Genomic DNA, 115343 nt, shown 5'->3' with positions numbered 1-115343 from the left:
TCAACTAGATCGGGAACGTGGAGTAAAATCTGCGAGTCCAAATTTCACGTTACATCATTAAATCCAAGTAATTACTAGGAAAAATTGTAAAATCGTTCGAATTAAGCTTAATAAATTACGTAATTATACTTAAATTAGTGTAGCTTGTATTTCTAAAAGCAGACAACTTATGAAGATAGAGTATACATTAAGTAATTAATGTATATTTTTTTATGCATCTCTGTTGCTAGTTGTATTTTAGAATCTATTTGCGAGGCAGCTATACTATGAAGAGTTTTTTGTCTGGCATTCTTTTATTGACTTGTTTTTTGCCCATATTTAAGACTCAGCCTTTAAAAGCACAAACGTCAGTAGTGACAAATTCTCAGACAAATAAAAAATTATTTTATACCTATTACAATAAAAAAATTCCTCTGATTTTGCAAGAGGATATAGTTGCTATCAGCTTTAAACCCAAAGCTCAAAGTAGAGCTTCATTACCTCTACATTTGAAATTACAACTAGATCTAAATCGTTCCGTTGGAAAAACAAATTTCAATCAAGCAAATTTAAGCTTGGAAAACTCAAGCCTGAGAATTAAACCATTTGGGAAGCGTTATGCTTTAATGAGAATCCCCTCCACAAATCCTAGGGATAGTAGCACCATCCAAAGACTCCTCAAAAAACAGGCTTATGTTGAGAATACTTTACCTGTGTTTTCCAGACAGAAATCTTCTCCTCAAATAAGTGGTGGATATAGGGAAAAAATTATTCTCCCCAACGAAATTATTCTTCATTTTGACGAACAAACATCTAACAGTCAGAAACAAAAAATTCTGCGAAGACATAATTTAAGTATTATTCGTCCGTTACGTTTCAGTTCCAATCGGTATCTGGTTAAATCTCTATCTGCGTCAGGGGTACAAGTATTAGATGTAGCTAATCGTTTATATCGCCTTGATGGAATTAAATCTGCAACGCCTAACTTTAACTTATCCCATAATTTAAAAACATCCACAAATGTAAAACCAATAGATCTATCAATACCATTTTTCAGTAAAACTTCCTTTGATAATTCCCTTTTGTCCCCATTTACGAGAAAATTTGGCGGGATATCAAATATCACACAAAGAATTAGACTTGGTACTATTAGAGATCAAAGAAAAATCAAAAATCCTTTCCAAACAAGTTTGCTACCGTTACAATGGCATCTCAATAGTGCTCCTTTCAGTTACTGTTTAAATCAGTTTCCTAGTTTTATTAATAGGTGTTTGAGCGATAACTTATTTAATCGTTCTAGATCTCTTAAACCCAGTACTGATATTGGTGTAATTCCGGCTTGGTCTAAATCAAAAGCCGGTAAAGGTGTTGTAGTTGCAGTACTTGATGACTTTATTCAATGGAACCATCCAGATTTAATCGGTAGTCTTTACCGAGTAGGTAACGTTCAGGATAAACTCAGAGGTGAAAAACACGGTTGGGATTTTGTTGGTAACGATCCGGATACTCGAATTAATCCTCGCGAGTTATCTACGTTTCGTCCCATCTTCCAAGATAGTTTTTTGTTATCTGATGATGAACTACTGGAAAAATACGCAGACGATCCTTTTTTAGCAGAAATATCCTCAGTTAGGAAAGAACTGATTAGACATCTTACTAAAGCACAAATCGCCCAAGCTTTACGGGATCATATACGCAAAGAAGTAAGTAGTTTATTCCATGGAACTTGGGTTTCTGGAGTTATTGCTGCACGTCCTCAAGGTAAAAATGGGGTAGTTGGAGTTGCACCTAAAGCCAAATTTTTACCTGTAAAAGTTAGTAAAACAGTTTATAGTCCCACTTCTGGCTTTGAAACAATGTACCAAGTATCCCAAATTATTGAGGGAATTGGTTATGCGATCGCTAGAGGTGCGGATATTATTAACATGAGTTATGGTTCTTATTTACCAACTGCTGATGAAACAGATACCATAGTTCGAGCACAGAAAGAAAATCCCGATCTGGTATTTGTAGCTGCTGTTGGAAATGAAGGTATTGGAAGAATCGGATTTCCCGCAGCGATCGAAGATGTAATTGGGGTAGGAGGTGTCAATTTTAAAGGAAATCGTGCTTCTTATAGTAATTTTGGTAATGAATTAACTGTAGTTGCTCCCGGTGGAGATGTTTCAACTCGTTCGGTAGGGGTTAACGGTGGAATTTTGACAACTGGTGGTCAATGGGTCAATGGATTATGGCAAGGAATCGACAAACCAAGGTATTCTTGGAATACTCTCCCACTATCTCGAGGTAAATATATTTGGGTTGAGGGTACTTCTTTTGCTTCTCCCATGGTTGCGGGGGTGGTTGCGCTAATGAAGGGAGAAGATCCACAAAGAGTCCTAAGTCGAAAAGAGATTCTGGAGATTCTCAAAAGAACTTCATCTTACAGGGGATTAAAACTTTCCAATGCAGAAAAAAAATTACACCAATTATTGATGAAGCGGGGAAGGGTACCCAGATCGGTTTCAGCAGAAAAATATTTTTTTGGAAGTGGTTTAATTAATGCAGATGCTGCAGTAAGGGAAGTTCAAAATCGTTTAGTTGGAAGGACGCAAAGAACCAGGAGATATTAGATTTAGTGCAGCATTTAAGTCAACCGATACAAAAAAATCGATATCAGAGACATAATAAATGTAGGGTTTATCTTAACAAAAATACATATGCACCTTACTTATTTAGATAGCAATAGCTGGTTAATTGAAATCGGTAGCAAAAAAATACTGCTTGATCCATGGTTGGTTGGTAACTTGACTTTTAATGGTGCTGATTGGTTTTTTAAAGGTTCTAAACTCAAGGAACGACCAATACCAGAAAATATCGATCTAATTTTATTATCCCAAGGTTTGGAAGACCATGCACATACACCAACTCTCAAGGAGCTTGACCACAATATTCAAGTTGTTGGTTCTCCTAATGCAGCTAAGGTTGTGAAAGAATTAGGTTACACTCAAATTAATTCTTTGGACCATAACGAAACCTTTACTTTAGATGGAAGTATTGAGATTAAAGCTGTTCCCGGTTCTCCCATTGGTCCAACTTTAGTAGAAAATGGCTATATTCTGACCGAGTTGGAAACTGGTTTTACTCTTTACTATGAACCCCACGGATATCATTCACCTTCCTTAAAAGAATCTGCACCAATAGATGTGGTTATTACACCCCTGATTAACTTAGCTTTACCTTTGGTCGGACCTTTTATTAAGGGTCAGCAAAAGGCTTTAGAAGTTGCACAGTGGCTACAACCACAAGTTATGCTACCGACAGCAGCTGGTGGTGATGTAGAATTTGAAGGGCTATTAGTAAAATTTCTCAAAGCTGAAGGTACCGTTACAGATTTTAGATCGCTATTAGAAAAGAACAATTTAACAACTCAAGTAATCGACCCATCAGCAGGAGAACGCTTTGAAGTTGAGTTAAAGCAAAGAGTTTTGTCGGCTTAATATTTTGCTTGATTTGATATTCTGCCTGTAGTGTATCATCTTTATTGCAAATTAGTGGTTTGTCCCATTGAATATGATGGGTTAGCTTGTTCCACAAAACCTTGCAGAGACGTTGCATACAACGTCTCTACAACCCCTCAAAATTAATGTTCGTAGTAGCGCTTTAGCGCTTTAATATCAAGGCTTTACCGGGGCTAAAGCCCAACTACAAACCCGTCAAAGTTGGTGTGACACAGTACTAGTTTTGAATCGTTGGACAAATTTTTTAGAGTTCTTAGTATCAATTATTTATTCACGACAGCTTCCAAGGTTTTTACCTGCATTTTCAACTCTTCTACTGTTCGTGAATGTGATTTCTCTAATTCATAACCCAACCAAAGAAATCCACTGCTAAAAATTGTAATTATCCCAATCAACACACCTGTCAACCACTTGATTCGAGAACGAAGATGTTTGATTTCCCGACTTTTTTCTCGGTTCGCTAATTCTAATTCTAGTGTTGAGTTTGCCGTTGTTGCAGCTTCTAACTGTGCATTTTGTTGAGGAATGGTTGTAACTGGTTTCTGTACTTTCTTTTTCGAAGCCGTATTAAAAGTAACTTGTTTATAAAGCCATTTGGTGATTAAAGGAGGAAAATTTTTCAGAAACCATCGCCAAGCAAAGAAGCGGAATGCAGGCTTGGACATTCTACTGATTGGTTTTAAGATTTTTCTTAAGGGACCATAGCTAAATTTTTTATTGATTAAATTAACTGAAGCTATATCATAAAGACTATCTATTATAAGTTTTATTGTTACTTCTTCTCTATTCGACAAATTTTGTAAGAGTAAAAAAACGTCATGCATACGTTCTTTCTCTTGATTTTTTTCCGCTAATACATCCGGCAATTTTTCTGTTTTTACTAGTGATTTATGCATTATGTTTGACCGGCGGCAATTTATATTTTTAAACGGCTTATTGTGATGAAGACTTTATTCTAAACATCATCAAGTCATTTAAAACATTATTTTTTATTAATTAATATATTATTTAGCACAACAATATTATCTTACCGCTATTATTTTAATTTTATTCATAATCCTTAGTATGAATCAAGTTATATCGTTGGGATGTTTTATCGCCCAACGATAGGAGTAAAATAAACAAAATACGTTGCAAAAGTTACAGAATAATTGGAATTATTTTGCTGTAAATTTTTTACTGTTAGAAGTTATATCCTAAACCAACAGTTAGATCGAATTCTGTATCGCCTAAAAATAGCACATTTGCAGCGGTTGTAGCGGTTAATTTGGGTGTGAGTTTAAGGTCCATACCACCGGTTAGCATTAGGTCTGCATCTCCACCAGAGTTTATCGCAATTCCTCCACCTGCATAAGGTTTGATTCTACCGTTTAATTCTCCCAAGTCTCGATCGACTTTTGTTATATCTATAGTTGCAGGGATACGCAAATCCAAGTCACCATTGCTGAAAACGGCTGAAGGTCTAATGGATAAGCTTTTGGAGCGACCTAGATTTAGTAGTTTGACTTTACTAATGATCGCTGCATCTATAAAATCACTGTCTCCACCAATAACAGTTCCTAAACCTATATAGTTTTCACCTTTTGTGGAAGTTTTTTGATTACCGTTAAAAGTCTGAGCTAATTTTTGCTCTCCTGCGAAAGCAGATAAGGAAGTCGCAAGTAATGCAGAAACAGCTAAACCAACGGAAAGTAATGGATTAATAGTGAATTTCATCGTTTTATGAACAGGATTAATGAGATTATTGAAGTGCTTATTTGCGGTCTCGGAAATCTTAAAAAAGTAGAACAATAAAATATCAAATACTATTAATATCTAGCTCTAGCTGATAGTTGAAATAGAAAATGATATTTTTTTCTCAGAAATACAAGCTCTACTAATTAAAATGACTGTGGATAATAATGCTAGAAAACTGATGAAAGAGAAGTAATCAAACTGGAGGGCTTTAAAACTACTTCTTAGTAAATAGCAGATTTTGAGAGGATAAATAAAGGATAATTTGTGCTACAAACTCAAATTTAATCTTTCGATATCCAAAATTTTCTATTTTGAATAATTTACCGATTGAATTAAGAGTCGATGTTAGGAAATTCTAGGTTTATTCAGGGAAAAAACAGGGAATAGAAAACAGCTAATAGATAGCAAAAAATGTCCTAATTCAAAAACCTAGTAATATGAAACCTAATGCTACTCAAAAATGTAGATAATCTGGGAAAAGGTAAATTATAAACTTGCGCTGTGTTTGAAGAAAACTGTGTAGTGGGAACTATGATTGTCGGAGGTCGTCATCCCAGCCCTTTAATGTCAGTATATATGAGATAAATATGTGATATTTATAGAAATGTGCCAATAATTTTGGTGTCATCATATGGCGCTATGCGCAAGTAAAAAGTAAGAAGTAAAAAGTTTCTTACTTGGTTTCATAATTTACTTACGCCCTAACCTAGTTACGTGGTGCGATAAATCAGCTTTACCGATTTTATAAAGTAAATAAATGCATGCATGCAAAAATACAAGAAATCAGCAGCACCAGTAAATAATCTGGGGCTACTGACAATCGAACCGCATATTATAGCGCTATGCGCAAGTCAAAAGTCAAAAACTTATACCAATTCGATAAATCATTGCAACAGATTCTCCGGTAGAGACGTTGCAATGATTTAACGTCTCTACAGAAATCTATCTGTCTTATTATTTTTCCAAATTGGTATTACTGTATATAATGTAAAAGAGAATTTTAAATTTAAGTATTTTGCAGGCTAGCGTAACCAAAGGTTGCGTTGAATTCTTCACACCAGATTCCGACAGATTTGAATTCGTCCAGATTTACGTTTTCAGGAATTTCATAGGTCTGAGCACCTTTGAATTTTTGGATTGGTGCAAGGGTAATGTAGTTTCCTTCTTGAATATTTCCTGGTACAGTGCTGCTTTTATGTAAGATAACTTTCACGTCGGGACCATTACCGGTACTAAATGCTTCATCAAATTTGAGATAGCGTTTACCATTCATATTGACGATTTTGGCTTTACCGGTGGTAGCTTTTTCTGATTTAACAAAGTTACCGGATGCAATCAGCGATTTAGATTTGTTCGCAACTATTGTATCTTGGTGTGCGGGACGCGCTTCGGCTACTTCGGGACTAACTACTACTGAAACAACACTACCGAATAATACAATTGATGCGATTCCTAAACCTGCTACTCTGTTGAAATTCATGGTGATTGCTCCTGTAAACTTTGTTTTATGTCGTTTTCTTTTCCTTGATTACTAATATCGGTGATGAGTCTGAGGGGTTGGTGATTGGTAAATGAGTCTTTGCTAAGAGTTATCTGAGAAAACTGAGAGTGTTTGCTAAAGGAGCGATCGCTTTGTTCTTGCTGAGTTTCAATCCCTGATAGGGATTTTAGTGAGTTTCAACATATACCAATGGATGTATTGAATTAGATCTAGTGTTTCAATCCCTGATAGGGATTTTAGTGAGTTTCAACGGAACTGTGGTTGATCCAAAAAATTTTAATCCAGACGTTTCAATCCCTGATAGGGATTTTAGTGAGTTTCAACACATGGATTACACGTTTGGAGTAACATTGCAATGTTATGTTTCAATCCCTGATAGGGATTTTAGTGAGTTTCAACAACGATCGCTCCGTCATAGATTAAAGCAAGTAAGTTTCAATCCCTGATAGGGATTTTAGTGAGTTTCAACTTCTTCCACAAAATCAGGTTGAAGAAAAGCGTACGTTTCAATCCCTGATAGGGATTTTAGTGAGTTTCAACGTTTAGGCGGTTCTTGAAACAAACCTTTTGGGTTTCAATCCCTGATAGGGATTTTAGTGAGTTTCAACGAACGAATCTTTGACAGAGAGTTAAGGAATCAAGTTTCAATCCCTGATAGGGATTTTAGTGAGTTTCAACTATACGCTAAGTCGGGAAAGATTAGCTATTATCAGTTTCAATCCCTGATAGGGATTTTAGTGAGTTTCAACGCGATCGCAAAAGCAGGGGATTTAAAGTTAGAAGTTTCAATCCCTGATAGGGATTTTAGTGAGTTTCAACGTGTCGTTCGATACTCAGGCATGTTTTTGAGAAGTTTCAATCCCTGATAGGGATTTTAGTGAGTTTCAACAATCGGGGCGGTTCCAAAGAAGTAGCAGGAATCGTTTCAATCCCTGATAGGGATTTTAGTGAGTTTCAACAATGCTTGAAAGCTCACTAAGAATTTTTAAGCTTGTTTCAATCCCTGATAGGGATTTTAGTGAGTTTCAACGAAACTGGTGTGAGCAAGCAGTTCCACCAACGTTTCAATCCCTGATAGGGATTTTAGTGAGTTTCAACTTAGAAGGTTGGGCAGGGGAGCCAAATTCTAGCCTGTTTCAATCCCTGATAGGGATTTTAGTGAGTTTCAACGCAAAAATTAATGAAATGGCAACCTGCCCCAATGGGTTTCAATCCCTGATAGGGATTTTAGTGAGTTTCAACCAAATAGCTCTACTAATGTTGGCGCATCTGGTGGTGTTTCAATCCCTGATAGGGATTTTAGTGAGTTTCAACTTGTGAATTAGCAGCCATGTTATTTAAATACAAAAGTTTCAATCCCTGATAGGGATTTTAGTGAGTTTCAACTAAAAGAGCAGGCGCAGGTTCGAGAAGATTAGCGGGTTTCAATCCCTGATAGGGATTTTAGTGAGTTTCAACAAGTGTCACTCGTTCCGTCTTTGAAATAAACGCGTTTCAATCCCTGATAGGGATTTTAGTGAGTTTCAACATAGGAGGTAATTATCTCCTGGGGGATGATTTGGTTTCAATCCCTGATAGGGATTTTAGTGAGTTTCAACTGCTCGTAATGGAACCCTTGCTATATTTAGTTTTCAAGGTACATTTGCGCCAACCTCATCTAAAATACTGTTTCAGCCGCAGGAGTGTCAAGAGTGCAACTCGAAAAAATTGCTCAAACCCTTACATAGAGAAGATTTCAAGAGTTGCGCCAACCTCTTATCTAGTGAAAATCGCTCAAAGCTATGTGCAGTAAGGATTTCAGCCGCTAAATTTAACAACTCATTTCTAAGACCCACAGGTTGGCGCAAAAGACTAGCAAACATCAAGCAAAAAATACTGTATTATCTCGTGGGACTTCACCACCAATACGCTCAATTTTTGGTTGACAACAACCACACAGCGAATAAAAACGAATGCTATCAACAGAAGGTTCAATTACCTTCGAAAGACGCGATCGCAGTCTAGCATATTGGGTATCGGTTAAATCGCACTCAAAAACAGAATACTGCATCCACTGCCCATAGGACTTAAGAATTTTATGAATTTTAGTGCGACGTTTATCTTCAGGAATATCGTAGGAAACAACAACAAACATTATGGATCGAGGAACTGAGGGTAAAGGATAATTTCGATAACTTGAGCATTCTCAATTAACCAAATTCCCAGGCGGATTATTGAGCTGGTAAGTCGTATTACTTCACGATTAAAGGTGGATATTTATCGGTTTCCCCCATGAGATATTTACCCAACAACCGGGCTTGAATTTCAAAAGCTTCTTGATAGGTCTTTTTGATTTTCAAAACTGGATGGGTAAATTTTGTCAGTTTTTTCTCCTGATATAACCTCAGAAACTCGTGTAACTTCTCCTTAGTTAGAGAAACCGCATTACTAATCGGTTCTTTCTGAAAATCAGATGGTTTGAAAATTTTGCGGTTGATTGCACCAAGAACCAACGAATCGACAATCAAAGGACGGAATTCTTCCATCAAATCTAACGCTAAAGATGGTCTACCGTAACGTTCAGTGTGTAAATATCCCAAATATGGATCGAAACCAACAATATTTAAAGCACCTTGAATATCGTGACGCAATAATGAGTATCCCAAACTCAAAAGGGAATTAACTGGATCTGTTGGTGGACGACGATTCCGGGAATTAAAACTAAAATCATCCACACGAATAAAGTTATCAAAACAACTAAAATATGCGGCGCTTGCAGCACCTTCACAACCACGAATTGAATCGATTGTAGTTGCTTTATGCAAAGAAACTAAAGAATTCTCAAGTTGACTTATTCCCTTACTGACATTGATATCTGGATAGTTGCGCTGAGTTTTTAATAAAGATTTACGGTAATTTTTCAGCTTTCCTCTGACAAAAGCCTTGGTAACATGAATCGCTTGAGTTGAATCACCAGCAGCTTTCCACTGAGCGGAACGCAGGAAAATATTTTTATTCATTTCTGGTTCCAAGCGAGCGATATATTTACCATTCAGAGTGAGGAAAGTCAGGGGGATTTTGTTGTGAACTAATTCTGCGATCGCAGCGGGGGAAATACTCGCCCGACCCATAACAACCACACCATCAACTTTCAGTAAAGGTACATCTAAAATAGTTTTCTTTTCAAACCTTACATTCAATCTTTCATCAACTTTTCCAATAAAAGTATCTTCCTGAGTGACATAAACAGTACCCATTTTTTATTTCTCCTTATTTATTATTTTGATGATTAATCTTCAGATTCAATATATTTACCAACTTTATCTACCAATTTTGGTAAACATTGCTCTGATAAACTGCATCCCCTACATCTTTTACTATAAACAGCCCGTGGCATTATTCCTGTTTCGATTATCCTGGTAACATCAGCAATAGTATTAATAGTTTGTTGTCGCAGATCATCAGAAATTTCTACTAATTGTCTTTGATGGGTTTGAGCATAATAAACATACCCAGTCTGCACAACTTTCCCTATCATTTCCTCCAAACACAAAGCTTGGGCGCAAACCTGTAATTCATCATTATCCCATTCACCTTTTTTTCCACGTTTATATTCAACTGGATAAAACTCTCCATTTTCTGATTCAATTAGATCGGATTTACCAATTAATTGATATTTTTCAGATTTCAACCAAATTGCTCTAACTTGCCAAGTTTCTTCTTGATTACCTTCACCGGTTGTATGTACTCTTTCATGTAAACTAGTACCTTCAATAGTGTATTTATTATCAATAAACTCACCGATACAAAACATTCTCCAACAACGATGAGAACAATAGGCATATTGATTTAATGCCGCGATGGGAATATATTCAGTCATGATTTAAAACTCGCTATTTTTTATATAATATTTACGGAATCATTATCCTATTAGATAAATTTAGGATCCCCCTAAATCCCACTTGGAAAGGGGGACTTTGAGAAAATTTATAGCAATCAGATTTGATTTATGAATGGGTGATTCCTGTAGAGATGTTGCATGCAACATCTCTACAATTTACCTTATGAATAGATTACAAGGAGCCATTCCTAATCCATTGTCTGATGAGGATTTATTATTTTCCTCTGCCGCTTAGTGATGGAAGAGCAATAAAGTAATACCTAAATTCTTCTGACCATCCCCATCCCCATGGGGGTTTTCCGTCCAACTCCTGCATATAAAGCAAAATCAGCAAGAGTATTTATTTTCTTAATTGCTTCTGCATCTACATTACCCATGATGCGATAGCTAATCTCACCGACACAACCAATAAATTTACTTCGAGAATCACTAGCAATTTCTGTTTTAATGTTAAAGAAACTGGGATAAATCGACTCGATAAATTCGGAATCAAACTCTATTCCACTATACTTATTCCAGCGTTTTAACAAACTTCTAAAAACCAAATCCCTCGTAGGTAAACCACTATCATAACTTCCTTGACGGAAAGCTGTTGGAGTTGCAAAGACAAAAGTAATTGTTTTCTCGGTGTTACTTGCGCGATCGTATAATTGAGAGTAACTGCAAGCATTTGCCCAAGGTTGAATAGATTGGGGAGTACCTTGAATGCTAGTAATAAATAAATCTGCAGAACCTAAATGCCAAGGTTGTTCGGGGTTAATATTTAGCCATAGTTGCGTTAGTTTCCCAAATAGGGTGTCATCAAGTAATGATATCCTCCACCAACATGGAGTACCGGAGTTAATAGGTTTTTGTTGCTGATACTGCAAGACATGAATTTTTCTTTTGTCTATATATTTTTTGTCTGTGTATTTCCTGTCTGTGTATCTTGGAGGGTCTAATTTTACTTGTAAAGGAGAAAGAGTAAAGGCTTTATCTGCGGTAGAATCATGTAGAATATCACCCAATGTGCGATCTACTGAACTCACAAGGTTGAGGAATAATGCATGGTAGTGTCTTCCCGTTAGGAATTGTGGATAGATCGTTGACTGTGGTAGGAGGTTGAGGATTAAGCTGTGGGGCATTTTTTTGTTCTTTAGAAATTATGAATCATGAATCACAAAGTTATGATTGCATTATTGAAAATTTTATTGTTCTAAAGATATTAAATAATTGTTGATTTGTTTCACATACAGAGGATATTGTTGTAGCGCAAAAGAAATCGCTTTAAACACTTGGCTAGAATCGATATCATCATATTCATGAACCAAACGATTTCTTAAACCTGCTGACGGTGCTAATTTTATAGCTAAATCTTCAGTGATTACATCACATTTAGCAAGCTCTATAAATACTTCAAAATTACTAACCACATTATCTGGCTGTAGTCTAGATAAAATATGGTTATTTATATCTATTGCTGATTGAATCATTAATTGCAATAGTCTTTCTACAATGAGTTGCTTATTAAAATCACCAAGAAAATCATCAAGGCTAACATCAGAAAACTGTTCCAGGGTATTATAATATTTCGCAATCAACCTTAACCTAGCTAAAATAATTTCAGAATCTATACTACTCATGTTGATTTTGACCAATTATTTAGATCTATTGCAATCAATTTATGTTGCTCTTCACGGAATTTTTTCAGTTCTGATTCTGGCTTTAAGGATGTTAAGCGAAAATATTCAAAACCATAAGGATCTTTTTCAAAAATTAAAATACCATCGCGAGCAACAAAATGAGAAATTAACCAAGAACAATGATTTAGTTCGACTACATCGATTTTCTCGGGATTAATATCTAATACTTCTCCAATCAACATTGGTAAATCAAATCTACCCCAAGCCTTTGTATCATCGTTATCTTGTTTATTGTCATATAAAACTGCAAAATCCCAGTCGCTATTATTACCAGCATTACCTGTTGCTCTCGAACCAAACAACACTAGCATTTTCAAGTAGGGAATTTTTTCTGGTAGTTTTTGAGCTAGTTTCTTGATATTTTCAATGTCAGGTGATGTTTCTAGCATGGGTATTTCCTATTACTATTCACCGTATTTTAACGCTTTGATATATTTGATATAGCAATCATATTTGATTCGTAAACAGATGAATCCTGTAGGGACGTTGCATGCAACGTCTCTACAATATTGATTTTCATAAGTGATTTAGGATTGCTATAATGGCAGATTTATTACTGTGCTCTTTGCGCTAACCAGCAATAAAACATTCATCATCTGGAAGACGTAACTGTTTAAATTTCATTGCGATCGCTAGTATTCCTGACAATCCAGGTAATATTGTATAGTCTTTAGTTAGATCGTCACATTCAACGGTGATTGGATATGATGCGATTCCTTCTTTGCGGAGTTGATAAATCGCAGCAGCATTTGTTCGAGGACAAATAATTATTCCTGGAAATAAGTCTTTTTCTAGTTCTGCGAGTAAGGGTGTGGGACGAATCGCATCTTCTAGTTTGCGGATAATTTGAATGTTTTTGAAAGCTGTTAGTTTATTGAGTTCTAGGTTGATAAAATCTTGGTAATCATCGGGGTAAGACAAACGAAAGCTCAAGTCATAGGTGTTTTCTGCTCGTGCTGTTAATTCAATTAATTCATCTTTTTTCTGGAACTCGTAATACCTCAGTAGATGAATTGGGTCTAAAATTGTTTGTTCTGACTCATCAAGTAGAAATCCATGGGGGTCAGTAATTGGGAGGTTTTCAAATAAGCTATCTCGGAATTTAAATAAGGGAGAATAGCTAGCTTTCCAAATTTCAGCGAATTCTTTTAATTCGTTTACTGCTTCATCTCTTTCTGAAAAAATTTCTTCATAATCTGCTAAAGTTATATTTCCTGCTTGAAATTCTTCCCAGTCATCAGGAAAGTTAGCTTTGATAAATGTTCTGACAAAAGCTTGACCACCTGGTAAAAATTTCCAACCTTTCTTCAAATCTTTCACTGGAGTTTTAGCAATATTTCCCGCACCCAATAAAATTTTCATTCTCCAGCGATAATCATCCCAGGTGCGATTTCCTCCCAAACAATCTTTTAAAGTGTTGAATAATTGAGGGATATACTCGCTACCAGCTAAATTTTTGAGTTTATTTTCCAACTCTAGCAACGGACGTGCGATTTCTAAAAATGCTTCCGAACGCCAATATGCATGTAAAAATGGTTTATCGAGACAGGATATTTTTTCTAAGGTCTTTTTGAGTGCTTCCCGTCCTCCAATAGTATTTAAAGAAGATACACCTGAACAAGATAAACCTTGCTCCCAAGCTGTATCGGGTAAATAGGCGATCGCATCGGAAGGAATATCGGTTTTGGTCTTACCCAGCACCCGTCCAACGCGTCCTAATCTTTGCCAAAATGCGGCGCGATCGCGTGCGGAAAATATTAACCAGTCTAAGTTTTGGCGCTTTGTTTGAATATTTCGTTCGAAGTTAAATCCGACATCGACTGTGCTGGTAGCAAGGATAATTTGTTTTTGAGCGGCTAATTTGCGATCGAGTTGTGGTGTTGAACCTGTAATCCGTCCAAATTTATCTTCAAAACCTTTGTGCTTGAGTAGGTTAGCTAATCTATTAATATTATCTTTGGAGTCGAGAATTACCGCGCCATTTTGTTCTGGTTTTTCTTGGATCCGCTCTACTATCTCGTTTGCTATTGCTTGTAGTAAATCATCTCGTCGATCTGGTTTTGGTCGTAGTTCTAAGTTGACTGCTGTTTGGGAAGGTAAAAGCTGAGAGTTTTGATTTTCACTATTTTTATTCTCACCGTCAATTCTGGTAATTTTCACACCTTGCTTTGCTAAACTTTGTAATGCAGCTTCACAAGCAGGTTCTGGTGTAGCGGTTAGTAAAACAACTTTTCTCTGATTTTTAAAAAAACCAAAAACATGATAGTAGGCAAGATAAAATAACAATCCTACTAGTTGTTTTGCATCGTAAAGATGGAATTCATCAAAAATAACTGTAGCGAACCTGGTGTAGAAACCATTAGCAATGTTATCGCGATCGAGTTTGTTGTAAGCAAAGAACGTCGCATAATAAAAGATATCAGGATTTGTCACCAATAAAATAGGTCTATTTGCTCCTACTTCTGGGAAAATTATCGCTGGATTGCGTAGTACGTTATATAGTTTTTCCCCGGAACGTTTACCAACTTGATCATCAGACCAGTTTTTGATTTCTTTTGCAGAAGCAGATTTGACAACGTGGGGTAAACCAGCATCTTTAACGAATTTTTCTGCTGCTTCTCTCTGTTGTTCGATTAAAGCGTTAGTGGGAGCTATGTAAATTGCATTTTGTTTGGGATTATGAAGTAAAACAGTTAATCCCGCTTTAGTTTTTCCCGTACCCGTTGGGGCTAAATCTAGGATAATGTCTGCATTCCGTGACTCTTCAAAGACATCGACTTGATGTTGAAGTGCGTTACCCATGAAGGATAATCGATCGGATAAAGACTCACAAGCAGCAATGCTTCGAGGTTCTAACTGAATAAATATGTTGCGATCGGACATTAATTATTATTTGCTCCACAGAAACACAAACCAGCAGGAATAACTGTTTCTCCAACCTTCCAAGCTGCACCCCGAAAACGAAGATTTTTCACTATTGGTGCGGGAGGTATGGAAATTAAGTCAAATGTGAAAGCTTCTAAGTTTGAGGGTAGATCGGCGGAGTTGAGATAATATTGAGTCTGATATTCTCCGTCTGGTAGCGCGGTTACGGGTAACTCATCAATAATATTCACCCTGACTTTACTCATGAACTTTCCGACCCGGATATAATCTGCTAATTGACAATCTCCGAATACCAAAGTTTGAAATTTATTACCACGTTCAATCATACGCAGTCTTCCAGTTTGAGGAAAGTTACTGGGTCTAAAACTATTGGGTTTCTTACCCTGACGTTGTAACGGTAAATCTTTTCTTGAAGTTGCAACGCGGTTATTAGTCATTGAATACCAATAACTATCAGAAAGTGCATTAAATCTTTCAAATCTGTATGTGATTCTGCCATTTTTTGGTGAAGCAGGTAAAATGTAACAGATATTTTTAATTGATGCAAAATCTTCTTTGTAGGTAGGTCGTCCAGTTTGCTTACCTTGAAGTCTGTAAGGGGAATTTGCAAACCCAAAAGCATAGGTTAAAGCATAATTCCCGATTGCTCCTTCAGTGTAGTAAGTATCAGACAACTCCCTAGAAGCAAAAAAGACTGGTTCGAGAAAATGTAATTCTACAATCTTTGCTGTCTGAAAAGGAATTGCTGACATAAGTTAATTTCCTGCTTCTACTGTTTGTTTTTTCGTTTTAGTTTCTTTTTTTGTTTTAGTTTTTTTGTTATCGGTAGAAACTTGACGGAAAGATTCGTAGGATTGATTTAAACGTTTTAGGAAATTATCGCGTTCTTCTTCTGACCAACTATTTTCTACATCAGTAATTAATGCTGCTAATTCTGAATCTGATAATTGCACCGAAACACCTCTACGATTTTTCCAAGTTGAAATAACTTCCTTAGTACCTTCAATTAATCTTTTGATATTTAAAGGATGTTCTACAGGTTTCGGTAAGACATCATAGGTAGATTGGACTAATTCCAAAGAACTAGGAAGCTCGCAAATACTACCAAATACACCCAATATTTCATTTTCCATTCTCCCAACGCGACTAGAAACAGCACCATAACGGGATGTAAATAGAATATTTCCAATCACATAACGCAATTCATCAGCGGTTACATCTTTGAGAGTGACAACATCAAGAAAATGTACTCCAGGTTTAATATATTCGCTGGTATTTAAAGCAGTTGAAGCATTACCTTTTTCATCCCGCATTGTTCCATTTTCATAAATTGCGTTAATTGTGCGATCGCCTAATAGGTCAGTAGCAGATAAAATACTAAAAGCGTCTTCTGTCCAAATTCTACTTTTTTGGGCTCCACCTCCACCAGCAGCAAAACCGTAAAGAAAGCAATCTATACACATTTCACAGGGTGAATTAGTATTTAAAGAACATAGAGAACCATCTTTACCTTTACTCACGTACAATAATTCATGAGCTCTTAAATGTTCTCTTCCGTAGCGTCTTTCTGGTGCTACTTGTTTGCGTTTTGTCATTACTAAACGCTGAATAATACTTTCATCATTCACACTAGTTTGTACTGCTTCACTACAAATTCTTTCTCCAGAACCTTCAGTTCTAAATATAGTTTCAGATTTAGTTGTACGTGAAACTATTAGAGTTATAAATCTTCCTTTAGGAAAATTTTCGTAGTTTTTAGCAAGTATAGAAGATAGCTTTTCAATCGACATGATGTAAACTCCTTATTTTTTCAATTAATATTTATTTTTTAACTAAACTAAATGGATACATGAATTTCAGAATCTTCACTTTCTTTATTGTCTTTATTTTTTTTAGAAAGCTGCTGATGTGCTTCTTCGTAAAAAAATAAATATGCTGCTTCTAATTTCTCTTTATCTGAAAGTAATTTTTCTGGACGTCCTTGATATATCTCTTCATAAAGTTTTCGTAAGACACTATAAAAAGACTTAACTTGTTCTCGTTTATTTAAACCCACACGATAGTCGCGAATCCGATCCAAACGTGTATGGTATTGCTGCGCTAACACAGCAAACATAAAATCTAAATCCATATAAGATTTGTGCGATCGCACAGCGGATGTAAAAGCAGTAAATGGTTCTGTAATCGATGTTCTCTTGAAAGAACTACCTTTTAAGTTTGCTTCTGCTGCTATCTTTGCAGCTTCCTTGAGATACTGTGTTAATAGTGAATTATCATGTGACATTAGACCCTCCAAACTCTTTAATAAATTATTTAATGGTTCTTTAATCCGACTCCAAATAACACTTAAATTTGGTTCGTCCTGTTCTCGCAAAATCCAACGTAACAAGACATAATAAAGTTCTATTGGTCTTCTACAAGCACGAGCTAGATCGTATAAACAGTCATCAGCTTTTTGAATACTTGCAACAGATATAGCCAGCTTCCCAATACATCTCAGTCTGTCACGGATTTTTTCTGCTTCCTGTCGGTTATATTGTCCATTTTCCAGTAAAGTTTGTAATACTCCCGGTATTCCTTCAACCCTTCCGTAAATGTCATCAGATGGTTCAACTTCTAAAGTTCCACCTAAAATAAAAGGAAAACCAAACTCTAAAGATAAAGAAAGCTCTAAAGCTAACCACAAAGATTTTAGTAATGCGACCGAACTATTTGTTTCTCCCCAAACTAGTGGAATAACTACACTTTTATGAATGAATTGCGAACGTTTAGGAAATGCAAAACCTACGACTTTATTAGCTTTGAAATTAATACTATTATTTCGATAAAGTTGTAACTCATCAACTGTAACCGTTCCACCATCAGGATTAGTTTCCGCAGTTCTTTTGAGGAAATCACGCCAAATTTTTAATAACTCAGGTGCAGAACCTTTTGGTAAGGAAAAATGTAAATAAAGTGGATTTGTTTTATTCGCAGCAGGGAAATTTGCCCCAACAGCCATTAATTGATAAGCTAAAGCAGCAATCGAGCCCACTTGTCTTTTCGGCTCATCAGTAGTACCACCAGGTAAACGGTTAGAAAAAGATTGTACTTTTGTTCCCGGAGGTACATTATTTTTCATAAGATTATTGATGTCACTAGAACTAGAACCTAGAGAGCATCTGTGTTTCGGATTCGCTTCGATGTAACTTTCTAAGTATTTATCTCCATTTAATTTAGTTGCGATTGGTAAATTTAGCATTTTACTAACTGCTGCAATGATCTCTTCTGAGACTTCATAATCCTCCAATTCTTCCGTAATTTCTTTTCTTAATTCAAAAGATTCTCGTAATGCTGATTTTATTCCCTCAATCCCTTTAATTACACCTTTTACAGCAAATAAAGCTCGCCCATACTGAACCTCGAATTCCTCTAAGACAACCCTTTGCTGTTGGGAAATACCTGTATGTTCAGCAATTTTATTCCAAACATCTTTTGGATTTAACTTAGTTTGACGGTAACTAATATACGCAGCTTTTAATCCTTCACAAATCGCAAATTCTTCAGGATTACTCACAGGTAATAAGCCTAAATCACTGGCTTTAGCTATTGCATCATTACCAGCATATTTACCATATTTATTGATAGAATCAGAAACTTTATCTGCTTTAAATCCTGCTTTTTTCTTTTCTAATAAAGCTTGTACATTTATCAGTACCTCATCAATATTTTGTTCAATTGCTTGTGGTGCAACCTTAATCCCCGCTGTAGTCGCTCGGACTAATTTTTCAACGCTATTTCCAAAAACTCCATCGATTTTATTTTTCCAAACAATAGCTATTTCTTGTACTAAATCTTCTATTGGAAAACTTTCTTTTTCCAAACTCCCACCTAGAAACAACTCCCCATCAGGAAAAATTGCTAAAGGGTTCAAACCATACCTTTGCAAAACCTCTTCACAAGCATTCAACAAAAGCGCAGTGATATAACCCCTATCTTCGGATAAACGAACTCGAAATAATTTACAAGCTCCACCTAAAGCATCCGTTAACTCTGCTTCTAACTTACGAAACCGCAACACATCAGGAATACCCAAATCAAATAAATCTGCAGATCTCACCATCGCTGCATATTTGTCAATATTTGGATCTTCAGGTAAAAATCTTGCACCATCAGTAATATTATGACCGGAATGACGCTCAATTAACTTTCTAACCAATTCCAAATCATCATCAGACTTAATAAAACTCGACACTCGAGCTTTTTCTAACTGCTCCTGCAGAAATTCTTTATCTCTCGCCAGAGTTTTGACAGTTCTCCCTTCGGAGTCTAGCTTATTAAGGTCGTGAACTGCAGTTGCTGCAAGTATCAAACCTCTTTTATTATCATCTACTCCAGCAATATGACTAACTGTAAGCACAAATTGACAAGCTGAATCTAAATGCTCCGCAAGTGTCGTTCCTTCCCTCACACCATATTGATTGTGATGTGCGTGATGCTCGTAAAGCTGGGGACGAATTTCGGTGAAATAAATCTCCTCCAAGGTTTTCGGAGGACGATTTAAAAGTGTAGTATATCTGGGCATAAGTAAAAACTCTGATGCTCGACTTATTTTATTTACAATGAATAAGCTTTGAGATTGTTATTTACACGGATATTTATTGATTTCAAACTAAAGCTATTTCTTTATCAAGATTGATGTATGGTCAGCAGACATTTTTGAAATAGTCATTCTTAAAATTTTGATTGCTTGTAGAGACGCAGCATTGCTACATCTCTACATTCGTCAAAACTAATGAAATAGATTGCTAGCTGCTAAATGTAATTGCAATAGCGCTTCTATTCATTTTTGCATGTACACTAAAGATAATGGCACACATAAAACAAAAGTGCAAGTACATTTTAGCGGATGCCCAGAAAAAAAGACACAATTACACTTTCAATTCCCCCTGGAACCAAGGAAAAACTCGAAGAAATCGCCCGTAAGTTCAATATTACGTGGGGCAAAGAACCCAGTATTTCCGGGTTGATTGTAGCGATTGCAGAAAAATCTTTAGAGGTTGGAAAGCCCTTCACACTTGAATCTAACCAAATTAACGCATTACGACAAGCTATTAAAGCCCTCAATGACGCAGGACATGTCGGGGAAGCTCAAACTATAATTACACTTTTACTGGAAAGGGGAAATTTAGATGCAGCAATGCGCCAATCTTTGCTCCAAGAAGCAAGTAGAGTCGTACAAGCATGGCGAAGTCAAATTGAAGAGCATAGACAAAACCAAAAACCCTTTTACCTGTTTTACGAAAATTCCCAACGCGAACAATTACAATACACCGTACGTTACGCCGAACCAAAATTTTTTGATAGACGTTTTTATCTGATGATTTGGTGTGAAGAAACCGAAGATGTAGAAAATTTAAGTCCAGACCTACCCGAACTTTGGCATAATCGTTGTTTAAACTTCGATAGAATCCGCTCAATTGTTCCAGCAAGCGGGGAATGGCGAGAAGGACTCGACTCCATAAAAGTGTACTTACACTTCCAAGGTCGGATGATAAAGTCTTATCAACGCAGAGAAGACGATTTAGAAGATGAAATTATTGATTCGGAGAATATTGGAAAGGTGCGTCAAGTGCTGCGACGAGTTACCAATGAGTTTTGGTTAATTCGAGAAGTTGCTCGTTATTGGGAGGATTGCGTAATTGTTTCCCCCGAACCAATACGCGATCGCATGAAACAAAAAATCCTCACTCTTCGCCAGTTTTATGATATTTAATTCTTAAACTTTGTATTCTGCGATCGACGAAAACTATACTTGATTGAGCTATAGTTAGCTGTGTCGTTCAACTTTACTCAGAAAATCATGCGTTGTTGGCGGTGGTTTTGTTTTTTCTTTGTTGTGGGGTTTGTTTTTAGTGTTTCCGTTGCATGTACCCACTCAGCCGATAAATCTACTACAGCAACTGAAGCTAAAACAGCTGTAGTTTCAGCAGAAACGAAAATATCCCCACAGGTAAAACCTTTACCTCCGGAAACAACCGCAATCCTTAAAACTGCTCAAGCTAAAAATTTATATAATCCTCCCCGTGGTGATGTCCGCTTCGTAGTAATTAGTGATTTGAACAGTGCTTATGGTTCCACAGACTACGATCCAGAAGTCGATAAGGGAGTAAACCTAGTACCTTTCTGGCAACCAGATGTGGTAGTCTCTGGAGGTGATATGGTTGCAGGTCAAAAACCTTCTTTAACTCCCACTCAAATTCGAGCCATGTGGGCGGCTTTTGAAAAACATGTCGGAACTCCACTACGTCGTGCTAAAATACCATTCGGTTTTACCATCGGTAACCATGACGCTTCTGGTGCTGTAGGCGTGAACGGAAATTTTCTATTTCAGCGAGAGCGAGATTTGGCTAGTGAATATTGGAACGATCCCAAACACGATCCGGGAGTAAAGTTTGTTGATCGCTACGAATTTCCTTTTTACTATACCTTTGAAAGTAAAGATATATTTTTCTTGGTTTGGGATGGTTCGTCTCACCGCATTCCAGCTGAAAAAATGGCTTGGGTGGAGAAAACTTTAGCAAGTCCCAGAGCGCAAAAAGCCAAAATGCGAATCATGGTCGGACATTTACCTTTGTATGGAGTTGCTGTGGGTCGCGATCAACCTGTAGAGGTAATGGCTGATGCGGAAAAACTCCGGGCTATGTTTGAGAAATATAAGGTTCATACATATATTAGCGGTCATCACCACGCTTATTATCCCGGTCATCGAGGTAATTTGCAGTTACTCCACACGGGTATTTTGGGTTCTGGTCCCCGACCGTTAATTAATGGTAAATTTCCACCGACTAAAACTATTTCTGTGGTAGATGTTAATTTCAATTCACCCGAATTAACAACTTATACAACCTATGACATAAAAACACTTAAAGTCATTGAAAACGATCAACTTCCTCGGTTTCTTACAGGTCACAATGGTATGGTTTTACGTCGTGACATTGAATTGAAGGATCTAAGTACTCAAGAGAAAAATTCTTGCATCCAAACCTTAGACAAAAAACGCTGTCAAGCTTGAATCAATTTATGGCTAACGCCACGCCCTTACGGGCTATAGTTAACAGTTTTTTCCCTCCCAATCCCAATCCCCAATCCCTAATCCCCAACCCCCAATCCCCAACCATGAACGAAGAATCATCATGTCCAGATAAGGTCAATCTTGGAGACCAAGCAAGAACTCATCAAACTATTCAAGAAGCAGTTCTCGGTCTTTGGGATGTTGTTAATAACTTAAGCAGCATCCAACCACCAAAAAGCGATCGTTACCGAGTCACCATTTTTGGTTCTGCAAGACTCAAACCAGATACTCCCCTCTACAACGGAATAAAAAATCTGTCTAGCGAACTGACAACAATGGGATGCGACATCATCACCGGTGGAGGTCCCGGTTTAATGCAAGCTGCTAATGAAGGTAGTGTAAGTGCTGACCCAGAAGATAAAACCCAATCCGTTGGAATTCGAGTTCATCTTGATTACGAACAAGCAACTAATCCGTTCGTGGAAAAAGTTTACCATCATCGTACTTTCTTTTCCCGGTTGCATCATTTCGTTTTGGTTTCCGATGCTTTTGTCATAGTACCAGGTGGAATTGGTACTACTTTAGAAACTCTGATGATTTGGCAATTATTACAAGTCCGCCAATTACAGGATAAACCACTGATTGCGATCGGTCAGATGTGGTCGGAGTTAGTTACTTGGGCTGAGAAAAATATGGTAGATATTGAGTCTCCTATGGCTTCAGCAAAAGATATGAAAATACTCCAGTGCGTGGATAGTTGCGATGAAGCGATCGCACTTTTAAAGGAAGCACATAAATCTTGGAATTCAGACTAAGTAAGCTAAAAAGATTAAGACCAGAAAATTAAGACCAGAAAATTAAGACTAGAAATTGTATCTGTTTAGGTTGCGGTATAACCACCATCTACAAATAACACGGTACCGGTAACATAAGAGGATGCATCGGAAGCCAAAAAAACAACTGGTCCAACTAATTCTTCTAATTTTCCACGTCTACCCATAGGTGTAAAGGTCATAATTTGCTGTTGTTTTTCCGACCGTTCATGTTCTATATCTGCTCCATCCATGATATTCTCTAGGTATCCAGGGGCTATAGCATTAACTCGAATATTTTTTGAAGCCCATTCAACCGCCATCACGCGGGTAAGCTGATTGATTCCACCTTTAGCAGCACTATAAGCCACAAGTCCCTTAATACCAACAACCGATGCAATTGAAGAAATATTAATTATAGAGCCTCCCGAACCCTGTTTCATCATTTCGATCGCTGCTAGTTGAGAACAATTAAAGCATCCCTGGAGATTAACATCTATAATTCGCTTCCATTCATCTTCTGCAATAGTTTCGGCTGGTTTGATAATGTCAATCCCAGCATTATTGACTAACACATCAATACTTCCTAACTCTGCGATCGCAAATTTAAATAAGTCTTCGCAGCTAGAACGTAAAGCAACGTCAACGTAAGTTGATATCGCAATTTCACCTCTAGCGGTTATTTCTCGAGCAGTTTGATTTGCTTCCTCTCTTAAGCTATCGCATACAACTATCTTTGCTCCTAATTCAGCCAATCTCTTCGCAAGGATTTTGCCTAATCCTCTACCACTACCAGTAATGATTGCAACCTTATCTTTAAGGTCAAATAAATTTTGACTCATAATCATCATAAATTAGATTGAGAATAAATCTGCGTTAGTAATAAGTTAGTCAAATGTTAATCTTTTATTAATTTTTCACTCGACTTGGAACTCATCACAAATCCGATCTACTCCCATCTCTAAAAAGTATAATCAATTCAGATGTAGTATTATTACTCAAAAAAAAGAGAGTCAAAGAAGGTGTTTATAAGCCAAAAATGATAACTAAATTTAATGGGTTGTTCCACCCCATTTGATATTGATCGATTACAGAAAATTTTCAATTATTCCAACAATCGAACCCTTATTTTGCCCTAACCCACCGTTCTTTAGAATTTATTTATAAACACCCTCTCAGAGATGCTCATAGATGGTTCCAGTACGAGTTAAAAAATAAAATTAATGTGTGAGGGACTTCTTGAGGATAATTAATTCCATTACTTGTTGACAGTAGAGGCGCACTGATGTAAGCCCCGATAATTGGTATATTTTTTATCGGAAGTCACCAAACCTCATATCTTAGTTTAACTATCAACTGATAACTGTAGCTGATAATAACTTGGTGTTAGCCATAAACTGTTCACTGTTACCTGATAACTGTTAATTTCGTCTGTCAAATTCAATTTTGCCGTAATCTAACTTAATGATTCTGTCAGCAAGATTGAAATAACGATCATCATGACTAATAACTAAAACAGTTTTATTTCTTTGTTTAAGATTTTGTAAGATTTGTCTATAAAAAATATCTCTGAATGTTGGATCCTGATCGGAAGCCCACTCATCAAATAAGTATATTGGACGATCTTCTAAATAAGCAGTTAATAAAGCTAGGCGTTTGCGTTGTCCTTGGGATAGCTGCGTAGTCGATAATTTACCATTTTCAATTCGTACTTTACGTTCCAAATTTAATTGCTGTAAATATTCCCGCGCTTGCACATCCAAATTGGGATTTCCCATACCCAGGAAACTATCGAATAAAAAGTAGTCAGAAAAAACTACCGAAAAATACTGACGGTAAATTTCCCGATTATCATCATTAACAAAATTTCCATTTATCTTTACTGAACCCGATTCGGGAATATATAAACCAGTAATTAGTTTGGCTAATGTCGATTTACCACTACCATTACCACCAACAATAAATATTATCTCTCCTGCTTGAAGATTTATATCCACAGGACCCAGGGTAAATCGAGTATCGCCTTGTTCGCTGGGATAAGCGTGGGTAACTTGTTCTAGCTGTAATGTTGAGAATCTATTTCTTGTAATGTTTGCGAAATGTTTTGTACTCTCTTTATTTCCAGCTAAAGTTAAACCCATTCTTTCTATTTTTTGTAAAGCAACACTAGCTCTAGATAAAGCCTGAAGTTTGTCTAGAATACTTTGCATTGGAAGCATCATATAGGTCAGGGTGAGGATATAGCTAGATATGATGTTGCTAGGAATTACTAAAATTCTCGGTAAACCAAACATTAGCAATCCAACGAGAAGAAAGAATAAGAGATTTCCCCATCCTGTAGAAATAGAAAAAGTAAATAATGCAGCTGTGTTCTGATCTCGCGAAGAAGCTGCACTCTTCTGCAATTCCTGAGAGAAAAACTCTTGACGTCGAGAAGCATGCAACTTTAACTCTTTAATTCCGTGAGTAATTGCATTGAAATGCTTAAATAGACGATCTTGTTCTTCTCGCGCCAAATTTAGAAAATATCCAGCCCTGTTAATTAGTAATTGAATGCTACCGATCGCCACCATCATAAATCCGATGGTACAAGCAAAAACAGCACCAGAAAGAAATCCCAAGTAAATCAAGCAACCACCAATAACTGCAATATCAACGCATATAAAGGGAATTGCATAAACTGTATTAGATAAAGTTGCTACATCATCAGTAAGAGTTGCTAATAAACGTGGAGTCCCAAGCTGTTCTAAATGTCGTAGTTCTGACGATAAAATACCTTTACTTAACTGCAATCGCAGGCGGTACACAGCATTCTGAGATATTTTTATAAGTAAAACCTGAGAAATTATGCTGCTGATTAAAATGATGCTTGCTAATGCAACAAAGAACCAAACTGAGTTAGCTGTAGCTTGATTTGATGATACTCCTTGAGTCAAAGTTGTATTAATTAATGCAATTAAGCGGGCAGTAGTTGCACCACTAATTAAGCCTGTTAAAACAGCTATAACAACTTGTACTCCAGAAGCGCGTAATAATAGCCAGATTAAATTCATTCGCTCTCACCACAAATTTTGGGTGCATTTTGAACAGTAGATTATTTGGTAGATTTCTCAGACAAGTCACGTGAGGGAAGATATATATGTATAAAAATAATCTCAATATTTTGCAATCTACTTGCTGCTACTGAAATTACCTTAACGAAAGTGCTGATTTTACTTCTATTTAGCATCCGCTATTTTACGCATTAATAATTATTGCTTGCATTTTCAATGCGCTAATTTTTACGTAAATTTTTACTTGTCAGCAGTTACCGTTTTCTATTCTGTCAGTCGTAACCCAACTCATAGGGAAATTTACCATTATTTTCAGTAATTATAAGTATCAGTAATTTCCATGTTGCGTTAACCGTTTAAACATATTATTCCCTCCTTAGGGCAACTTGAACTGGTTAATCTTTTTCAAATATTGCAATTCAAACGTAAAAATGTTTGCGATTGCGGACACAATAATTTATGAGTGCAAGCGAGCAGAACCAATATATTACAGTCAAGATATTACAAAGATATCTATCTCATTTACGTGTAACAACTACTATAGTCATATCCTCCACAGAATCATATTTAACTAGTTTGCCTCTGTTGACTCAGAAGTCAATAGTAATACTACTAGTTCAAAACAATTAATTTTTAGTAGCTCTCCCAAACAAACATCTGTTAGCTCCCAAAGCAAGAATTTCTGTTTTCTGTGATTATATTCGGGATGTACTCTAACATTATTTTTCTCTATGCGCCAGTAAATTCTTTAATAGACTCCTAACAAATACTTAATCCTATAGTATTCAAAACATCAAAAATTACTCACATAAATTGCAAGTATATTTTTGTTCGATCGCAGTTTCAAAATGCATAAAAAAGATATAGAGGATTTGATATATCTAAGTGAATTTATCATCATTTGTCTAATTTCGTACAGTTAAGCACTTAAAAACTACAAAAGTTTTAAAAATTACATTGAAAACAATGATTCACTTATTTATTACTTGTATAAAAATAAGCATTGTATTCATAGTAACCATTGATTTCGATTCGTTTTTGCTAATCTAGCTTATGTTTTTCTTGATGGATAACTGAGCCGCGTCAAATGCTACAAGCAGTAGGGATACTTGAGATCTCAGCCTATGATATTTTTTACATTACATCAATCAAATAGTTATTATTTTTACTGGATATGGGAATACTTCATCAATCTTTTACATTAACTGTATTAATTTACTGTTTTTTAAATCTTTTATTGTTTGTTTCTTTAACTTATTTATTCCCTCCACTGCTTCGTAAGTATGATAATTCTTTGGGTTTAGTAGTTTTAGGGGTGTCGAGAAAGCCTTTGATAATAGTTGCAGCTTTATTTAGTCTCAACTTTATTTCTACCCGATTAAATTTATCTCCAGCGATTTATTGGACCCAAAGGGTTTTAACAGCAGTGATCGTCATAACTTTAACTTACTGGCTCGCTCAATTATTTACTCAGGTAATTTCTTATTACTTGAGAGACTATGCTAAGCAAACAGAGGCTTTGTGGGATAACGTCTTAGTTCCAATTTTGGAAAGATTACTTCCAGCTTTAACTTATATATTGGGAGTATTTTTATTTTTAGAGTCCCTAGGAATTGATTTAACGGGAATTTGGGTTGCTTTTGGTGGTTTAACTTTTGTTTTAGGATTCGCACTTCGAGATATATTAGCTAATTTTTTTAGTGGTTTGGTTTTGTTAATCGATACTCCTTTTCAATTTGGAGATGTAATTGCAATGCCGGATAATTCTGTAGCTGTAATTAAGAATATCGGTTTGCGCGTAACCAAACTATATTTAGTAGAAACCGACTGTGAAATTTACATTCCCAACGCAGCTTTAGGAAGTAAAGATATCGTTAATTTAAGTCGTCCAACTCCCCATGTGGCTAAGACGATTGAAATTAACGTCAAAGCTGGTACAGATCAAGATGCAGCGAAGCAAATTTTAAGTAGTACTGTCCTGGGTCATCCCGATACCTTGGGTAAAATTACGGATAAACTAGAAAATTTAGATCGATTTGCTGGTTTGAAGTCAGCTACTGAAGAGCAAATTTCTAAACAAGATGCAGGTAGAAAACGTTTATTGGCTGAAGAAAAAGTTAATCTCCAATTACAGCGTATTGAAACTAAGTTTAAATACTTAATTCGTGCGATTAAGATTTTGGAAAAGGGAGGATTAAATCAAGCGCAATTAAAAATAGTTCAAGAATATTATCAAGAAATTATTGAATTAACTGGTTTGCGATTGGAAACTGATGATAAAGGTGAGATTAAAGCTTCATCGCTTACAGAAGATACCCGAGAAGAAGATAGTTTAATTAATTTAATTAGGAGTTGGTATAAAGCTTGGATCGAAGATCCAGATTTACGGATTGAAGACGAACAGACCCTAGAGGAAGAATGGGAAACTAAAATCAGCATCCTCAAAGGTAAAATAAATCGACTTTTGCAGCGTATCGTTAAGCCAGGAAGTTATGAAACTCGATTGGACGACAATGCATTGAGTTTACTTGAATGGCTGCAAAACGAATTTAAAGCTGCAACCACTCTTTGGAAAGAACCAGCGATTCGTCTTTCCGATGTCACCCCTGAAGTTATGAAATTTACGATTAAGTTTTACGTAGATCACATCAAGTTAGAACATTGGGAAAGAAGCGATCGCGTCGCAAACGAAGTAAGACAAGAAATGCTACGACGTTTAACGGAAGGGGGTTTTAATTGAGTGGGGATTGGTAATGGGTAATGGGTAATGGGTAATGGGTAATGAGATAAGAATTCTGACTTGTGACTTGTGACTTCTGTCTTCTGACTTGTGTCTCCTGACTCCTGACTCCTGACTCCTGTCTCCTGACTTCTGTCTCCTGTCTCCTGTCTCCTGACTCCTTACTCCTTACTTCTGTCTCCTGTCTCCTGTCTCCTGACTTCTGTCTCCTGACTTGTGACTCCTGTCTCCTGTCTCCTGACTTGTGACTCCTGTCTCCTGTCTCCTGACTCCTTACTCCTTACTTCTTACTCCTAATTTTCTATGAGAAACTAATTCTGCAGCTAGTTGTATTGCAGCTTTCATACTTTTCGCATCAGCAATTCCTTTTCCCGCAATATCAAAAGCCGTACCGTGATCCGGTGAAGTTCTTACGAAAGGTAAACCAATAGATGTATTCACCGCGCGATCAAAAGCCATTAATTTTACCGGAATTAAACCTTGATCGTGATAAAGTGCCAAATAACCATCAGCGGGTGTAACATTTCCTTGACCATACCAAGCTTGACCTGGCTTTACCCACATGGTGTCGGGGGGAATTGGACCATCGATTTGTAAGGATGGGTATTTTTGACGCTGTTGTTCCAACCAGGGAATTAACCATTCCTGTTCTTCACTTCCTAGTTGTCCCCCTTCACCACTATGGGGATTCAAACCAGCGATCGCGATTTTTGGTTTTTCAACCCCAAAATCCTGTTTAAGACACTTTAATAATAGATCTAACTTTTGGGTCATTAATTCTGGTGTCAAAACCTGAGGAACTTTTTCTAAGGGAATATGTGTGGTCGCAAGTAAAGTTATAAGGGTCCAACTGGTATGGGGCGATCGCGCGACGAATAACATTCCAAATTTTTCGACACCGGATTTTTGCGCAAGTAATTCTGTTTGACCGGGATAATGATGACCTGCTGCTTTCCAAGCCGATTTAGCGATCGGACCCGTAACAATCCCATCAAACTCACCTTGAAGGGCGCGGTTAATTGCTGTTTCCATATAAGCAAAACTCGCCGCACCACTCGCTGCGTTTCCCTCACCAATGGTAATTTTGTTTGAATTATTCGATTCAGAACTATTTAAATTGTGTAGATATTCATTACCCAAATCAACATCGAGAATTGATAGTTTTTCTGGATCTGCCAAAGGGGAACAATTATGAACTAAATTAAGCTTGGTGTAGGTTTCCAAAAGTAAACTTCTACTACCCACTACCGTTAACTCGCAATTCTCATAAACTTTTGGCTCGGCTAAAGCTTTTAAAATAACTTCCCCACCAATACCAGCAGGGTCACCTAAGGTTATCGCTAAACGTGAGTTTGTCATTTGTCTTTATGTTATTAATTATTTTTCACCAGTCGAAAAAGGCATTAATATATTGTCTACCTTTGAGAAATATGAGAGGAAGACAAAATTTCCTTGCATCCTGAATTAAGAATTAACTTCCCAATCCCCAATCCCTAATCCCCAATCCCCAATCCCCAATCCCCAATCCCCAATCCCCAGTCACCAATCCCCTCTGGTAGACTGAAGTAGACTCAACAATTTGTAATGGAGAATCTTAATCTATGAGTAGCGAAATTCTTACTGCTGCTATCTTACCTTTTAGCTTGATTTTTGTAGGCTGGGGCGTTGGACGCTTGTTACTCAAGGTTCAAGGTGCAGAAGAGGAGTAAAACAATTAACTGAACTACTTCTAAAAATGAGAGACTTTTTTTTCAGTCTCTCAATATCGTATACTTTTTAAAATAAATGTAAATTTTTGTTGATTTAGGTTAATCTAATAACATCCTGGTTAAAAAAGTGTCCGACTTTAATTAAAAAATACTCATGAAAATATTAATAACTGGTGCCACTGGTACCTTGGGAAGACAAGTTGCTCGTCACGCTCTCGACCAGGGACACGAGGTACGCTGTCTTGTTCGAAGCTCAAAGAAATCTGGTTTCTTGAAGGAATGGGGTGCCGAATTAGTGCGGGGAGATTTTTGTTACCCCGAAACCCTTACGAGCGCTTTCGAAGGTGTTGATGCAGTTATAGACGCAGCAACTGCTCGTCCTACGGATTCTTTGAGCATTAAGCAGGTAGACTGGGATGGAAAAGTAGCTTTGATTCAGGCTGCAAAAGCTGCAAATGTACAGCGTTTTATCTTTTTCTCTATTCTAGATGCTGATAAGTATCCAGAAGTGCCGTTAATGGAAATAAAACGTTGCACGGAACTATTTTTAGCTGAATCAGGTGTAAATTATACTATCTTGCGTTTAGCTGGTTTCATGCAAGGATTGATTGGTCAATATGGTATCCCAATTTTGGAAGGTCAGCCAGTGTGGGTAACAGGGGATTCTTCACCGATCGCTTACATGGATACCCAAGATATAGCTAAGTTTGCCATTCTTGCTTTAGAAATACCAGAAACGGAAAATCAAGCATTTCCAGTGGTTGGAACCCGTGCTTGGAGTGCTGAGGAAATTATCGGCTTATGCGAACGCTTATCTGGTAAGGACGCAAAAATTACCCGGATGCCAATTAATCTACTACGTACCGTGCGTAATATAATGCGATTTTTCCAGTGGGGATGGAATGTTGCAGATAGACTCGCATTCACCGAAGTAATTGCAAGTGGTAAACCCCTTAATGCTTCTATGGATGAAGTTTATAAAGTTTTTGGTCTCGAGCAAAGTCAAACAACAACCGTAGAAACTTATTTACAAGAATATTTCAGCCGAATTATGAAAAAGCTGAAAGAATTAGATTATGAGAAAAATAAAGGCAAAAAACAAAAGAATAAAAGAAGCCCGTTTAAAAATGTGAATAGTCAATAGTCAAGAGTTGACCGCCATATTACAACAGAAAGTTAATAGATGTTTTTTCTATTGACAGGTAATTAACGATCTGAATGGCAAAAATGTGTAAAGATTAACAATAATAAAAAATATTGCTTACTATAGATTTGGATATTTGAGCGTGCCCAAAGCAGGCGTTATTTACAATGACGTTAAGCCGATAGCTCAGAAAGTTGCTATCGACATCAAAGAAATCTTAACCAACAAAGGTTGGGATGTTTATGTCGCCACCGGAGTTGGTGGAATCTTGGGTTATTCTACCCCCCAAAGCCCTGTTTGTCATACACCAATTGATGGTTTGACACCTCCTGGTTTTGACAAGGAAATGAAATTTGTTGTCGTATTGGGTGGAGACGGCACAGTATTAGCTGCATCCCGTCAAGTGGCTCCCTGCGGTATACCTATACTGGCTGTGAATACTGGACATATGGGATTTTTAACCGAAAGTTACCTCAACCAGTTACCACAAGCTTTAGAAAAGGCGATTGCGGGTGACTATGAGATTGAAGAGCGAGCAATGCTCGCGGTTCAAGTCTTTCGGAAAGATAGGGTACTTTGGGAAGCTCTCTGCTTAAACGAAATGGTATTGCATCGAGAACCGTTAACCTCGATGTGTCATTTTGAAATTGCGATCGGCGGTCATGCTGCTGTGGATATTGCCGCAGACGGAGTAATGATTTCTACTCCAACCGGCTCTACGGGTTATTGCTTGAGTGCTGGTGGTCCGGTCGTGACGCCAAATGTACCCGTATTACAGTTAATACCTCTTTGTCCCCATTCGTTGGCTTCGAGAGCATTAATCTTTGCAGATACTGAACCAGTCAATATTTATCCAGTAAATACATCAAGACTGGTAATGGTGGTTGACGGTAATGGTGGATGTTATGTGTTTCCCGAGGACAGAGTTTATATGGAGCGATCGCAATACACCACAAAATTTATTCGTTTACAATCACCCGAGTTTTTCCGTATTCTGCGGGAAAAATTGGGCTGGGGTTTACCACATATTGCTAAACCAAATTCGGTAGAGTTACCTTAAGTGTTCTGTCGGATTGCTTTTTGGTAATTGGTATACGTCCGGACTGCTAACGCAGTGTTAGCATAAAGCCTAAACGGCAAAGCCTCCAGCTCCGCTTACGCCGTTAGGCGCGGTCTAGCGTGACGTTAGCCATATAGTAATTGGTGAGGGTGGTTAATTAATAGAAAAAATTAATTGGCTGTCCTGATGCACGTATCATCAAATGGGTTAGCTTACAGCACGTAATTTCTAGTGAAATAATTTTCTAGAAAATCTACTAACCCTGAGAGCTTGTCGAATTGTTGAAACATATGTATGCAAAATATATTTTCGTAAAACATATATTTATTAAGTATTAAATATTAAATATTAGATATTCAATCTCAGATGTATCACAATTTTAAATAATTTGTAAAATCAATATTATGGAGACGTAGCAATGTTACGTCTCTGAAGGGTTCATCCGTTCATAAATCAAATAGGAACGCTATACATGAGCAATTTAGCTTGACTATCAAAATTATTCTTGGAGATAGCACAAAGGAGAACAAAAACTTCGTAAATTCTGAATATTGATAAAAAACTTATTACTTATTACTCATTACTTATTGCTTGTTACTTGTTACTTATTACTTGTTACTTATTACTCCTGACTCCTGACTCCTAACTCCTGACTCCTAACTCCTAACTCCTGACTCCTAACTCCTAACTCCTGACTCCTGACTCCTGACTCCTAACTCCTGACTCCTAACTCCTGACTCCTAACTCCTGACTCCTGACTCCTGACTCCTAACTCCTGACTCCTAACTCCTGACTCCTAACTCCTAACTCCTGACTCCTGACTCCTAACTCCTGACTCCTAACTCCGCTACATGTTTTCACAAATCAAATACGATGGCGATATTCAGTTAACACCAGAATTACAAGGGCGATTTATTCCGGGTAGTTCGTCACTTCATTGAAATTACACAAGCAGGTAATGTAAGCTTCTAAATGCCTAAAGTTACACAGGTATATATACAAATGTAAAGAACGTACTGATGTGTAACTTTCCCGTAGGTAAACAAACAAGATGAGTTAAAAACTCCTAATAATCAAATCGATATGACTCTTGCTCAAAACCCCTGTGTATTAGTAATAGAAAGCGATGAGGGATTAGCAAATCAACTTTCTTACGATTTAAAGGAAGCTGGTTATGAACCTGATATAGTTCGCGATGCTAGTAATGGTTTGCAAATAAGTCGTAATCTTCAACCTGCTTTGATAGTTGTCGATCGCATGCTTTCAGGAGAGTCGGGACTTTCTGTATGTAAAAATCTTCGTACAGAAGGGGTCTGTTCTCCGGTTTTGATTTTAATGGCTCGGGACAGTGTTGAAGATCGGGTAGCTTGTTTGGAAGCAGGAGCTGATGATTATTTCCTCAAACCGTACCGTTCTGAAGATTTTTTAAGCTTGGTTCGTCTTTATTTACAACCTGAAGTTGATAGCACAGAACAACTGCGTTTTGGCGATTTAGTTCTGGATATCGCCACTCGTCGCGTGCTAATAAATTCTAGAACCATTGATTTAACAATGAAGGAGTTTGAATTACTCAAATACTTGATGGAACATCCCCGTGAAGTCTTAACTCGGGAACAAATTTTAGAAAATGTCTGGGGTTACGATTTTATGGGTGAATCAAATGTAATAGAGGTTTACATTCGCTACCTACGCTTAAAAATCGAAGAAGAAGGTCAAAAGCGTTTAATTCAAACTGTACGAGGTGTTGGTTATGTTTTAAGAGAATCTTAGAAAATTCGGAACCGAGAGAGGTTGGATTGTAATTTTATAGGTTAACCTTGGTATAATCTCTGGCTAAACAGTTTTGGCTAAACAGTTTTAGTTAAAAAAGCCAAAGATGTTTATTTCGTTTTTTGGTTACCCATTTAAATTGTTATGTTTCCTTACCTCAGTATACTTTTATTAGTGCTGAATATATTGTTAATTGGTTGTTCGAACTTAACGGTAGCCGAAAATTCTCAACCTTTATCAACACCAGCACTGAAATCTAATGTTCCGATTGCCAAAAAATTAGGTCAGCAATTACCAATCTCTGCTATTGCTATTACTCCTGATGGTGCAGAAATTCAGCTGGAAGTAGCGCGAACGCCCCAAGAACAAGCAATGGGTTTGATGTATCGCCCCGCACTTCCGGATAAAAGGGGTATGCTTTTTGTGTTTCCTTCTCCCCAACCAGCAAGATTTTGGATGAAGAATGTACCCGTACCTTTAGATATGGTCTTCATGCTTAACGGAGTAGTACAGTATATTGCTGCTGATGTACCTCCTTGTGAGAGTATTCCTTGTCCAACTTACGGACCAAGAAAATTAATAGACCAGGTTATTGAATTAAGAGCGGGACATACCGCAGAATTAAATTTAAAACCAGGCGATCGCATCACCATTCGCCATCTCAACAAAAAATAATGTAGTAATTATTTTGTTTACACTACGTAAGTATTTTTACTAGTATATTTTTTTGTACAGCTTACTGCACAATATTTTGAGTTATTGGTAAAATAAAGCCAAAAAAATAAAGTGTAAAAAAAAACCTAGTATCATGGCAGAATACTAGGCAAGCGAGCTAAGATGTGATTTAGTGCCAACATTGCAGAAAACCTACTGCATCTGTAGTTGGATAAAAGTTTTAGTACTTGGTTACAAAAATCTTCCTTTTGGTTGGGCCATGCTAGGCTAACGACATTAGTGTAGCTAAACGTTGATGAAGGAAGATAATTTCAATTAACCTTGTTAGCTATAAGTGTAATAAAATAAAACTTAAGGCCAAGGAAGATGAAATTTATTTGACCAAATACACTTGTTCCTCCAGATTAAGTAGGCGAATCGCTCTGAACACTAACAATTCCCTAAAGGCCTTCTACAGAGCGCTTTCATACCGGTTCATCAGTTTAATTTGTCGTATTTTTTCTCTTTTTGCGGCAGACAAACAGATGAAATACTAATTACCTACTACTTAATCATGGTTGATTTTTATAAGACAACACACACTAAGCACAGGGGTGAGATACATATGTCACCGTCCACTTATTCCAGATTAATTAACTTTTTACAAGAGGAGTTAGCGATTTCTCCTGCTTGTATTGGCGTCGCTCTACGCCATAGCGAGCAAGATCCAGGTCCTCTACCAATGATTCTTTGGCAGTATGGTTTAATTACTCTCGAGCAATTAGATCTAGTTTTTGATTGGTTGGAAACTGCATAAGTATAAATCCTTATTCAAGACAGCCAATAGTAGCCGATGAAATCTTTTTGCCGAAAAAGTTGATACTGCACGTAGCATTAACAGCAATTTCACCCGATTGAGAGTTAAAAAATCTAGTAGCACTAGCCACTCGATTGTTTTACTTTCTGTGTTAACTCGAATTTTATTCGAGAAAAGTCAATTTCCCATTTAAAAGCTACTGTTTACCGTGTTTCACAAGCTTTCCGACGGTGTAAGTTGACAAATTTCAAAAAAATATTTAATATGGTTTGCCACGTTATTTATAAGATAGTGACAGCAGAGTGAATTTGCTCACTTCACTTGAGTTACTGTTTGATTAAGTGCAGGCGAACTAGCAGCTCTTGCAGTACTTGTTATGGATTTTTCCATATTATGACTGCAAAAAAATCGTGTTGATTCAAATTCAGGATTCTAAGCTGAAATGCTAAGCAATTTCGGATAATTTTTTTTGATTTTTGAACTTTGAATTTGTCTTTGACACTAATATAATTTTTGACGCTGTACAAAGCAGGGTCCATTTTGTTGTTCCCGTAAATATTTGACCCTGTAAATCCATTAGTAGTGTAGGTAAGAAATTGTTTCGCGTGTTTAGTACCATGGGTACTAGGCTTTGCGTATTCACCTCGAATGTACGCCTCATTCTACAAATATGGTTTGTCTTGTGTGAAAACAGTTTTTTGATCTCAGTTTGAATAATTCATTCTGATGTATACGTAAATCAAAAGTATTGGAAATTTAACCTGTTGCGAGCGCAGGGAGACGGAGTCTCTACATCCTGGTTTCCATACAAATCGGTAACTAGAACATAGAGTCTCTGACTCTTTATTTAAATTTATCCAAGTTTTTCAAGGAATCTATTTGCAAGCAGTAAGTTTACAACTCGAGTTGTAAAGCAAGAATAAAGCTCTTAATCACCTCCTGTAATAAAAAATTCCACAGTAAATTTATTTATAGTTTGTCTGTTAAATGATTTACAGACCAGCGGTGCTCAACTTCTAAAGAAGAAACTTGACAAACTTCTTCCAGTTGCTTTTGCTGAACTGCAGCTTTTCTCAGAGTTACGATCAGCTGGTTTACCTGATTTCGCAGATTCGGGTTTTGATAAACTGCTGACATTGTTTGTCTTTCGAGTAGTTGTAGTATTAGTTCATAATGAACGGGTGAAGGTAGAGGAATTTGCTCCATGAAATCAATTAAAGATAAGAATTTTAAATTGCTTGATCGATTTGTCTGATTAGTCGCAGGTTAATTCGTTAAAAATTCTTGCTTAAGATTAAATAAATTTGGCATAGGCAAACGCGTAATTAACATAAGCAGAAATAATTACAATAAAGTAATTGCACTAAAATTCTTATTTCATAATTCTTACTCCTAAGGAGTTAATCCGTAGAAGATTAGGATTTAGGCAAATAATTCTGTAATCGCTTTTTGTGGATCTGATTGTTTTACCAAAGATTCACCAATCAGAACTGCAGATGCACCTGAGGAAGCAACCGTTGCGAGGTCTTCGGGGGTATGTAATCCCGACTCACTCACAATTAAAATATCTCGTTGTTGTAGTTGCTCCTTTCTTAACTCTAACAACTGACAGGTAGTTTGCAAATCCACAGAGAAGTCTTCTAGGTTACGATTATTGATCCCAATCAAGGAAACGCCATCTAAACTTAACACCCGATCTAGCTCTTCCAGGGTGTGTACCTCAATTAAGGCTGCCATTTGTAAACTTTTGGCAATTTTAACGAAGTATTGTAAATCGCGATCACTCAGTATAGCAGCAATCAATAATACAGCATCCGCACCGTGGATTCGAGCTAAGTGCATTTGGTAAGGGTAGATGATAAATTCTTTGCACAGTAACGGTAAATCTACGGCAGCCCGAACGGCAGCTAAATTTTCAAAACTGCCCTGAAAGAATTTACTATCAGTCAGTACAGAAAGACAACTAGCGCCACCTTGCTGGTATTTACGAGCAATATCTACCGGGTCAAAATCTTCTTGGATTACCCCTTTGGAAGGAGAAGCTTTTTTTACCTCTGCGATTAATGCTGGTTGTGTTTTACCTTCCCGTAGCGCTCGAACAAAATCGCGGGTAGGTGGTGCATTAATTACCTGTTTGCGTAATTCAAGCAAAGGTTTTTTTAAACGCATTTGCTCTACTTCTACTTCCTTATGCCAAACAATTTCCTCCAAAATATTGTTGGGTTCAGCATCTGGTACAGCAACCTGATAGCGCAAAATAGAAACGGAAACTGCTGGACTGGGTTGACGGCGACGAATTTGCATTATCAGTTATCAGTTAATAGGAGTTAGGAGTTAGGAGTTAGGAGTTAGGAGTCAGGAGTCAGGAATTAGGAGTCAGGACAGACCGCGCTCTAACGAGCGAGCAGGAGTCAGGAGTCAGGAGTCAGCAGTCAGGAATTAGGAGTCAGGAATTAGGAGTCAGGAGTCAGGAGTCAGGAATTAGGAGTCAGGAGTCAGGATTTAGAAACTAGGATCCAGAATAAAAATAATTGATTTCCCAGTCCCCAATCCCTAGTCGCCAGTCGCCAGTCGCTAGTCTCCAATCCCCACAACTAAGACACAACAGCCCGTTTATATGCTTCATCCAGAACTTCAGAAAGTGTCGGATGAGCGTGAACTAAATGAGCTAGGTTTTGTACTTGTTGACGGTTTGCGATCGCACTGGAGGCTTCATGAATCAAATCTGAAGCATGGATCCCGAAAATATGAACTCCTAAAACTTCGCCTGTATCTTTGCGGTAAATCACTTTAGCAATACCGTCAGCTTCAGCTTCAGCTAAAGCTTTAGAATTGCCTTTGAAATAACTTTTACTCACACCAATTTCAAAGCCTTCAGCGCTAGCTTTTTCCTTAGCCTGAACTTCGGTCATACCCACATAACTAACTTCAGGATGGGTAAATGCCGCAGCTGGAATTGCCTGATAATCTACTTCCTTGGTTCTGCCACAAATATTTTCTACAGCAATTATACCTTGTGCTGAAGCAGCATGGGCTAACATCATTTTGCCGGTCGCGTCGCCAATTGCCCATAAGTGAGGTACAACTTCACCCCCACTCAATACCGCCATGGTGTCATTAACAGGGATAAAGTTACGTTTGTTAAGTTCTACCCCTACGGATTCTAAACCAAGATCCTTAGTTGCCGGAATACGCCCAGTTGCGACGAGACAAGCATCAACTTCTAAAACATCTACATCTTCTTTAGTTTCAAAGTTTGCTAATTCAATAATTACCGGCGAACCGGGAATAACTTTTTTCGCGTAGATTCCGGTGTAGGTTTCGATATCGCGGGGAGTAATTAAAACCCTTTGTGCCAGTTTAGCAATATCGCGGTCAAATCCCGGCATTAATTGCGGTAAAGCTTCTATCATAGTGATTTCGCAACCCAAAGCCGAGTAAATATCAGAAAATTCTAAACCAATGTAACCACTACCAATAATTGCCACCCAATCCGGCAAAGATTCTAGTTTAACCCCTTGGTCACTGGTAAATACAGTTTTGCCATCTACTTCAATCCCTGGGGGTACAAAGGGAACAGAACCGGGGGAAAGAATAATATCTTTAGCTGTAAAAGTTTTCTCACCACTATCAGTAACCACACTAACTTTTTGATTCCCAACCACCTTTCCCCAGCCACGAATAATATCTACCTTCAAACGTTTGAGGCTATTGGTTAAATCACCTTGAATTTTCGCTACTAAATTTCCCGCATGGTCAGCAATGGCTTGTCTATCAAAATCAACATTACCGACTTGAATTCCTAGGGTTTTAAGATGGTGAGCATTACGTAAGTCCCGCACGCGTCCGGAAGCAGCGAGTAACGCCTTTGATGGGATACAACCTCGATTTACACAGGTTCCACCCATGTCACCGGCTTCCACGATCGCAGTTTTCAAACCACAACTAACTGCGTGTAGTGCAGCGCCATGTCCGCCAACACCAGCCCCAATAATCAATAAATCGTAATCAAATCCCTGGCTCACTTTATTGTCCCCGTAAGTACGCTTTGCCTATTTATTTTGCAGTTTAGAAAGCAATCAGTGCAAACCTAATCAATTTTAGTTGCTTTTGCCTTTATGGTAATGATGATTTTGGGGATTGGGGATTAGGTAATTGGTAATTGGTAATGGGTAATGGGTAATTGGTAATTGGTAATGAGTGTTAGCAGAGCATTGCGTTAGCAATTGAGTAATAAGGAATGAATTGATAAGGTTATTCTGACTCCTGACTTCTGACTTCTGACTCCTGACTTCTGACTCCTGACTCCTGACTTCTGACTCCTGACTCCTAACTCCTGACTTCTGACTCCTAACTCCTGACTTCTGACTCCTAACTCCTGACTTCTGACTTCTGACTCCTAACTCCTGACTTCTGACTCCTGACTCCTGATTCCTGACTTTAAGCTTTTTGAAGTAGAGAAAATCTATCTACTAATTTGGGTTTAGAATTTATCCTGTGATACCCTGTGAAACTTTGCTCCATATGCTGCTGAAAATTAAAATTTTTCGGTGAAATTTTTCGGTGAAATTTTTCGGGACGATGGTTTGTAAGAATCATGCGTAAGTAACTCTAATGTCTATTCCCAAACTCAGCGAAGCAGTTATTCGCGATCGCGCTAATGCTAAATCTTTTCAACGAGGTGAAGATTATTATCAAGTTGGTGCGGTTATTTCTTTAACTCTACGTGGTGACCTTCTGCAGTCGGAAGTAGAAGCAAGGGAAATTGGAACCTATGCTGTTAGAGTAAAATTTGACCGCAATGGCATTCATTTCGCGGACTGTAATTGCGCTTATAATTTTGATGGATGGTGCAAGCACATTGTAGCCACAATGCTCATGTGCGTACGTCACCCTGAAAGTATTCAAAAGCGTCCAACTTTAGAGAAATTACTAGATTCCTTAGACCATCTGCAAACCCAAAAGCTAGTACAAGATTTGGTTCAGGAACATCCCCATCTGATCGAAGATATTGACCAGCATGTAAGTTTAATAACCCAAACGGTAACACCTCAAAAATCTGTTGCAGCTAAACCCATCCGTCAAGCTTTAGATACTGCACCTTTGCGTCGACAGGTACGTAACATTCTTCATGATGCAGTGCGCTACTGGGAAGATGGTTATGAAGACGACCCAATCCGCGAAGAATTATTAAGTTTAGTACAAACAGCTGTGGAGTTCTGCAATCACGGTGATGCACATAATGCTTTGGCGTTTTTGAGAGCAATTACTTCTACTTGTGTTGATAATTGGGAAGATGTAGAGCAATATGGCGCTGACAATGAAGAAATTGTCGAAGAACTCAATGATGCTTGGTGTGAAGCAATTCTTAGCGTTGAACTCACCCCGAAAGAGAAAACTGATTTACAGTTAAATTTGGAAGGATGGCAGGATGAATGGAATGCTGATTTTAATTTGGCTTTAGAAGCATTGCGACAGGGTTGGGATTATCCCCCACTATTGGAAGTTTTAGAAGGAAATATCACTAATTTAGGTGCTTGGGAAGCAGAACCTCCAGATTATGCTGATGATTTAGCTTTAGTTCGCTTAAAAATTCTCGAACGACAGCAATGTTATCAAGAATATCTCTATTTGGCAGAAGCAGAAGGACAAACCCAGGAATATCTGACAATGTTGGCGCGTTTGGGTCGGGTGGAAGAAGCCACAAAAGCCGCCCAAGCTCAAATGACCTTAATGGAGGAAGCTTATGCTCTTGCTCGCACATTAAAGATGCAGGGAGCATCCCAAGAAGCTTTAGAGATTGCCCAAATGGGTTTAAAATTACCAGGTCATTCCCGTTATGAGTTAGGAACTTGGACAAGCGATCTAGCTGAAGAGTTAGGTAATCTTGAAGTAGCTTTAACATCAAGAAAAACAGCCTTTGCAGCTAGTCCATCTTTTATTGATTACCAAACAATCCAAGATTTAGCCGGGGACAATTGGAAAATTGTCAAGCAAGATTTACTGGAAATTCTCCGTACTTATTTGGGTTGGAATAAGGAATCTGCAAAAGTAGATATTTTCCTGCATGAAGGACTAGTTGATGATGCAATCAATACCGTCACCGATCTCAGTTCTTACCATGCAGAGTTAATCCATCGAGTGATGCGTACAGCAATTAAGGAAAATCCTGATTGGGTGATTGCTAATGCCCGTAAACGTGCGGAAAAAATTATGAATGCGGGTAAATCAGAATACTATAAGTTTGCTGTTGATTGGTTAGAACAAGCACGCAATGCTTATTTAGAATCGCGGAGAAAAGCAGATTGGTCTAACTACAAAGAAAGTTTAATTCAACAGCATGTTCGCAAACGCAAATTAATGGGTTTATTTAAGCAAGCAGGTATGGGGTGAGAAGAAGTAATGAGTAATAAGTAATAAGTAATAAGTAATAAGTAATAAGTAATGAGTAATAAGTAAAGAGTAAGAACTAACTGATAACTGTAGCCCGTAAGGGCGTGGTGTTAGCCATAAACTGATAACTGATAACTGATAACTCTAGACTTTTAACAAACAAAATTACTGTAGGGTGTGTTAGACCCATTACTATATTTGATTTCTAAAGATAACTCAAATAGGTCTAACGCACCGTCTGCCGATTTGTTGTATTTGAGTAATTTATATATATGTTTCATATCATGTCCGCCTAATTACTTATGAAAAAATATGTTTGTAGTAGCGCTTTAGCGCCATAGTAAAGATATTGGCGCTCAAGCGCTACTACGAACCTTATCGCAAGTGTTTTACCAGACATGATATCAATCCCGCAAGCGGGATTATTTAAATTGAAAGCTTAGAAAAAGTGCGCGTCAAAGTGGATTCGCTAGGTTTCAATCCCGCAAGCGGGATTATTTAAATTGAAAGATTAGACAATGAGTGGTTGTGGGTATCAAATCAAGAGTTTCAATCCCGCAAGCGGGATTATTTAAATTGAAAGAAACTATTACAGTGGTTAAACGGGTACAACGTAGCGGTTTCAATCCCGCAAGCGGGATTATTTAAATTGAAAGAGGTTGTTGTTCAATTTGGTGCGATCGCAGATAAAAGTTTCAATCCCGCAAGCGGGATTATTTAAATTGAAAGGTATGCAAAATTTATTTAAGCAATCCGAACTAGAGAGTTTCAATCCCGCAAGCGGGATTATTTAAATTGAAAGAAGACGACTTTTTATTATTAGATGAAATTGAAGATGAGTTTCAATCCCGCAAGCGGGATTATTTAAATTGAAAGAATTATGGATTCAATAGACAGAAAACGATTTATTGATTGTTTCAATCCCGCAAGCGGGATTATTTAAATTGAAAGAATCAAGCCATCTTCTCTATTCTGATTCAACCAATCGTTTCAATCCCGCAAGCGGGATTATTTAAATTGAAAGTCCCACCACTTTGATGAGGGCTGGGACAAGGCTTAGTTGTTTCAATCCCGCAAGCGGGATTAAGTAATTTGAAAGAAGTTCTGAATACCAGTTCAAATCGAGTTGTTAATTGTTTCAATCCCGCAAGCGGGATTAAGTAATTTGAAAGTGTCCAGCAGCTGTGCATAAATCAACTAAATTTGTAGTTTCAATCCCGCAAGCGGGATTAAGTAATTTGAAAGTCTGTACTTTGTTTTTCTATGCGATCAACTCCTTCTTGTTTCAATCCCGCAAGCGGGATTAAGTAATTTGAAAGAGCTTTGTGCTCGGTAGCGATCGCTGCTTTAAAGTTTCAATCCCGCAAGCGGGATTAAGTAATTTGAAAGCTTGGCGACTAGCCGCAGTCATAGCCGCTTCTTCTGTTTCAATCCCGCAAGCGGGATTAAGTAATTTGAAAGCAGGAAGCTTTAAATAGCAATAAACCAGATAAAATCCTACTATGTTTCAATCCCGCAAGCGGGATTAAGTAATTTGAAAGCTTTGTACGCCCTTGGGTCCAGACTTTCATCTGAAGTTTCAATCCCGCAAGCGGGATTAAGTAATTTGAAAGTCAATCTTTGGTTAAAGCCATTCCTCAACTGGGACGTTTCAATCCCGCAAGCGGGATTAAGTAATTTGAAAGAGGTTTAGTTGTCGCTGGGTTAACAGGGGTAGGTTGTTTCAATCCCGCAAGCGGGATTAAGTAATTTGAAAGAATATTCAACCAGATTTAACCAGAGTAGGGGAACTGTTTCAATCCCGCAAGCGGGATTAAGTAATTTGAAATGTAGCGCTAGCGAATCCTAGTAAAGTATGACAATTGTTTCAATCCCGCAAGCGGGATTAAGTAATTTGAAAGCTGCCATCTGAAACCCAATAATAAAGGCATTTCCACGACCGATTTTGACGGGGAAATTTAAAAACCTAATTTCAGCGACTGCAGAAATATGAAACATCAAGTAACTAAACCCTGAAAGTATTGAATTGTCAAGGTTCTGACGATTTGACGGGACATCGCGGTTTTCGACCTCGCTTTCCCCCGTCAAAAATATTGTAGCAGCGCTCCAAATAAAGTCAATCAAAAAACTTTTTGTAAGTAAAACTCTTAACCCAAACAGCATAACTAATTCAGATTTAAACTGAAACCATAAACCATTAATTAAATTTTCAATTTTTATGGAGTTTCAAAATATTAGTTTAATTACAGGTTACCACGCCCACGTTTACTTTGATGAATCCACCTGCGATCGTGCAACAGCATTATGTGAAGAAGCAGGAAAACTATTTTCAGTAAGAGTAGGTCGCGTGCATCGCAAACCAGTTGGACCCCATCCCTGCTGGAGTTGTCAACTTGCTTTCGATCGCGAACAACACGCAGACTTACTATCTTGGTTAGCCTTAAATCGCCAAGGTTTAATAGTTCTAATTCATCCCCTCACAGGAAACGACCTAAAAGACCATACCGATTATGCTTATTGGATGGGAGAGCCACAAGCCTTAAATCTTGGTGTTTTATCAGTTAACAGTTAACAGTTATCAGGCTAGAGTTGAGTCTGCTAACGTTCGGCAGCGAAAGGCCACAAGCCTTAAATCTTGGTGTTTTATCAGTTAACAGTTAACAGTTATCAGTTTATGGCTAACGCCACGCCCTTACGGGCTACAGTGACCAGTTAACAGTTACCCATTACCAATTACCCATTACCAATTACCCATTACCAATTACCCAATTACCAAAAACAAAACACTCAAACCCAATAAAACAGGAGTCAACCAATCACCCCAACGCACATATAAAGTTTGCGATCGCCGACGATAAATATTTTCTGCATGGATCTCGTAGGTATTATGTCCAGATATCCAAATTGTTTTACCGTGGGGATTAACAAATGCTGAGTAACCTGTATTTGTTGCTCTTACCGCCCATCTGTCGGTTTCTATCGCTCGCATGATATCTTGAGCGTGGTGTTGAGCTGGCATTGCTTCACTAAAGTGAGCATCGTTAGAAGGACTCAAAATAAATTCTCCCCCTTGGGATGCTTGATAGCGAAACAGTTCAGGGAATGCTGAACCATAACAAATAACTGCGATCGCTCTCCCAAATGGAGTCTCAAATATTTGATCTGGTTTACCGGGAACTTGATGTTCGTCTAAAGGTGATAAGCGTCTGACTAAACCACCAATAATATTCCGAAAAGGAACATATTCCCCCAATGGAACTAATTTGATTTTGTCGTGACGACTAAAAATTGTGCCGTCTCCGGTAAATGTAAATAAACTATTGGTGTAAGCTCCCTGTTTTTGTTCTGCAAAACCACCAATCCAAGCTAATACACCTTTTTCTCTCACAGCTGCAACTAAAGAACTTTGGAAGATTCTTCTTTTGAAAAAAGGTAAGGCTCCTTCGGGTGTCAGCACAGCATCAACATTTTGCTCGACTAAATTTAGATAGCCATTCGTATAATTATTTAACGCCCTTTGTTTGCCATATTCAGTTAATTTGATTGTATTTGGAACATTACCTTGAATAATTCCAACTTTTAACTGTGTTTCTGCTGTTTCTTGTAGAGGAATATTATATAAACCAAATCCGATTAGATGGGAAACTACCAGTATTAATACAGCAGACCCTAAATAGATCGATGCTGGAGAAGTTCTGACAACAGAAGAATTTCTTGCTGTTTTATTAGCTGGCTTATTGGTTATTTTATTCCCCCTTCGTGCATACTTGATCCAAGCTTCTGCTAACAAGCAATTAACTGCAACTATCGTAGCGGTGATAGTAGTAGTACCAGAAATTTGTCCCAAATGAAGAATTACCAAATTTTGTGGGCTTTGGGTATAAGCAAGAGTACTCCACCATAGGGGACCAGAAGTCCAAATTGCTTCAAGGAGACACCATACAGATGTACCGACTAAAACTCTAAACCATGGGGAATTCTGAGCTTTAAACCCAAACTTAAATTTAAAATTTGAATGAAAACGTGAATTTAGACTTGAATTTAGACTTGAATTCAAATTGGAATTGAAGCTTGAAATCAATTTTGAATGAAAAATCCAATTACAGATTAATACCCACGTTATTGCAAGTGCAGTTCCCCACAAAGTAATAAACGACCAACAAAAAAGCGCGATCGCTAAACTTGCTAACCAAGGAACCCCCATCCATGTCATGGGATGAATCCCAGTAATCCAGGAAAGGGACATACCATAATATCCAATTCCCCATCCTAAAGCAGTTAAAAATAAAGATTTTATCCCCTTTTTTACTTTTGATTGTTCGCCAGACTTTTCATTATCTCTTGACTTTTCGTTACTAACTACAAAAACCCATAAAGGAGATAGGGCTAACCATGCTAAAAACCAAGCCCCAAAGGGAGCAACAGTTAACCCCATTAAAATTCCACTAACTAAAGCTGTTAGAAACTTGAAGTTATGAGTTTTGAGTTTGCTGTGTGTATTTAAACCCATCTTTAAACTCATTACTCACAACTCCATTGCTTATAACTATTCTTCTGTTTCTTCTGTATCTTCATCATTATCGGCAGCATCACCGGTATCCGGAGGAACTATTGCTACACCCATGATTGCATCTTCTACATCCAAACGTTGTACTCGAACTCCAGTAGCAGAACGCGACTGAATGGAAATTGCATTCACAGCTTGGCGAATAATAATTCCTCGACTAGTAACCATCATGATTTCATCATCGTCACCAACAATATGTAAAGCTGCTAACCGATCTTGAACTTTACGGTTTTTAAACTTAGTTGCCATTAAACCTTGTCCAGCACGGTTTTGTAAGCGGAATTGGGAAACAGGTACCCGTTTACCGTAACCTCCCATAGTAATTACCATTACCCAAAGACCAGTAGAACCATTCCCATTTAGTTCTTCTAAAGAATCTGCATTTTCGACCTCTTCTACTTCACTTTCTTCTACTGCAGCTTCATTATCGGTATTAATATTGGCAAGAATTGCTGCAGGAAGAATATCCATTCCTACTAATTCATCCCCTTTACGCAATTTCATTGCTTTAACACCACGGGTCGCTCGACCTAAAGGACGTAGCTGTTCGTTGCTGCATCGGAAATGAATAGCCATTCCCTGGCTAGAACCAACAATTACGCTATCTTCAGCTTTTGCTCGTCGCACCCACCGCAGTTGATCGCCTTCTTCTAAGGAAATTGCAATTAAACCATTGGCGCGAATGTTACTAAATGCAGCCAATTCTGTTTTCTTAATATTCCCACCCTTGGTTAGCATCACAAGATATTCATCACTAGTAAATTCGCTAACCGGGACGATTGAAGTAATCTTTTCTTCCTTAGGTATGGGTAACATTTGCACGATCGGAGTTCCCCGACTGGTACGAGAACATACGGGAATTTGATATGCCCTCAGACAGTAGACAACACCGCGTTCGCTGAAGAATAGTACGCTATCGTGGTCGCAACAGGTTAAGAAATGCTCGACATTATCGTTTTCTTTTACTTTTGCTGCAGCTTTACCTCTTGTAGCACGACTTTGCGCCTCAAAAGTGTTAACTGGCATTCTCTTAATGTAACCTTGCTGAGTAAGCAAAATCACAGCTTTTTCATTAGCAATTAAATCATGATCTGCCAAATCTCCTTCTGCATGGGTAATTACCGTACGTCGGGGATTAGCATGAGTATCTTTAAGCTGTTTAACTTCAGTTTCAATAATTTCTAGTATTCTTTCCCGTCTTGCCAAAATATCTTGCAAGTCGGTAATTAAAGCTTGTAATTCTTCATGTTCGTGACGGATTTTATCAGCTTCTAAGGCGGTTAAACGGCGTAATTGCATTTGCAAAATTGCATCGGCTTGCACTGTAGACAAACCATAGTTACCGATTAGTTCGCCTTTTGCTGTTGGTGCATCAGGTGCATGACGAATTAAGTTAATAATTGCATCTAATTGGGATAAAGCAATCAAATAACCCTGCAAGATATGGTCTCTTTCTTGAGCTTTCCGCAATTCATAATTTGTCCTTCTAGTAATTGCTTCAATGCGGAAATCTAAGAATACTTGCAAGAACTTTTTGATCGTGAGTAACTGAGGCTCACCATCCACCAAAGCCAGCATATTTGCGCCAAAATTAGCTTGCAGTGGTGTTTGTTTGTAGAGATTATTTAAAATAACGCGGGGATAGGCATCACGCTTCAGTTCGATGACTATTCGCATTCCATCACGATCGCTTTCATCTCGGATATCAGCAATACCTTCAATCCTTTTATCGTTGACCAATTCAGCAATTTTTTCGATTAATCCTGCTTTATTGGTCTGATATGGAAGCTCTGTAACAATTATTGCTTCTCGGTCTGGACGTCCCCGTTGTTCAATTGTTTCAATTGTTGCCACCCCACGCATGGTAATCGAACCACGACCGGTGGTGTAAGCTTCTTTAATTGCCGAAGTACCCAGAATCTGACTCCCTGTCGGGAAGTCTGGTCCGGGAATATACTTCATCAATTCCGTATCTGTAATTTCTGGATTATGAATCAGCGCAATCGTTCCATCAATTAATTCACCCAGGTTATGGGGGGGAATATTGGTCGCCATCCCAACAGCAATTCCAGAAGAACCATTGAGTAATAATTGGGGAACCCTTGCTGGTAAAACGGTTGGCTCTTGCTGAGAACCGTCAAAGTTGTCTGCGAAGTCTACTGTTTCTGACTCAATGTCCCGAAGCAAAGCATCACTAGTCAAAGCATGCAAACGACATTCGGTATATCGCATTGCAGCTGGGGGATCGTTATCTACAGAGCCAAAGTTACCGTGCCCTTGAATTAAAGGCACTCTCATGGAAAAATCTTGCGCCATCCGCACTAGGGAGTCGTATACCGCAGTATCGCCATGGGGATGATACTTACCTAATACTTCCCCGACCACACGAGCACACTTTCTGAAAGGACGGTCTGAGGTCAATCCCAGTTCATGCATGGCGTAGAGAATGCGACGATGCACGGGCTTAAGACCATCCCTGGCATCTGGCAGCGCCCGACCCACGATGACACTCATCGCATATTCTAAGTAAGACCGGGACATTTCATTCCGCAGATCGGTCGGGATAATCGTCATAACCTAAAAAACTCCAAAAATCGCAATTTTTAGCGTTTACCCTGGAAAAACCAAAATTATTCCCAGCAAATATCGAGTAATTGCTATAATTTGCTACAATTCTAGCACATATTAGTCTTTTTCGCCGGAAAAACTGGCTCTAGACAAAACAAGAAATACGAAAGAAAAAATAAAAAGAATCAATCAATTTTTTCCATTTTCCAAGGGTAACAGGTCTACAAGTCTAGCAGTGAAATGTCATTGAATAAACCAGGCAAAATAAGTAATAGTTGGCAAAAAAAATACCAGTAGTTACACGTTGATACTTAAAAAATAATACAGGTTTGCCTAAAGCCTTTGCTGACAAGGGTTTTCAGAGTACAACAAAGGGTCTAATTTGGTGCTTGAAAATTTGAAGTTATACCTATATTTAGCAATAATAAAAAATTAAATTAGAAAAAAAATAATCTTATGGAAGGATAAATAAATAAGCAAAAGAAGATATTACTATTATGAAGCGGTAATTGCAATAATAAAACCACTTTTTTCAATTGCTAAAATAAGGCGATAATTATCGATTATCCAAACTTCAGATAAATAAAGCGATATTACTTGGTAAAAATAATAAAATAACTCAATATAATAGCTGATTTAAACGATAATAAAACGTATTATTGGGGATTAGGGATTAGGGATTAGGAATTGGCGATAAGGAATTAGGATATTATCTTTCCAGTTATGGTTTAACAGTTACATGTTACTGATTACTAATCTCTAATCTTGATTCCCAAGTATACCCAGTCCTAAATACCGAACCAGTCTCCAGTCGTCGATTGCTAATCCCCTAATGTTACTCATATACTCCGACGAATTCTTAGAACATAAAACCGGGCGATTTCACCCAGAAAAACCAGAACGTTTGACAGCTATTAAAGATGCGATCGCAGCCAGTGACTTTGCCGATCGCATTGAATGGAAATTACCAACTTCAGTAGCGGAGCGTTCCGTACTACCTTGGGTAGAATCAATTCACAGTTCAAATTACATTCAAAAAGTTGCAGCGATCGCCCAAAGTGGAGGTGGTTACCTAGATACGGATACTGCAATTTCTCCTCGTAGTTATGATGTTGCACTTTTAGCGGTGAGTGCTTGGTTAGATGGGGTAGATGCTGTACTGAAAAAAAGTAAACCGGCTTTTGTGCTTGCGCGTCCCCCAGGACACCATGCTGAAAGTAACCTGGGAATGGGATTTTGTTTATTTTCTAATGCTGCGATCGCAGCTTTTTATGCATTAAAACAACCAAATGTAAACCGCGTCGCAATCCTTGACTGGGACGTACATCACGGTAATGGAACCCAAGCATTAGTTGAGTCTCACTCGGAAATAGCTTATTGTTCTTTACATGAATATCCCTGTTATCCAGGAACAGGAAAAATTACCGAACGAGGTTTCCACAACAATGTCCTCAACTTACCCATTCCTCCTAACAGCGATGTTCAACTTTATCAGCAAGCTTTTGAGAGAGAAGTCATACCGTTTTTATCTAAATTTGCGCCAGATTTACTGATTGTCAGTGCTGGTTATGATGCAAATGCAGATGACCCCCTAGCAACAATTAATCTTCAACCAAGGGACTACGGTTTATTTACAGAGTATTGTTTGGGAATTACTTCCAAAATTCTCTTTGGTTTGGAAGGTGGGTACGATTTATCTGCACTTGCAAATTCAGTTGTAGCGACCATTGAGAAATGTTTGGCTTGAGACTCTAATATTTGGCTTGAGACCCTACTGGGTCTAAATCATTTTCGCCCTTCTAATTTGCTACAACTCCAATTTCCACATCTCTAAATATACTGCTGCTGAATAAACACACTGATACACAGGGGCTTGAAGTTAATCCATTGTTGTCAATGATCTTGAGGTTCTTTCCTGCTTATTTTTTATCTAAGTCCTGCTAATTTTCATAAAAATAAAACAAAATCTAAAAAAAATATTTGTTTTACTCGATCAAGAGTTACACTTACGTGAAATCACTGATGTATTATCTAATTATTCACGGTGAAGATATTACCTAGCTATGTTTCGTCAGATACTAATCTGCAAAGACTCAAATGAACGATTCTTAAAGGCTAAAAAACATTTACTAAGTATTTCATAGGTAAATATTATTTCACTTTTGTAGTAATACTACTCATTCATGACTTAAGTGTAATAGTTTACCAGCGAATGCTGAACACGTCGCATATGTAAATTCAAACAAGTTAGAAGCTCAGGGATTACTCTATAGAAATTCTCTGACAGTGTAGATAAATAAAAGGTAAAAATCAATCCTATTTTATCTGCACAGAAAATTATAACTTGACACGCAAGATATTTTACTAGTCAGTCGGTAAAACGATTATGTACAAACCTCTTATCCCTAAGTTCAAACGGCAGCTTGTAGAAGATCGCCGCCTGGACGGCTACTGGATTGAAGCACTCAATATTGATGGTGGTTCTAAAGCAGACATCATTGGGTATGGAATGGGTCAAGGTGAGGTTAATTGGTATCGAAACAATGATTGGAAAAAGACACTAATTGCCAAGTATCTTGGTCCAGTTGGGATGCATCATGCAGATGTTAACGGTAATGGACGAGATGATGTGATCATTTGTTATCAATATGGTTTAACTATGGTCAACTGTGACCCCGATGGAGGCAAAATAGATTGGCTGGAAAACCCAGGCAATGATGAGCCCTATTGGAAGCGCCACTATATTGGTAGAGCTACCTCCATGCATCGTTTGAAGGTTGGTCATTTTACACAGGAAAGTAAACTTCAAGTTTTAGCACTTCCAATTGTGGGAAGACCAAATAATGTTCACTCCATTACACCAACTTTACTTTTCACTCAACCAGATGACTTGTATGGAGCCACAGAGTGGAAGGAAGAAAGACTTAAAATATATGACAAGAGTTACTATGACGAGCATCAAACTAAGCCAGATCCAAATGATGACGATGCTCGTGTAATTAGTTTTCACGTTGTTCATGGCGTATCGATTAAGAAATATGGTAGTAAATTTGGCTCCAATCTTGATTCTGCTCTAATTGCTTCTGAAGAAGGAATTACTTGGGTTTATTTCAGTCCTGAAGATGGCGTATGGTATGGCAAGACCCTCGGCATAGGGGAACTAACCCAAGTAAATCGAACGGGTTATAAAGGTAGTGGTAATGTTGACGCAGGTAAAATAGGAGATGATGCTTTCGCTTACATCCCTACTGTCGAGCCATTTCATGGCAATACTGTTGCTGTTTACTATAAAACAGAAGATAACAATGAGAGCAAAAATTCTCTCATCGGTTCACAGTGGGAAAGAGTTGTACTCGATGTCTACGCAGACCCCAATCCGATAGGAGAAGGACCGGGACATTTCGTGATTTGTGCAGATTTTGATAACGATGGAGATGATGAATTCCTCGTTGCTTTACGAGGTCCGATGCCTTGGCAAGGAGTCTTTTATTACAAGGCTATAGATATTAAAAATGGCGTCTTTGCAAAATGGCGGGTCTCTGAGGATTCAGCAGCTCGTATAGCTGTTGCTGATTTCAATGGTGATGGGCGTTTAGATTTTGCCACTATCGGTTACTCTGTAGATGGGTATTACACTGCAGATAATCCATCTATCGTCGTTCATTACAATGACTTTGCTCCGCGTAAGGACATTTCAGTTAGTCAAACACAATCCCTTCAGTTACAGTTCCGTTAATGAGTTATTTAAGCTCAAAAACCCTTAAACTCAAAAACTGATGAAAACTAACCAAGTCAAACAGCTTAACTTTTCCGGTGCTTACATAGAAGCTAAGTACGTTGAAAATGTAGAAAATTATTACATCAACAACCGTACTATCGCCGTAAATCCCCAAGAATCAGATGCTTACTTAAAGGAAGCAAATATCAGCATAATTCCTGCTTTTTCATCTACCATCCTCAACGATACAGTAGTTAAGGAAGCAAAATCTTTACTTTTGCTGGAAGTGGTAGAGACTAAAAACATCGGCAAGATTATCTTTGAATCTCAGTGGGATATATTAGGTAATCTCGATCCTGGCTTTCCCAAAGATGTACCCTTGTATAAGTCTCCCCAAGATGAAGCAGGAATCATAGAAATCGATCCTTACTTCATGACAAGACAATCGAGTAAGCCCGATTGGAAAGAACAGTTCTCTCTTAAAGTTAACCTCTGGTATGCTCCTTCCCTTAGCGATTGTGCAATCCACAACCAACATGACTTCATTGAGATTCACACCCAAATATTTGGAAAGGGAAGAATGCAGAAGTTTAAAGAAGACGATTTTGGAACTCTCTATGAAGATCTGTTCATGAGTGAGGGATACACCACCGTTCTTCCTTTTTGTCAAGTTCACAAACACCAAAAGTATACTTATCCGTGGCATCAATATTACGCAGATACAGATTGCATCTGGATGGCGATCGAGTATCACCCAATTAAAACCTCTAAATAAGTGCTGAGAAATCTATATCTTTCATTCTTAGTCTTACTTTATTTGTTTTAGTTGTTTTTTTTTGAATGTTGTTGAATTCTGATAATCAAGTTATGTCCAACGAAATTTTTCCAAGCGATCGCGTCTATAAATTTCTCAAAGTAGAAGAATATTTTGGCAGATACCAAGAATGGGAAAAGTTAGAGAAAGTTGTTTCTCATTCCTTTGATGAAAAGACAAAAACTTTGAGTCTTGAGTTTAATAAAAGTGAGGGTGGAAAGTGCTTGATGCTACTCCACTTTTCTCAACACGATACATTCAGAGTGCGTTTTAACCCAGCAAAATCCACAAAAGCTGAATATCAGTCAAGTAATACTCGCTTGGTAGTTGCAAAACACTTCGATTGTGACGAAGACCACAAAAGGGCGAGAGAAGAGACAGGATGGGCATTACCAGAACTTGAGAAATTTGATGTATACTGCACGCAACAAAGCGGTCAAATCAAGTTAAAAACAAAAGAAAAGCAACAGTCCAATGGGATTGAGATGACGGTGTTTGTCACTCTAGACCCATTTGCAATAAAAGTATTCAACAGTTCCAACGGTGAAGAATATAAAGTCTGGGAAACAGCGGAAACTGGTATTTATTATACGAGAAATGGCAGTGTCCCTGAAGGAAAAGAAGGAACACAAGAGAAAGATAATTACGCCATAATTCAAGCAGTTCATAAGCCAGCAACTGCCAAATATATTGGATTTGGCGAACAAGGGGGTCAATCACTCAGCAAAAATACCGAACAATTGAATTATTTCAATTTCGATAATATGCGGTATCGACAGGTCTATAACATTGGACCTTTAGATAATCGCGAACCCCTCTACCACTCAGATCCTTTCTTTTATGAATTTAATGGCGTTCCGGATAAAAATAGCGTTAATGCGATTCTGATTGATAACCCCAGTCAACTGTTTGTCGATGTGGGATATAGCAACTCCAGTCGCTATATGTTCGGCACCCGTTTTGGTGACCTTGACTATTATTTCTTCCTTGGAGAGAGTCCAACTGAAATTTTGGATAGTTTTACCGAAATTGTAGGTCACCCAGCATTGAAACCACGTTATGCTTTGGGATATCATCAAGGTTGTTATGGTTATGAACACCGAAGCGATCTCGAATGGGCTGTTAATAAGTACCGTGATTATGGAATTCCCCTTGATGGGCTTGCAGTAGACGTTGATGTTCAACATAACTACCAGACTTTCACCATAGATACCACTAAATTCCCCAATCCAGAGGAAATGTTTGGTAATTTAAGGAATCAGGGTGTTAAGTGTTGTACGAACATTACCCCAGTGATTAGTAATAAAGATGAAAACTATACCACATACACTGAGGGACGGGATAAAAACTATTTCGTATTAGATAAGCGTTACCAGCCTGACAATCCTCAAAGCAAATACTACCAACTTTATGGTGGTGGGAATGAATACTGTCCTAACAATGGTTATGTAGAAGGTTTCAACAGTGGTCAACCTTACATTGGCGAAGTCTACTACGGAAATGATGCTTATGGGAATCAACTAGGAACTACAGGTCATTATGCTGATCTAAATCGACCAGAAGTCCGTGAATGGTGGGGTAAGCAATATCAATATCTGTTTAACACAGGTTTAGAATTTGTTTGGCAAGATATGACCACACCTGCAATTCGTGATTTCCGTGGAGACATGAAGGGCTTTCCCTTCCGTTTACTAATAACAGATGATTTCCAACCGGGAATTGAGCCCAAAAAGACAGCAGCAATCAAGGTATGGAATCTTTATTCCTATAATCTCCACAAAGCTACTTATGAAGGATTGAATAAACTTCCAGGACGAGAAAATAAACGCAACTTTATTATTGGGCGAGGAAGTTTTACCGGTTCTCACAAATTTGCTGGCTTGTGGACAGGGGATAACTCTTCCGACTGGGATTTCCTCCAGATGAACGTATCTCAAGTGTTATCCTTGGGGATGAATGCTTTGGCTGTATCAGGGCAAGATATTGGTGGTTTTGAAGCCTCAGCAGTTGATGAAGGTAAATGGGCTAGTCCAGAACTAATGATTCGCTGGACTGCTGTTGGTGCATTTTTACCTTGGTTCCGAAACCATTACGTTCGTAAAGGGCGCAAAGAGTTCCAAGAACCATTCCAATATGTAGAATGGTTTGAGCAATATAAGGGTGGTAATATACCAGAGCCTCAAGACTTATACCGCATGGTTCTGCCGATTTGTAAGCATTACATTCAATTGCGCTATCGGCTAATGCAGTTATTCTACGATAGCCTGTTTGAAAACACTGTTAATGGACTCCCTATTTGCCGACCCCTGTTTTTGAATGCTCCTAACGATAAATCCCTCTACAACGATAAAGAAGCATTTCTAAACAACGAGTTCTTTATCCGTAAAGATCTGCTAATTGCTCCGGTTCTGCGACCCCAGACAGAAAATAATAACAATGGTAAGCGGGATGTCTATCTACCTCAAGATAGTAACTGGTATGGTTTCATGAACAATACCATGCCCTTAGCTTCAGCAGTAGAAGGTGGTACAACCATTCGGGATTTTGATGCTAATCTGAATACCCATGATAATCACATTAACTTTATCGTTCCCATGTATGTGCGGGAGGGTGCAATTATCCCCACCATTGAACTGGAACAATATGTGGGACAATTGAATGCAGAAGGTAAGCCCAATCCCATTACCCTAAACATCTACCCAGGATCGCAAGGGGAGTACACCATGTACTTAGATGATGGTGTAAGTCGTTCTTCTGCACCGAGCATTGCTCTCGAAGAAGGTGGTGATTCTGAAGCAAGAGGTCAATATCGCGAAGTCAAAATTACCCACAACAAGACCGGTGAAAAGACGCGGGAGATTAAAGTAGAGCGCGTCCACGACAAATATACACCCGAGTACGAGAAATATTTCTTCGTGGCAATATTACACGATCCCACAGAGCAAAAAGGAAATTCAGGTCCTTTGTATAGCGTTCATGTTGCTGGAGAAAAGCTTGATATAATTACGGGAGGTACAGCTGAAGAACGGGCTAATCGTCTCAGTAATTCTGCTGAAAATGCATGGTATTACAACGAGAGCATCAACATCAGTTTCATCAAGGTATTTGATAACAGCCCTTCGATTGCTATAACGGCAAAATATTGGTAAGCATTGGGCAATACAATTTTGAATTTGCTCTGCCTGTATTGAAATATTACTAATGATTTTATCCACCCTGTCTGAGATGGGGTGGATTTATTCTTACTTAAGCGATTTCTCATTAGCTTCCCTTATTAAAAGGGTATAAATCTTGTAAAACAAATAAACGAAAGCTATCACTATTTTAGGTTGAATGGAAGTGAAATCCAAGCTAATAAACTAAATATATTACAGGTATCTTTACAGATAAAAAATATAAATTAGTAGCTTTTGCTGAGGTGTAGATTGCTTTTGAGAGATGAAGCTATAGCAGTGAGTTTCAGTAATCATTGTGATAAGAAAACTCACTTTTAAAAATGTAGATTTAATAAATCATTGAGGAAAAAATGAAAAATAAAAAATTAATGTTTGCTGCTGCTTTGGTGGTAACTTCTTTTGCTGGCACATTTATACCCAATTCTGCGATTGCATCAGCACCAATATGCACTCGAGGACAAAAAGCCGAGGCTAAATGGAAGGGAAAATGGTATCCAGTAAAGGTATTGGATGTCAGCGGTCAGAAATGTTTTATCACCTACGAAGGATATGATAGTTCTTGGAATGAATGGATTGGTTCTAGACGCTTCCGCGCATATTTTAGGACTGGTAGCTCAGTCAATGTTCGCTGGAAAGGTAAATGGTACCCAGCAAGAATTTTACAAGTGAGTGGTAATGGCTACAAAATTACCTATGATGGTTATGATAGCTCTTGGGATGAGTGGGTTGAACCTGCACGGGTAAGTAGAAGATAAACATCTGCTATGACTTTTAGGAATTAGGGATTGGCGATAGGCGTTAGCGGAAGCGTGGCGTTAGCCATAAGCACTGCGTGCCGCCGCAAGCGGCATATGGGTAAATGGAGATTGGGTAAATATAGTTACCAATTACCCATTACCAATCACCAATTACCCATTACCAATTACCAATTACCAATCACCAATCACCAATCACCAATCACCAGTTACGAAGTAGCAGAACTATTTGTCAGCATCTCACTGAGGTCAGATACTACAATATCTGCTCCATTGTCTTTAAGAGCTTGCGCATCTCCTTCGCGATCAACCCCAATTACTAATCCAAAACCACCAGCGCTACCTGCTTGAACGCCGGAAATTGCATCCTCTACAACCACCGCTCTTTTCGGTTCTATACCCAGCATCTCAGCCGCTTTAAGAAAAGTATCTGGTGCTGGTTTACCTGGAATTTTCAACTGAGCTGCAACTTTACCATCAACTCGAATCTTAAATAATTCTATAATTCCAGCAGCTTTGAGAACAATTTCACAATTTTTACTGGATGAGACTACCGCAGTTTTAATCCCCTCAGACATGAGATGCTTTACCCAGTCCACAGAACCAGAATATACTTCAACACCTTCTGTTTCTAAAACTAAATGAACGAATTCGTTTTTACGATTACCCACACCACATATTGTTTTAGCTGTGGGATCGTCTTCAAGGGAACCTTGGGGTAAGTGAATATTTCTCGATTCTAAAAAACTTTTTACCCCTTCATAACGGGGCTTACCGTCCACATAAAGTTTGTAATCTGTTTCAATTTCAAAAGCCTGAAATGGAATATCGTTTTCTTTGGCGTGTTGCTGAAGAAATTCGTCAAAGGTCTTTTTCCAACAACTTGCATGAACTTTTGCAGTTGCTGTCAGTACGCCATCTAAATCAAACAGAACAGCATCAAATTTATCTGGAGTTACAGAATAATTCACTTGGTTTGGAATCCTATCTGGAGTCATCTTACTTATAGAAGTTAGCTAAAGAATATTATTTCTTGTGTATACTAGCCGTCATCTTAATTGATTGTTTATCAGTGAACAGTTAATTGGTAAATGGTAACCGATCCCCCAATCGCCAGTTCCCAGTCCCCAGTCCCCAATTCTAGTGACAAATTTACACTTTAATAGTATGCTGAAAATTTATTTACCAAAATTTTAGATAAATGTAGGTAAATTTAGTCGATAATATACAATCGATCCTAAGTTTTACTAATACATAAGCACTGATTATTCAAGCTCAATGCCTAAAAGGTGGACGAACCTTAATATTAGCCAGTAGTCAGGAAAGTTAGTCAGAAAAACTAACAAAAATAAACTAAAAAATCTATGATGCTGTTGGTCAATTCTCACAGGGTTAAACCCCTCGCCCTCAAAACCTGAATATTGCGTTGTTTTTATGTCCTGTAATAAATTGTGGGCTAAAATCCTAAGTCAGTTCCAAGGAACTGAAATCCAGAAAATTAATACAATTTAGAACTGATGGGTCAGACCCCTTTTTAATTCGCCAACAGCATCATCTATATGAGGGTTCATAGTTAATCCAGCAAGAATAATATCTTGTAAAACTAATATTCGTAGCCAGCTAGGTCTACCTTAATTAGTAACTATATTTAATGTAAAACTGCCTTCATCCTGCGTTTAATCAGTTGAGCTGCATTATGACCACTTTACAAACCCGTCGCTATCACATCACCACCTTTGGTTGTCAGATGAACAAAGCCGACTCAGAGCGCATGGCTGGCATTCTAGAAGACATGGGCTTTGAGTGGTCGGAAGACCCGAATAGTGCCGATTTAATTCTTTACAATACCTGTACGATTCGGGATAATGCCGAGCAGAAAGTTTACTCTTATCTCGGTCGCCAAGCAAAACGCAAGCACTCTCAACCGGACTTAACATTGGTTGTTGCTGGTTGTGTAGCTCAACAGGAAGGAGAAGTTTTATTACGGCGGGTACCCGAATTAGATTTGGTTATGGGTCCGCAACATGCTAACCGTCTGAAAGATTTACTAGAAGAAGTTTTCGATGGCGGTCAAGTTGTGGCGACTGAGCCAGTTCACATTATGGAAGATATCACCAAGCCCCGTCGTGATAGTGCGGTAACGGCTTGGGTAAATGTGATTTATGGCTGTAACGAACGCTGTACCTATTGCGTAGTTCCCAATGTGCGGGGTGTGGAACAGTCCCGGACGCCAGAAGCCATTCGTACAGAAATGGAAGAAATTGGACGACAGGGTTATCCAGAAGTAACCTTGCTCGGACAAAATATCGACGCTTATGGACGAGATTTACCGGGAGTGACCCCAGAAGGTCGTCACAAACATACCTTCACGGATTTGCTTTATCACGTCCATGACGTTGAGAGAATTGAGCGCATTCGGTTTGCGACTTCCCATCCCCGTTATTTTACTGAAAGATTAATTAAGGCTTGTGCCGAATTACCTAAGGTTTGCGAACATTTTCATATTCCGTTTCAATCTGGAGATAATGAAGTACTCAAACAGATGAGACGGGGTTACACCCACGAAAAATATCGCCGCATCATTGACAAAATCAGGGAGTATATGCCAGATGCATCAATTAGTGCAGATGCGATCGTTGGATTCCCGGGCGAAACGGAAGAACAGTTTGAGAATACTTTGAAGTTAGTAGCAGACGTTGGCTTTGACCAGTTAAACACTGCAGCATATTCACCCCGTCCGGGTACGCCAGCAGCATTTTGGGAAAACCAATTAAGTGATGAAGTAAAAAGCGATCGCCTCCAACGTTTAAATCACCTAGTAGCTCAAAAAGCTGCAGAACGTTCCGGGCGTTACATGGGACGCATTGAAGAAGTGTTGGTGGAAGACCAAAATCCCAAAGATAAAACTCAGGTAATGGGGCGTACAAGGGGTAATCGTCTAACTTTCTTTGCAGGTGACATCAAGGAACTTAAAGGAAAGTTAATAAAAGTTAAAATTACCGAAGTCCGTGCTTTTAGCTTGACTGGCGAACAAATTTAGTACCGCTACGCGGAAGTAAAAAGTCAAAAGTCAAAAGTCATTAGCGGAGCGTGTCCGTAGGACATAAGTTGAAACAAAACAGACCCCACTAGATTGTACTTTAGCTCGGTGGGGGTAAGTTTTGCTATTAGGACAAGGGAAATTCACAAAATTCAGGAGAGTCAGGGAAATAAAGAAATCAAGTAGTGTGATGAAGAAATGCTTTTCATCTTCTCACTACCAATTACCAATTACCCATTGCCAATTACCAATTACCAACAATACTTTAATTTATTTAATCTTGGGGCTAGCTTTGGAAAAGATGTGTTTTTTTGCTTGCTATGCGAATTTGCCAAAATCCCAATTGCTCCAACCCCTTTAACGCAGCTGAAAATAAATTTTGTGTTAGTTGCGGACAAAATACCTTTGGTGAATTATTAAGAAATCGTTATGTTGTCTTAAGGTTATTGGGTGAAGGAGGTTTCAGTCGAACTTACGCCGCAGAGGATGTAGATCGATTAAATGCTCCTTGCGTAATTAAACAGTTTTTGCCTCAGATTCAAGGAACGGGAGCCAGAATCAAAGCCGCTCAACTATTTAAGGAGGAAGCTTTTCGATTATATGAACTGGGAGAAAATCATATTCAAATTCCCAGATTGTTAGCTTTCTTTGAGCAAGGTGCTAGTTTGTATTTGGTTCAGGAGTTTATTGAAGGAGAAACCCTGTATCAAGAGGTACAAAAACAAGCATTTACGGAAGCAAAAATCCAATATTTTTTACAAGACCTATTACCTGTTTTAGACTTTATCCATTCACGGAATATTATTCACCGCGATATCAAGCCAGAAAATATTATCCGCCGTGCAAGTGATGACAAACTGGTTTTAATTGACTTCGGTGGTGCAAAGCAAGTGACGCAAACCAGTTTAGCGAGACAGGCTACAGCAATATACACCATAGGTTATGCTCCAAACGAACAAATGGCGGGATACCCCTGTAATGCGAGCGATCTCTATGCTTTAGGCGTTACTTGCATCCGACTTTTAACCCAATGTTTGCCCGTGCAAGATACCTGTGGTAATTTACAAGACCCACTTTACGATCCCATGGGTGGTCAGTGGTTATGGAGAGAATTATTAAAGAAACGAGGTGTGAGAATTAGCGATCGCTTAGGGAAAATTCTCGACAAATTATTAAAAAATCTTGCAAAGGAAAGATATCAATCAGCGGCGGAAGTATTACAGGATTTAAATGCTCGGGATTTGAGTCAGGCTGATTCTAACCCCGTTACCAATTTTTCTAGTTCGGTTAAAATATCAGAAGATAAATTATATTCCTCAAAAAATATTTCAAACTCCGTACCGCCCCCATTAGAAATATTTAAATTTAATGTGGTGACGGTAGATGCTGGTGGAAGAGAAATTAAACGCCTGCAAAGTCAAGCCAAACAATATCGGGAAGAAATCAATAACAGTGTCAGTTTGGAAATGGTTGCGATTCCAGACGGTACCTTTATGATGGGTTCTAAAGAATATGAAGGCGATCCAGGAGAGCGTCCCCAACACTCGGTAACCATCCAGTCTTTTTTTATGAGTAAATATCCTATTACTCAAGCCCAATGGAAAGCTGTTGCGGCTTTACCAATAGTTAAAAAACCTTTAAATCCTAACCCTTCTAAATTTAGAGGTATGAGTCGCCCCGTAGAAAATGTATCTTGGGCTGAAGTTCAAGAATTTTGTACCCGGTTGGCGCACAAAACCGGGAAAAAGTATCGTTTACCCAGTGAAAGTGAATGGGAATACGCTTGTCGCGCCGGTACAACTACGCCATTTCATTTTGGTGAAACAATTACTACCGATTTAGCAAACTGTAGCGGTGCAGATACTTATGCTTTTGAACCCAAAGGAAAACAACGTAAAGAAACCACACCGGTAGGAAGCTTCGAGGTGGCGAATGCCTTTGGTTTGTTTGATATGCATGGTTTAGTCTGGGAATGGTGCGCTGACCCTTGGCACAAAAATTATGATGGTGCACCTGCTGATAATTCTGTTTGGGAATTAGGGGGAGACGAGCATCGTCGGGTGCTTCGGGGTGGTTCTTGGAGTTTTAGCCCAGTATTATGTCGCAGTGCAAGTCGCAGTTGGAATGAAGCTGACGGTGGTGTAAGGGTATGTGGTTTTCGAGTGGCTCTATCTGATTTTTAGGATTGCAGAATAAATTATCTGAAGTATTAATTATCTGAAATGTTAGGTTGGCAGATATAATTTTAACAATATAAACTTTAAGTTAACTTTGTATAGAAGATTAATTAGAGAATTTATTTATTCTGCTTTATTTTATTTCATGACTTATATGTTGTAATTTTTATTTTTTAATTCTTATTTTTGAATTTTGAACTCATACCAATTCAATAAATCATTGCAACAGATTCTCCGGTAGAGACGTTGCATGCAACGTCTCTACAAAATCTATCTGTCTCATTATTTTTCCAAATTGGTATCACTATCAATAATTCTTAATTGGTGTACTCTTATTTACCCTAAAAGCGTTGAATACAACATCGTTATAACTCCTGACTCCTGAATTCTGACTCCTGAATTCTGACTCCTGACTTCTGACTCCTGACTCCTGACTTCTGACTCCTGACTCCTGAATTCTGACTCCTGACCTCTGACTCCTGACTTCTGACTCCTGTTAGTGTAACTTGACCATAGGTCATTTTGATTATTTCTGAAATTTATGTGTCGATTACTTGCTTATATCGGTTCGCCAGTTTCTTTAGAACATCTACTTTACAACCATGAAAATTCCTTGATCGTTCAGAGCTACCAACCGAAAGAAATGATTTATGGAAATGTAAGTGTTGATGGTTTTGGAATCGGCTGGTACGATGCAACCAAGAGTAATGAACCATTTATTTACAAAAGTGTTTTACCAATTTGGAATGATATAAATCTTCCCGATCTCAGTCGCTATGTTGAATCAGAATGTATATTGTCCTATATTCGCAGTGCAACTCCCGGTCAAGGACTAGATCTTAGTAATAGTCAGCCTTTTAGGTATAAGGATTTACTTTTTACTCATAATGGTAAAATAAACAACTTCCGACAGACGCTCTACATCCCCATTCGTGAAGAATTAAACGATGAACTGTACAAATGGATTGATGGAACTACAGATTCAGAGCATATTTTTGCTTTTATACTAAATTATTGGCAAGCTAACCCCAGTAAAACTTTAGAGCAGGTTTTAAGTGTAACTTTACTTACCCTGAAGGATTGGGCAAAAAAGTATCAAACTTACATCAACGCTAACTTAGTACTTAGTGATGGGAATAAAATTGTTGCTTCGCGTTTTAGTAGCAAGTCTAACCCTCCTTCGCTTTATTGGCTAAAAGAAGATTCTACTTTTTCCGGTGCTGTAGTCATTGCTTCTGAACCTTTATTCGAGGGAAAATGGACGTCTTTCCCAAAAAATAGCATTATGAGTGTGGGGAAAAATCTTGAAATCCAAATACAGCAAATTTAATAACCGTCTGACTAAAGCGGCGATTAAAGAAGCAATATTTCATACCTTTGTTCAATGTCGTCACAAAACTTTGGCTTTATTTGAAGGTATCGATGAAGCTACTTTTCGCTATCAAGCCCATCCTGATTTTAGCCCTTTGGGCTGGCATTTGGGGCATATTGCTTATACTGAATCCTTATGGTTGTTAGAACACAGTGCGGGTTTAACTCCTCTGTTCCCCCAACACCGTAAACTATTTGCAGCCAATGGATTACCAAAATCAAAACGTGTCAATCTACCCGATATTGAGGAAGTTCGTTATTATTTGGACACCATTCGCAGCAGAGTATTAGAGTATTTAGAAATTGCTGACTTGGAACGGGAAGAACGCTTGTGGCGTTTTCTAATTCAACATGAAAGTCAGCATAGCGAAACAATTGCTTTTATTCAACATTTGATCGCCAATCAAAATTTTAATGCCTTCACTGCAAATTTATCTGTAAAATTATCTACCTACCAACAAAATCTAGAAATTGGTAATGACTTTGGTACTTTGATTTCCCCTGAAACAGTGAAAATTCCAGCCGGAGAGTTTGAAAGGGGTTGCGATCGCATTGATTCCTTGGATAACGAAGGTCCGAAGAAAACTGTATATACGGATACTTACTATATAGATAAATATCCCGTTACCTGCGGCCACTATCGACAATTTATGGAAGCTGGAGGCTATCAAAATTCTCAGTGGTGGTCTGAAGAAGGTTGGGAATGGCTACAAAATGAAGGAGTAACACAACCCCTGTACTGGCAAGATGACTCAATGTGGGATAATCATCCTGTTTGCGGTGTAAGCTATCATGAGGCTGCTGCTTATGCCAAATTTATAGGTAAAAGACTTCCCACAGAAGCAGAATGGGAAAAAGCTGCAAGGTGGGATGCAGAAGCAAAATATAGCAGAAGGTACCCTTGGGGAGACAAAACTCCCACAAAACAAGATTGTAACTACGACACTACTAATGGTAAAACAACTCCCGTCCAAGCTTATCCATCGGGACAGAGCGCCTACGGTTTATATGACACCTTAGGTAATGTATGGGAATGGACCACAACTTGGTTTCATGCTTATGAAGGTTTTAATAATTATCCTTATGTAGGTTACTCAAAAGCTTATTTCGACCAAAAACATCGAGTTTTGAAAGGTGGAAGTTGGGCGACTCGTCCTTGGGTACTGCGTTGCAGTTTTCGCAATTGGTATCATCCTGGGGTGCGACAGATTTTTGCTGGCTTTCGCTGTGCTAAGAGTCAGTAATTGACGATCGCTAAATGTAGAATTTTTCCTAGTAATTGGTTTGTAACTTCTACCAACTTTTTACTATCAATTTGCCGAAACTTTTTTGCTTTGTATTACCTAAATTGTGGTATAGCAAATATATATTCGAAATCAAACAATAATTACATTAAAAAAAATAATTACACACTCTAAGTATTGCTGAATGAGCCTTGGTGATTGAGATTGAGTGTACAGTTATTGGTTGTATTGCTAAACTAATAATTCAAAGCAGCTCAATTTAATGAGACAATCTCCAAAAGATAGTCCCAAAATAAATTCTCGCTAGACGTGACGCTATCTAGAATCGGTAATTTATAACTGAATTCTTGTTAAGGTTTACTATCCCTAGTAATCCTTCACGTTAAGCTATTGGAGGTTTAATGGCATCTTTTTCAACTACCAGCAGTAATAATATTTCCGAGAAAAATCTTGAAGAGCGCTTACGCTTGGAGCACTTGCTAGAAGTCAAACCAAAACATTCTTCCACTGCTGGAATTGATGTAATTGAGGGATTAACTAAAAATCCCAAAACCCTTACACCTCGCTACTTATATGACGATAAGGGTTCAGAATTCTTCGAACAAATTTGTGAATTACCGGAATACTATCCTACGCGAACTGAAAAGACAATATTAGAGCAATATTCTAGTGAAATAGCTCAAATTACAGGAGCTTGTGAACTTGTTGAATTGGGTAGTGGTAGCTCAACAAAAACTCGTGTTTTGTTAGATGCTTATAAAAACTTAGGTTATCCCTTGCGTTATCTTCCAATTGATGTTAGCGCAGGGATCTTAGAAAGTAGTGCCAGACAATTATTGGCTGATTATCCTTCGATGCAAATTCATGCTCTTGCTGGAACCTATGAATTAGCATTAGAAAAACTAGAATCGAGCAAATTATCAAGTCGCTTAATTTGTATTATTGGCGGAACATTAGGAAATTTAAAACCTGCTGATTTCGATCTTTTTATCTCTCAAATAACTGGATCTCTCCAACCAGGAGAATATTTTTTGGCTGGTGTAGATCTACGGAAACCAAAGCATATTATTGAAGCTGCTTATAATGATTCAGCAGGCGTTACAGCAGCTTTCAATTTGAATGTTCTCGACCATTTAAATTGGCGCTTCAATGGTAATTTTAATCGATCGCAGTTCGAACACTGGGCATTTTTTAACGATGTAGAAAGTCGCATTGAAATGCATCTACGTTCTTTGCGATCGCAAACTGTTGAATTACAAGCTTTAAATCTCAAAGTTGAGTTTGAAGCTGGTGAAACTATCCGCACGGAGATTTCTCGTAAATTCGACTTAAATCTAATTCAAGAACAACTAAAGACAAATGGTTTAAACCCAGTGAAAGTCTTTACCGATCCGAATAAATGGTTCGCTGTGATTCTTTCTCAGCGTTCTTAATTTTTTGGTGCATTAGACATTTACTGAAAAGAGACGTAAAATTTTACGTCTCTACTTTTGCCGGAATAACATAAAATCTCTGTTTGAAGACCGTCATCCCGATCCATTCCAAAAAAAGAATTACTGCTTTGTATTTCTAAGTAAGCGTAAGCCACTAAGGGTAACTAGTACTGTGGAACCTTCATGACCTATAACTCCTAGTGGTAGATTTATCCCAGCAGTAAAGTTAGCAACTAGTAGGATGGCGATACTAAATAGTGCAAATATGATATTTTGTTTAATTACTTTGGTTGCACGCCTTCCAAGACGAATTGCACTGATGATTTTTTCTAAACGATCTGCCATCAAAACTATGTCTGCAGTTTCTAAAGCTATATCGCTACCCGCATTACCTAAAGCAATTCCCACAGAAGCTGTAGCTAGAGCAGGTGCATCATTGATCCCATCCCCTACCATGGCGACTGTTTGATATTCCCTTTGCAGACGACGAATAACCGTTACTTTATCTTCTGGAAGAAGTTCTGCATAAACTTCATCGATCCCTAATTGCTGACCAATATGACGAGCGGTGCGATCGCTATCCCCACTAAGCATAATTATTTGCTTGACACCAAGTTTTTTTAAGCGTTTGACGATCGTTTCAGCAGCAGGACGAATTGTATCTGCAACAGCAATCATTCCCAAAACTTCTGAATCTGAAGTAACCCAAACGATAGTATTACCTTGTGTTTTTAGACATTCACTTGCTGTAACAAGATTTTTGGGAAAATATGCAGGTAATTGAGAGATTTCTGGTTCGATAAATTTAGCAGTACCAACTTTGACCTGTTTTCCAGCAATTTCACCACTAATACCAAAACCGGTGCGAGCAACTGCGTTTGTTGTCGGTGGTAAAGTTAACTGTTTGTCGCTAGCTGCTTGGACAATTGCTTGACCTATGGGATGTTCGGAATAAGCTTCTACAGCCGCAGCATTAAGTAAAACTGTATTTTCATCTGTATCCGCAACAGGAATTATTTTTTTAACTTTAGGTTTTCCGGTAGTGAGAGTTCCAGTTTTATCAAAGGCGATCGCTTTAATTTTGCCGATTAATTCTAACTGAGCCCCATTCTTAAACAAAATACCCTGTCGTGCTCCATTGGCAATACCCGATAATAATGCTGGCATAATTGCAGCCATTAGCGCACAGGGAGAAGCCACGACCAGAAAAATCAAAGCTTTATAAATAGTTGTTTCCCAATCCCAATTGAATAAAAATGGGGGGAGGATAATCAGCAATACACCACATATCACAATTACTTTTGCATAACCACGCTCCAAACGTTCGATAAAAATCTGTGATGGAGGTGCTTCGGTTTGGGCTTGTTCCACCAAACGAATTACCCTTTGAATTAAACTACTTTCCGGCGGTTGATTTACTTCTAATATTAATGCTCCTGCACCATTAATAGTTCCGGCAAAGGCTTCATCACCAATACTTTTTTCTACTGGTAATGACTCTCCTGTTATGGAAGCTTCGTTGAGACTACTAGCACCTTCAACAATTAGGGCGTCGGTGGGGATCAATTCTCCTGGTTTAACTAAAAGTCTGTCACCTATTTGTAATTTTTCAATTGGAACTTGTTTTTCCCGATCGCGCAACATTAATCTTGCAGTATCCGGAGTTAAACCCATTAAACTTGCGATCGCGCGGTTTGTTTTTTGCATGGCGTAACCTTCCAAGGCTCCACTAATAGCAAAAATCAGAATTAACACCGCACCATCAATGATTAAATGATATTCTCGCCGCCAAAGACCTAAAAAAGCAGCACCTAACGCCGCAACTATCATTAATAGATCGACATCGAGTTCCTTTTCTTCAATCAGAGTGGTTAGACCTTCTTTCGCACTTTCATAACCACCGATCGCATAGGCTGCAGGAAGCACAAATAAAGCCAATCCGATCCAATTAAATGCTAAGAAAAGCCATCCTATTAAAACTAATACAGCACAAGTAGCAGCGGCTACAGCTTCTGGATGGTCGGCAAAGATTTTTTTGAAGTTTGGTTTAGTAAGAGAGTATGTAGTCATGAGAGATTGGGAATTGGGAATTGGGCATTGGGAATTGGGCATTGAGAATTGGGCATTGGAGAATTAAGTAATGTAATGGGTATAAGCAATTGGTTAATTTCCCCATAGCCGATCCCCCACGCCCCATGCCCTATGCCCTTTGCCCCATACCCCATGCCCCATCTTCAACCCTAAACCTTGACATTAATGTTAAAGTCAAGGGCTAAAATAAGAACATGGCAACTCAACTTTTAACAATCAAGCAATTAACAGAAGAAGTTGGTGGTGGTTTGACTCCGAGGATGGTTAGGCACTATCACAAGTTAGGATTATTACCACAAGCACAACGTTCTTCAGGGAACTATCGCCTTTATACAGATGATGATGTGCGCCATTTACGGCGAATTGTGGCGTTAAAATCCCAAGGTTTTCAACTCGACCATATCCGCAAATTACTAGCGACTAATCCCGGAGCAACAAACTTTGACAGCTTAACCACTCAACTGCAACAGCAATATCAATCTGTGATGGAACAGTTAGTGCGTTTGCGACAAACAGCATCAGCGTTAGAAGGTTTACTCGGACGCGATCGCTGTTGTCAAAATATTCAAGCCCAAGCATTGGGACAATTACGACAACTTGAAATCGAGTCTAGTTTTGGTTTAGAAGAATTAGAACAACTTTGGGATGGCTTAGATGCAGCTTGTGACGCTCACCCCGAAGATTTTAGTGAGTCTTTGCAACGACTATTACCAGATTTGTCTGACAAGAATGAAATTGAAAGGGATCTACTTTCCAAATTAGTACTAGCTTGCGGTGATGTCAGCTTGATAGACTTTGTACGTTTGAGTTCGGGTGCGATCGCTTCCGCTCGTCACAATCTCAAAGCTAAGTGTGAAATTGTTGCTGATGTTTCTCCAGTTGTCGCTGCTGTGGATCGTACTCGTATTGCACATTTAGGTTGTAATGTCAAAACAATAATTGAAGATCCGCACATTCATAGCGTAGACGAAGCCGAAAGAAAATTTTGGCAAAGTGGGGAATGCGATCGACAATTAAAAAAGCTTGCTCCTGGGTGTATTTTAGTTATTGGTTATGCACCATCAGTATTAATATCAGCCTTAAAGTCAATTGAAAAAGGACAACTACAACCATCATTAATTATTGGCATGCCTATTGGCTTTAGTCACGCTCCAGCAGCAAAACGGCGGTTAATGCGGTCGGGCGTTGAATATATTACTACCAGTGGGACGCTTGGGGGTGGATTATTGGCTGCTGTTGCTCTCAATGCTTTGGTGGAGTCATTAATTGAGAAGCCCAATTGTCATTGTTACTTGGGGAAAAGTAATTAATTGGAATTTTTTAATTGGAATTTTCTCAGTACTTTAACTGCAAGGACGTGGTCTATTTTATTCGCGTAGCGCTATGTTGACCGAAAAAATCTCCCAAGTCGTTGTAGAGATGAAAAGAATCTCTAAAAAACTTTATTAAAAAAATTTGCTCAAGAACCTTTAAATCATTTAGTTGAGACATTTAAACGGGTGTGGCTCTTTTAGAAATGCAAATTAGATCTTGTAAAAGTTGAATTGAAGGCAATGTTTAAGAAACTCATGACGTAGCAATTTCAGAAACACTCACCAATACCTAATGCGATCATGCTCAAAGATTTTAAATTCGAAGTAGTTACAGTTAATACAAAGGGAGAAATTACTAACCGTCGATCCAATAGCGCCAAATACTTTACAGAAGATTTAGGCAACGGTGTCACTTTGGAAATCGTGGAAATTCCTGGTGGTGAGTTCTTTATGGGTTCACCTGCAGACAATGAAAGTCCTCAACATAGAGTCAATGTCAAATCCTTTTTTATGGGTAAGTTTGTAGTGACTCAAGCACAGTACCAAGAAATTATGGGTAAAAATCCTTCTCGATTAAAAGGAGAAAAACACCCAGTAGAATTTGTAAGTTGGAATGATGCAACAGAGTTCTGCAAAAAATTAACAGAGAAAACAGAAAAGACATACCGTTTACCCAGTGAAGCTGAGTGGGAATATGCTTGTCGGGCTGGAACTACAACTCCATTTCACTTTGGTAAGACAATTACCACTGATTTAGCAAATTATGATGGTACTACCTGTACCAATGATGATGCACTCAAGGTTCAATATCGCGGGCAAACAATAGAGGTGGGGAGTTTTTCTCCCAATGCTTTTGGTTTGTACGATATGCACGGTAATGTTTGGGAATGGTGTCAAGATACTTGGCATGAAAATTATAATGGCGCACCTAGTGATGGTAGCGCTTGGATTGACAATAATCCTTATCGAGTTCTGCGGGGCGGTTCCTGGAGCAATTATCTTTATCTCTGCTATTCCGCGTACCGCAAAAACTATGGTTGGGCGGGGCGCAACATTGTCAGCAATAATGTTGGTTTTCGTATAGCCTGCGGCGGCGAGTCATGGGGGATTACTTAGTATCCCTTGATTTTCTATCTTTTCACCCTCTGCCTCTGGCCTTTCTTTTTTCCCTTCTCCCTCCCTTTGACAGTCAATTTTTTTGATAATAAGAATCATCTCTGTGTGATGTGTAATAGTGACAAAAAGTCATGAATTTAATCCAATAAGATTCACATAAAACTAAATTGTTCACAGAAGCTAACGTCGACGTCGCAGACTCTAGAACGTCTCTACAAGGTGTCATGTCAAAAAAATCTTCATAAAAAATCAAATATATGATGTGCCATTTTCAACTTAGAACAAGGTGGAATTTCTATCTTTTGTCCCGACCGATCTAAAAATACGGCTTTATTTGTATCGCAACCAAAACCACTATCGGGTTGGTCAATGGGATTAGCAATAATTGCATCTAAACTTTTTCGTTGCAGCTTCTCTAATGCAGGAGTGACAATATCTCCCGTTTGTGCAGCAAAACCAACTAATTTTTGCCGGGGTTGCTTGCGTCTGGCAATTTCAGCAATAATATCCGTGACAGGTTCCAAAGCTAAACTGTCTGGTAAGCGGTACTTTGGTAACTTGTGCTTACTATACTGACGTGGTTTGACATCCGCTACAGCAGCCGACATAATAATGACATCAGCAATCTGTAAATATAACATAATTGCTTGTTGCATTTCTTCAGATGTAACCACAGGAATTGCCTCTATCCCCAAAGGTAGTTCCCAAGTGACTGGAGCGTGAACCAAAGTTACTTTTGCTCCCCGATGTAAAGCAGCTTGAGCCAAAGCTAACCCCATTTTTCCCGTCGAAGGATTACCAATATATCGAACGGGATCGAGATATTCTCTAGTTCCACCCCCACTAACTAAAACCTGTTTCCCAAATAAGTCCCGTTCCCCTGCTGTGTGCAGTAAAGAATAAACATGACTAACTATTTCAGCTGGTTCCGCCATTCGTCCCGCCCCAATGCGATCGCATGCCAGCAAACCAGATGCCGTTCCCATACTATGATATCGGCTGTCTGTTAATAATTTTTCCCAATTATCCCTGACCGTATGCTGCTCCCACATCTCAGTATTCATAGCTGGAGCTAAAAGTATGGGACACTTGGAAGCTAAAACAGTATTTGTTAATAAATTATCAGCAATTCCACAGGCTAACTTTGCTAAAGTATTAGCCGTCAAAGGAGCAATTACAAATACATCTGCCCATTCCCCCAACTCTATATGTAATGGACGGGGATTACTCGACCTCCAAAACAATTCATCAGTATAAGCTCGATGGCGAGAAAGAGTTGCAAAAGTTAAAGGTGCAACAAACTTTTGTGCAGAATTAGTCAGAATAACTCGCACTTCCATTCCCGCTTTAAAAAGTGTGGAAACAACTTCACAAACTTTGTAAGCGGCGATACCACCACCAACCCCCACAAGAACCTTTTTTAATTTTGAATCAGACATAAAAACTGGTAATAGTTAGTTGTTAGTTGTTTTGGTTGTGTTTATCAAAAAATTACTAACTACTAACTATTAGCCAATTATAAAGCCATAAATACAAGTATTTATGCCCCATTTATGCTTCGTCGTAAGCTTCCAAATCCAAAAGATGAATATAAGATTCAACTAACTCTGGACGTTGAAAAGCTATAGCTCGTAGCAAATGCCAATCATTCAAACCCTCAAAAGCATTGCTGTAATTATCTTGCTCCAAGCGTTCGGCTAATTTATCAACCTCAGTCGGAGTCATTGCTGCAATGTCTTTTTTAGAAATACTCAAAACCTTCATGATAATTGCCCCTCCCTTTAGCAGACTAAACCATCCAGCACCGGTTGAGTGCAACCAACGTTGCCACCCAATATATATTACTCATTGAGCGGGAATTTTTTCGTGAAAATATTCCGGATTTTTACTCGAATGTGTAAAAAGTATGTAACTTTCAATCAGGAATCATTTGGGTGACAAAATTCCGAAATAATTCTATCGTTGGGGGTTGAATTTCATGACCCATATTAAACTCATGGTACTGGACAGCAACTCCCATTGATTCTAAAGTTTCTTTTGCATTGATTGCAGCAGCTAATGGTACAACTTCATCGTTTCTGCCGTGAATAATTAAAGTGGGTGGAAAAGAATTTTTACCTACAAAATTTAGATTGGGATGCAAATATCCGCTCATGGAAACTAAACCGGCAAAAGGTAAAGTTAAGCCAATATCTAATGTCATTGCTCCCCCTTGAGAAAAACCGCTTAAAATTGTCCGCGATAAAGGTACATTTGTGGTTTTTTCTAAAGATTGCAACCAGTCCAACAGCATTTTTCGACTTTCTGGTAAACCCTCCCCACTTCTTTCATTCATAAGTTCGTACCAAGCCCTACCGGTAGATGAATGAGAATGGGGAAAAGGAGCATTTGGAAACAGAAATTGATAGTTGGGTAAATTTAACAAGGATGAAAGTGGAGCTAAATCTTGGGAATTCGCTCCCCATCCATGCAACATTACAATTAAAGCTTTGGGTGCATCCCCTGTATTTGGGGGTATGCTAATTACTTCTAAAGACAGAGAGCCACCTCCCATAACAGTTAAGGATTTTCAAGAAATTAATACCATAATTTGTTACCTATGGGAGCGTACCGGACTGCGCCATGATGAATCAAATACACCCCGAAAAGCGAACAGCTATACTAAATTTCAAAAAACACTGCTACACATCAATTTTTTGAACCTCTTCCCCGTTCCCTGTTCCCTTCTGCAAAAGAATTGTAGCAATATAAAAAAAGACTGATATTAACTGATATTGTTAACTGATTTCATAGATATTAATAAAAATATTCACTTTTATAGCTTTCTTTGTTTCATAGTTGTCTTGACAGTTTGTAAAATAATCTTCAGCTCTTAAGAACGTCTACCAAAGGAAACGGGGAAAATATGGCACGTCTAGCACTGCTGAGCGTATCGAACAAAACAGGTTTAGTTGACTTAGCAAAAAGCTTAGTTGAAGAATTTAACTTTGAAATAATCAGCAGTGGAGGTACAGCTTTAACTTTAAAAGAAGCTGGTATAACCGTTCAGAAAGTTTCAGACTACACGAAATCCCCCGAAATTTTAGGTGGTCGAGTTAAAACTCTGCATCCTCGGATTCATGGCGGAATTCTAGCCCGTCGAGATGTGCCCCAAGATTTGACAGATTTAGCAGATAATCAAATTCATCCCATCGATTTAGTTGTAGTTAATCTTTACCCATTTGAAGAAACAATCGCTAAACCGGGGGTAACTTTATCGGAAGCAATAGAAAAGATAGATATTGGCGGTCCAGCAATGTTAAGGGCTGCATCCAAGAATTTTGCTCACCTTACAGTTCTTTGCGATCCAGGACAATACGAAGATTATTTACAAGAATTACGACAAAATGACGGTCAAGCATCCCTGAATTTTCGACAAAAGTGTGCTTTGAAAGGTTTTTCTCACACTGCTAATTACGATCAGGCAATATCAACATATTTGTCCAAACTATCAAACCCAGAAACTTCAAACCCAGAAACTTCAAACTCAGGAACTTCAGACCTCAAAACTTCAGATACTGAATCCACATTACCCCTAAACTTTCAAGTTTCTGGCACTCAAATACAAGCTCTTCGTTACGGTGAAAATCCCCATCAAAGTGCAGCCTGGTACCAAACAGGTACAAATAATGGTGGGTGGGTAGCTGCCGAAAAACTTCAAGGAAAAGAACTTAGTTATAACAACTTAGTGGATCTAGAAGCTGCGCGGCGAATAATTTCTGAATTTACAGTTCGACCAGCAGCTGCAGTTTTGAAACATACTAATCCTTGTGGTGTCGCACTGGGAGACAGCCTCAAAGAAGCTTACGAAAAAGCACTTGCTGCTGACTCAGTTTCAGCATTTGGTGGAATTGTTGCCCTCAATCGCCCCATTGATGCAGCAACTGCAACCGAACTAACTAAGACATTTTTGGAATGTGTGGTTGCACCAAGTTGCGAACCAGAAGCTAAAGAAATCCTTGCAGGGAAATCAAAATTACGGGTTTTAACCTTAGCAGATTTAAATCATGGTCCCAAACAAACGGTAAAAGCAATTGCCGGTGGTTTACTGATCCAAGCATCAGATGATGCAACTGTAGATCCTGACAGATGGGATATTGTCACAGAAAGAAAACCCACAGATGACGAACTCGCAGAACTATTATTTGCTTGGAAAGTTTGCAAACACGTTAAATCTAACGCCATTGTCATTACAGCCAATCGTACAACTTTAGGTATTGGTGCAGGACAAATGAACCGTGTTGGTGCTGCGAAAATAGCTTTGGAACAAGCTGGAGAAAAAACCAAAGGGTCATTCCTTGCTAGTGACGGTTTCTTTCCCTTTGACGACTCTGTGAGAACTGCAGCCGAGAAAGGAATTACAGCCATTGTTCAACCGGGAGGAAGTATTCGCGATCAAGACTCAATAAATGCAGCTAACGAACTGGGTTTAACTATGATATTTACGGGCATGCGTCACTTTTTGCATTGAACGAAAAATCAGTGAGTAATGAATAATGAGTAATAAGTAATGTTAGCGCCTAGCGGTAGCGTACCGGATCCGCAAGGTAGCGCAGCTATAGGTATTGCGGGGCGCGACAGCGCACAGTAATGAGTAGGGATTAAACATTAATCAACCCAATCCCTAATCCCTAATTCCCAATCCCCAATCGCTTAATATGGCAATTACCAAAGTGTCACCTGATTGCTTTTGACATTTGGATCAGCAATGCTATCTTATATTTGTGTGTGAGGAGCAAGTTAAAAATAAGAAGCGTTTGGAGTGGAAACACGGTAACACGTCCAAGCGCTTTTTATTTTGTCAAAAAAACAACAACAAAAAAATTTGTGTACAATTCCAAAACTGTCACCTAGCATACTTGTCGATTCGTAAAACCAGTGATATCTTAGATTTGTGTGTGAGGAGCAAGTGTAAACCAAAGGGTGCTTGGAGTGGAAACACGGCAACACGTCCAAGCACTTTTTGTTTTTGAAATCAGTAAGGTCAAAAAGAGAAAAACAAAAGTCTGATAATCGATAATTATAAAATAATACTCAGTATATTTTCGAGGTATATTAAGAAGAATATCCCAGACAAACGTATTATTTGATATATAGAAATGAATACAACTACGGTTATATAAGTTGAATTCTGAAAATACCTAAATTTGAAGAAGTTAATAAAAATACAATAATAGTTACTACAAGTATTATGTAACTGAATATCTACAAAGATACTTAGTATTGATGATTCTAGAACTAACCCAAATTGAGTAAATGGAGATGAGCGCCCATTATTTAAGTTGAGGTATAAGTTGACTTCGTCATTATGGGTTCTCTTTTTATAAGTATTAGCATTTTTGATGTAAATATATTATTAGCTTGATAATATTAGCATTAGATACAGGTTTTAAATAGTTGGCTGTGATACTTTTGTTATTTGAATGATGAAAAAGTTATTGTAGATAACTACTTATAAGAATTTGAAAATCCCTTAACATATAGTCAATTTGAAGCAAGGAATAATATGCTAACTCTAATTTCTTGCTGAACTTGTATTTCACCCTATATTATTTCGCCTGATTTTATCCATCATTCATACGAATGTAGGTGATTATTACTTCTAATAGAAAACAGCAGAGTCTGCTATGGATTCAGTCAATATTGTTTTCGGCAGATTGCACAACTTAACGTCACATATCAGTATTTAACAACTTGCAAGATATTTATCACCAATCGATTGCTTTAAAGTCTTTAGTGCGAGTAGGATATCTTCGTACTCGTGCAGGTAAGCCTTATTAGTAAACTGCATATTACATATTCTATAAATCTTGACACATATGATTTTGGTCAAGGTATTTGTGGTTATTGGGTGTTGAGAACCGATCGCATTCGTTTAAGGATGTTATTTTTGGCGAAACAAAGCTCAAATGGTTGATGGTTATGCTACCGCTAATACCAATTTGGAAAAATCATGAGACAAATAAATTTCTGTGGAGTTAGTCAGGAGGGGTTGGATGTTCTCCTCCACAAAATATAAAAGAAACTCACGTTCATAAAATCAAAAAGTACGATTTTATAAGCTTTCGAGTGTAAGTTTCTCAGGAGATGCTCCCCATCGCGTCTCTACCGGAGAATCTGTTGCAATGATTTATTGAATTGGTATAACTTTTCAATTCTAATTTTTAGGAACTTTGTGATTAATATTTTTGTCAGAATGGATTTAATTCTTTTACCAAAGTGATAGGGCACTTTGTTTATAAAATTTTATTACTATTTTCCTTTTTCGAATAAAGCAGCTTACCTTAATAAGAGAGAAATCTATTCAAATTTCCCCCTAAAAAAGAAAATTTAGGGTATCTAAAAGAATCTAAAATAAAAATTTTTGCCTATAACTAGCAATTTGGGTTAGCATCCATATTGCATTATGGCATACAGCAAATAAAAATTTAAAAGCTATCTGGAGCGAGGAGTTGCTGGTTGACTTTTGATTTTATCTAAGCTAAAAGCTGCAACACCAAAAGTAATTAGTAAAACTCCAATAATTTGAATTATTCCTAATTCTTCCTGAATAATTATACCCGCACAAATTACAGTTAAAACTGGCACAATAGCACCAAATACTCCTGCTCTTGTTGCACCAAGTTTGCGGACTCCAAAATTATTCAGTAAATAGCCAAGAATTGTCATTACACCCAAAGCGAAACTAATTAGTATCAAGTCAAAAAGGTTTGTTTGATTGACTTCTAAACCCCAATCCACAGGTAAGGGAATTATCAAGCCAATGAAAGATAGTACCAACATCGTACAGAAATTGATTGCGGTAAAAGAGATTGGATGTAGTTTCGCCGCACAAATTCGAGTGAAAATTATATAAAATGCAAAAGCGATCCCCGCACCAAAAGCTGCACTACTTCCATTAGTGACATTCTCTATTCCGATCCCCAAACCTGCAACCAAAAGCAATAATTCTCCCAAACCAATGGTGCACATTGCACCCACTCGAAAACGAGAAGGGCGATCGCGAAATAGAAACCACGATAAAAGACCACTAACTACTGGATAGATAAATATTAAAGATGTCGCCATTCCGGTAGGTATTTGTCCAAGAGCAATATAAGTCAATACCTGGGACAAAAATAAAAAGCTACCACTGACAATTGATAAAATTAGGAGACGCTTGGAATTTTTTCGCCCTGCAGATGCTTTTCCTCTAAATGATTTAATGAGATTTTGTAAATCTTGCCATACTCGTGGATGAAGAATTGGTGCTAAAACAAACATTAGCGGTACTACCACTAACATCCTGAGCATTAACAGCAACATAGAATTACCCAAAGTTGGAGCAATCAAGCTCTCCATATCAAGTACGCCAAAAATTTCCGAGTTTGGTTGGACAATAATCTTGATCGTCAGATTATAAAGTGCCGACACCAAAGACGAGAGAAAAATTAAAATTAATCCAGTACGAGACGTTATTAGTTGCTTCGTAGTTTGTGTTGTCTGTCTTGTAGATCGCCCTTGGGGTGTATTGTCGCGCCGAATTTGGGGTGGTGCTGATGGGGTTATAGCTGGTAAGGAGTCTGTAGATGTGGATATAAGAGACTCAGACCGTTCGGATTGAGGTGGAGGGGTAATAATTTCCTGTGGTGATACTTCTCTTGCAGGAATTGATTTTGCAGGAATTGGAGTTACATTCGCTTCAGGAGAAAGATCGTTTTGTAGTTTTGTATCCCCAGAACGGTTATATATTCCCGAGTTGGGATGAATTTCAAAAGGACTTTCTTCTTCTTCAGTTGGTTTCAATTCTGATGGTGTTGGTTCTATCGGAGGACTGGAAGCTTCTAAAGTCAAATTGTCTTCTGTGACTCCTTCCAATTCCGCACGTAAACGTTCGACCAGTTCTGTTAAAATCACCTCTCCTTGCTGTTGTCGGTTGTACATTCGCGACAACTGTTGAGAAATACTGCTTTGATAATTATTAATTTCTTGCTGTAGGGAACTCAAACTGACAGTTAGAGCACCTTCTAAAGCATCAAGTAACTGCGCGTTACTCTGTTCAAATTCTGCAGCATTTAATTGTAAATTACTTTGTAAATTACTTTCGCTTCCAGAAGGAATTCCACTTGCTCGATTGGCTAAGCTCTCCAATGAAGATTGAAGTTGGGTGGATAAATGATTTGCTAAAACCTGTGCGACTTGGCGTACCAAAGCTTGAATTTCACCCAAGTCTCGTCCTTGCTGTAACTGTTCTTTTTCTTCCTGTAAACGTCTGATATCGTCCGCTAAACGGATTTTCTCTCGTTCTAAGCGCTTAATATCTTCTCGCAATGACTTGAGCAAATTACGCTGGATAACTTGCAAATCCTCAGTAACAGCTTTTAAGGCGGTCTGTGCTGCTGTGGATGGATCGCCATTGGATCTTGGATTTTTTGGTCGCCTCTCAAATCGCCCCATTACTCTTTTACCTTTGACCCTCTGAGGATGAAGCTGTTTCTGATTTATTTTTTAGTGCTGACAGTTTAGCTGTGTTCTGCATTGTGCCAGATTAAAGCATAAAGTTTAAATCAAATAAGATTGACTAAATATTATTTATATAAAAATATTTACACAAAATTATTTACACAAAATTATTTCTTAGTAACAAATATTTACTGAAATGATGCGTAGCCCAATAACAGTCATATTTTTATCATAAAAACTTACCTAAAATCTAGAACGCTCAGACTAATTCAGTTTAGTACAGCTAAAAAAAATTGGAGATTTAATATTTGGAGTGACTCAGATAAAAATTATTTTCTGCATCTCTCCGAGATATTTACTCAAGTTGACAATAATTTAATGCCCCCAGTAATTATTAAACATATAGTATTTCTCTAGTGATAGTTTGTGACAAAAAATACTATTACCTACAAATATAAATTTCCATATGTTCGCAAATAGCAATCGAAGTATGAGAAATGTAGATAATGAGTAAATCTGCTTGTAAACAAACATTAGCCATAAAACATTAATCGTCAACTATTTACCATTCAAATATTCTTTGCTTAGTCAGTGCAAAATTACCTATTTGATTACTTTGTCTTTCTAACCCACCAGAAGCAAAACACTAAAAATAGTTGCACTTAAAAGTGCGCTGACAGGAATAGTAATAAACCAAGCTGCAGCAATTCCTCGAATAGTACCTAACTGGAGTGAATCAGAATTTTGCATTAACCCAATTCCCACAACAGCACCAACTAGAGCATGGGAAGTAGAAACAGGTAAACCCAGGGTGGATGCAAGTAAAACAGTTGTAGCAGTAGCCAGTTCAGCACAGAATCCACTACTAGGTTCCAAAGTAATAATATTTTCCCCAATAGTCGCAATGACTTTTTTCCCCCATACTCCCAAACCGGTAATGATACCGACTCCACCAACAATTAAAACCCAAATCGGAATATTGAGATCATCACCAGGAACGTTACCAGTGTTTTTGATATATACAATCGCAGCCAAAGGTGCGATCGCATTTCCGACATCATTAGAACCATGAGCAAAAGCAACAAAGCAAGCACTGACCAACTGGAAGCGAGAAAAAATATTTTCAATCGGAGATTGGGAATAGGAAGTGTTTTGTTTTTTCGTAATTACATCTAATTGTCGCCAACTGTAAATGGTGAGTCCGAGTGCACCTGTCACACCTGCAAACAAGGAAAGATCACGCTTGAGAATATTTATCCCTATTTGCTCGAGTAAAAAATTACTTATTTTTGGAGTAAGTGTGGGTAAAACAATCGCACCGAATATTCCAAACAATATCAGGCTTAACCAAGGTATCCACTCCCTCAAGTAAGATAGTGGTTCTGGTTTATCTAAAATCCAAAAACGAATTTGTTTGTATAAAAAAGTAGAAAAAAAACCACTAATCACAGGGGTTAACACCCATCCAAAAGTAATCTCTTCAATTGACAACCAATCAATTGCAGTTGCACCTACAGCAACCCAGCTAAATCCAGCGATCGCACCAACAACAGCATGAGAGGAAGATACCGGTAAACCTTTAAAAGTTGCAATTTGCAACCATAGACCGCAAGCAAGCAAAACTGCGATCATTCCGGTAACTAAAATCTGAGGTTGATATGCAAATAATTCTGGATTAATAATTTCACCAGCTAACCGCTTGGAAACTTGATGTCCGAATAACACTGCGCCACTAAACTCTAAGATCCCAGCGATGATTAATGCTTGTTTTAGAGTAACAGCTTTAGAACCGACGGAAGTCCCCATGGAATTTGCGACATCATTTGCACCCAGATTCCAGGCGATATAAAATCCCAATAAAATAACTACCGGTAAACTATCAAGCATTTAATATTATTTATTGTTTTAACAATATTATTTACCTAGAAAGAAAATAATAGCTAAATAAAGAACATCATTTTTTTGAAAAAAGTCTTACAATCTGATGAATTACTACTTTAGAGTGATGTTTTAAAAATAACTTTTTAGTAATAAAACATTTTTGCTTACTAATTTTTACTTTCTGAAAATGTCAGCATAACTTGAAGTAATCAATAGGTTATGGCTGATAGAGGCTGATAGAACGCTGCAGAGATTTATTGAACTTGAAAGCGGAGATTTTGGGAAATGAAGATTCGAGTAGGGATTAACGGCTTCGGACGTATCGGTCGTCTTGCTTTAAGAGCGGGATTGAACTCAGAAAATATAGAGTTCGTGCACGTCAACGATCCATTTATCGGCTTACAGGGAGCAGCACATCTACTTGAATTTGATTCCGTCCATGGTCGATGGGAACGTAGTACCTCTATTGAAAATGGAAAAATTCGGGTTGACGGTAAACTCGGAGAAGATCTGCAAAGCAATCACCTGTTGACATTCAGCGAAGGTACGACACCAAAAGATGTACCATGGCAAGATTTAGGTGTTGATATAGTTTTGGAATGTAGTGGCAAATTTCGGACTCTAAATACACTAGAGACTTATCTTCACCACGGGGTACGTAAAGTTATTGTATCTGCTCCAGTCAAAGAAGAAGTATTGAACATTGTGATGGGGTGTAATGACCACCTATATAACCCAGACAAACATGACATCATTACAGCAGCCTCTTGTACAACGAATTGCTTAGCTCCGATTGTTAAAGTGATTCATTATGGTATCGGTATTGAACGTGGGGTTGTAACAACTGTTCATGACGTAACGAATACTCAAGTAATCGTCGATGCGCCACATAAAGACCTGCGTCGCTCGCGTTCTGCAATTCAAAATCTGATTCCAACAACTACCGGCTCAGCAACTGCGATCGCAATGATCTACCCTGAATTAAAAGGTAAGCTTAACGGAATTGCTGTACGTGTCCCCCTACTCAATGCATCTCTAACTGATGCTGTATTTGAAGTGCAACGGGAAACAACTATTGAAGAAGTCAATCAGCTTTTTCAGGCTGCTGCAGAGGGCGAATTAAAGGGCATTTTAGGATATGAAGAACGCCCACTGGTTTCCTCTGATTATCTTAACGATCCACGTTCTTCAATTATCGATGCCAAATCAACCATGGTAGTTGATGGAAAACTGGTGAAGGTCTTTGCATGGTACGACAATGAATGGGGCTATGCTAATCGCATGATCGGTTTGGCTGAAAAAGTTGCTGGATTCTTAAAATAAGTGAGGAACAATCCATGTCCAGTACTGCAAATAATCAATCGTCGCAAGTAGAAAACTTCACTACTGATGTGTTAGAACAAGTCGACATTACGAGCTATGGACTTGTAACCGCAGCCTACTGGGGTTTCACTTTGACAGATGGCGCGCTGCGCATGTTAGTTTTACTCTATTTTTATCGCCTTGGTTATAGCCCCCTTGAAGTTGCTGTTCTTTTTGTACTGTATGAGTTCTTTGGTATTGTTACCAATTTCATTGGCGGTTGGATTGGTTCTCGCTTTGGTCTCAAACTGACTCTCTTTAGCGGATTGGGTATTCAGATTGTAGCTCTCAGTATGCTGGCAGTATTACCTACGACATGGCCGCAGTGGGTGGCGATCGCATACGTGATGGCATCTCAATCCCTATCAGGCATTGCTAAAGATTTAACTAAGATGAGTTCAAAAAGTGCCATTAAGCTGGTTTTACCACCAAATGCAGAAGGCACACTATTTAAATGGGTTGCAATTCTCACTGGTAGCAAAAACGCCCTCAAAGGTGTCGGTTTTTTCTTAGGCTGCACGCTGCTAACAACAGTCGGTTTTTCCTATTCTCTTTGGATTATGGTCGTTGGACTAGGGATTGTTTTGGCATTGAGCGGTTTGTTCCTCAAAAGAGATATGGGTAAAACAAAGGATAAAGTCCCATTCAGAGAGCTTTTCAGTAAAACCCCAGCCATCAATGTCCTCTCTGCTGCACGCCTTTTCCTATTCGGCGCACGAGATGTCTGGTTTGTGGTAGGTTTACCGATCTATATGGAAACCGTCTTGGGATGGAGCTTTATGGCGATTGGTGTATTTTTTGCTGTATGGGTGATTGGCTATGGAATCGTACAAGGTATTGCACCCAACTTATTTAATCGTCAAGATGGGATTGTGCCTGATGGGGCTGCATCTCAGATTTGGGTTTTCATTCTGACCATCGTGACAGCAACCATCGCTACGCTTATAGAATTAAACTGGCAAGTTTCTTGGGTGATTGTTCTAGGTCTAGGAATATTTGGTTTAGTTTTTGCGATCAATTCGTCAATCCACAGCTATCTTGTTCTTGCTTACACAGATAGTGATAAAGTCGCACTCAATGTTGGTTTTTACTACATGGCGAATGCTGGTGGAAGGTTGCTTGGAACAATTACATCGGGCTTACTTTATCAGGCGTTTGGTTTGGCTGGATGTCTTTGGGGTGCAGTTATATGTTTGACACTCACTTGGTTAATTTCATTCAAATTACCCCGTCGTGATGAAGCTTTGAAAACGACACAAGGTTAATTAAGAGTTAATAGCAGAGAAATTAAGTCATCTGTTAATTAATGCTTTATTAGAAATAATCTTTACAAAACACCCATTTCTTTAACTTTTATTTAACTTTTGAGATGATTTTAATCGTTATTCCCTTTAAACAAATTGGTAATATACCCACATAGCCAATTTGTTCAGGAGGCTGGAATTATGGCAGATGTCACTTCAATGAAATGTGCTTGTGCAGATTGTCTGTGTATTGTCTCACTCAAAGATGCAATCGCCAAAAATGGCCAATATTATTGTTCCGAAGTTTGTGCAAATGGTCATGTAGATGGTTCTGGTTGCGGTCATACTGGTTGTAAATGTGCTGCGGCATAGGTCTATGCGTACCAAACTAAACAATACTAGGAAAACTAGAAAAATTGTAAACCCCGTCCACAGTTAGACGGGGTTTTCATCTGTAAGATACCCCAAACAAATTAATGCTATGGGGAATTTAAAGAGATTAAGTTAAACCGAAAGTAGCACGGAACCTTATACAGATTCTTTATAAAGATACTTGGTTGGGTACAAATGATTGCAAAGAGAGCGTTACAGTCTGAAATTACAAACTTGACATTACATCTCGCGCAGCCGCTAAAGTGTTCTCAATATCTTCTTCGGTGTGAGCAATGGAAGTAAATCCAGCTTCAAATTGGGATGGAGCTAAGTAAATACCCCGCTCTAGCATTCCGCGATGGTAACGCCCAAATTTTGCTGTATCAGAGTTTTTTGCATCATCATAGCTATGAACTGGTCCAGCATTGAAAAACATGCCGAACATACCGCTAATTTGACCGCCACAGACCTCGTGACCTGTGTCTCTTGCTACTTGCAATAAACCATCTGTAAGTTTTTTGGTTATTTGGTCGAGATACTCATAAGTTCCAGGTTTCTGCAACAGTTCCAGTGTCTTGATTCCTGCTGTCATAGCTAACGGATTACCCGATAGAGTACCAGCTTGATACATTGGTCCCGCAGGAGCGACCATAGACATAATATCTCGACGACCACCATAAGCACCAACAGGTAAGCCACCGCCAATAATTTTACCCAAGGTTGTTAAGTCAGGGGTAATCCCAAACTTTTCTTGAGCGCCACCATAAGCGATGCGGAAACCTGTCATGACTTCATCAAAGACAAGTAAAGCACCATTCTCTTGAGTAATTTCTCTTAAACCCTCTAAGAACCCAGCATCGGGGGTGATAAAACCAGCGTTACCAACTACTGGCTCTAAAATTACTCCAGCAATCTCATCCCGGTTTTCTGCAAATAAGGCTTTAACAGCTTCGAGATCGTTATAAGGCGCAGTTAAAGTGTTACTGGTAACAGACTTTGGTACCCCTGGAGAATCCGGCAGACCCAAGGTAGCGACACCGGAACCCGCCTTGACCAAAAACATGTCAGCATGACCGTGATAGCAGCCCTCAAACTTGATAACTTTATCTCGCTTGGTAAAGGCTCGCATAAGGCGTAAAACAGCCATACAAGCTTCAGTACCAGAGTTAACAAATCTTACCATCTCGATGCTAGGAACAGCATCAATGACCATTTGTGCCAGAACATTTTCTAAGGCACAGGGGGCACCAAAGCTAGTACCTTTGTCTAAAGTTTCATGCAACGCTGCAATTACTTCAGGATGGGCGTGACCGCAAATTGCTGGTCCCCAAGTTCCGACGTAATCAACATACTGATTACCGTCCACATCCCAAATATGGGCACCTTTAACTCGATCAAAAACAATCGGCTGACCGCCTACTGACTTAAAAGCCCGAACTGGCGAACTTACTCCACCCGGCATTAAGTTTTGAGCCGCAGCAAAGATTTCTTGTGATTTTGTAGTTTTAGTTATGGTATTTACCAAGGTTATCTCCTACAATAGGGAATTAAAAGCTCTATCTTAGGATAGTGTCAAAGACTGCTTATGAACTCATATCGTAGTAAATAAGCAGCACACAGCGGAACCAGGAAATAACAATATGTTATATAAGTCCAATCAAGACTTGCCTTTGGAAATTCGTACTCGCTTATCTGAGGCATACCAAGATATTTACCGAGCTGCTTTCAACTCGGCTATACACTGGTATGGAGAAGCCCCTAAGGCTCACCAGGTCGCTTTAAGCGCTGTCAAAATGCAGTCGGCTATGCATGGCAATGCAATTGTCTAAAGCTGAATTCTAAGATAAAAAAACATGAATATTTGGGAAAGCATGCCAACTGCTCTCTGGGAGATGGTATTTTAAACCATGAGTAATTTCAATTGAAATTGGGGTAGTTGGTATGCTTTCGTCTGAAATCAAAGCTTTTGAAACCAAGACTTTAAATAAAACCATACCTCTCGACCAGATTCACTACGATGAGAAGGGTCTTGTGCCATCTATAGTGCAGGATTATTTAGATGGTACGGTTTTGATGATGGCGTGGATGAATCGAGAATCTTTAGAGAAAACATTAGAAACTGGCGAGACATGGTTCTGGAGTCGTTCTCGTAAGGAACTATGGCATAAAGGAGAAACTTCAGGACATCTACAAAAGGTGAAAAGTATGCGCTATGACTGTGATAGCGATGCTTTATTGGTCAGTGTAGAGCAAGTAGGTGATATTGCCTGTCATACCGGCGAACGCAGTTGCTTTCATCAAGTAGACGGTAAAATCAACCCACCACCAGCAGATACCCTATCACAAGTATTTCAGGTAATTTGCGATCGCAGAGACAACCCTTCAGAAGACTCATACACCTGCAAGTTATTCAAAGGTGGGGACAATAAGATATTGAAGAAAATTGGTGAGGAAAGCGCTGAGGTCGTAATGGCTTTCAAAGACGACGAGCCTGATGAAATTGCAGGGGAAGTTGCCGATTTACTTTATCACACCCTTGTGGCTTTAGCGCATCACCAAGTAGATATCAAAGCTGTTTATCGAAAGTTGCAAGAAAGAAGGAAGTAAGAGAGAGACTGGTAACGGAATGGGTAATGGGTAATGGGTAATGGGTAATGGGTAATGTTAGCGTTAACCGCAGGTGCATCTTGGACGCGCTTACAGCGAACAGCGGGGCGCGTTAGCATTCGCCGCTCGCGGCGCGGTCTAGCGGGACACGTAAGTGTACACAGTGCAGTAATGTTAGCGCCTAGCGCAAGCGTACCGTAAGGTATTGCGGGACGCGTAGAAGCGCGTAAGCGTACCGGATCCGTAGGTAGTGCAGCTATAGGTATTGCGCACAGTAATGAGTAAATTTTTGCTCCTGATTTCTGACTTCTGACTTCTGACTCCTAACTTCTGACTCCTGACTCCCAAAAAATTATTCCCGATTGCGACCCACATCAGCCATAACTTTACTTAAATAGCGCAAAATTGTGATCGTGATGCTCGTGCTTAAAGCTAAGCCTAACCAAAACTTATCCACAAAAATTCTTGGCTTATCCAATACCCAACCTCCCAAAGGGGGTCCAATAAAGTAACCTACAGCCCAGCAAAGGGAATTTAAAGAGAAGTAAACACCCCTTTGGGATGATGGGGCAATATCGCTAATTAAAGCAGATGCAGAAGGCGTATAGGAGACGATAGCAAGGGCAAATGCAGCTAAACCCATCGCCGCCCAATATAGATTTCCTGAGCTAGAGATACCCGCACCCCAAATCAGAATAAACCCTACAGCCCACAAAATACTAGAAACCATTAGCGCTCGGGCATGGGAGAGTCTGTTGAGAATTTTCGCCACAGGTAGCTGAGAAATTACAGCTAAAATCAAGTGCCAAGTAAAAAGACCACTGATGGTTATTTCAGTAAACCCAAATTTCCCATCTTGTCCTGGAATGTAATTTTTGAAGTAGATAGGAAGAGTACTCTGTAACTGAGAGATATAAGTCGTAAGAATAATATTAATACTGATAAAAACTTGTAAACGACGATCCCCTAATGCTGTTATCCAAGAACTGAAAGGTAGCGTTTTTTCCACAGCGCCTTTTTGGGGACGATAAGTTTCTTGAATTGCTACAAAAATAACACCGAAAAATAATACGAAGGAAATAGCATCGATCGCAAATAAAGCACGATAACTTTTCGTAGCTACAACTAAAATTCCTCCTAAAACTATTCCCATCCCTAGACCAAGATTATCGGCTAATCTATTCAGGGCAAAGGCTTCTCGTTGATGCTCCGGGCGAGTTATGTCAGCAACCACAGCTTCCGTTGCTGGCCAATACAGTCCCGCTCCCATGCCGCCAATTAAATTTCCGATAATAAGGGTGACAAAATCAAAACTCGCGGCTAAAACAAAAGAGCCCACAGCCGAAATAGCCGCAGAAAGCAATAAAGTTCTACGACGCCCCCAAAACCTAGAATCAACAGCATAGCCTCCTAAAATTCGACCGAATATCCCAGATATTGATGCACTACCCAATGCCAAACCAACGGCAGTTGTAGATAAATTTAGCTGATTGACAAAGAAAATGGGTGCATAGAACAAGGTGAAACCCGTACCCAATTCTGATAGAAATCGACCGGATGCCAAAATCCAAACTTGGCGGTCGAATTTAGGCAACCACGAAGCAAAGCGGGACAGAAAAGGTAACGTCATTATTTTGTGTATTAAAAAAAACTATAGTGCAAACTATATTTTTGTAATTCTTATCATTAACGAAAGTTTTCCTCACTCATTCCACAACATTTCCACAGGCAATATGGAAGTTTTCCACAACCATTTTACGGTTTTACAAGCTCTTTATTGTTTCGCTGGGGATTTTTTCTATTCGAGGTTTTTAATTTAATAGACTGAGTTAATATTAATATATATTACAAAATATAACTCCAAACCCTTATTGTCTCGTGAGTCTTTATTTTTTATAAATACCTTCTTTACATTTCGCAGCATTGACAAACCCACCCCCTCTTGCCGCACAATGATGCGGCTTGCTTTTGTAGTTTCCTCAATCGCTCTGTGAAAAACTCTGTTATGTATGACTTATTTTTGAACTAAAGCAAAGGTGTTTTCAACAGATTATTATTTATTAAAAGCAAAGTTTCCCATTGATAGACTGTACTAAGAGAAAAATCTTATGAACGCAACAGTTAGCATTTTTACTGAAATTCCTGAAACTCTACACGAATCCCTCAACAAGTACTTGGAGAAGCATCCTGACTGGGATCGAGATAGAGTTTTGACCGCAGCATTGTCTCTGTTTTTACTTCAAAATGGAGACAGCGATCGTCAAGCTGCTCGGGTTTATCTAGAAACCTTATTTCAACATTCCTAGACATAAAATCTCACTACTACCAAAATATAGATAGAGTACGGAAAAGGAATTATAAGTTTTTCTTATTTTTGGCTCAAATCTATGTTTTTCTTGAATTGAACCTGCAATCTTAACTAGAACTTTAATTTTCTTCCTGGCATCTAATACGAATGTTCGCAGTTACATATAAACATTAACTTTAAGTTACTTTGGAAAATATCATTGTTAGAAATTAGAATTAGATAAAATTTCTAACAGTAAAACCTAGAATTTACGTCAATATTTTTCACAAAATCCCGCAAGAGAAGTCGCTTTATTTTGATTATTCTCAAGAAGTGTTTTGATAATATGTAATCATAAAAATACTTATAGAGAATTCTCATTAACTAAGAGATTAATTGCGGGATAATACTTTTATGGAGTAGTAAGGGGATAATAATAACGCTATGGTCGGGTTTTATTAAGCAAAGCTTATTTAAATAATTTTGTCAGGTATTTATTACCATATAGTGAATTACGATATAGTCAGAGGGCTGGTATAAATAATATTAAAAGTGCTGATGTAGATGGACCGAAATAATATTTTTGTATGGATAACTGATATCGCGCAGTAATTCAAGTCAGACCACTCCCATAGGGCTTTAGTCCAATAGGTCCCATATCATAGCTTTTATAGGTTGTAAGTACAGTAAAAATCAAAACATGACTTTCAGTCACGCTAGAGCCTGCAGTGTCGAAGCAAATCTCTAGCTGCAATATCTCCTATCTGGAGACAGATAGATATAAACTACGAACTTAATATCACCAATCGCAGGGCTTAGCATTCATCAATGCCCTAACCTAATTATGTAGTTCGATATTTCATATCAGATTAATTGCATCAAAGTGAATCTTTCAGGATTTCTAAGTAATGTGGAAAAACCCCATGAATTTACTACGGGGTTTTTTCCATATTACTTATAAGAATAATTTGATATTACTAATAAATAAACTTTCTACTTTTGCGTAGTCTTAATAAGGTGATAAGTCAAAAACTATAGTCATTAAAAAAAATGACCATACAATTTTGTTATTAAATTTGCACTTAATAGCTTACAAGGATTAATTTAAGTACTTAAAAACAAAAAGTTAGTATTATGACTTGTTATTTTGGTCGTTATTTAACTCAAAATAACCTGCTGTCTAAAAATTGGTTTGCAAGGAGTGTTTTTCTTGTCACTGAAACGGAAAATTCTTTTCACGAGGGCTTTTCGTCCAGGCTAGCAGTTGGAAACATGTGCTTACCGTCTCCGAACGCAAATGGGAAGGATATATATCCGCCTAATAATAGCCAAAAGACCTTGCCGACGATGCCGTATATCTTGCTTAGGCTTAAGCTATAGACGGGAAACTTCCCTTCTGCGTCCTGTCTCAACATGTCGGTGCAAAATCTCGTCGTTGGGGATGAGCGAGTTGTGACAGCCACTTGTTAATACCATCGCCAAGGAATAAACTTTTTCAGCTTGAGTTTGAGCCCAAGTTCCATGTGTGAGGAATTAAACTAAACTACCGAGGGCTCGGGTTGCTGTACTTGAGGGGGACATTCAAATTTGTATCCCACACCACGTACCGTTTGAATTAAGGCAGGTTGCGAGGCATCTGCTTCAATTTTTTTTCGGATTTGACCTATGTGTACATCTACTACACGCTGATCTCCAACATATTCGTAGTCCCATACTTCCTGAATCAGTTCTGCACGTCGCCAGACTCTACCAGGATGACTTGCGAGAAAGTGCAACAAGTCAAACTCTAAAGCGGTTAAAGGAACAGGTTGGTTATTTAGCGTGACTTCTCGCCGTACTGGGTCTATCATTAGCTTCTCAAAGACTAAGCGTTTTTGTTCTGCTGTTGTTACAACCCTTTGGCGTTTCAGAATAGCAGCTACTCTAACTTCCAACTCACCCAAACCAAAAGGTTTAGTGAGATAGTCGTCAGCACCTTTAGAGAAGCCACGAATTTTGTCAGCTTCATCTGCACGGCTAGTTAACATCAAAACAAAAACACCATTACGGCTTTGCATCTCTTGACAGAGATTAAATCCGATCACATCTGGTAAATTCACATCTAGAATCACCAAATCTGGATTAAATTGCTCAAACAAGGTAAGAGCAGTCTTACCATCTTCAGCAGCTTCTACTTGATAACTTTGCTTGCTCAAAAAGCGTTGAATTAGGTTCCGAACAGCAGGGTCGTCATCAACTACAAGAATCTTGGCAGGAGCCATGACCATCACTTTTCACGAACTTTTATAGGATTAATTTAAGAGGAAATGCGAAAATCGCTTTTCCGTTTGAGGACGAAATAATCTACAAGGTCAAAATATCAATTTCCGTTCGACTCGGGATTATGAATGAGGCCGGGAATTGAAATAATGAAAAAACATCTTAGTAATGCTATCAAGGAAACTAAAATTTTGTCCCTAAATTTTAGAAGCGAATTACCAGACAAATTTTTTTGACCTTAGGTCGATTACTTTATGTAAACTAGAATACTTAATTATTCCAGTTACGTCGTATTTGAAAACGATATTAATTCTAAATCGATATGTGACTTAATGCCACAAGCAATTATAGAAATAATTAATTAAAACGTTTTCAAAGTATTCTCAAAAAGTTAACTTTGAAATACACAGATATCATTTTTTCATTTATAAAAACTCCCTTTAACGTATTTTCACCTTAAATCCTAGAGTAAACTCCTAAATAATAAACGACATGAGGGTATACACTGAGTTATAACTATATGTTAAGGTAACTATAGTTAAAACTACTCCAGCAATTTAATTAAACAACAGTTGTGTTTCAGTAAATTATAATTATCAAGCGAAACAATCTGGTTTCGGGCGATGTAAAATGTAAAGTTGTTTCTATTCTATATAAATGATTGCTGCCGATTGAGGCTACAAAAATAAATTCTCATGAGCGAACAAAATCCCTACGAAAAACTTGGGGTATCAGAAGAAGCTAGCTTTGACGAAATTCAAGATGTTCGCAATCGTCTCTTGGAACAGCATAGTGATGACTCTAAGCGTGTAGAGATGATTGAAACGGCATATGATGCAATCTTGATGGAACGCTTGCGAATGCGGCAAGAAGGCAAAATCAAGGTACCCGAACGCATTCGTTTTCCAGAGCGCCTGATACCAGTATTACCTAAAGAAAAAAATCCTATTCTTCGTGAAAAATCACCTGCATGGTTACAAAATTTCTTAGATCGACCCTCTAGGAATGATATTTTGTGGCCTGCAGCTTTATACTTGGGCTTGAGTATACTTAGCTTATTTAATGGTGATGCTGTTTTACAGCTAATTTTAGTTGCAGGAGTTGCTATCAGCGTTTATTTTCTCAATCGCAAAGGAAGCAAGGTTGGTAGGGCAATACTATTGACATTAGCTGGTTTAGTCTTTGGCTTGCTTTTAGGTGCATTTATCGCCTTACCAATCTTGTCACAATTTGTAGATATTTCAAGTTCAGCTGTAAGTCCTCAGTTATCCACATTGAGAAATCAATTCTCTACGATCTTAACGTTTGTATTTTTATGGTTAATCAGCAGTTTTCTCAAATAACTCAATAAATATCTCTCTTTCAAAAAAAACGCCCCAGAGGGGCGAGTCATTATTTTTTAGTGCTTATTAGTGTCTGAGAACTAGTTGATGATACTTCTTGATTGGAGAGTTGAGGATATTGTTTGAGTAGCCAATTATTTTTGAGGGATGATGCTGAAGTCTGAAGAATAAAATCTATTGCATCAGCTAAAGAAGGTAAATAATAGTTTGGCTGATATAGTTCTAATTGGGTGCGATCCCGAATTCCTGAATCTACAGCTATTACTTTAATACCGTACTTTTTAGCTGCAGCTATATCTGCTTCTGTATCCCCGATCATCCATGTATCCGTAGCGGGTGGAAGTTCAGCTAATGCTCGCTTCATTAATAAGGGTTTATCACGAACATCTTGGGTCTTCATATAGTCATCACTCAAACAGTAGCGACGATGTTCCGGGAAAAATCTACCCAAGTCATCTTTTACTAAAGCATAATTTAATTCTGAGATTCGGCGCATAGTCATCACCACGAGATCGCAGCCAGCTTGTTGAACTTTTAACAAGGCATCTATTGCACCAGGTTGAATAGTATCGCGTTGAAAGTAAGGGTGAGTATGTACCATTTGTTTGCGTAGTTGAGCAAACTCTTCTGCTTGTGTATCACTTAAACCAGAAAGAATACCTATTTTTTTTTCCGGTATGTGGCTTCGCTTTAAAGTCCAAAATTCAGAAAAGGAGAGTTCTTTGATTTGCTGCTCTGGATTACAAGTTTTTTCTAAACAAAGTTGATATACCCGATAATATCTTTGAGAAACGTCAACAATTGGACCGTCAAAATCAGTTACAATCCTTAACATTGTCTTGAATTTAAATCTTATTAAGTGAATTTTTATTAAAATGATATCTTGTATGTGAGTGTGTTTAGATTTTGAAAAACTGATAGGTGACTTTCAAATTACTAATATGAAACAATAAGTTTCTTATATCCAGGGGGAAATAGTTTACAATCCCCCAAAATAATCTTTGAGATAAATAGGAGAGGAATTCCTCAAAAACTCCTATCACTTGTTACTATTCTGTAACAAACCTAGCAATATTTCTAGCTCGCTTGATTTGCTCTTCTTCCATAACTTTAAATAAGGCTCGAAAATTACCTTCGCCAAAACCTTGAGCTTTGCAACGGCGTTCAATGAATTCAAAAAAGAAAGTTGGTTCTCCAAAAATAGGTTTGGTAAAGATTTGTAATAAAAGCTTATGGGAATCTTCTTGGTCCCAATCCACTAAAATTTGTTGCTGAATAATCGCTGTCAATTCTTCTGAAGAAAGGGGAAAACCAATTCGCTTTCGAATATCTGCGTAATAGTTTTGTGATATTGGTAAAAAGGAAAGACCATTAGTGTTTAATTGGGCAATGCTCTTAACTAAATTATTCGTTCGCAAAGCAATATGCTGAATTCCTGGACCTCGATTAACATCAATAAATTCTTGAATTTGTGAATTTTTTGATGCTGGTTCGTTGATAGGAAACTGTATTTCTCCATCAGAGGAAACCATTACTCTACTGTGTAGTGCAGAATGTTGAGTCTGAATATTAAAAGTCTGCTGTGGTTGAAAACCAAAGACTTCTTCGTACCAAGTTACAGCATGTTTTAAGTAGCCTGTAGGAATATTAAGTACAATATGATCTATTGCGGTGTAAGAGTAATTACTAAAATGCTTTGATGGAAATTTTGCTTTACAGTCTGAGATCAAACTTCTTCTTTCTATTAAAGTATGATTTAAATCACCCCAAGCAGAAATTTTGCTCCACTTAATATATTCATTGTCTTGATGCTTCCATCTTATAGGTGCTAAAATTTCTGCACCACCTTTTTTTGCTTTAGTAATGGCTTCTTCTACATTCTCTACATTAAAGGCTACATCTGCGACACCAGATGGATGTTTTCGAAGAAATTTTGCAACTGGACTTTTGTCAGATAAAGGTGAAGACAACACAAAACAAACAGAACCACTTCTAACCACTTCTGTGTGAGTATGAGAAATATCATTTGATTGGATTTGGGGAATTAGAGAACTGTTTACCGAATGAAAATTCAAACTGTTAACAAACCAATTGCGCCATACTCGAGCGTCATCTAAATAAAAGTGAATATAATCTACCTTCATAGTCTGCGAATTAACCAAAGTGTAGAAACTTTGCAAAAAATGTTTCTAGCCAAATGTAAATTTTGTTCAACTAATTGACTTTTGGTGGTCAATTCTAAGAAATAGATTAAATGATTTTGAGGTTTATTCATTACAAAGAAATCAAATATTAACCCCTAAAGATATTAGCAGTATATATTGATTTTTTATCAATAAAAAATATAGTGATTTTATTTGTAGTATTAAGAACATAAGTTGGGAAATGATAATTTTCTTCAAAGTGAATGGATAATGGAAAATTTTCTAACAGGAAAAGATAGTGTTATAACTTTACTAATCATAAATCTCCAACAATCATAAGTTCATTAAAAATTTCTGATTAACTAGTTTTTGGAAAGTTTCTAAGTTGTTTTGCCAGTTCTGGATTAATTGGGTAACATCTTTCAGGTGCTCTTGCTGTTGTTTCTCAATAATCTGGTATTTAAAGTTTCCTGCAAAAAATACTATTGGTAACAATTGATTTTCTGGTGAGTTCAGTCTCCCTTGATTAATTCCTAGGTTTAGAACACCACGCTCTAATTTGTATGCTAGTTGAAGTGCAGCTTTCATACGTGCAGTACCAAATTTATGCCAAGAGCCTGATTTAAGTAAATTGTGAGTAATGTATCGATGGGCTTCCTCATCTGAGACAAATTCAATATAACTGCTAGGATTAATACTGATCGTTTGAAATTCTTTTTTTGGAAATTTTTCTATATATTTTAGAGCAACTTGTGGTGCTATTACTTGTCTTGGATCTATACTATTAAGTACTTGGGCAAATAATATTTGGTTGGTTTGAGCAACAATTGCAACTCCGAATTGAAAAACTAACTGAACCATATTATTTGTATAAATTGGTTTATGTGTTAATTCCCAATTTTCTGGGATAATATCGCTATCCTTCAGAACGTCAATATTTAGAGTACTAAAGTTAATATTTTCTGCAGTTAAAACAATTGCTAGCTCCCGAATTTTCATCTTTTGATTCATTATTTCTCTTGTAATTTTTATTAAGACTGTTTTTCTGGAAATCTTTTGCAGAGATTACAGCAGTCAGATGTGCAAATTATTCTATGCTTTTTATCTCAGTATATAAATAGTAAAAAATACATTACTTAAGCTTAAAAAAAAATATGGTATTTTTTATTACATAAGCTCAGTTGTTTTCAGGGTACATAAGTATTGAAAATCATACTTGAAGTCAGTAATTTAATTAACTTACATTAACTAAGTTTAAGTTACATAAATTTTGCAATTATTTGAGTCGTTTTTCCGAAATATACAAGAATAATAATGAAGATAAAAAGATAAATCGAATAATCATTTTCTACCGGTAGTAGGTAGTAGGTTTGTAAAATCTAAGCAAGTATAAAATGGCTATGAATAAGAAACAACTACTAAGGTCTTATGCCACCGGAGAACGTAAATTCGTCGGTATAAAACTCAGCGAATTTGATTTATACGGCATAAATCTCTGTGGTGCTGATTTGAGTGACATTAAGTTAGAAGAATTCGATCTAGCTCGTGCCATTTTAAGAGGTGTTATTTTACGTAATGCAAAATTAACAGATTCTTGTCTGGATAGTGCTGATTTGACTGGGGCAGATTTCAGAGGTGCTAATTTACGCTGGTCTAGTTTTAATTGTGCAAATTTAACGGAAGCCGATCTAAGAGAAGCAACGTTTGAAAGTAACAGTTTTTATAAAGCTAGTCTAATAGGAGCAAACTTACAAGGAGTTAATTTGAGAGATGCAAACCTGCAAGAAGCCAATTTAAGTGGAGCTAATTTGGAGGGTGCAATTCTTACAAAAGTTACTTTTGATAATACGATAATGCCTGATGGTAGCATTCGTACGGAAAATGATTGAGTAGTTATCTTACTTCTCAATCCAAAATGTACTTATTGAATACAAATACTCTAAATATTCTGTCAGCAATTACCAGTTAAAAAATTTGCATTGTTTATGGAATGAAAATAATTTGTAAATCTCTGAAATTTATAAGTTTAATTATTGATGATTCGTTAATGAATGACTGACTCCGTAGCGATGCTAAATTTCCTCCCCGTTCTCAGGGGAGGTTTAATAATTTTATGAATGTAGAGAGTCTGAAATTGGAAGTTCTTCAAAAGTAACTTCAAAAAATTAGTAAGCTGGCAAAAATTACAATTATCTGACGAATTTCAAAGATTCTATTTGTTCAAAGAATTTATCTGTAAAGATGCTCAATATGCTTCTATCTCTTACTCTGATATTTGCTTGGACTTCCATACCAGATTGTAGAGGTAATGTTTTGCCATTACTCATCAACATCTGATCGTTTAAGCGAACTCTTGCTGGGAAGGTGTAATAGGGACGGGTTTCGTCTGGAGGAAGAGCGTCTTTACCAACGGATATTAGCTTACCTTTTATATCACCAAATTCACTGAAATTATAAGATGTAAATCTGACATCTACATCCATTCCTTCTTTAACAAAACCAATATCTTTATTGGTTAAGAATACTCGGGCTACAAGTGTTTGATCTGGTACAACTTTAACAACAGGTTCGCTGGGATTGGTAACAAATCCCTTGGAGGCTTTTAAGTCAAAAATTGTTCCATCATCTGGGGCGCGAACTTCTTGATACTTCAAGGTTACTTGAGCTTGACTAATTTGAGATTCAATCTCAGCAATTCGATTTTGATTGTCAACTATCACTTTATTTAACTGACTATCAATTTCGGCAATACGTTTTTCATTTTCTGCGATTTTACCTAAAATATCTTGGTAAGAACCGGAAATAGTATTTTTTAGACGTTGTTCTGATTGCGATATAGCCAACTTTAGACGTTGTCCTTCTTCCGTCAGTTCTACTACTTGAGTCTGAGTATTGTTAACTTCTTGTTGTTGTTGGCGATATTGTAATTTTGCGATTGCACCTTCTTTGAATAGGGGTTCTAAATCGCTGAGAATACCTTGGTTAATTGCCAGAATACTTTTTGCATTGCTTAAACGCGCGCGGTTTTGTGCTAGTTGACGCTTAAGTTGATCTGCTTCTAATCTAATTGCTGCGGCTCTACTTCGAAGTTCTTCTTGAGAAGAACGCAAACGCATTTCTTGTTCGGCGTTTAGGTTAGCTTGTTTTGCATTACCTGTTAATTGTGCTCTGTAGAGACGATTTTCAGCTTCTAAGGTAGTGCGACTCTTTGCTAGTTTGGTTAATTCTTGGGGGATTTTCAAATTGGAGACAGAAAAGTTAGCTCCACCCCTGAGAACGTTGTAATAAAATTGGTTCTCCCGAATTAAAGCATTACGGATTTTTCTTTGAGAAATGAGTTGTGCGGTTACAGAAGTGGGATCGAGCACCATCATCAAATCTCCCTTCTTCACCTGCTGACCGTCTTTGACAAATACTTGTTTGACGACCCCAGTTACTGGTACCTGTATTTCCTTAACAGCATCCTTCGGTTCTAATTTTCCCTGAGCAGGTATGGCTTCCTCTATTCTGGCAATAGCAGCCCAAATAACTGTAAAACTTGTGAACCCAACCAAAGACCAGAGTACTGCTCTCGATAGCATCGGAGAACGCTTAAGCATTACTGGTTGATCGAACTCGGGAGGTCTTTCCCTACCATTTTTTCCTTGAGATGCATCTTGTGCTGGTTTTTCAACCCGCTTAGAAGTCAAAGAATTTTGGAAGTTTTTACCGTTAAGTTGAGTCATGATTTTTTAGAGTCAGGAGAGAGGAGCTAAAATTCAAAATCGACAATTGATTGAATATATGGAAACACAATTAACAGAAAATAAAAATCAAAATCCAAAAGTTAGTTTTACGAACACAGCAACTCTATTAAAGTTGGGCGTCTTGTTGTTGATAAAGGCAATAATATCTTCCTCGGAGTGCCATCAATTCGCTGTGAGTACCTTGCTCTACTACCGAGCCTTTATCCATCATCAAGATGGTATCGGCACTTCGGATAGTGCTGAGACGGTGGGTAATAAAGAATACAGTACGATCAGAGAATGCTTCTGCTAGATTTAAGCAGACTTGCCGTTCTGATTCGTAGTCCAGAGCACTAGTTGCTTCATCAAGGATCAATAAACGGGGATTCTGCAAAACAGTCCGAGCTAGAGCTATTCGCTGTCGCTGTCCGCCAGATAGAGCACTACCTCGTTCTCCCACTCTTGTATTGTAACCGTTAGGTAAGCTCATGACAAAATCATGGGCAGCAGCTATTTTTGCAGCTTCAATAATTTCTTCTGGTGTAGCATCGGGATGATTAAGGGCAATATTTTCTTGTACGGAGCCTTCAAAAAGTAATGTGTCTTGGGGCACAATCCCGATTTGTTGTCTTAGAGAATAAAGTTCAACCTTATTGATGTCGTAACCGTCAATCAATATCCGTCCTGATTCTAGTGGATATAGGCGCGGTAACAGTTTCATCATCGTACTTTTACCAGAACCACTTTGACCCACAATTCCAACAAATACCCCAGGAGGAAATTCAAGGCTTACATTATCCAGTTGTAAAGGACCACTAGTTTTAAAACGGAAGGAAACGTTTTCGTATTTAACTGCTCCCTGAAGCCCTGGCATTGGGATATTACCTTTATCCTCTTCTGTCGCTTCTTGGGGACTGTCTACAATATCACTTAATCTTTCTAAAGATAGAGCTGTTTCTTGGAAGTTTTGCCATAGTTGGGTGAGGCGCAATAGTGGTGTGGTTACGTAACCAGCAATAATCCGGAAAGCAATTAATTGTCCTAAGGTTAGTTGTTGTTGGAGCACCAAGTGTGCTCCCGCCCACAAGACCAATAAACCAGAAAGTTTGTTGAGAAAACCACTAGATGAACTTGCAGCAGTGGAAGTCAAAACAGTTTTAAATCCGGCACTTACATAGCGGGCATAACGTTCTTGCCACTTCCAGCGCGATCGCAACTCAATATTTTGGGCTTTAACCGTTTGAATACCTGACAATACCTCGACTAAATGGGATTGGGCTTCGGCATTTCTTTCGGCTTTAGTTCGCAGTTGTCTTCTAACAATCGGTGAAAAAATGAACGTCAACAAAGCGAAGAAGGGCAATGTTGATAATGCCACTAATGCTAGGATCCAGCTGTAGATAAACATTACCACAATGTAGATGACAGAGAAAACGGCATCTAACACCACTGTTAATGCAGTACCGGTGAGAAATTGGCGAATTTTCTCTAACTCGTTTACCCTTGTGGAAAGTTCCCCTACAGGACGCCGTTCGAAGTAGCGTAGTGGTAGACGTAATAAATGGTCAATAATTTCTGACCCCAGCGCCATATCAATGCGGTTAGTAGTATCAACAAACAAGTAAGTACGAATACTTGTAAGCACCGCTTCAAATAAAGCAACTACTAAGAGGAAAAAGCCCAGAACTTGTAAAGTATTGGGACTATTTTGATTTAATACTTTGTCAATGATGATTTGGGTCATTAATGGATTTGCCAAACCAAACAGTTGAACAAAGAAAGAAGCTATGAAAACTTCTAATAGTACTCGCCGATATTTGATCAGAGAAGGTAAAAACCAACTCAGCCCAAAGTTTTTCTGTGGGGTATCCCTGCTAGGTTTTAGGAGTAAAACTGGAATAGCATTTACCTGTTCTTGACCTTGTTCGGTTGGAACAGATTGAGCCATTATCTGTGCCACATTCTCACTTCTTTCCTTGAGAATGCCGACTTCTGGAACTGCTAATATGATTTTCTTTGGACTAACCTCATACAACAAAGCAAAACTGCCTTGCCATTGTACAATAGCTGGTCCTTCAAGCCTACCAACAGCTTTGGGAGGAACACCGAGCAGTTGAGCTTTTAAACCTACGAGTTCGCCAACCGCTCCACAATGTTGCAATGAAAGTGCCCCAGAGCGTTGCTCTTGGCTAACCAAGACCTTGCGTACTACTTCTCTTCGGAAAGGTATGTCCAAATACTTGCTCAACATTCCGAAACAAGCAAGAACAGCATCTACTCCACCCCGACCGCGAATGTAAGGATATTGCTTATTGCCAAAATTTCCAGAGTCAAAAGCATCTTCTGATTCTGGAATATCTTCAGGAGCGTAAGGGATTTCAATACTTGTGGGAGGTAGTTCATCATTGGATGGAGCTTTTAACCCAACTTGTCCCTCCACCGGAATTTTTTCTGTGTCCCGAACGAAAATGTTAGTCGGAAATCCCAGCAAACGTGGTTGACTTCCTGTTGGTAATTGTGACCGATTGTCTTCACGACCATAAAAACGAGTTCCGACCAATTCTTTGGGAACTGCACCACCGCCGACTAACCACACTCGTTCGGGACTCATGATCCGACTATCAATGGCAGTGAAATCATGAACTACTTCAATATTTTCAGATGCTTGAAGTGCTAAATCCTTTAAATTATTCGCTCCTGAAGAACGCATAATTAAATGATCATCAGCTTGTTGTTGTAGTTGAGCACCCAAAACCTCAAAAATTTCTATTAATGATGCTTGTTCGTGAAAATGTGATGCAAAAGCTTGCTCATTTCGTAGAATTGTTAAAAAATTGACTGCCGGGATTGTTACACAAATCACTTCGCTCGAAGCAATTGCAGTTTCACAAGCAATATTACGTATTAACCCCACCCAACCAAGAATTTCTCCCGGTACGAGTAGCTTTAAAGTTACTGGATTATTAGTTTTGGGGTCATATCCTAACAAACGCGCTTTACCCTCAAACAAAACATGAATCTGGGCAGGCATTTTTTCTCGGGTCAGAATCGCCTGACCAATACGGTAACGAAATAACTGCGTTTGTTGCGTTATATTTTTTAGCTCTGCAGGCGACAGTTGGTCAAAAGGCGCAATGGTCGCTAGAAATTCCTCAATATTGATTGCTGTATAGCTCATTTAGTTACCGCTACTATTTTCTCTGCCAACATATTTTCTGCCAACATCAGTAAATAAAAATTGGGAAACCGGCATATTATAGTCCTATTTCCGGACCGCTGTCTCTTGCTCTCCCCCTGTCCCTTTTTGCTTTAATTCGTTAGTATTTGGTGATAATTGTTCTTGGATTACCGATGAACCCTCAGTTCTGACCCATTGGTCGAATAGTTCACTCAGTAATCTTTGCCGCATTACTTCATCTAACTGGGCTGGCAAATATTTTTCTAATCTAACAACCACTACCCAATCACCCAAACGGGTGGGTGCTAAAAGCTCTCCTGGCTTGCTCCTTAGGAGCATTTTTGCAAGAGCCGGATGGGGTACCCCCAAGTCAACCGGACCGAGTAAACCTCCTGTTTCTGCTTCTGGTCCTTCGGAATATTCTCGAGCAATTTCACTAAAAGATTGTTCCCCCTCCTGCACGCGAAAATAAAGTTCTTGGGCGAGATAGGGGTCTTTAACTCGAATTAGAGAATATACGACCCGGTCCAGTTTTTGTTTACGTCCCAGGAAATAAGATTCTAATTTATTTCCCCAAGTCTGTTCTTGAAATTTTGCCAGTTTTAGGCCCCTAGTCGCAATGTACTCCAATTGTTCGCGCGATATTCCCCGCGCCTTAAGCCATGCTTGTAGGTCTTCCTCTGAGTTTAGTTGATGTTGCTGATAGAATTTTTTATATGCTCCTAAAGCTTCATCTTCTGCAATCGCAATCTCCGCGATCGCACAGTCTATCATTATTTCTCGTACAAACTGTGGTAAGATTCCATACTGATTAAGCAACAGTAAAATCTCATTTTTATTAACATTTTTTAAGCGTTCAGAAGCACGCAAAGTAGCCTTTTCGATATTGGGACTTTGCTGTGATTTATCACCTGCTTGCATAACTGCGGTCATATAATTTTTCGTTTTTTAGGAAGACTGTTACAGATGTAACAATGGATTGATTATTTGACAACAAGATATTGCTTAAAACTTAAAACCCCATTGCGAATGAGTCAATAGCAAAAAAACACATTATACTTGGAAGTATTTTGCCATCAAATTTGTCTGTGTTGTAAATTTTTCTGAAAATTAGCAAAATAGCAAATATGTTTTCAGCTATGATGCATGTCCATAAATTTTCCGCAAATATATAAATTTTAGCAAACATATTTTTACATACATGCGTTTTGGTAGTCATACAAACAAGCTTTTAACTTTATTTTTTGCTAATACAATTAAATGACAAATTAAATGACATTTGATATTGATAAATATTATTCCTACAGGCAATAAAAATACTTCAAGTAGATATATTTCTCAATTGACGACGATGGATTTTTTTCTGATAATTATTTACTCAGATAACTTGTAGGATGAGAAATCCTCAAATTGTAAGATGAGATAAAAAATTAATTAAGCATAAATCATACGTGGGCATATGTATGTAATATCGAGTAATTCAAGGGAGAATAATATTAATGAGATTACTCGTACAAGATTATATCTAATCGTCGAATCGGTATACCATCAAATCACCTATCTTACTCGTAAATATAAAGGTTACAAAATATATCTTAGTTATAACTAATAGTTAAAGATAACTTTCACCGCTATGGATAATTGTTCTATCCTTCAAGACTACGAAAGCTATAATTCGTAAAATATATCTAATACGAAAAAAATATTTTTAGAAAAGTATAAATATTTCCCCTGTCCGTTGAGTTTGTATATATTAAGTTAAATAAACTATAGGGGTATTGAATTATAACGATCCGGGTTAGTCATTAAACTATAGGACTGTGAGATTACAATCTTCAAAAAAAGTAAAAAATAATACATAAGGTTTTAAATGAAGCAGTATCGGAATTAGAAATGGATAAACGGGGAAATATCCCTAGTAATACCCCACCAAGGCTGCGGTACAATGCAAAGAAATATTTAGATTTATGAGTGCCGATTAAATAATGACATCAGAAGTTAACGCTAAGTCAACAGATAAAAATTTAGAGGCAATGCGGCATTTTTCCGAGCAGTATGCCAAGCGAACTGGAACCTACTTCTGTGCCGAACCTTCTGTAACAGCAGTCGTAATTGAAGGACTTGCCAAACATAAAGACGATTTGGGTGCGCCTTTATGTCCTTGTCGTCACTACGAAGATAAAGAAGCTGAAGTAAGTGCTACGTTTTGGAATTGTCCTTGTGTCCCCATGCGCGAACGTAAGGAATGTCACTGTATGTTGTTTTTAACCCCAGATAACGAATTTGCTGGCGAACAACAAGACATTTCCCTCGAGACGATCAAAGAAGTTCGGGATACTATGGGTTAATAATGGAAGTTATACCTAAGCAGTTTTGGGAAGGCGTAGAACAGTTCAATTCTGGACAGTTCTATGCTTGTCACGATACATTAGAAGCCTTGTGGATGGAGGCTAGTGAGCCTGATAAGACTTTTTATCAAGGTGTCTTACAAATTGCTGTTGGACTATATCATTTTGGCAATCAAAACTGGCGGGGTGCGGCGATTTTATTGGGAGAAGGTAATAATCGTCTGCGACGTTATCCAGAGGTTTACAGTGGGATAGATGTGGATGAGTTGCTCGATAAAAGTCTCACCGTTTTAAAAACTATTCAAATGGCAAAACCTGAAGAACTTGCTTTGCTTAAGCTGGGTGAAGATGAAAATTTACCTTTGCCTAAAATTGTGCGTTCTGCTTGATGCTTGCGATCTGCTTGTAATTAAGCTGAACTATCGCCTTCGCGGAGTAAGGCGATCGCACTATATATAAATAAATTGAACTTATTTCTCACTAAAATTTTTCGTTATTTTTTCAAACACTAATATTTAGATATTTTAATTAGATAGTTAATTTGTCAATTCATTAGTTGGGGTGTGCTGCACTTTCAGTCGCACCCAGCACCTTTAATGTTTTCAGCGTCGCTTCGGTTAAACCAGAAACACCTTCGACAGTCATTTCTTGGTAAAGTTTAGGAATTATTAAGGTTTTAAGGCACTCAAAAGTAAAAACATCCCAGCATTTGATGGTTTCATCTTCACTACAACTAAATAAGAGGTTGAGTTCGGGACTATAACAAATTGACCAAATGCGATCGGTGCAGTCGTGCGGCTGATCGTTATGACCGGTTAATTCTTCTCTTGCGGATCAAACCTTACCTGTCGATATAACTTCTCCACAGAGATTGAAAATCCTATACTTTCCAAATTTAAAGTATCTTTAGCCCCATAGGTATACAAAACCCATAAACCTTCATCATTACGGCGAAAACATTCCACACCAATTTCATCAGACTGAATTAAAACATATTCTCGCAAACTATTTAATTGTCGATAACGGGTAAATTTCTTACCCCGATCAAAAGCTTCGGTTGATGGGGAAAGGACTTCGACAATCAAACAAGGATGTTCAATTAAATCTATTAATTCTCGATCTTTCGGGTCGCAAGTTACCACCACATCAGGATAATGATAAGGTCCCGATGGTGACAATTGTACCTTCACATCGGCGATGAAAATATCACAGCCTTTTTCTGCAAGAAAAGCATCTAGTGCTGTGTACAGGTTACCTGCTATGCGGTTATGGGGTTTTGTTCCCCCCGTCATCGCGAATACTTCCCCGTCGATGTATTCGTAGCGTAGTTCCTGGGTTTTTTCCCATTCCAGAAACTCTTGGGGAGTCATATATTGAAATTGGGAACTGGCAATCATAATATTAGTTTTTATCGTTCGTGCAAAGGATGTACAACTAATTAAATACTGTTATTTAATTCTATCCCTCACCGCTTCTATCCTTTATCGTAAATAACTCGCCCCATTCACATCCACAATACCCCCACTCAGAAATTCTGCTTCCTCAGAAGCCAAAAACAAAATAGTATTTGCAACTTCTTCGGGATGCGCAACCCGATTAAACGGACTTTGTTGACAAATCGCTTCACCTTGAGGACTTTCCAACAGCGATCGCGTCATATCTGTTTCGACAAAACCTGGTGCAACAGCAGTTACAGCAATATTGTAAGGGGCTAAATGTTGTGCTAAAGATTGACTGAAACAGTTGAGTGCTGCTTTACTCGCACCGTAAGCTGTAGCTGTTGGTTCGCCGCGAAATGCACCCCGTGAAGTAATATTAATAATCCTTCCGCGATTATTGTCCATCATATGACGAGCAATACAATAACTGACGTTGACCGCACCAATTAAATTGATATTAACTGTTTCTTGCCAAATATTTTGCCAGTCTTGATAATCAGTTGTATCGAGGGGATGTTCTTTATATATGCCTGCATTATTGACTAAAATATCAATCTGTCCCAATTGTGCGATCGCTAACGATACCATTTCCTCTACAGCTTTAGCGTCAGCAATATCTGCACCTACTGTAATATGTCCCGTACCCGCAAGTGAATTTCGTAGTTGTTCGGCTTTTATTTGTTGCTGATGATAGTGAATTGCAACTTTAGCACCACTTCGAGCAAAAGCAACAGCAGTAGCTTTACCAATACCGCCAGATGCACCTGTGATTAAAACTGTTTTGTTTTGGAAGTTCATTGTGGTTTGGTAATTGGTAATTGGTAATGGTTAATAGGTAATGGTTAATGGGTAATGGGTAATTGGTCAGAAATTTTCTCGAATGGGAATAAAGGGATTGGGTTTTGACAGAAATGGATTTTAGCGGAAAATAGATTTTATAGTGCACTTTGCTTGAACATGAGTAATAACAAACAATTACTTTGGGAACAAGATGCAATCATTCGTCACATTCAACTTGTATTGCAAAGTTACAAGCATTGGACGGGAAACGATCTGGTAAATATGAGTGATTCGCCCGAAGAAATAGCACAACAAATCTTTGAAGCACCATTTGCTTTAGTTTCTCATGGTACTGAAGCAGATCCAATTTTTAATTACGGTAATCGCAAAGCTTTAACAACATGGGAGCTTTCCTGGGAAGAGTTTACCAAAATGCCTTCTCGTCAAAGTGCAGAAGAAGTCGTTCAGGAAGAACGTGACAGATTATTACAAGAAACTGAAGCTAAAGGTTTTAGTAATTTTTCTGGAGTTCGTATTAGTAGCACTGGTAAGCGCTTTCATATCAAAAACGGTATTATCTGGAATCTAGTTGACGAACAAAATCAGTATTGTGGTCAAGCTGCGATCTATTCTAATACCGTTTGGCTTTGAATTGGTAATTAGTAATTGGAATTGGTAGTTGGTCAAACATCAAATTCCAATTTAATAATTTTTCATTGCTCTTTGCATATCACGTTGATCTTGGCGACGTTTGATGTCTTCACGTTTGTCATGTAGTTTCTTACCTTGAGCTAGACCAAGGCTTACTTTAATCCAACCGCCTTTGAAGTACATTTTTAATGGTACTAAGGTCAAACCTTTTTGCTCGATTTTACCGATTAATTTCCGAATTTCCTCACGGTGTAAAAGCAATTTGCGGGTGCGACGGGGTTCATGATTAAAGTATTTCCCGGTGGAATTATAAGGGGAAATATGTACGTTAAGCAGCCATACCTCACCATCGCGAATCAAAGCAAACCCATCTTGAAGATTAATTCTACCTGCACGAATCGACTTAACCTCGGTTCCATATAACTGAATTCCAGCTTCGTAAGTTTCGAAGATATGGTACAAATAACGTGCTTGCCGGTTATCAGCAATAACTTTAAAACCTTGACTCTTACTTTTACTATTACTCTTATCTTTCATTGAAAATTGTGTTTGTCTCCAATATGCTTTAAACCATAAATAGTCAAGACTTACGCATCGATAACGTAATTACAGTCATTGCGACGATAGGTTAGCGGATCCGTAAGGTAGCGCAGCTAGAGCCTACGGCGTCGGCGGAGCCTTAGCGTTCCCGTAAGGAAATAGCAATCTCAAACCACTCAAAATTGGTTCATAGTGCGTAAGTCCTAATAGTATAGAAATTTACCTCTTAACTCCTGTCGAAGGAGGGTTTAGGATAAAAATCTTTAAACCTCCATTATCTCTGACTAGAAGGTGTAAGTCCTAATAAAACTAATATATTTTAACCTTGGAGACACAAAGGGAACGAGGAATATTTGTAATGTAGTGATTTTGTTCCTTAAATTTTATGCATATCATCATTACTTGCTAACCAAAACTCATTAATTTTCTCATAAATTTTCGAAAATGATCGCCAGCATATCGTAGTTTGTGTATGTGTTTCAAAATTGTGCTTCAAAATATTTACAGAACATTTAACTAGCGAATCGGGAATGTAGGTAGATGGCGAAAACCCAGATGAAGGATATGATAGTGCTGGTACCTGGAACCATGGGCAGCATATTACAAAAAGATGGTCAAGACATCTGGAATGTATCACTTCAAGCAGTCTTGAGAGCAGTTAAGGGGTTAGCAGAACAAGGTTCGTTTTTCGAGCAAATAGCTATAGAAGAAGATGACCCTGAGAGAGATTACTTAGACGATGGTATCAAAGCAACAGGGTTAATTCAGGATGTACGTTTAGCTCCTGGATTTATGAAGATAATTGATGGTTACTCCTTTCTTCATCAAAAACTCACCGAAGATTTTAATGTAACTTGTGGTAAGAACTATTTTGAGTTTGCCTATGACTGGCGACGGGATAATCGGGTTTCTGCAAGGTTGTTAAAGAAGCTGATTGACGATAAGTTACCAAAGTGGCAAGAGATAAGTCCATCTAAAAAACATGCAAAGGTGATTTTGATCGCCCATAGTATGGGGGGTTTAGTTTGTCGTTATTATTTGGAACATTTAGGCGGTGGAGAATACTGCAAAGCTTTGTTTTCTTTGGGGACTTCCTATCGTGGTTCTGTGAAAATGTTGGATTTTTTGGCTAATGATTATCGAAAAATACCAATACCAGGATTGAAAGATGTATTGGCTACTTTTACTTCTACGTATCAATTGTTGCCAATGTATCCGGTGGTGAAGGTCAATGAAAAATGGCAACGTGTAGGCGAAACTAATGGTATTCCTGGCGTGGAAAGAGGGCGAGCAAAGGAAGCTCGGGGGTTTCTGGAAAAAGTTAATTCTAAATCGCCTAATAATTACTCGTATGAATTCAAACCAATAATCGGTGTAGGACAAAAAAGCACGCTTCAATCTACAGAGCTACGCAATGGTAGATTAAAAGTAAGTAATAACCCGCCACTAAATCCAAGAACTCAAGAACCCCTTGATGCCGATCGCGTAACTGGTGATGACACTGTACCTGTTGTGTCTGCAATTCCAATTGATTTGAGTGACAAGCTCCAAGGTTTATATTGTGGTGAGTCTCATTGTGCGTTGCAAAGCAACACTCAGGTATGGAACTTGCTGAAATATTTCTTAAGTCAGCTGCAAGGTACTCTAAGAGACTTTCAAAACCCTCAAATTACCCAGACTATAATAAAACAACCAGCAATTAGTCTTACTGTTGATGACTTGTACCTCCGTGATGAAGAAGTCACATTGGGTGCGGAAATTGTGAATGTTGATTCTGATACTTTGAAAAGAAAAGGAAACTTTGGTGGGTTAAGCGCGATTATAACTCCTGCATCAGATAACGGAACGAACCTGAAGCTAGAAGAAAATTTTGAACTGCAAGGGAATAGTTCCTATAAACTATCTTTACGAAAAAAGCTTACACCTGGGTTGTACCATTTGGAGGTAGAAACAAATAAAGCAGACGAATCAGCACCAGAAGCCGTGCATAATTTATTTCAAGTGATGAAATAAGACAAATTTTACTTTTATTCTTATTGTTAAAAAATATGATGTAAGGGCAATGGAAGAATGGTTATGGAATAAAAATGATGACAAAAATCGCATAGATTTAGCTAACTATGTCATCTTTGCTAAATATTCAGAAGCTATTGATACATTTATTACTAAAGCTATTAAGGAAAATTATTTACCCGCTAGTAGCAACGATTATCATACAAGTAATGATAAACGCCGCGAGTTAGTAAGAAAAATTTATGATGCTTTGTGTCAGCACGAAATAGAGTATGAATTAAACGAAGATAACTTATTCTCTAGCGAACAACAAATCATCAGAAAACCAGAAGAAATTCTTGATACAAAACGTAAAGGAACTTGCCTTGATTTAGCTATCCTTTTTTGTGCGATTTGCTGGTATTATGATTTGCTGCCTATTTTGATTTTGCTTGAGGGTCATGCTTTAGCAGCAGTATCTCTCACTCATCGGCGACGTTTCTGGGAGAATGAAAAACGTCAAGGTGAAGAAATATTTTCCAATGAAGATGGAAGTCTTACGGATGCGAATAAACTTTGGCGCATAATTAAGCGAGAAGAATACTTGGCTGTTGAATGTACGGGTTTCGCTAAGAGTGAAGCTCTTGAAGAGAAAGGCTTTCCACGAGAGAATGGTTTTTGGTCTTTTGAACAAGCAACTGAATTGGGTTGTAACCAACTAAAAACTAACCAACAAGAACATAATAATACACAGTCGAAAAACTTAGTATTTGCTCTCAATATTCAGATAGCTTACTATCTTTGGTGGGCTAAATCATGCCGCAAACGTCTGGAAGCAGAAGCTCCAAAAACTTTAACAAATAATGGGAAAAATCTTCTTCAGAATATTTACGTTCCTTTAGGACTGGTAGAACGTAAGCCTGATGCAAAGCGAAGACCTGAGAAAGATGCAGCGAATCCAGAAACGGGAGACTTAAATAAGCCCGATCAAGAATATGAAGTTGTTAAAGAGTTTCAAAATGATGAGTTTCTTGATGAAGTTTTGAAGCAGCGAACCAGCAAAAAAAGCCAAGGAAAACGACTCGTAATTATTGGCGATCCTGGTGGAGGAAAAACTACGCTTTTACGAAAGATAGCTGATTGGGTATTAGAAGAGCAACAAGGTTTACCAATTTGGATTTCTTTAGCTAAATTTAACGAAAATTTAGTAGAAGAAAAAGACGTTAGCGATTCCGGATGGTTGTACAGATATTTGTCAGAACAATGGTTAAAAAATTTATCTCAAGAAGGTAAAAAAACACCAGAGAAATGGCAAGATAAATTTGAAGAGCTTCTAAAAAACGGCCAGTTCTGGCTGATACTAGATGGTGCTGACGAAATGGCGGTCAGTTATCCTTTGAAAAAAATCCAACAACAACTAGCGAAAGGGTGGACAAATTCAATTAGGGTAGTACTTAGTTGTCGTTTAAATCTGTGGGAACAACAAAAAGATATTCTCAATGAAAAATTTGATATTTATCGTACTTTAGATTTTAATTACCCCGAGCAAGTACATCAATTTATTGATAATTGGTTTGGAGAAGGAGATGAGAAAGCAAGGGGATTACAGGAGCAACTAGAAGAAAATAATCGAAAACGTCTGCAAAATTTAGTCAAAAATCCTTTACGGTTAGCGTTATTGTGTCGCATTTGGAATCAAAGCGAAGGAAAATCATTACCAAAAACAAAAGCTGATTTCTACGACTCGTTGGTAAATATTAAGGAATTTAGTTTCAATGAATGGAATAAAAGTAAACAAAATGACAAAATATTGCAAAATTTACCATCTACTGACAAATTTAAACAAGCTTTGGGAAAGTTAGCTAGAAAAGCAATAGACAGTGAAGATTATCGATTCCTTTTACGAGAGAGCTTTATTAAGCAACGCTTAGGCGATCCAGATGATGAACCTAATCATAATAGTAAAGGTTCACTATTTTGGTGGGCGTTAAAGTTCGGATGGCTAGTGAATGTAGGTTACCCTACAGAAGGAGAAGAAAACGCGCATAAATCAGTCTACGCATTTTTTCATCCCACATTTCAGGAATATTTTGCAGCTACAGCAGTTCAAGATTATGACTTTTTCTTACCCCGCGAGCATAAAGATAAACCTGTAGAAGATAAGCAATACCGGATTTTTCAACCGCAGTGGAAAGAAGTAATTTTGCTATGGTTAGGACGTAGTGATGTTGACGATAAAGAAAAAGAATATCTTATCAACAAATTAATAAATTTTAAAGACGAATGCGGGGAATTTTATACTTATCGAGCCTATTTATTAGCTGCGGCTGGAATCGCTGAGTTTACAAGTTATCCCCGAAAAGATGATATATCCAAGCAAATTTTGAAGTCATTGTTATTGAATTTCGAGCAGGATGCTGCGAATTTAGCCCTAGCAGCACTGGAAGAAACAGAACGAGAAACAGGCATCAATGGCTTATTACAACTACTGTCGGACAAAAATCTGGATGACTACACTCGTAGACAAGCCGCACTAATATTGGAGAAAATTGGCACTGACAATCCACAAGCCATCAATGGCTTAGTACAACTACTGTCGGACCAAAATCTGGATTACCGGGATCGTAAGGAATTAGTAGAAAGCTTGATGAAAATTGACCCTGATAATCCACAAGCCATCAATGGCTTAGTACAACTACTGTCGGACAAAAATCTGCGTTACTGGGAGCGTGAGGAATTAGTAAAAAGCTTGATGAAAATTGACCTCAATTGCTTAGTTCAAATACTGTTGGACCAAAATCTGGATTACTACACCCGTTGGCAAACTGTAGAAAGCTTGGGGAAAATTGACACTGACAATTCACAAGCCATCAATGCCTTAATCCAACTACTTTTAGACAAAAATCTGGATTACGACAACCGTTTGCAAGCCGCATCAATATTGGGGAAAATAATTGGCACCGGCAATCCACAAGCCATCAATGCCTTAACCCAACTACTTTTAGACAAAAATCTGGATTACTTGGGTTACTGCATCCGTTTTGAAATTATATCAATACAATGGAGGAAATTTGACCTTGGCAATCCACAAATCACCAATGGCTTAATCCAAGTAATGTCAGATCAAAATCTGCATCACCACATCCGTTGGCAACTCGCATCAATATTGGAGAAAATTGGCACTGGCAATCCACAAGTCATCAATGGCTTAGTCCAACTACTTCCGGACAAAAATTTAGATAACCACACCCGTAGGCAAGCCGTATCAATATTGGAGAAAATTGACCCTGACAATCCACAATTCATCAATACCTTAATCCAACTACTTTCGGACAAAAATTTAGATAACTACACCCGTAGGCAAGCCGAATCAATATTGGAGAAAATTGACCCTGATAATCCACAATTCATCAATGCCTTAATCCAACTACTGTCGAACAAAAATCTGGATTACTACATCCGTAGACAAGCCGCATCAATATTAGGGAAAATTGGCACTGGCAATCCACAAGCCATCAATGCCTTAGTCCAACTACTGTCAGACAAAAATCTAGATGGTAGTGATAAACAAGTAGTGATTTTCGCCATATCTCTCCTTATACAGAGCGGGTTACACCGACTCGCATCACTACTTCTACAGGACTACCATCTAGATAACGACACCCGTAGGCAAGCTGCAGAAAGCTTGGGGAAAATTGACCCTGACAATCCACAAGCCATCAATGCCTTAATCCAACTACTGTCAAACAAAAATCTAGATAACGACACCCGTAGGCAAACTGCAGAAAGTTTGAGGAAAATTGACCCTGGCAATCTACAAGCCATCAATGCCTTAATCCAACTACTGTCGGACCAAAATCTGGATTACTATACCCGTTGGCAAGCTGTAGAAAGCTTGGGGAAAATTGACACTGACAATCCACAAGCCATCAATGCCTTCGTCCAACCACTGTCAAACAAAAATCTGGATTACTATATCCGTTGGCAAGCTATAGAAAGCTTGAGGAAAATTGACCCTGGCAATCCACAAGCCATCAATGCCTTAGTCCAACTATTGTCAAACAAAAATCTGGATTACTATATCCGTAGAGAAGCCGCACGAAGCTTGAGGAAAATTGACCCTGGCAATCTACAAGCCATCAATGGCTTAATCCAACTACTGTCGGACAAAAATCTAGATAACTACACCCGTTGCCAAGCAGCAGAAAGCTTGAGGAAAATTGACCCTAGCAATCTACGAGCCATCAATGCCTTAATCCAACTACTGTCGGACAAACATCTGGATTACTACACTCGTAGGGAAGCAGCACTAATATTGGGGAAAATTGACCCTGACAATCCACAAGCCATCAATGCCTTAATCCAACTACTGTCGGACAAAAATCTAGATAACTACACCCGTTGGCGAGCCGTATCAATATTGAGGAAAATTGACCCTGACAATCCACAAGTCATCAATGGCTTAATCCAACTACTGTCGGACAAAAATCTAGGTAACTACACCCGTAGGGAAGCAGCACTAATATTGAGGAAAATTGACCCTAGCAATCTACAAGCCATCAATGCCTTAGTACAACTACTGTCGGACAAAAATCTGGATTACTACACTCGTAGGGAAGCAGCACTAATATTGGGGAAAATTGGCACTGGCAACCTACAAGTCATCAATGGCTTAATCCAACTACTGTCGGACAAAAATCTGGATCACTACACTTGTAGACAAGCCGCACTAATATTGGAGAAAATTGGCACTGGCAATCTACAAGCCATCAATGGCTTAATCCAACTACTGTCGGACAAAAATCTGAATTACTACTCAATATTGAGGAAAATTGACCCTGACAATCCACAAGTCATCAATTCCTTAGTCAAACTACTGTCGGACAAAAATCTAGATAACTACACCCGTTGGCGAGCCGTATCAATATTGAGGAAAATTGACCCTGACAATCCACA

The 115343-nt window shown here is 38.2% G+C and carries 83 protein-coding genes, 1 pseudogene and 2 CRISPR repeat arrays (1 of these 86 running past the window's edge); of the genes and pseudogenes, 42 read left to right on the top strand and 42 right to left on the bottom strand.

Annotation, left to right across the window (positions count from 1 at the left end; translation table 11 throughout):
* From BC008_RS13780 to BC008_RS13770, 3 genes are all read left to right on the top strand, one after another.
* A protein-coding gene (locus BC008_RS13780) for a S8 family serine peptidase (protein WP_027844173.1) crosses the window boundary here: on the top strand, positions 1-61 show its final stretch. 452 nt of this gene lie to the left of the window's left edge; 61 of the gene's 513 nt are visible here — the last part of the coding sequence; its start codon lies beyond the left edge, outside the window; the stop codon is at positions 59-61.
* A 292-nt stretch (positions 62-353) separates the two neighbouring features.
* The gene (locus tag BC008_RS13775; protein ID WP_161938113.1) at positions 354-2591 is read left to right on the top strand and encodes a S8 family peptidase; all 2238 of its coding nucleotides are present in this window, start codon (positions 354-356) and stop codon (positions 2589-2591) included.
* 87 nt (positions 2592-2678) lie between these two features.
* A complete protein-coding gene (locus BC008_RS13770) occupies positions 2679-3458 on the top strand; it encodes an MBL fold metallo-hydrolase (RefSeq protein ID WP_027844172.1) in 780 nt (259 codons plus the stop codon).
* Positions 3459-3742: 284 nt separating this feature from the next.
* On the opposite strand, the gene BC008_RS13765 is transcribed toward BC008_RS13770, so the two are convergent.
* The 13 genes from BC008_RS13765 to BC008_RS13705 all read right to left on the bottom strand — a co-directional run bounded on the left by BC008_RS13765 (position 3743) and on the right by BC008_RS13705 (position 19729).
* Positions 3743-4375, bottom strand: coding sequence for a hypothetical protein (locus tag BC008_RS13765; protein ID WP_027844171.1), 633 nt, complete (start codon positions 4373-4375; stop codon positions 3743-3745).
* Between the two features lie 286 nt (positions 4376-4661).
* Positions 4662-5195 carry a hypothetical protein gene (locus BC008_RS13760; RefSeq protein WP_058183597.1) on the bottom strand — a complete coding sequence of 178 codons (534 nt, stop codon included), beginning with the start codon at positions 5193-5195 and terminating at the stop codon, positions 4662-4664.
* A 1027-nt stretch (positions 5196-6222) separates the two neighbouring features.
* Positions 6223-6696, bottom strand: a complete 474-nt coding sequence (locus tag BC008_RS13755; RefSeq protein ID WP_058183596.1) for a DM13 domain-containing protein — start codon at positions 6694-6696, stop codon at positions 6223-6225.
* Between the two features lie 165 nt (positions 6697-6861).
* Positions 6862-8315: a CRISPR direct-repeat array (repeat unit 37 nt; unit sequence GTTTCAATCCCTGATAGGGATTTTAGTGAGTTTCAAC).
* Positions 8316-8578: 263 nt separating this feature from the next.
* Complete coding sequence (gene cas2 / locus BC008_RS13750) at positions 8579-8851, bottom strand: CRISPR-associated endonuclease Cas2 (RefSeq protein WP_058183595.1); 273 nt, start codon at positions 8849-8851, stop codon at positions 8579-8581.
* 97 nt (positions 8852-8948) lie between these two features.
* Positions 8949-9953 carry a type I-D CRISPR-associated endonuclease Cas1d gene (gene cas1d, locus BC008_RS13745; RefSeq protein WP_027843770.1) on the bottom strand — a complete coding sequence of 335 codons (1005 nt, stop codon included), beginning with the start codon at positions 9951-9953 and terminating at the stop codon, positions 8949-8951.
* 32 nt (positions 9954-9985) lie between these two features.
* Positions 9986-10576 carry a CRISPR-associated protein Cas4 gene (gene cas4, locus BC008_RS13740; protein WP_027843769.1) on the bottom strand — a complete coding sequence of 197 codons (591 nt, stop codon included), beginning with the start codon at positions 10574-10576 and terminating at the stop codon, positions 9986-9988.
* 281 nt (positions 10577-10857) lie between these two features.
* On the bottom strand, positions 10858-11721 hold the full coding sequence (gene cas6 / locus BC008_RS13735) for a CRISPR-associated endoribonuclease Cas6 (RefSeq protein WP_027843768.1): 864 nt from the start codon (positions 11719-11721) through the stop codon (positions 10858-10860).
* A gap of 63 nt (positions 11722-11784) precedes the next feature.
* Positions 11785-12219 (bottom strand): type VII toxin-antitoxin system HepT family RNase toxin, encoded by a 435-nt coding sequence (gene hepT / locus BC008_RS13730; protein WP_027843767.1) that lies wholly within the window; start codon positions 12217-12219, stop codon positions 11785-11787.
* Positions 12216-12668 carry a type VII toxin-antitoxin system MntA family adenylyltransferase antitoxin gene (mntA, locus tag BC008_RS13725; RefSeq protein ID WP_027843766.1) on the bottom strand — a complete coding sequence of 151 codons (453 nt, stop codon included), beginning with the start codon at positions 12666-12668 and terminating at the stop codon, positions 12216-12218. The genes hepT and mntA overlap by 4 nt, the downstream gene beginning before the upstream one ends.
* A gap of 181 nt (positions 12669-12849) precedes the next feature.
* Complete coding sequence (gene cas3, locus BC008_RS13720) at positions 12850-15162, bottom strand: type I-D CRISPR-associated helicase Cas3' (protein ID WP_027843765.1); 2313 nt, start codon at positions 15160-15162, stop codon at positions 12850-12852.
* Positions 15162-15917, bottom strand: coding sequence for a type I-D CRISPR-associated protein Cas5/Csc1 (gene cas5d / locus BC008_RS13715; protein WP_027843764.1), 756 nt, complete (start codon positions 15915-15917; stop codon positions 15162-15164). Before cas5d ends, cas3 begins: the two co-directional genes overlap by 1 nt.
* A gap of 3 nt (positions 15918-15920) precedes the next feature.
* Positions 15921-16955 carry a type I-D CRISPR-associated protein Cas7/Csc2 gene (cas7d, locus tag BC008_RS13710; protein WP_027843763.1) on the bottom strand — a complete coding sequence of 345 codons (1035 nt, stop codon included), beginning with the start codon at positions 16953-16955 and terminating at the stop codon, positions 15921-15923.
* 47 nt (positions 16956-17002) lie between these two features.
* A complete protein-coding gene (locus BC008_RS13705; RefSeq protein ID WP_027843762.1) occupies positions 17003-19729 on the bottom strand; it encodes a hypothetical protein in 2727 nt (908 codons plus the stop codon).
* Positions 19730-20053: 324 nt separating this feature from the next.
* Here BC008_RS13705 and BC008_RS13700 point away from each other — a divergent pair, with 324 nt between their 5' ends.
* From BC008_RS13700 to BC008_RS13690, 3 genes are all read left to right on the top strand, one after another.
* Complete coding sequence (locus tag BC008_RS13700; RefSeq protein WP_027843761.1) at positions 20054-20920, top strand: helix-turn-helix transcriptional regulator; 867 nt, start codon at positions 20054-20056, stop codon at positions 20918-20920.
* Positions 20921-21007: 87 nt separating this feature from the next.
* Positions 21008-22219: a metallophosphoesterase family protein gene (locus tag BC008_RS13695; RefSeq protein WP_027843760.1), complete on the top strand. Its 1212-nt coding sequence runs from the start codon at positions 21008-21010 to the stop codon at positions 22217-22219.
* Positions 22220-22227: 8 nt separating this feature from the next.
* A complete protein-coding gene (locus BC008_RS13690) occupies positions 22228-23034 on the top strand; it encodes an LOG family protein (protein ID WP_235595862.1) in 807 nt (268 codons plus the stop codon).
* Positions 23035-23099: 65 nt separating this feature from the next.
* Here the strand turns inward: BC008_RS13690 and BC008_RS13685 are convergent, their stop codons facing one another.
* Both BC008_RS13685 and BC008_RS13680 read right to left on the bottom strand, forming a co-directional pair.
* Positions 23100-23873 (bottom strand): SDR family NAD(P)-dependent oxidoreductase, encoded by a 774-nt coding sequence (locus BC008_RS13685; protein ID WP_027843758.1) that lies wholly within the window; start codon positions 23871-23873, stop codon positions 23100-23102.
* A 579-nt stretch (positions 23874-24452) separates the two neighbouring features.
* On the bottom strand, positions 24453-26084 hold the full coding sequence (locus BC008_RS13680; protein ID WP_027843757.1) for a cyclic peptide export ABC transporter: 1632 nt from the start codon (positions 26082-26084) through the stop codon (positions 24453-24455).
* A 1174-nt stretch (positions 26085-27258) separates the two neighbouring features.
* Between BC008_RS13680 and BC008_RS13675 the strand changes: the two genes are divergently transcribed.
* On the top strand, positions 27259-28824 hold the full coding sequence (locus BC008_RS13675; protein ID WP_036265733.1) for a mechanosensitive ion channel family protein: 1566 nt from the start codon (positions 27259-27261) through the stop codon (positions 28822-28824).
* A gap of 273 nt (positions 28825-29097) precedes the next feature.
* Here the strand turns inward: BC008_RS13675 and pdxA are convergent, their stop codons facing one another.
* Positions 29098-30183, bottom strand: coding sequence for a 4-hydroxythreonine-4-phosphate dehydrogenase PdxA (pdxA, locus tag BC008_RS13670; RefSeq protein WP_027846594.1), 1086 nt, complete (start codon positions 30181-30183; stop codon positions 29098-29100).
* A gap of 242 nt (positions 30184-30425) precedes the next feature.
* On the opposite strand from pdxA, the gene petM reads away from it, so the two are divergent.
* From petM to BC008_RS13640, 6 genes are all read left to right on the top strand, one after another.
* The gene (petM, locus tag BC008_RS13665; RefSeq protein WP_027846593.1) at positions 30426-30533 is read left to right on the top strand and encodes a cytochrome b6-f complex subunit PetM; all 108 of its coding nucleotides are present in this window, start codon (positions 30426-30428) and stop codon (positions 30531-30533) included.
* A gap of 154 nt (positions 30534-30687) precedes the next feature.
* Positions 30688-31677 carry an SDR family oxidoreductase gene (locus BC008_RS13660; protein WP_027846592.1) on the top strand — a complete coding sequence of 330 codons (990 nt, stop codon included), beginning with the start codon at positions 30688-30690 and terminating at the stop codon, positions 31675-31677.
* A gap of 142 nt (positions 31678-31819) precedes the next feature.
* Positions 31820-32737, top strand: coding sequence for an NAD(+) kinase (locus tag BC008_RS13655; protein WP_027846591.1), 918 nt, complete (start codon positions 31820-31822; stop codon positions 32735-32737).
* Positions 32738-33820: 1083 nt separating this feature from the next.
* On the top strand, positions 33821-34507 hold the full coding sequence (gene nblR, locus BC008_RS13650) for a response regulator transcription factor NblR (protein WP_027846550.1): 687 nt from the start codon (positions 33821-33823) through the stop codon (positions 34505-34507).
* Between the two features lie 144 nt (positions 34508-34651).
* On the top strand, positions 34652-35182 hold the full coding sequence (locus tag BC008_RS13645) for a DUF192 domain-containing protein (RefSeq protein ID WP_027846551.1): 531 nt from the start codon (positions 34652-34654) through the stop codon (positions 35180-35182).
* 604 nt (positions 35183-35786) lie between these two features.
* A complete protein-coding gene (locus tag BC008_RS13640; protein WP_058183594.1) occupies positions 35787-35978 on the top strand; it encodes a DUF2949 domain-containing protein in 192 nt (63 codons plus the stop codon).
* Between the two features lie 969 nt (positions 35979-36947).
* On the opposite strand, the gene BC008_RS13635 is transcribed toward BC008_RS13640, so the two are convergent.
* From BC008_RS13635 to lpdA, 3 genes are all read right to left on the bottom strand, one after another.
* On the bottom strand, positions 36948-37184 hold the full coding sequence (locus BC008_RS13635; RefSeq protein ID WP_058183593.1) for a DUF5340 domain-containing protein: 237 nt from the start codon (positions 37182-37184) through the stop codon (positions 36948-36950).
* A 216-nt stretch (positions 37185-37400) separates the two neighbouring features.
* Positions 37401-38282, bottom strand: coding sequence for an indole-3-glycerol phosphate synthase TrpC (gene trpC, locus BC008_RS13630; RefSeq protein ID WP_027846553.1), 882 nt, complete (start codon positions 38280-38282; stop codon positions 37401-37403).
* Between the two features lie 290 nt (positions 38283-38572).
* On the bottom strand, positions 38573-40003 hold the full coding sequence (lpdA, locus tag BC008_RS13625) for a dihydrolipoyl dehydrogenase (RefSeq protein WP_027847015.1): 1431 nt from the start codon (positions 40001-40003) through the stop codon (positions 38573-38575).
* A 589-nt stretch (positions 40004-40592) separates the two neighbouring features.
* On the opposite strand from lpdA, the gene BC008_RS13620 reads away from it, so the two are divergent.
* Complete coding sequence (locus BC008_RS13620; RefSeq protein WP_027846953.1) at positions 40593-42371, top strand: SWIM zinc finger family protein; 1779 nt, start codon at positions 40593-40595, stop codon at positions 42369-42371.
* Positions 42372-42772: 401 nt separating this feature from the next.
* Positions 42773-44272: a CRISPR direct-repeat array (repeat unit 37 nt; unit sequence GTTTCAATCCCGCAAGCGGGATTAAGTAATTTGAAAG).
* Between the two features lie 317 nt (positions 44273-44589).
* Positions 44590-44943: a DOPA 4,5-dioxygenase family protein gene (locus BC008_RS13615; protein WP_058183592.1), complete on the top strand. Its 354-nt coding sequence runs from the start codon at positions 44590-44592 to the stop codon at positions 44941-44943.
* 189 nt (positions 44944-45132) lie between these two features.
* On the opposite strand, the gene lnt is transcribed toward BC008_RS13615, so the two are convergent.
* Both lnt and gyrA read right to left on the bottom strand, forming a co-directional pair.
* A complete protein-coding gene (gene lnt / locus BC008_RS13610; protein ID WP_201026122.1) occupies positions 45133-46893 on the bottom strand; it encodes an apolipoprotein N-acyltransferase in 1761 nt (586 codons plus the stop codon).
* A gap of 24 nt (positions 46894-46917) precedes the next feature.
* Positions 46918-49512 (bottom strand): DNA topoisomerase (ATP-hydrolyzing) subunit A, encoded by a 2595-nt coding sequence (gene gyrA / locus BC008_RS13605; protein ID WP_027844670.1) that lies wholly within the window; start codon positions 49510-49512, stop codon positions 46918-46920.
* A gap of 826 nt (positions 49513-50338) precedes the next feature.
* Between gyrA and BC008_RS13600 the strand changes: the two genes are divergently transcribed.
* The 5 genes from BC008_RS13600 to BC008_RS13580 all read left to right on the top strand — a co-directional run bounded on the left by BC008_RS13600 (position 50339) and on the right by BC008_RS13580 (position 57969).
* Positions 50339-51253 (top strand): histone deacetylase family protein, encoded by a 915-nt coding sequence (locus BC008_RS13600; protein WP_036266535.1) that lies wholly within the window; start codon positions 50339-50341, stop codon positions 51251-51253.
* A gap of 639 nt (positions 51254-51892) precedes the next feature.
* Entirely contained in the window at positions 51893-53242 is a 1350-nt protein-coding gene (locus tag BC008_RS13595; protein WP_063800767.1) for an FG-GAP repeat domain-containing protein, read from the top strand.
* A 40-nt stretch (positions 53243-53282) separates the two neighbouring features.
* Positions 53283-53999 carry a hypothetical protein gene (locus BC008_RS13590; RefSeq protein WP_058183590.1) on the top strand — a complete coding sequence of 239 codons (717 nt, stop codon included), beginning with the start codon at positions 53283-53285 and terminating at the stop codon, positions 53997-53999.
* 92 nt (positions 54000-54091) lie between these two features.
* The gene (locus BC008_RS13585) at positions 54092-57187 is read left to right on the top strand and encodes a TIM-barrel domain-containing protein (RefSeq protein ID WP_027844673.1); all 3096 of its coding nucleotides are present in this window, start codon (positions 54092-54094) and stop codon (positions 57185-57187) included.
* Positions 57188-57564: 377 nt separating this feature from the next.
* Positions 57565-57969 (top strand): Tudor-knot domain-containing protein, encoded by a 405-nt coding sequence (locus tag BC008_RS13580; protein ID WP_027844674.1) that lies wholly within the window; start codon positions 57565-57567, stop codon positions 57967-57969.
* A gap of 209 nt (positions 57970-58178) precedes the next feature.
* On the opposite strand, the gene BC008_RS13575 is transcribed toward BC008_RS13580, so the two are convergent.
* Positions 58179-58967 carry an HAD family hydrolase gene (locus BC008_RS13575; RefSeq protein ID WP_058183589.1) on the bottom strand — a complete coding sequence of 263 codons (789 nt, stop codon included), beginning with the start codon at positions 58965-58967 and terminating at the stop codon, positions 58179-58181.
* 698 nt (positions 58968-59665) lie between these two features.
* Here BC008_RS13575 and miaB point away from each other — a divergent pair.
* Positions 59666-61009, top strand: a complete 1344-nt coding sequence (gene miaB, locus BC008_RS13570) for a tRNA (N6-isopentenyl adenosine(37)-C2)-methylthiotransferase MiaB (RefSeq protein ID WP_027846679.1) — start codon at positions 59666-59668, stop codon at positions 61007-61009.
* A 320-nt stretch (positions 61010-61329) separates the two neighbouring features.
* Entirely contained in the window at positions 61330-63192 is a 1863-nt protein-coding gene (locus tag BC008_RS13565; protein WP_027846678.1) for a bifunctional serine/threonine-protein kinase/formylglycine-generating enzyme family protein, read from the top strand.
* Positions 63193-63551: 359 nt separating this feature from the next.
* On the opposite strand, the gene BC008_RS50475 is transcribed toward BC008_RS13565, so the two are convergent.
* Complete coding sequence (locus tag BC008_RS50475) at positions 63552-63707, bottom strand: hypothetical protein (RefSeq protein ID WP_201026121.1); 156 nt, start codon at positions 63705-63707, stop codon at positions 63552-63554.
* A gap of 20 nt (positions 63708-63727) precedes the next feature.
* Here BC008_RS50475 and egtC point away from each other — a divergent pair, with 20 nt between their 5' ends.
* The 3 genes from egtC to egtD all read left to right on the top strand — a co-directional run bounded on the left by egtC (position 63728) and on the right by egtD (position 67234).
* A complete protein-coding gene (gene egtC, locus BC008_RS13560; RefSeq protein ID WP_027844702.1) occupies positions 63728-64516 on the top strand; it encodes an ergothioneine biosynthesis protein EgtC in 789 nt (262 codons plus the stop codon).
* A gap of 7 nt (positions 64517-64523) precedes the next feature.
* Entirely contained in the window at positions 64524-65801 is a 1278-nt protein-coding gene (gene egtB, locus BC008_RS13555; RefSeq protein ID WP_036266553.1) for an ergothioneine biosynthesis protein EgtB, read from the top strand.
* A 401-nt stretch (positions 65802-66202) separates the two neighbouring features.
* The gene (gene egtD / locus BC008_RS13550) at positions 66203-67234 is read left to right on the top strand and encodes an L-histidine N(alpha)-methyltransferase (protein ID WP_027844700.1); all 1032 of its coding nucleotides are present in this window, start codon (positions 66203-66205) and stop codon (positions 67232-67234) included.
* 120 nt (positions 67235-67354) lie between these two features.
* Here the strand turns inward: egtD and BC008_RS13545 are convergent, their stop codons facing one another.
* Positions 67355-69304 carry a heavy metal translocating P-type ATPase gene (locus BC008_RS13545; RefSeq protein ID WP_027844699.1) on the bottom strand — a complete coding sequence of 650 codons (1950 nt, stop codon included), beginning with the start codon at positions 69302-69304 and terminating at the stop codon, positions 67355-67357.
* 215 nt (positions 69305-69519) lie between these two features.
* Between BC008_RS13545 and BC008_RS13540 the strand changes: the two genes are divergently transcribed.
* Positions 69520-70635 (top strand): precorrin-8X methylmutase, encoded by a 1116-nt coding sequence (locus BC008_RS13540; protein ID WP_027844698.1) that lies wholly within the window; start codon positions 69520-69522, stop codon positions 70633-70635.
* 303 nt (positions 70636-70938) lie between these two features.
* Positions 70939-71754: a formylglycine-generating enzyme family protein gene (locus tag BC008_RS13535; RefSeq protein WP_036266550.1), complete on the top strand. Its 816-nt coding sequence runs from the start codon at positions 70939-70941 to the stop codon at positions 71752-71754.
* Positions 71755-71993: 239 nt separating this feature from the next.
* On the opposite strand, the gene coaBC is transcribed toward BC008_RS13535, so the two are convergent.
* The 3 genes from coaBC to BC008_RS13520 all read right to left on the bottom strand — a co-directional run bounded on the left by coaBC (position 71994) and on the right by BC008_RS13520 (position 74308).
* The gene (gene coaBC / locus BC008_RS13530) at positions 71994-73193 is read right to left on the bottom strand and encodes a bifunctional phosphopantothenoylcysteine decarboxylase/phosphopantothenate--cysteine ligase CoaBC (protein ID WP_027844697.1); all 1200 of its coding nucleotides are present in this window, start codon (positions 73191-73193) and stop codon (positions 71994-71996) included.
* 112 nt (positions 73194-73305) lie between these two features.
* Positions 73306-73518, bottom strand: a complete 213-nt coding sequence (isiD, locus tag BC008_RS13525) for a protein IsiD (RefSeq protein WP_027844696.1) — start codon at positions 73516-73518, stop codon at positions 73306-73308.
* A gap of 151 nt (positions 73519-73669) precedes the next feature.
* Positions 73670-74308 carry an alpha/beta hydrolase gene (locus tag BC008_RS13520; RefSeq protein ID WP_058183588.1) on the bottom strand — a complete coding sequence of 213 codons (639 nt, stop codon included), beginning with the start codon at positions 74306-74308 and terminating at the stop codon, positions 73670-73672.
* 351 nt (positions 74309-74659) lie between these two features.
* Between BC008_RS13520 and purH the strand changes: the two genes are divergently transcribed.
* Entirely contained in the window at positions 74660-76264 is a 1605-nt protein-coding gene (gene purH, locus BC008_RS13515) for a bifunctional phosphoribosylaminoimidazolecarboxamide formyltransferase/IMP cyclohydrolase (RefSeq protein ID WP_027844695.1), read from the top strand.
* 1964 nt (positions 76265-78228) lie between these two features.
* Here the strand turns inward: purH and BC008_RS13510 are convergent.
* Both BC008_RS13510 and BC008_RS13505 read right to left on the bottom strand, forming a co-directional pair.
* Positions 78229-80229, bottom strand: coding sequence for a DMT family transporter (locus tag BC008_RS13510; protein WP_027845571.1), 2001 nt, complete (start codon positions 80227-80229; stop codon positions 78229-78231).
* 630 nt (positions 80230-80859) lie between these two features.
* On the bottom strand, positions 80860-82122 hold the full coding sequence (locus BC008_RS13505) for an inorganic phosphate transporter (RefSeq protein WP_027845570.1): 1263 nt from the start codon (positions 82120-82122) through the stop codon (positions 80860-80862).
* Positions 82123-82401: 279 nt separating this feature from the next.
* On the opposite strand from BC008_RS13505, the gene BC008_RS13500 reads away from it, so the two are divergent.
* From BC008_RS13500 to BC008_RS13490, 3 genes are all read left to right on the top strand, one after another.
* The gene (locus BC008_RS13500; protein ID WP_027845569.1) at positions 82402-83439 is read left to right on the top strand and encodes an ArsJ-associated glyceraldehyde-3-phosphate dehydrogenase; all 1038 of its coding nucleotides are present in this window, start codon (positions 82402-82404) and stop codon (positions 83437-83439) included.
* Positions 83440-83453: 14 nt separating this feature from the next.
* On the top strand, positions 83454-84743 hold the full coding sequence (gene arsJ / locus BC008_RS13495; protein ID WP_082650546.1) for an organoarsenical effux MFS transporter ArsJ: 1290 nt from the start codon (positions 83454-83456) through the stop codon (positions 84741-84743).
* Between the two features lie 180 nt (positions 84744-84923).
* Complete coding sequence (locus BC008_RS13490; protein ID WP_058183587.1) at positions 84924-85094, top strand: metallothionein; 171 nt, start codon at positions 84924-84926, stop codon at positions 85092-85094.
* A gap of 226 nt (positions 85095-85320) precedes the next feature.
* On the opposite strand, the gene hemL is transcribed toward BC008_RS13490, so the two are convergent.
* Positions 85321-86619 (bottom strand): glutamate-1-semialdehyde 2,1-aminomutase, encoded by a 1299-nt coding sequence (gene hemL / locus BC008_RS13485; RefSeq protein ID WP_027845568.1) that lies wholly within the window; start codon positions 86617-86619, stop codon positions 85321-85323.
* Between the two features lie 115 nt (positions 86620-86734).
* Here hemL and BC008_RS13480 point away from each other — a divergent pair, with 115 nt between their 5' ends.
* From BC008_RS13480 to BC008_RS49460, 3 genes are all read left to right on the top strand, one after another.
* Complete coding sequence (locus tag BC008_RS13480) at positions 86735-86923, top strand: ChaB family protein (RefSeq protein ID WP_027845567.1); 189 nt, start codon at positions 86735-86737, stop codon at positions 86921-86923.
* A 112-nt stretch (positions 86924-87035) separates the two neighbouring features.
* The gene (gene hisIE / locus BC008_RS13475; RefSeq protein WP_036267385.1) at positions 87036-87701 is read left to right on the top strand and encodes a bifunctional phosphoribosyl-AMP cyclohydrolase/phosphoribosyl-ATP diphosphatase HisIE; all 666 of its coding nucleotides are present in this window, start codon (positions 87036-87038) and stop codon (positions 87699-87701) included.
* 54 nt (positions 87702-87755) lie between these two features.
* Positions 87756-87902, top strand: coding sequence for a hypothetical protein (locus tag BC008_RS49460; protein ID WP_161938112.1), 147 nt, complete (start codon positions 87756-87758; stop codon positions 87900-87902).
* Positions 87903-88053: 151 nt separating this feature from the next.
* Here the strand turns inward: BC008_RS49460 and BC008_RS13470 are convergent, their stop codons facing one another.
* Positions 88054-89331, bottom strand: a complete 1278-nt coding sequence (locus tag BC008_RS13470) for an MDR family MFS transporter (RefSeq protein WP_153009581.1) — start codon at positions 89329-89331, stop codon at positions 88054-88056.
* Between the two features lie 478 nt (positions 89332-89809).
* Here BC008_RS13470 and BC008_RS13465 point away from each other — a divergent pair, with 478 nt between their 5' ends.
* Positions 89810-90007, top strand: a complete 198-nt coding sequence (locus BC008_RS13465; protein ID WP_058183586.1) for a DUF2811 domain-containing protein — start codon at positions 89810-89812, stop codon at positions 90005-90007.
* A 1519-nt stretch (positions 90008-91526) separates the two neighbouring features.
* Here BC008_RS13465 and BC008_RS13460 read toward each other — a convergent pair.
* The gene (locus BC008_RS13460; protein WP_027843228.1) at positions 91527-92249 is read right to left on the bottom strand and encodes a response regulator transcription factor; all 723 of its coding nucleotides are present in this window, start codon (positions 92247-92249) and stop codon (positions 91527-91529) included.
* A 693-nt stretch (positions 92250-92942) separates the two neighbouring features.
* Between BC008_RS13460 and BC008_RS13455 the strand changes: the two genes are divergently transcribed.
* Complete coding sequence (locus BC008_RS13455) at positions 92943-93590, top strand: CPP1-like family protein (protein ID WP_027843229.1); 648 nt, start codon at positions 92943-92945, stop codon at positions 93588-93590.
* A 49-nt stretch (positions 93591-93639) separates the two neighbouring features.
* Here the strand turns inward: BC008_RS13455 and BC008_RS13450 are convergent, their stop codons facing one another.
* The 3 genes from BC008_RS13450 to BC008_RS13440 form a co-directional block, all read right to left on the bottom strand.
* A complete protein-coding gene (locus BC008_RS13450) occupies positions 93640-94425 on the bottom strand; it encodes an HAD family hydrolase (protein WP_058183585.1) in 786 nt (261 codons plus the stop codon).
* A gap of 214 nt (positions 94426-94639) precedes the next feature.
* Positions 94640-95734 carry a 4-hydroxyphenylpyruvate dioxygenase gene (gene hppD, locus BC008_RS13445; protein ID WP_027843230.1) on the bottom strand — a complete coding sequence of 365 codons (1095 nt, stop codon included), beginning with the start codon at positions 95732-95734 and terminating at the stop codon, positions 94640-94642.
* Between the two features lie 333 nt (positions 95735-96067).
* Entirely contained in the window at positions 96068-96745 is a 678-nt protein-coding gene (locus BC008_RS13440) for a hypothetical protein (protein WP_036265340.1), read from the bottom strand.
* A gap of 383 nt (positions 96746-97128) precedes the next feature.
* Between BC008_RS13440 and BC008_RS13435 the strand changes: the two genes are divergently transcribed.
* Positions 97129-97623 carry a pentapeptide repeat-containing protein gene (locus BC008_RS13435; protein ID WP_058183584.1) on the top strand — a complete coding sequence of 165 codons (495 nt, stop codon included), beginning with the start codon at positions 97129-97131 and terminating at the stop codon, positions 97621-97623.
* 300 nt (positions 97624-97923) lie between these two features.
* On the opposite strand, the gene BC008_RS13430 is transcribed toward BC008_RS13435, so the two are convergent.
* The 3 genes from BC008_RS13430 to BC008_RS13420 form a co-directional block, all read right to left on the bottom strand.
* Positions 97924-99459, bottom strand: a complete 1536-nt coding sequence (locus tag BC008_RS13430; RefSeq protein ID WP_027843232.1) for an HlyD family efflux transporter periplasmic adaptor subunit — start codon at positions 99457-99459, stop codon at positions 97924-97926.
* Between the two features lie 127 nt (positions 99460-99586).
* Entirely contained in the window at positions 99587-102637 is a 3051-nt protein-coding gene (locus BC008_RS13425) for a peptidase domain-containing ABC transporter (RefSeq protein WP_027843233.1), read from the bottom strand.
* 84 nt (positions 102638-102721) lie between these two features.
* Positions 102722-103570, bottom strand: a complete 849-nt coding sequence (locus BC008_RS13420; protein WP_063800766.1) for a peptidylprolyl isomerase — start codon at positions 103568-103570, stop codon at positions 102722-102724.
* Positions 103571-104619: 1049 nt separating this feature from the next.
* Between BC008_RS13420 and BC008_RS13410 the strand changes: the two genes are divergently transcribed.
* Both BC008_RS13410 and BC008_RS13405 read left to right on the top strand, forming a co-directional pair.
* Complete coding sequence (locus BC008_RS13410; protein ID WP_027843235.1) at positions 104620-104985, top strand: ferredoxin thioredoxin reductase catalytic beta subunit; 366 nt, start codon at positions 104620-104622, stop codon at positions 104983-104985.
* A 2-nt stretch (positions 104986-104987) separates the two neighbouring features.
* Positions 104988-105374, top strand: a complete 387-nt coding sequence (locus BC008_RS13405; RefSeq protein ID WP_407657055.1) for a DUF309 domain-containing protein — start codon at positions 104988-104990, stop codon at positions 105372-105374.
* A 163-nt stretch (positions 105375-105537) separates the two neighbouring features.
* Here the strand turns inward: BC008_RS13405 and BC008_RS52705 are convergent.
* The 3 genes and pseudogenes from BC008_RS52705 to BC008_RS13395 all read right to left on the bottom strand — a co-directional run.
* Positions 105538-105768, bottom strand: a pseudogene (locus tag BC008_RS52705) (hypothetical protein); the annotation flags it as partial.
* A 32-nt stretch (positions 105769-105800) separates the two neighbouring features.
* Entirely contained in the window at positions 105801-106382 is a 582-nt protein-coding gene (locus tag BC008_RS13400) for a Uma2 family endonuclease (protein WP_027843237.1), read from the bottom strand.
* 84 nt (positions 106383-106466) lie between these two features.
* Complete coding sequence (locus BC008_RS13395) at positions 106467-107222, bottom strand: SDR family NAD(P)-dependent oxidoreductase (RefSeq protein ID WP_027843238.1); 756 nt, start codon at positions 107220-107222, stop codon at positions 106467-106469.
* A 159-nt stretch (positions 107223-107381) separates the two neighbouring features.
* Here BC008_RS13395 and BC008_RS13390 point away from each other — a divergent pair, with 159 nt between their 5' ends.
* On the top strand, positions 107382-107855 hold the full coding sequence (locus BC008_RS13390; protein WP_027843239.1) for an MEKHLA domain-containing protein: 474 nt from the start codon (positions 107382-107384) through the stop codon (positions 107853-107855).
* Between the two features lie 51 nt (positions 107856-107906).
* Here the strand turns inward: BC008_RS13390 and smpB are convergent, their stop codons facing one another.
* Positions 107907-108392 (bottom strand): SsrA-binding protein SmpB, encoded by a 486-nt coding sequence (gene smpB / locus BC008_RS13385; protein WP_027843240.1) that lies wholly within the window; start codon positions 108390-108392, stop codon positions 107907-107909.
* A 543-nt stretch (positions 108393-108935) separates the two neighbouring features.
* On the opposite strand from smpB, the gene BC008_RS13380 reads away from it, so the two are divergent.
* Both BC008_RS13380 and BC008_RS13375 read left to right on the top strand, forming a co-directional pair.
* Positions 108936-110408, top strand: coding sequence for a lipase/acyltransferase domain-containing protein (locus BC008_RS13380; protein WP_036265342.1), 1473 nt, complete (start codon positions 108936-108938; stop codon positions 110406-110408).
* A 49-nt stretch (positions 110409-110457) separates the two neighbouring features.
* Positions 110458-115343: HEAT repeat domain-containing protein (locus BC008_RS13375; RefSeq protein ID WP_058183583.1), on the top strand; the 4886-nt coding region annotated here is incomplete at its 3' end.

It is taken from the genome of Mastigocoleus testarum BC008, from assembly GCF_001456025.1.
GTDB lineage: Bacteria > Cyanobacteriota > Cyanobacteriia > Cyanobacteriales > Nostocaceae > Mastigocoleus > Mastigocoleus testarum.
This window is presented reverse-complemented; position numbering and strand designations above follow the sequence as displayed.

Coding starts and splice junctions, on each gene's coding strand:
- BC008_RS13770 (WP_027844172.1), top strand. CDS start 2,679: ATGCACCTTACTTATTTAGATAGCAATAGCTGGTTAATTGAAATCGGT.
- BC008_RS13765 (WP_027844171.1), bottom strand. CDS start 4,375: ATGCATAAATCACTAGTAAAAACAGAAAAATTGCCGGATGTATTAGCG.
- BC008_RS13760 (WP_058183597.1), bottom strand. CDS start 5,195: ATGAAATTCACTATTAATCCATTACTTTCCGTTGGTTTAGCTGTTTCT.
- BC008_RS13755 (WP_058183596.1), bottom strand. CDS start 6,696: ATGAATTTCAACAGAGTAGCAGGTTTAGGAATCGCATCAATTGTATTA.
- cas2 (WP_058183595.1), bottom strand. CDS start 8,851: ATGTTTGTTGTTGTTTCCTACGATATTCCTGAAGATAAACGTCGCACT.
- cas1d (WP_027843770.1), bottom strand. CDS start 9,953: ATGGGTACTGTTTATGTCACTCAGGAAGATACTTTTATTGGAAAAGTT.
- cas4 (WP_027843769.1), bottom strand. CDS start 10,576: ATGACTGAATATATTCCCATCGCGGCATTAAATCAATATGCCTATTGT.
- cas6 (WP_027843768.1), bottom strand. CDS start 11,721: ATGCCCCACAGCTTAATCCTCAACCTCCTACCACAGTCAACGATCTAT.
- hepT (WP_027843767.1), bottom strand. CDS start 12,219: ATGAGTAGTATAGATTCTGAAATTATTTTAGCTAGGTTAAGGTTGATT.
- mntA (WP_027843766.1), bottom strand. CDS start 12,668: ATGCTAGAAACATCACCTGACATTGAAAATATCAAGAAACTAGCTCAA.
- cas3 (WP_027843765.1), bottom strand. CDS start 15,162: ATGTCCGATCGCAACATATTTATTCAGTTAGAACCTCGAAGCATTGCT.
- cas5d (WP_027843764.1), bottom strand. CDS start 15,917: ATGTCAGCAATTCCTTTTCAGACAGCAAAGATTGTAGAATTACATTTT.
- cas7d (WP_027843763.1), bottom strand. CDS start 16,955: ATGTCGATTGAAAAGCTATCTTCTATACTTGCTAAAAACTACGAAAAT.
- BC008_RS13705 (WP_027843762.1), bottom strand. CDS start 19,729: ATGCCCAGATATACTACACTTTTAAATCGTCCTCCGAAAACCTTGGAG.
- BC008_RS13700 (WP_027843761.1), top strand. CDS start 20,054: ATGCCCAGAAAAAAAGACACAATTACACTTTCAATTCCCCCTGGAACC.
- BC008_RS13695 (WP_027843760.1), top strand. CDS start 21,008: ATGCGTTGTTGGCGGTGGTTTTGTTTTTTCTTTGTTGTGGGGTTTGTT.
- BC008_RS13690 (WP_235595862.1), top strand. CDS start 22,228: ATGGCTAACGCCACGCCCTTACGGGCTATAGTTAACAGTTTTTTCCCT.
- BC008_RS13685 (WP_027843758.1), bottom strand. CDS start 23,873: ATGAGTCAAAATTTATTTGACCTTAAAGATAAGGTTGCAATCATTACT.
- BC008_RS13680 (WP_027843757.1), bottom strand. CDS start 26,084: ATGAATTTAATCTGGCTATTATTACGCGCTTCTGGAGTACAAGTTGTT.
- BC008_RS13675 (WP_036265733.1), top strand. CDS start 27,259: ATGGGAATACTTCATCAATCTTTTACATTAACTGTATTAATTTACTGT.
- pdxA (WP_027846594.1), bottom strand. CDS start 30,183: ATGACAAACTCACGTTTAGCGATAACCTTAGGTGACCCTGCTGGTATT.
- petM (WP_027846593.1), top strand. CDS start 30,426: ATGAGTAGCGAAATTCTTACTGCTGCTATCTTACCTTTTAGCTTGATT.
- BC008_RS13660 (WP_027846592.1), top strand. CDS start 30,688: ATGAAAATATTAATAACTGGTGCCACTGGTACCTTGGGAAGACAAGTT.
- nblR (WP_027846550.1), top strand. CDS start 33,821: ATGACTCTTGCTCAAAACCCCTGTGTATTAGTAATAGAAAGCGATGAG.
- BC008_RS13645 (WP_027846551.1), top strand. CDS start 34,652: ATGTTTCCTTACCTCAGTATACTTTTATTAGTGCTGAATATATTGTTA.
- BC008_RS13640 (WP_058183594.1), top strand. CDS start 35,787: ATGTCACCGTCCACTTATTCCAGATTAATTAACTTTTTACAAGAGGAG.
- BC008_RS13635 (WP_058183593.1), bottom strand. CDS start 37,184: ATGGAGCAAATTCCTCTACCTTCACCCGTTCATTATGAACTAATACTA.
- trpC (WP_027846553.1), bottom strand. CDS start 38,282: ATGCAAATTCGTCGCCGTCAACCCAGTCCAGCAGTTTCCGTTTCTATT.
- BC008_RS13620 (WP_027846953.1), top strand. CDS start 40,593: ATGTCTATTCCCAAACTCAGCGAAGCAGTTATTCGCGATCGCGCTAAT.
- BC008_RS13615 (WP_058183592.1), top strand. CDS start 44,590: ATGGAGTTTCAAAATATTAGTTTAATTACAGGTTACCACGCCCACGTT.
- lnt (WP_201026122.1), bottom strand. CDS start 46,893: ATGAGTTTAAAGATGGGTTTAAATACACACAGCAAACTCAAAACTCAT.
- gyrA (WP_027844670.1), bottom strand. CDS start 49,512: ATGACGATTATCCCGACCGATCTGCGGAATGAAATGTCCCGGTCTTAC.
- BC008_RS13600 (WP_036266535.1), top strand. CDS start 50,339: ATGTTACTCATATACTCCGACGAATTCTTAGAACATAAAACCGGGCGA.
- BC008_RS13595 (WP_063800767.1), top strand. CDS start 51,893: ATGTACAAACCTCTTATCCCTAAGTTCAAACGGCAGCTTGTAGAAGAT.
- BC008_RS13590 (WP_058183590.1), top strand. CDS start 53,283: ATGAAAACTAACCAAGTCAAACAGCTTAACTTTTCCGGTGCTTACATA.
- BC008_RS13585 (WP_027844673.1), top strand. CDS start 54,092: ATGTCCAACGAAATTTTTCCAAGCGATCGCGTCTATAAATTTCTCAAA.
- BC008_RS13580 (WP_027844674.1), top strand. CDS start 57,565: ATGAAAAATAAAAAATTAATGTTTGCTGCTGCTTTGGTGGTAACTTCT.
- BC008_RS13575 (WP_058183589.1), bottom strand. CDS start 58,967: ATGACTCCAGATAGGATTCCAAACCAAGTGAATTATTCTGTAACTCCA.
- miaB (WP_027846679.1), top strand. CDS start 59,666: ATGACCACTTTACAAACCCGTCGCTATCACATCACCACCTTTGGTTGT.
- BC008_RS13565 (WP_027846678.1), top strand. CDS start 61,330: ATGCGAATTTGCCAAAATCCCAATTGCTCCAACCCCTTTAACGCAGCT.
- BC008_RS50475 (WP_201026121.1), bottom strand. CDS start 63,707: ATGACCTATGGTCAAGTTACACTAACAGGAGTCAGAAGTCAGGAGTCA.
- egtC (WP_027844702.1), top strand. CDS start 63,728: ATGTGTCGATTACTTGCTTATATCGGTTCGCCAGTTTCTTTAGAACAT.
- egtD (WP_027844700.1), top strand. CDS start 66,203: ATGGCATCTTTTTCAACTACCAGCAGTAATAATATTTCCGAGAAAAAT.
- BC008_RS13545 (WP_027844699.1), bottom strand. CDS start 69,304: ATGACTACATACTCTCTTACTAAACCAAACTTCAAAAAAATCTTTGCC.
- BC008_RS13540 (WP_027844698.1), top strand. CDS start 69,520: ATGGCAACTCAACTTTTAACAATCAAGCAATTAACAGAAGAAGTTGGT.
- BC008_RS13535 (WP_036266550.1), top strand. CDS start 70,939: ATGCTCAAAGATTTTAAATTCGAAGTAGTTACAGTTAATACAAAGGGA.
- coaBC (WP_027844697.1), bottom strand. CDS start 73,193: ATGTCTGATTCAAAATTAAAAAAGGTTCTTGTGGGGGTTGGTGGTGGT.
- isiD (WP_027844696.1), bottom strand. CDS start 73,518: ATGAAGGTTTTGAGTATTTCTAAAAAAGACATTGCAGCAATGACTCCG.
- BC008_RS13520 (WP_058183588.1), bottom strand. CDS start 74,308: ATGGGAGGTGGCTCTCTGTCTTTAGAAGTAATTAGCATACCCCCAAAT.
- purH (WP_027844695.1), top strand. CDS start 74,660: ATGGCACGTCTAGCACTGCTGAGCGTATCGAACAAAACAGGTTTAGTT.
- BC008_RS13510 (WP_027845571.1), bottom strand. CDS start 80,229: ATGGGGCGATTTGAGAGGCGACCAAAAAATCCAAGATCCAATGGCGAT.
- BC008_RS13505 (WP_027845570.1), bottom strand. CDS start 82,122: ATGCTTGATAGTTTACCGGTAGTTATTTTATTGGGATTTTATATCGCC.
- BC008_RS13500 (WP_027845569.1), top strand. CDS start 82,402: ATGAAGATTCGAGTAGGGATTAACGGCTTCGGACGTATCGGTCGTCTT.
- arsJ (WP_082650546.1), top strand. CDS start 83,454: ATGTCCAGTACTGCAAATAATCAATCGTCGCAAGTAGAAAACTTCACT.
- BC008_RS13490 (WP_058183587.1), top strand. CDS start 84,924: ATGGCAGATGTCACTTCAATGAAATGTGCTTGTGCAGATTGTCTGTGT.
- BC008_RS13480 (WP_027845567.1), top strand. CDS start 86,735: ATGTTATATAAGTCCAATCAAGACTTGCCTTTGGAAATTCGTACTCGC.
- hisIE (WP_036267385.1), top strand. CDS start 87,036: ATGCTTTCGTCTGAAATCAAAGCTTTTGAAACCAAGACTTTAAATAAA.
- BC008_RS49460 (WP_161938112.1), top strand. CDS start 87,756: ATGTTAGCGTTAACCGCAGGTGCATCTTGGACGCGCTTACAGCGAACA.
- BC008_RS13470 (WP_153009581.1), bottom strand. CDS start 89,331: ATGACGTTACCTTTTCTGTCCCGCTTTGCTTCGTGGTTGCCTAAATTC.
- BC008_RS13465 (WP_058183586.1), top strand. CDS start 89,810: ATGAACGCAACAGTTAGCATTTTTACTGAAATTCCTGAAACTCTACAC.
- BC008_RS13460 (WP_027843228.1), bottom strand. CDS start 92,249: ATGGCTCCTGCCAAGATTCTTGTAGTTGATGACGACCCTGCTGTTCGG.
- BC008_RS13455 (WP_027843229.1), top strand. CDS start 92,943: ATGAGCGAACAAAATCCCTACGAAAAACTTGGGGTATCAGAAGAAGCT.
- BC008_RS13450 (WP_058183585.1), bottom strand. CDS start 94,425: ATGTTAAGGATTGTAACTGATTTTGACGGTCCAATTGTTGACGTTTCT.
- hppD (WP_027843230.1), bottom strand. CDS start 95,734: ATGAAGGTAGATTATATTCACTTTTATTTAGATGACGCTCGAGTATGG.
- BC008_RS13440 (WP_036265340.1), bottom strand. CDS start 96,745: ATGAATCAAAAGATGAAAATTCGGGAGCTAGCAATTGTTTTAACTGCA.
- BC008_RS13435 (WP_058183584.1), top strand. CDS start 97,129: ATGGCTATGAATAAGAAACAACTACTAAGGTCTTATGCCACCGGAGAA.
- BC008_RS13430 (WP_027843232.1), bottom strand. CDS start 99,459: ATGACTCAACTTAACGGTAAAAACTTCCAAAATTCTTTGACTTCTAAG.
- BC008_RS13425 (WP_027843233.1), bottom strand. CDS start 102,637: ATGAGCTATACAGCAATCAATATTGAGGAATTTCTAGCGACCATTGCG.
- BC008_RS13420 (WP_063800766.1), bottom strand. CDS start 103,570: ATGACCGCAGTTATGCAAGCAGGTGATAAATCACAGCAAAGTCCCAAT.
- BC008_RS13405 (WP_407657055.1), top strand. CDS start 104,988: ATGGAAGTTATACCTAAGCAGTTTTGGGAAGGCGTAGAACAGTTCAAT.
- BC008_RS13400 (WP_027843237.1), bottom strand. CDS start 106,382: ATGATTGCCAGTTCCCAATTTCAATATATGACTCCCCAAGAGTTTCTG.
- BC008_RS13395 (WP_027843238.1), bottom strand. CDS start 107,222: ATGAACTTCCAAAACAAAACAGTTTTAATCACAGGTGCATCTGGCGGT.
- BC008_RS13390 (WP_027843239.1), top strand. CDS start 107,382: ATGAGTAATAACAAACAATTACTTTGGGAACAAGATGCAATCATTCGT.
- smpB (WP_027843240.1), bottom strand. CDS start 108,392: ATGAAAGATAAGAGTAATAGTAAAAGTAAGAGTCAAGGTTTTAAAGTT.
- BC008_RS13380 (WP_036265342.1), top strand. CDS start 108,936: ATGGCGAAAACCCAGATGAAGGATATGATAGTGCTGGTACCTGGAACC.